General features: G+C 53.8%; 103 protein-coding genes and 2 pseudogenes (2 of these 105 only partly in view). 44 read left to right on the top strand and 61 right to left on the bottom strand.

The features are described 5' to 3' along the window. Both GW591_RS06440 and GW591_RS06435 read right to left on the bottom strand, forming a co-directional pair. On the bottom strand, positions 1-135 hold the start of the coding sequence (locus GW591_RS06440; RefSeq protein ID WP_013575571.1) for an ABC transporter permease. The gene continues 879 nt to the left of window position 1, outside the view; 135 of the gene's 1,014 nt are visible here — the first part of the coding sequence; it begins with the start codon at positions 133-135; the stop codon falls past the left edge of the window. Then, complete coding sequence (locus tag GW591_RS06435) at positions 132-1,727, bottom strand: ABC transporter substrate-binding protein (RefSeq protein ID WP_013575570.1); 1,596 nt, start codon at positions 1,725-1,727, stop codon at positions 132-134. The genes GW591_RS06440 and GW591_RS06435 overlap by 4 nt, the downstream gene beginning before the upstream one ends. A 250-nt stretch (positions 1,728-1,977) precedes the next feature. Here GW591_RS06435 and GW591_RS06430 point away from each other — a divergent pair, with 250 nt between their 5' ends. Then, entirely contained in the window at positions 1,978-3,090 is a 1,113-nt protein-coding gene (locus GW591_RS06430) for a dipeptidase (protein ID WP_119261654.1), read from the top strand. Between the two features lie 228 nt (positions 3,091-3,318). Here the strand turns inward: GW591_RS06430 and ydgH are convergent, their stop codons facing one another. Further along, entirely contained in the window at positions 3,319-4,272 is a 954-nt protein-coding gene (gene ydgH / locus GW591_RS06425) for a DUF1471 family protein YdgH (RefSeq protein ID WP_013575568.1), read from the bottom strand. A 535-nt stretch (positions 4,273-4,807) separates the two neighbouring features. On the opposite strand from ydgH, the gene pntA reads away from it, so the two are divergent. Further along, positions 4,808-6,337 carry a Re/Si-specific NAD(P)(+) transhydrogenase subunit alpha gene (gene pntA, locus GW591_RS06420; RefSeq protein WP_013575567.1) on the top strand — a complete coding sequence of 510 codons (1,530 nt, stop codon included), beginning with the start codon at positions 4,808-4,810 and terminating at the stop codon, positions 6,335-6,337. A 9-nt stretch (positions 6,338-6,346) separates the two neighbouring features. After that, positions 6,347-7,738, top strand: coding sequence for a Re/Si-specific NAD(P)(+) transhydrogenase subunit beta (pntB, locus tag GW591_RS06415; RefSeq protein ID WP_013575566.1), 1,392 nt, complete (start codon positions 6,347-6,349; stop codon positions 7,736-7,738). A 69-nt stretch (positions 7,739-7,807) separates the two neighbouring features. Here pntB and uspE read toward each other — a convergent pair whose 3' ends face one another. Continuing rightward, positions 7,808-8,767 (bottom strand): universal stress protein UspE, encoded by a 960-nt coding sequence (gene uspE / locus GW591_RS06410; RefSeq protein ID WP_013575565.1) that lies wholly within the window; start codon positions 8,765-8,767, stop codon positions 7,808-7,810. Positions 8,768-8,902: 135 nt separating this feature from the next. Then, positions 8,903-9,658, bottom strand: coding sequence for an FNR family transcription factor (locus tag GW591_RS06405; RefSeq protein ID WP_013575564.1), 756 nt, complete (start codon positions 9,656-9,658; stop codon positions 8,903-8,905). 440 nt (positions 9,659-10,098) lie between these two features. Here GW591_RS06405 and GW591_RS06400 point away from each other — a divergent pair, with 440 nt between their 5' ends. Beyond that, a complete protein-coding gene (locus GW591_RS06400) occupies positions 10,099-11,124 on the top strand; it encodes a TerC/Alx family metal homeostasis membrane protein (RefSeq protein ID WP_013575563.1) in 1,026 nt (341 codons plus the stop codon). Between the two features lie 79 nt (positions 11,125-11,203). On the opposite strand, the gene GW591_RS06395 is transcribed toward GW591_RS06400, so the two are convergent. Then, positions 11,204-12,424 (bottom strand): glycosyltransferase family protein, encoded by a 1,221-nt coding sequence (locus GW591_RS06395; RefSeq protein ID WP_013575562.1) that lies wholly within the window; start codon positions 12,422-12,424, stop codon positions 11,204-11,206. A gap of 119 nt (positions 12,425-12,543) precedes the next feature. Then, positions 12,544-13,359 carry a mannosyl-3-phosphoglycerate phosphatase-related protein gene (locus GW591_RS06390; RefSeq protein WP_112152280.1) on the bottom strand — a complete coding sequence of 272 codons (816 nt, stop codon included), beginning with the start codon at positions 13,357-13,359 and terminating at the stop codon, positions 12,544-12,546. 214 nt (positions 13,360-13,573) lie between these two features. Here GW591_RS06390 and smrA point away from each other — a divergent pair, with 214 nt between their 5' ends. Together smrA and apbE are read left to right on the top strand one after the other, a co-directional pair. Beyond that, positions 13,574-14,140, top strand: a complete 567-nt coding sequence (smrA, locus tag GW591_RS06385) for a DNA endonuclease SmrA (RefSeq protein ID WP_013575560.1) — start codon at positions 13,574-13,576, stop codon at positions 14,138-14,140. 114 nt (positions 14,141-14,254) lie between these two features. Next, the gene (gene apbE / locus GW591_RS06380) at positions 14,255-15,295 is read left to right on the top strand and encodes an FAD:protein FMN transferase ApbE (protein ID WP_013575559.1); all 1,041 of its coding nucleotides are present in this window, start codon (positions 14,255-14,257) and stop codon (positions 15,293-15,295) included. A 46-nt stretch (positions 15,296-15,341) separates the two neighbouring features. Here apbE and glgX read toward each other — a convergent pair whose 3' ends face one another. Next, on the bottom strand, positions 15,342-17,624 hold the full coding sequence (gene glgX / locus GW591_RS06375; protein ID WP_126124897.1) for a glycogen debranching protein GlgX: 2,283 nt from the start codon (positions 17,622-17,624) through the stop codon (positions 15,342-15,344). Positions 17,625-17,836: 212 nt separating this feature from the next. Between glgX and GW591_RS06370 the strand changes: the two genes are divergently transcribed. Further along, a complete protein-coding gene (locus GW591_RS06370; RefSeq protein WP_166860327.1) occupies positions 17,837-18,781 on the top strand; it encodes a 2-hydroxyacid dehydrogenase in 945 nt (314 codons plus the stop codon). A gap of 192 nt (positions 18,782-18,973) precedes the next feature. After that, positions 18,974-19,927 (top strand): HTH-type transcriptional regulator Cbl, encoded by a 954-nt coding sequence (cbl, locus tag GW591_RS06365; protein WP_013575556.1) that lies wholly within the window; start codon positions 18,974-18,976, stop codon positions 19,925-19,927. A gap of 127 nt (positions 19,928-20,054) precedes the next feature. Here cbl and GW591_RS06360 read toward each other — a convergent pair whose 3' ends face one another. Both GW591_RS06360 and GW591_RS06355 read right to left on the bottom strand, forming a co-directional pair. Beyond that, positions 20,055-21,998: an exoribonuclease II gene (locus GW591_RS06360; protein WP_153375463.1), complete on the bottom strand. Its 1,944-nt coding sequence runs from the start codon at positions 21,996-21,998 to the stop codon at positions 20,055-20,057. A 149-nt stretch (positions 21,999-22,147) separates the two neighbouring features. Further along, the gene (locus tag GW591_RS06355; RefSeq protein WP_121019331.1) at positions 22,148-24,454 is read right to left on the bottom strand and encodes an FdhF/YdeP family oxidoreductase; all 2,307 of its coding nucleotides are present in this window, start codon (positions 24,452-24,454) and stop codon (positions 22,148-22,150) included. A gap of 458 nt (positions 24,455-24,912) precedes the next feature. On the opposite strand from GW591_RS06355, the gene GW591_RS06350 reads away from it, so the two are divergent. Next, on the top strand, positions 24,913-26,082 hold the full coding sequence (locus tag GW591_RS06350; protein ID WP_037034044.1) for a serine hydrolase: 1,170 nt from the start codon (positions 24,913-24,915) through the stop codon (positions 26,080-26,082). A gap of 254 nt (positions 26,083-26,336) precedes the next feature. Next, complete coding sequence (gene oxlT, locus GW591_RS06345; RefSeq protein WP_013575552.1) at positions 26,337-27,596, top strand: oxalate/formate MFS antiporter; 1,260 nt, start codon at positions 26,337-26,339, stop codon at positions 27,594-27,596. 107 nt (positions 27,597-27,703) lie between these two features. Here the strand turns inward: oxlT and GW591_RS06340 are convergent, their stop codons facing one another. From GW591_RS06340 to GW591_RS06320, 5 genes are all read right to left on the bottom strand, one after another. After that, a complete protein-coding gene (locus GW591_RS06340; RefSeq protein ID WP_013575551.1) occupies positions 27,704-27,931 on the bottom strand; it encodes a hypothetical protein in 228 nt (75 codons plus the stop codon). Between the two features lie 107 nt (positions 27,932-28,038). Continuing rightward, positions 28,039-28,761: a DJ-1/PfpI family protein gene (locus tag GW591_RS06335; RefSeq protein WP_013575550.1), complete on the bottom strand. Its 723-nt coding sequence runs from the start codon at positions 28,759-28,761 to the stop codon at positions 28,039-28,041. Positions 28,762-28,909: 148 nt separating this feature from the next. Next, positions 28,910-29,848: an ABC transporter substrate-binding protein gene (locus GW591_RS06330; RefSeq protein WP_013575549.1), complete on the bottom strand. Its 939-nt coding sequence runs from the start codon at positions 29,846-29,848 to the stop codon at positions 28,910-28,912. Between the two features lie 9 nt (positions 29,849-29,857). Beyond that, on the bottom strand, positions 29,858-30,955 hold the full coding sequence (locus GW591_RS06325) for an LLM class flavin-dependent oxidoreductase (protein WP_013575548.1): 1,098 nt from the start codon (positions 30,953-30,955) through the stop codon (positions 29,858-29,860). A gap of 200 nt (positions 30,956-31,155) precedes the next feature. Further along, positions 31,156-32,049 (bottom strand): LysR family transcriptional regulator, encoded by an 894-nt coding sequence (locus GW591_RS06320; RefSeq protein ID WP_013575547.1) that lies wholly within the window; start codon positions 32,047-32,049, stop codon positions 31,156-31,158. 187 nt (positions 32,050-32,236) lie between these two features. On the opposite strand from GW591_RS06320, the gene GW591_RS06315 reads away from it, so the two are divergent. Continuing rightward, positions 32,237-32,842: a cysteine dioxygenase family protein gene (locus GW591_RS06315; RefSeq protein WP_013575546.1), complete on the top strand. Its 606-nt coding sequence runs from the start codon at positions 32,237-32,239 to the stop codon at positions 32,840-32,842. Further along, entirely contained in the window at positions 32,835-34,454 is a 1,620-nt protein-coding gene (locus GW591_RS06310; protein ID WP_013575545.1) for a rhodanese-like domain-containing protein, read from the top strand. Before GW591_RS06315 ends, GW591_RS06310 begins: the two co-directional genes overlap by 8 nt. A gap of 43 nt (positions 34,455-34,497) precedes the next feature. On the opposite strand, the gene GW591_RS06305 is transcribed toward GW591_RS06310, so the two are convergent. The 3 genes from GW591_RS06305 to GW591_RS06295 all read right to left on the bottom strand — a co-directional run bounded on the left by GW591_RS06305 (position 34,498) and on the right by GW591_RS06295 (position 35,798). Next, positions 34,498-34,764 carry a DUF3811 domain-containing protein gene (locus GW591_RS06305; protein WP_013575544.1) on the bottom strand — a complete coding sequence of 89 codons (267 nt, stop codon included), beginning with the start codon at positions 34,762-34,764 and terminating at the stop codon, positions 34,498-34,500. Between the two features lie 319 nt (positions 34,765-35,083). Further along, the gene (locus tag GW591_RS06300; RefSeq protein WP_013575543.1) at positions 35,084-35,377 is read right to left on the bottom strand and encodes a DUF1161 domain-containing protein; all 294 of its coding nucleotides are present in this window, start codon (positions 35,375-35,377) and stop codon (positions 35,084-35,086) included. A gap of 52 nt (positions 35,378-35,429) precedes the next feature. Further along, the gene (locus tag GW591_RS06295) at positions 35,430-35,798 is read right to left on the bottom strand and encodes a DUF1283 family protein (RefSeq protein ID WP_013575542.1); all 369 of its coding nucleotides are present in this window, start codon (positions 35,796-35,798) and stop codon (positions 35,430-35,432) included. Positions 35,799-35,930: 132 nt separating this feature from the next. Here GW591_RS06295 and GW591_RS06290 point away from each other — a divergent pair, with 132 nt between their 5' ends. Further along, the gene (locus GW591_RS06290; RefSeq protein ID WP_013575541.1) at positions 35,931-36,257 is read left to right on the top strand and encodes a YnfA family protein; all 327 of its coding nucleotides are present in this window, start codon (positions 35,931-35,933) and stop codon (positions 36,255-36,257) included. Between the two features lie 4 nt (positions 36,258-36,261). Here the strand turns inward: GW591_RS06290 and GW591_RS06285 are convergent, their stop codons facing one another. Continuing rightward, positions 36,262-37,167, bottom strand: a complete 906-nt coding sequence (locus GW591_RS06285; RefSeq protein WP_013575540.1) for a LysR family transcriptional regulator — start codon at positions 37,165-37,167, stop codon at positions 36,262-36,264. A 312-nt stretch (positions 37,168-37,479) separates the two neighbouring features. Between GW591_RS06285 and GW591_RS06280 the strand changes: the two genes are divergently transcribed. Then, positions 37,480-38,775 carry an NCS2 family permease gene (locus GW591_RS06280; protein WP_013575539.1) on the top strand — a complete coding sequence of 432 codons (1,296 nt, stop codon included), beginning with the start codon at positions 37,480-37,482 and terminating at the stop codon, positions 38,773-38,775. Positions 38,776-38,902: 127 nt separating this feature from the next. On the opposite strand, the gene ydfG is transcribed toward GW591_RS06280, so the two are convergent. The 7 genes from ydfG to GW591_RS06245 form a co-directional block, all read right to left on the bottom strand. Continuing rightward, positions 38,903-39,652 carry a bifunctional NADP-dependent 3-hydroxy acid dehydrogenase/3-hydroxypropionate dehydrogenase YdfG gene (gene ydfG / locus GW591_RS06275; protein WP_112152274.1) on the bottom strand — a complete coding sequence of 250 codons (750 nt, stop codon included), beginning with the start codon at positions 39,650-39,652 and terminating at the stop codon, positions 38,903-38,905. A gap of 126 nt (positions 39,653-39,778) precedes the next feature. Beyond that, positions 39,779-40,834, bottom strand: a complete 1,056-nt coding sequence (locus tag GW591_RS06270; RefSeq protein WP_013575537.1) for an aldo/keto reductase — start codon at positions 40,832-40,834, stop codon at positions 39,779-39,781. A gap of 25 nt (positions 40,835-40,859) precedes the next feature. Then, the gene (locus tag GW591_RS06265; RefSeq protein ID WP_013575536.1) at positions 40,860-41,954 is read right to left on the bottom strand and encodes an ABC transporter ATP-binding protein; all 1,095 of its coding nucleotides are present in this window, start codon (positions 41,952-41,954) and stop codon (positions 40,860-40,862) included. Further along, positions 41,955-42,908: a carbohydrate kinase family protein gene (locus GW591_RS06260; RefSeq protein WP_119261645.1), complete on the bottom strand. Its 954-nt coding sequence runs from the start codon at positions 42,906-42,908 to the stop codon at positions 41,955-41,957. A 26-nt stretch (positions 42,909-42,934) separates the two neighbouring features. Beyond that, positions 42,935-43,774, bottom strand: coding sequence for a carbohydrate ABC transporter permease (locus GW591_RS06255; protein WP_015689933.1), 840 nt, complete (start codon positions 43,772-43,774; stop codon positions 42,935-42,937). Next, positions 43,771-44,673, bottom strand: coding sequence for a carbohydrate ABC transporter permease (locus GW591_RS06250; protein WP_013575533.1), 903 nt, complete (start codon positions 44,671-44,673; stop codon positions 43,771-43,773). Before GW591_RS06250 ends, GW591_RS06255 begins: the two co-directional genes overlap by 4 nt. 60 nt (positions 44,674-44,733) lie before the next feature. Continuing rightward, a complete protein-coding gene (locus tag GW591_RS06245) occupies positions 44,734-45,984 on the bottom strand; it encodes an extracellular solute-binding protein (RefSeq protein ID WP_013575532.1) in 1,251 nt (416 codons plus the stop codon). A gap of 542 nt (positions 45,985-46,526) precedes the next feature. Between GW591_RS06245 and GW591_RS06240 the strand changes: the two genes are divergently transcribed. The 9 genes from GW591_RS06240 (at position 46,527) to GW591_RS06200 (ending at position 58,614) form a co-directional block, all read left to right on the top strand. Continuing rightward, positions 46,527-47,699: an ROK family transcriptional regulator gene (locus GW591_RS06240; RefSeq protein WP_173362098.1), complete on the top strand. Its 1,173-nt coding sequence runs from the start codon at positions 46,527-46,529 to the stop codon at positions 47,697-47,699. A 120-nt stretch (positions 47,700-47,819) separates the two neighbouring features. Beyond that, a complete protein-coding gene (guaD, locus tag GW591_RS06235; protein ID WP_126124892.1) occupies positions 47,820-49,172 on the top strand; it encodes a guanine deaminase in 1,353 nt (450 codons plus the stop codon). Next, positions 49,169-49,837: a TetR family transcriptional regulator C-terminal domain-containing protein gene (locus tag GW591_RS06230; RefSeq protein WP_013575529.1), complete on the top strand. Its 669-nt coding sequence runs from the start codon at positions 49,169-49,171 to the stop codon at positions 49,835-49,837. Before guaD ends, GW591_RS06230 begins: the two co-directional genes overlap by 4 nt. A 115-nt stretch (positions 49,838-49,952) precedes the next feature. Beyond that, positions 49,953-51,356 (top strand): xanthine dehydrogenase small subunit, encoded by a 1,404-nt coding sequence (gene xdhA / locus GW591_RS06225; RefSeq protein ID WP_013575528.1) that lies wholly within the window; start codon positions 49,953-49,955, stop codon positions 51,354-51,356. Further along, positions 51,349-53,748 (top strand): xanthine dehydrogenase molybdopterin binding subunit, encoded by a 2,400-nt coding sequence (gene xdhB, locus GW591_RS06220; RefSeq protein WP_166860325.1) that lies wholly within the window; start codon positions 51,349-51,351, stop codon positions 53,746-53,748. Before xdhA ends, xdhB begins: the two co-directional genes overlap by 8 nt. 11 nt (positions 53,749-53,759) lie before the next feature. Beyond that, on the top strand, positions 53,760-54,530 hold the full coding sequence (xdhC, locus tag GW591_RS06215) for a xanthine dehydrogenase accessory protein XdhC (RefSeq protein ID WP_112152266.1): 771 nt from the start codon (positions 53,760-53,762) through the stop codon (positions 54,528-54,530). A 243-nt stretch (positions 54,531-54,773) separates the two neighbouring features. Then, positions 54,774-55,841 carry an ABC transporter ATP-binding protein gene (locus GW591_RS06210; protein ID WP_166860323.1) on the top strand — a complete coding sequence of 356 codons (1,068 nt, stop codon included), beginning with the start codon at positions 54,774-54,776 and terminating at the stop codon, positions 55,839-55,841. Positions 55,842-55,865: 24 nt separating this feature from the next. Next, positions 55,866-56,864: an ABC transporter substrate-binding protein gene (locus tag GW591_RS06205; protein ID WP_037034023.1), complete on the top strand. Its 999-nt coding sequence runs from the start codon at positions 55,866-55,868 to the stop codon at positions 56,862-56,864. Positions 56,865-56,883: 19 nt separating this feature from the next. Beyond that, a complete protein-coding gene (locus GW591_RS06200; RefSeq protein ID WP_166860701.1) occupies positions 56,884-58,614 on the top strand; it encodes an ABC transporter permease in 1,731 nt (576 codons plus the stop codon). A gap of 38 nt (positions 58,615-58,652) precedes the next feature. On the opposite strand, the gene GW591_RS06195 is transcribed toward GW591_RS06200, so the two are convergent. Next, a complete protein-coding gene (locus GW591_RS06195) occupies positions 58,653-59,261 on the bottom strand; it encodes a hypothetical protein (protein ID WP_112152262.1) in 609 nt (202 codons plus the stop codon). Between the two features lie 265 nt (positions 59,262-59,526). Between GW591_RS06195 and GW591_RS06190 the strand changes: the two genes are divergently transcribed. Next, the gene (locus GW591_RS06190) at positions 59,527-60,222 is read left to right on the top strand and encodes a GntR family transcriptional regulator (RefSeq protein ID WP_037034019.1); all 696 of its coding nucleotides are present in this window, start codon (positions 59,527-59,529) and stop codon (positions 60,220-60,222) included. A gap of 50 nt (positions 60,223-60,272) precedes the next feature. Here GW591_RS06190 and fetB read toward each other — a convergent pair whose 3' ends face one another. From fetB to manA, 4 genes are all read right to left on the bottom strand, one after another. Further along, positions 60,273-61,046 (bottom strand): iron efflux ABC transporter permease subunit FetB, encoded by a 774-nt coding sequence (gene fetB, locus GW591_RS06185; protein WP_013575520.1) that lies wholly within the window; start codon positions 61,044-61,046, stop codon positions 60,273-60,275. Beyond that, complete coding sequence (gene fetA / locus GW591_RS06180; RefSeq protein WP_166860321.1) at positions 61,033-61,704, bottom strand: iron efflux ABC transporter ATP-binding subunit FetA; 672 nt, start codon at positions 61,702-61,704, stop codon at positions 61,033-61,035. Before fetA ends, fetB begins: the two co-directional genes overlap by 14 nt. Positions 61,705-61,853: 149 nt before the next feature. Continuing rightward, positions 61,854-63,395, bottom strand: coding sequence for a YdgA family protein (locus GW591_RS06175; RefSeq protein WP_166860319.1), 1,542 nt, complete (start codon positions 63,393-63,395; stop codon positions 61,854-61,856). 134 nt (positions 63,396-63,529) lie between these two features. Further along, on the bottom strand, positions 63,530-64,711 hold the full coding sequence (gene manA, locus GW591_RS06170; RefSeq protein ID WP_112198078.1) for a mannose-6-phosphate isomerase: 1,182 nt from the start codon (positions 64,709-64,711) through the stop codon (positions 63,530-63,532). 246 nt (positions 64,712-64,957) lie between these two features. Here manA and fumC point away from each other — a divergent pair, with 246 nt between their 5' ends. Next, positions 64,958-66,355, top strand: coding sequence for a class II fumarate hydratase (fumC, locus tag GW591_RS06165; protein ID WP_166860317.1), 1,398 nt, complete (start codon positions 64,958-64,960; stop codon positions 66,353-66,355). A gap of 64 nt (positions 66,356-66,419) precedes the next feature. Here fumC and tus read toward each other — a convergent pair whose 3' ends face one another. After that, positions 66,420-67,355 (bottom strand): DNA replication terminus site-binding protein, encoded by a 936-nt coding sequence (gene tus, locus GW591_RS06160; protein ID WP_112152259.1) that lies wholly within the window; start codon positions 67,353-67,355, stop codon positions 66,420-66,422. A gap of 163 nt (positions 67,356-67,518) precedes the next feature. Then, positions 67,519-68,067 carry a hypothetical protein gene (locus tag GW591_RS06155; protein ID WP_112152258.1) on the bottom strand — a complete coding sequence of 183 codons (549 nt, stop codon included), beginning with the start codon at positions 68,065-68,067 and terminating at the stop codon, positions 67,519-67,521. Positions 68,068-68,366: 299 nt separating this feature from the next. On the opposite strand from GW591_RS06155, the gene GW591_RS06150 reads away from it, so the two are divergent. Further along, positions 68,367-68,933, top strand: coding sequence for a DNA-3-methyladenine glycosylase I (locus GW591_RS06150; RefSeq protein ID WP_013575513.1), 567 nt, complete (start codon positions 68,367-68,369; stop codon positions 68,931-68,933). Positions 68,934-68,949: 16 nt separating this feature from the next. On the opposite strand, the gene GW591_RS06145 is transcribed toward GW591_RS06150, so the two are convergent. Beyond that, positions 68,950-69,912, bottom strand: coding sequence for a GlxA family transcriptional regulator (locus GW591_RS06145; RefSeq protein ID WP_121019340.1), 963 nt, complete (start codon positions 69,910-69,912; stop codon positions 68,950-68,952). 116 nt (positions 69,913-70,028) lie between these two features. On the opposite strand from GW591_RS06145, the pseudogene GW591_RS06140 reads away from it, so the two are divergent. Then, positions 70,029-70,244 (top strand): annotated as a pseudogene (locus GW591_RS06140) (phosphohydrolase); the annotation flags it as partial. Between the two features lie 90 nt (positions 70,245-70,334). Here the strand turns inward: GW591_RS06140 and yqfB are convergent. From yqfB to GW591_RS06120, 4 genes are all read right to left on the bottom strand, one after another. Then, complete coding sequence (gene yqfB, locus GW591_RS06135) at positions 70,335-70,640, bottom strand: N(4)-acetylcytidine aminohydrolase (RefSeq protein WP_121019341.1); 306 nt, start codon at positions 70,638-70,640, stop codon at positions 70,335-70,337. A gap of 69 nt (positions 70,641-70,709) precedes the next feature. Beyond that, positions 70,710-71,447, bottom strand: a complete 738-nt coding sequence (locus tag GW591_RS06130; protein WP_121019342.1) for a metallophosphoesterase — start codon at positions 71,445-71,447, stop codon at positions 70,710-70,712. A 103-nt stretch (positions 71,448-71,550) separates the two neighbouring features. Next, a complete protein-coding gene (locus GW591_RS06125) occupies positions 71,551-71,790 on the bottom strand; it encodes a cupin domain-containing protein (protein ID WP_225444885.1) in 240 nt (79 codons plus the stop codon). Positions 71,791-71,913: 123 nt separating this feature from the next. Next, positions 71,914-72,519 (bottom strand): transglycosylase SLT domain-containing protein, encoded by a 606-nt coding sequence (locus GW591_RS06120; protein WP_013575507.1) that lies wholly within the window; start codon positions 72,517-72,519, stop codon positions 71,914-71,916. A gap of 218 nt (positions 72,520-72,737) precedes the next feature. On the opposite strand from GW591_RS06120, the gene GW591_RS06115 reads away from it, so the two are divergent. Continuing rightward, on the top strand, positions 72,738-73,727 hold the full coding sequence (locus GW591_RS06115; protein WP_037034011.1) for a GlxA family transcriptional regulator: 990 nt from the start codon (positions 72,738-72,740) through the stop codon (positions 73,725-73,727). 78 nt (positions 73,728-73,805) lie between these two features. Further along, positions 73,806-74,816 carry a type I glyceraldehyde-3-phosphate dehydrogenase gene (gene gap, locus GW591_RS06110; protein WP_013575505.1) on the top strand — a complete coding sequence of 337 codons (1,011 nt, stop codon included), beginning with the start codon at positions 73,806-73,808 and terminating at the stop codon, positions 74,814-74,816. Between the two features lie 138 nt (positions 74,817-74,954). On the opposite strand, the gene GW591_RS06105 is transcribed toward gap, so the two are convergent. Beyond that, positions 74,955-75,368 (bottom strand): VOC family protein, encoded by a 414-nt coding sequence (locus GW591_RS06105; RefSeq protein WP_112152252.1) that lies wholly within the window; start codon positions 75,366-75,368, stop codon positions 74,955-74,957. A 201-nt stretch (positions 75,369-75,569) separates the two neighbouring features. On the opposite strand from GW591_RS06105, the gene GW591_RS06100 reads away from it, so the two are divergent. After that, positions 75,570-76,028 (top strand): MarR family winged helix-turn-helix transcriptional regulator, encoded by a 459-nt coding sequence (locus GW591_RS06100; RefSeq protein WP_112152251.1) that lies wholly within the window; start codon positions 75,570-75,572, stop codon positions 76,026-76,028. Between the two features lie 112 nt (positions 76,029-76,140). After that, positions 76,141-76,317, top strand: a pseudogene (locus tag GW591_RS06095) (hypothetical protein); the annotation flags it as partial. On the opposite strand, the gene GW591_RS06090 reads toward GW591_RS06095, so the two are convergent. Both GW591_RS06090 and GW591_RS06085 read right to left on the bottom strand, forming a co-directional pair. Continuing rightward, positions 76,301-77,329: an isopenicillin N synthase family dioxygenase gene (locus GW591_RS06090; protein ID WP_112198085.1), complete on the bottom strand. Its 1,029-nt coding sequence runs from the start codon at positions 77,327-77,329 to the stop codon at positions 76,301-76,303. The pseudogene GW591_RS06095 and the gene GW591_RS06090 sit on opposite strands and share 17 nt — an antisense overlap. A gap of 170 nt (positions 77,330-77,499) precedes the next feature. Then, a complete protein-coding gene (locus GW591_RS06085; protein WP_166860315.1) occupies positions 77,500-78,381 on the bottom strand; it encodes an NAD(P)-dependent oxidoreductase in 882 nt (293 codons plus the stop codon). 222 nt (positions 78,382-78,603) lie between these two features. Here GW591_RS06085 and GW591_RS06080 point away from each other — a divergent pair, with 222 nt between their 5' ends. Beyond that, entirely contained in the window at positions 78,604-78,975 is a 372-nt protein-coding gene (locus GW591_RS06080; protein WP_037034006.1) for a protein YebF, read from the top strand. Between the two features lie 196 nt (positions 78,976-79,171). On the opposite strand, the gene malI is transcribed toward GW591_RS06080, so the two are convergent. Continuing rightward, positions 79,172-80,203, bottom strand: coding sequence for a Mal regulon transcriptional regulator MalI (gene malI, locus GW591_RS06075; RefSeq protein ID WP_119261629.1), 1,032 nt, complete (start codon positions 80,201-80,203; stop codon positions 79,172-79,174). Positions 80,204-80,457: 254 nt separating this feature from the next. Between malI and malX the strand changes: the two genes are divergently transcribed. From malX to add, 3 genes are all read left to right on the top strand, one after another. Beyond that, entirely contained in the window at positions 80,458-82,071 is a 1,614-nt protein-coding gene (gene malX, locus GW591_RS06070) for a maltose/glucose-specific PTS transporter subunit IIBC (protein ID WP_013575498.1), read from the top strand. Positions 82,072-82,129: 58 nt separating this feature from the next. Beyond that, positions 82,130-83,305: a MalY/PatB family protein gene (locus tag GW591_RS06065; protein ID WP_119261627.1), complete on the top strand. Its 1,176-nt coding sequence runs from the start codon at positions 82,130-82,132 to the stop codon at positions 83,303-83,305. Positions 83,306-83,512: 207 nt separating this feature from the next. Next, positions 83,513-84,511, top strand: coding sequence for an adenosine deaminase (gene add, locus GW591_RS06060; protein WP_112198760.1), 999 nt, complete (start codon positions 83,513-83,515; stop codon positions 84,509-84,511). 64 nt (positions 84,512-84,575) lie between these two features. Here add and GW591_RS06055 read toward each other — a convergent pair whose 3' ends face one another. From GW591_RS06055 to argH, 9 genes are all read right to left on the bottom strand, one after another. Next, a complete protein-coding gene (locus GW591_RS06055) occupies positions 84,576-85,595 on the bottom strand; it encodes a bile acid:sodium symporter family protein (protein ID WP_013575495.1) in 1,020 nt (339 codons plus the stop codon). Between the two features lie 79 nt (positions 85,596-85,674). Then, the gene (locus GW591_RS06050; protein WP_013575494.1) at positions 85,675-86,721 is read right to left on the bottom strand and encodes an oxidoreductase; all 1,047 of its coding nucleotides are present in this window, start codon (positions 86,719-86,721) and stop codon (positions 85,675-85,677) included. A gap of 129 nt (positions 86,722-86,850) precedes the next feature. Next, on the bottom strand, positions 86,851-88,206 hold the full coding sequence (locus GW591_RS06045) for an MmgE/PrpD family protein (RefSeq protein WP_166860313.1): 1,356 nt from the start codon (positions 88,204-88,206) through the stop codon (positions 86,851-86,853). Beyond that, entirely contained in the window at positions 88,199-89,101 is a 903-nt protein-coding gene (locus GW591_RS06040) for a polysaccharide deacetylase family protein (protein ID WP_166860311.1), read from the bottom strand. The genes GW591_RS06045 and GW591_RS06040 overlap by 8 nt, the downstream gene beginning before the upstream one ends. Next, positions 89,094-89,948 carry a polysaccharide deacetylase family protein gene (locus GW591_RS06035; RefSeq protein ID WP_037033995.1) on the bottom strand — a complete coding sequence of 285 codons (855 nt, stop codon included), beginning with the start codon at positions 89,946-89,948 and terminating at the stop codon, positions 89,094-89,096. Before GW591_RS06035 ends, GW591_RS06040 begins: the two co-directional genes overlap by 8 nt. Positions 89,949-89,969: 21 nt before the next feature. After that, positions 89,970-90,791 (bottom strand): ABC transporter substrate-binding protein, encoded by an 822-nt coding sequence (locus tag GW591_RS06030; RefSeq protein ID WP_013575490.1) that lies wholly within the window; start codon positions 90,789-90,791, stop codon positions 89,970-89,972. Between the two features lie 38 nt (positions 90,792-90,829). After that, positions 90,830-91,594 (bottom strand): amino acid ABC transporter ATP-binding protein, encoded by a 765-nt coding sequence (locus GW591_RS06025; RefSeq protein WP_013575489.1) that lies wholly within the window; start codon positions 91,592-91,594, stop codon positions 90,830-90,832. A 13-nt stretch (positions 91,595-91,607) separates the two neighbouring features. After that, positions 91,608-92,480, bottom strand: a complete 873-nt coding sequence (locus GW591_RS06020) for an amino acid ABC transporter permease (protein WP_013575488.1) — start codon at positions 92,478-92,480, stop codon at positions 91,608-91,610. 18 nt (positions 92,481-92,498) lie between these two features. Further along, positions 92,499-93,926 carry an argininosuccinate lyase gene (argH, locus tag GW591_RS06015; RefSeq protein WP_166860309.1) on the bottom strand — a complete coding sequence of 476 codons (1,428 nt, stop codon included), beginning with the start codon at positions 93,924-93,926 and terminating at the stop codon, positions 92,499-92,501. Positions 93,927-94,115: 189 nt separating this feature from the next. Between argH and GW591_RS06010 the strand changes: the two genes are divergently transcribed. The 7 genes from GW591_RS06010 (at position 94,116) to GW591_RS05980 (ending at position 101,406) form a co-directional block, all read left to right on the top strand. Beyond that, positions 94,116-95,096, top strand: coding sequence for a LysR family transcriptional regulator (locus GW591_RS06010; RefSeq protein ID WP_013575486.1), 981 nt, complete (start codon positions 94,116-94,118; stop codon positions 95,094-95,096). A gap of 274 nt (positions 95,097-95,370) precedes the next feature. After that, entirely contained in the window at positions 95,371-96,378 is a 1,008-nt protein-coding gene (locus GW591_RS06005) for an ABC transporter substrate-binding protein (protein ID WP_166860307.1), read from the top strand. Further along, entirely contained in the window at positions 96,375-97,184 is an 810-nt protein-coding gene (locus GW591_RS06000; RefSeq protein ID WP_013575484.1) for an ABC transporter permease, read from the top strand. Before GW591_RS06005 ends, GW591_RS06000 begins: the two co-directional genes overlap by 4 nt. Continuing rightward, the gene (locus tag GW591_RS05995) at positions 97,184-97,954 is read left to right on the top strand and encodes an ABC transporter ATP-binding protein (protein ID WP_013575483.1); all 771 of its coding nucleotides are present in this window, start codon (positions 97,184-97,186) and stop codon (positions 97,952-97,954) included. Before GW591_RS06000 ends, GW591_RS05995 begins: the two co-directional genes overlap by 1 nt. A gap of 16 nt (positions 97,955-97,970) precedes the next feature. Further along, positions 97,971-99,311 (top strand): histidinol dehydrogenase, encoded by a 1,341-nt coding sequence (gene hisD / locus GW591_RS05990; RefSeq protein ID WP_013575482.1) that lies wholly within the window; start codon positions 97,971-97,973, stop codon positions 99,309-99,311. A 2-nt stretch (positions 99,312-99,313) separates the two neighbouring features. Continuing rightward, positions 99,314-100,636, top strand: coding sequence for a hypothetical protein (locus tag GW591_RS05985; protein ID WP_013575481.1), 1,323 nt, complete (start codon positions 99,314-99,316; stop codon positions 100,634-100,636). After that, on the top strand, positions 100,636-101,406 hold the full coding sequence (locus tag GW591_RS05980) for an SDR family NAD(P)-dependent oxidoreductase (protein WP_121019351.1): 771 nt from the start codon (positions 100,636-100,638) through the stop codon (positions 101,404-101,406). Before GW591_RS05985 ends, GW591_RS05980 begins: the two co-directional genes overlap by 1 nt. Positions 101,407-101,648: 242 nt before the next feature. Here GW591_RS05980 and GW591_RS05975 read toward each other — a convergent pair whose 3' ends face one another. The 10 genes from GW591_RS05975 to GW591_RS05930 form a co-directional block, all read right to left on the bottom strand. After that, entirely contained in the window at positions 101,649-102,734 is a 1,086-nt protein-coding gene (locus GW591_RS05975) for an iron-containing alcohol dehydrogenase family protein (RefSeq protein WP_166860305.1), read from the bottom strand. Positions 102,735-102,810: 76 nt separating this feature from the next. Further along, entirely contained in the window at positions 102,811-103,962 is a 1,152-nt protein-coding gene (locus GW591_RS05970) for an alpha-hydroxy acid oxidase (RefSeq protein ID WP_121019353.1), read from the bottom strand. Beyond that, complete coding sequence (hisC, locus tag GW591_RS05965) at positions 103,959-105,125, bottom strand: histidinol-phosphate transaminase (protein ID WP_121019354.1); 1,167 nt, start codon at positions 105,123-105,125, stop codon at positions 103,959-103,961. The genes GW591_RS05970 and hisC overlap by 4 nt, the downstream gene beginning before the upstream one ends. Before the next feature lie 173 nt (positions 105,126-105,298). Next, positions 105,299-106,987, bottom strand: coding sequence for a urocanate hydratase (gene hutU, locus GW591_RS05960; RefSeq protein WP_112152238.1), 1,689 nt, complete (start codon positions 106,985-106,987; stop codon positions 105,299-105,301). A 57-nt stretch (positions 106,988-107,044) separates the two neighbouring features. Continuing rightward, positions 107,045-108,595 (bottom strand): histidine ammonia-lyase, encoded by a 1,551-nt coding sequence (gene hutH / locus GW591_RS05955; RefSeq protein ID WP_121019355.1) that lies wholly within the window; start codon positions 108,593-108,595, stop codon positions 107,045-107,047. A 123-nt stretch (positions 108,596-108,718) separates the two neighbouring features. Then, positions 108,719-109,504: an ABC transporter ATP-binding protein gene (locus GW591_RS05950; RefSeq protein WP_013575474.1), complete on the bottom strand. Its 786-nt coding sequence runs from the start codon at positions 109,502-109,504 to the stop codon at positions 108,719-108,721. After that, on the bottom strand, positions 109,504-110,385 hold the full coding sequence (locus GW591_RS05945; RefSeq protein WP_013575473.1) for an ABC transporter permease: 882 nt from the start codon (positions 110,383-110,385) through the stop codon (positions 109,504-109,506). The genes GW591_RS05950 and GW591_RS05945 overlap by 1 nt, the downstream gene beginning before the upstream one ends. 17 nt (positions 110,386-110,402) lie before the next feature. Next, the gene (locus GW591_RS05940; protein WP_013575472.1) at positions 110,403-111,383 is read right to left on the bottom strand and encodes an ABC transporter substrate-binding protein; all 981 of its coding nucleotides are present in this window, start codon (positions 111,381-111,383) and stop codon (positions 110,403-110,405) included. 247 nt (positions 111,384-111,630) lie between these two features. After that, positions 111,631-112,212 carry a HutD/Ves family protein gene (locus GW591_RS05935; protein ID WP_112197384.1) on the bottom strand — a complete coding sequence of 194 codons (582 nt, stop codon included), beginning with the start codon at positions 112,210-112,212 and terminating at the stop codon, positions 111,631-111,633. Next, positions 112,209-113,582: a formimidoylglutamate deiminase gene (locus GW591_RS05930; protein WP_013575470.1), complete on the bottom strand. Its 1,374-nt coding sequence runs from the start codon at positions 113,580-113,582 to the stop codon at positions 112,209-112,211. Before GW591_RS05930 ends, GW591_RS05935 begins: the two co-directional genes overlap by 4 nt. Before the next feature lie 249 nt (positions 113,583-113,831). Between GW591_RS05930 and hutC the strand changes: the two genes are divergently transcribed. Both hutC and hutI read left to right on the top strand, forming a co-directional pair. Then, positions 113,832-114,650 carry a histidine utilization repressor gene (hutC, locus tag GW591_RS05925; RefSeq protein ID WP_013575469.1) on the top strand — a complete coding sequence of 273 codons (819 nt, stop codon included), beginning with the start codon at positions 113,832-113,834 and terminating at the stop codon, positions 114,648-114,650. Between the two features lie 170 nt (positions 114,651-114,820). Continuing rightward, positions 114,821-115,343, top strand: partial view of an imidazolonepropionase gene (gene hutI / locus GW591_RS05920; RefSeq protein WP_013575468.1) — the 5' portion only. 740 nt of this gene lie beyond the right edge of the window; the window shows 523 of its 1,263 coding nt (coding positions 1-523); its start codon is at positions 114,821-114,823; its stop codon lies off the right edge, out of view.

The following is a 115,343-nucleotide window of genomic DNA, read 5'->3' as shown; positions in this document are numbered from 1 at the left end:
ATTATCGCCAACCGCAGCCAGAACCGGGTCCGTCGGCATTACGCGACCGATAAAGAAAGTCACTACCGACAGACCAAACAAAGTAAGACAAACGCTGATGCAGGTACTCAGAAATCCTTTGAGTCTCTTGCTCACGCTTTAACAACCTTCTCGTAGGGGCTGGTGCTCATTACAGTCAGTACCACACCGGAAATCACTTTGCGGCAGGCGGCGGTCATGGTTGGTTGCAGCATGATGGCAAACGGGCTGTTTTCCATATGTTTGGTCTGCAATTCTTCATAGAGTTTGATACGGGTGGCCGGATCCGATTCTTTCAGCGCCTGGGTGCTCAGATCTGAGATTTCCTTATCCTGCCAGCTACAACGCCATGCCAGCGTACGGCTCTTGGCGGCGTCGGTGTTATCCGGATTGCTGCAGAAGGCTTCGGCGTTAGAGTTCGGGTCAAAGTAATCCGCGCCCCATTGGGTCATCGCCAGTTGTTGCTGACGAGCACGCATTTTGGTCAGTACCTGACGGCTTTCCGCGGCCAGCAGCGTCACTTTAATCCCCACTTCGGCGAGGTTAGATTGCAATGCCTGCACGATGTCAGAAGAAGGTGAAGCGGAGTAGTGATCTAAGGTGATTTCAAAACCATTCGGGAAACCCGCTTCGGCCAGCAAGGCTTTGGCTTTTGCCACATCACGTTTGTACATGATGGTGTTCACTGCCGCCGGGAAACCTTCAGGCAGGAAGCTCTGATGGATTTTGTGGGTCAGCGGCACGATATGCTGCTGGATATTCTCGTAATCGATAGCCCATTTGATCGCCTGCCAGACCTGCGGTTTAGCCAGATTCGGATGCGCGGTATTGGCAGACAACATAAAGGTGCCGGCGATACCTTTTTGTACCAGCGTGAAGTTTTTGTCGTTGATCAGCGGACGCAACTGCTCGGTGGTCAGGTTACGGGCGATATCCACATCGCCTTTTTGCAGCATCAGCAACTGAGCGGAAGGGTCGATAATATGGCGCATGATAATGCGCTGAATTTTGCCTGCGTGCGGGTTGTTCTTGTTGCTTTCCAGAATCACGGATTCACTGACTTTCCAGTCGCGCAACTTGAACGCACCGGAACCGGCACTGTTTTTCTTCAGCCAGGCATTACCCAAATCGTCACCGGTCTGATTCGCCAGACAGGCGGATTTTTGCACGATACTGCCGACGTTGGCGGTCAGGCAATACAACAGGAAGGATTCAGATGCCGGTTCAGCGGTTTTGATCACCAGCGTTTCGGCGTCAGGCGCGGTAATCAGGCTCTCGACGTTATCTTTGGTGTAACCAAACTGATTAATAATGTAGGCCGGGCTCTTATCGAGTTTCACAACGCGTTGCAGGGAGAAAGCGGCGTCTTCGGCAGTAACCGGTTTGCCATCGGCCCATTTGGCTTTCGGATCCAGCTTGAAGGTAAAGGTTTTTTTGTCGTCAGAAGCCGTCCAGGACACTGCCAGATCGCCTTCAATTTCATCAGGGGAGGCCAGTTTAGGTTTCACCAGTTGCTGATACATATTACCGGTAATTTCACTGCCCACGGACTCAAAGCTTTCATGCGGATCAAGGCTGGTAATGATGTCGAGCTGAATAGCCATGACCAGTATTGATGCCGGCGTGGCAGCAAACACGGCATCAAATTTCAGGTAGGACAGCACAGGTATTGCGGAAAAACCGGTAACAAATTGACGCCTGGTAACCATAACTACTCCCATCGTGTTGATATATAAAAGTAAAATTAAAAATTACGGTGGCAAACCCTTGACTTAACTCCGGGCAACTGGCTTAAATGAAAAACGGTTGCTTTGCACTCGTCGACGTTTCATATCGAAAAAACTAATGTGAAGCGTACTGTGTTTGTTCAAAGCTGGTGCAGCATGACTCCATTACTGCACCCCGCATGAACAAATCTCCGTTGTCTTAGTCATGCTTAATCAAAGGTAGACCTTTTTTATGAATAACGTAGCGCACGGAACTGAAGAATTAATGCCGGTTTTTGATGGACATAACGATGTTTTGCTGCAACTTTGGACAGAACATCATCAGGATCCTGAACGCGCATTCCTTCAGGGGCCCGCCAGCGGACAACTGGACCTGCCGCGCTGTCGTGAAGCAGGCTTTGCTGGCGGGCTTTTCGCCGCCTGGGTGCCGACTCCGGATATTGATCTAGCAATTAGCGTGCCGGATCGTTCAGTGGACCCCCGTTTTCTGCCCGAAGGTACTCAAAAACATCCTGATTTTTCCCCTACACCTTCTTTCGATTTTGCACGTGATGTCACATTTGGCATGATGGCGTTCCTGCTGAGAATCGAAGCGCAATCGCAGGGCAAGGTGAAAATTTGTCGTACCGCGCAGGAGATCAGGCAGTCAATGCATAACCATGCATTAGCTGTGGTTATGCATATTGAGGGCGCCGAGGCAATTGATGAGGATTTGTATAATCTTGATGTGCTTTACAGCATGGGGCTGCGTTCCCTGGGGCCGGTATGGAGTCGTCCGAACATCTTCGGTGAGGGTGTGCCGTTTAAATATCAGACCTCACCGGATACCGGACCGGGGCTGACAGAGGCGGGTGTGCGTCTGGTGAAAGCCTGTAACCAGAAACGCATCATGATTGACCTCTCTCATCTGAATGAAAAAGGCTTCTGGCAGGTGGCTGAATTAAGTGATGCGCCGCTGGTGGCCAGCCATTCCAACGCATTCAGTATCTGCCCGCAGTCACGTAACCTGACCGATAAGCAGCTGCACGCCATCAAAGAAAGCCAGGGCTTCGTCGGGCTGAACTTTGCGGTGCCATTCCTGCGTGAAGACGGTAAACGCAGTGATGATACCGGCACCGATATTATGGTACGTCACATGGATTATCTGGTTGAGCATCTGGGTGAGGAGGGGGTCGGATTGGGATCAGACTTTGATGGCGCATCGATGGCACCGTTTTTGAAGGATGTGCGCGGGTTACCGGTGCTGGTTGAAGCCCTGCGCAAAGCGGGCTACGGCAATGCGCTGCTGGAAAAAATCTGCTACAAAAACTGGGTGAATGTGCTGGAACGTACCTGGGGAAACTAAGCGGGTTGCAAGGGCGTTCGCGGCAAAAAAAAGCAGCCACCAGGGCTAATGCCGATCAGTTAAGCATTTTTATGAATACAAATTCATTTTTGTGCTTCAAAGGATAATGAAGGAATCAGGCTTATAGCGCTATTTTTCTTCATCGAAGGCCCAAATTCACGGACCTCATTTCCTTAAGTGACCAGCATTAGCCACCTGGGCTGCCTTTTTGCTGTCTGTCATTCCGACTTATTTGAAGAAGTCTGCGCTTACAGTCAGGTTGCCACCGCTCTTGTTCTGCCACTGGCGGGTAATGTGGTAGAACTTGGCACCCTTGGCAGCCGCACGGTTCGCGACTTCCTGCGAAACATCCGTGGTGCTGTTGAAGTGGCCGGTAAAAGTGGTGGAATCAAACGGAACCATCTGTGCGGCAGTTACGTCATTCACTTCCTGAATCTTTGCACCGTTAGTGGCAGTGACAGTGTAACGCTTGCCAGTTGATGACTGCGTTTCAAAGAAACGGCCAACATCACGGCTTGGGCTACCAGAGGATGCCACACCCGGGATTTCGACCTTGGCTGCTGCTGCGCCGCCCGCTGCCAGTGCTGCTTTACCGGCTTCAGAATCAGCAGGGATAGCATCCGGAGACTGAACAACACGTTTTTGTGCATCTTTCTTATAAATGAATGCAGTGATGTACTGGTTGCCGCCGCTGTTGGCATCAATCTGGCGAACGATGAAGAAGGAATACGCCCCTTTTTCTTTCGCTGCTTTCGTAATGGCATCGTTGACGTCTGGCTGGCTGCGGTAGAAACCGTTAACGGTGACGGTATCGAAAGGTTCGAGGCCGTAAGCAACATCTTTAGGCAGCTCAACCACACCGTTGATAACACGGTAGTGAGGATCATTGCTGATTTCTGGCGCATCTTTTTTATAGATGTCTGCAACTACGCGCCAGTTCCCGCTATTGTTAGTGCTGTTGGTATCTTGAATATAAAAATAATCTGCACCCAGCGTATCGGCACGGCGGGAAACGGCGTCAGCGGCGTCGCCCAGCGTGTTGAACCGCCCGGTAATAACAATGCGATCAAAAGGCTTGATGGCTGCGGCTTTCTGCGGGCTAATTTCCTGCGCGGCATGTGCAGCAGACAGCGCAGAAACAGAAAACAGGGCCGATGCGATGATCGTTTTTGTCAGCTTCATAAAAAATCCTTCCACCTTGCGCAGTAATGTTGAAACGTGCTGAATTCTTGATGTGTAACAGGTTAGCGGACGATTATTGCATGTAACAATGCCAAGTGTCTCAGCAATTTATGGCAATAATGCGTGTGCTACCGGTATATCACATCACTTTTATTACTGCGCATAACTTATATAAGTTTGTTGAATAATCCAAGTAGTGAAATAAATGTTAATTATTCACTATTTTCTAACTTTTATGCCCAGTCCGAGCGGGTTATGGTAGAAGGATCCTGAGTGATTGATCCGGTGTTACGGTTGTTATGAGGTGGATTAAAGGCTTGTTTCTCAGGGTTTGCAGCAGGTTTGCGGACCATATCGACTTTTTTAATATTAATTACCTGTCTATCGCTGTGATACGTAGATTATTGATTAGATATTCAGTAGGTTATAGTCAGCCTGAAAAAATAAAATTCGGTGGCTTATGAACCGACGGGCTTGTACTTGAATTGTTATGTCGATGACAAAAATCATCAATGAAAAGGGTGAAGGGAATACTATGCGTATTGGTGTACCAAGAGAGCGGTTGACCAATGAAGCCAGGGTTGCAGCCACGCCGAAAACGGTGGAGCAGTTGTTGAAACTCGGCTTTACGGTCGCTATCGAACAGGGGGCCGGTAAGTTAGCCAGCTTTGAAGACTCGGCTTATGAGCAAGCGGGGGCATCAGTCGTCAGCGGTGATGATGTATGGCACTCAGATATCGTTTTGAAGGTTAATGCGCCAGAAAACGATGAAATCGATAAATTACAGGCGGGAACCACGTTAGTCAGCTTTATCTGGCCTGCGCAAAACCCTGATCTGATCCAAAAACTGGCCGACCGTCAGGTGACGGCAATGGCTATGGATTCTGTGCCGCGTATTTCCCGTGCGCAATCCCTTGATGCCCTGAGCTCAATGGCTAACATTGCCGGTTATCGTGCGATCGTTGAAGCGGCGCATGAGTTCGGTCGTTTCTTTACCGGGCAGATTACTGCCGCAGGTAAAGTGCCACCGGCAAAAGTGATGATTATCGGTGCCGGTGTGGCAGGGCTGGCTGCTATCGGTGCAGCTGGCAGCCTCGGTGCTATCGTCCGTGCGTTTGATACCCGCCCGGAAGTGAAAGAGCAGGTCAAAAGTATGGGCGCTGAATTCCTCGAGCTGGATTTCGAGGAAGAAGCAGGCAGCGGCGACGGTTATGCCAAAGTGATGTCCGAAGCGTTCATTAAAGCGGAAATGGCGTTGTTTGCGGCGCAGGCCGAAGAAGTGGACATTATCGTCACGACCGCGTTAATCCCTGGCCGTCCTGCACCGAAGCTCATCACCAAAGAGATGGTTGCCTCTATGAAGCCGGGCAGTGTGATCGTCGATCTGGCGGCTCAGACAGGCGGTAACTGTGAGCTGACAGTAGCAGACAAAATCACGACCACTGAAAACGGCGTGAAGATTATCGGCTATACCGATTTGCCAAGTCGTCTGCCAACGCAGTCTTCCCAGCTTTACGGTACCAACCTGGTTAACCTGCTGAAATTGCTGTGCAAAGAGAAGAACGGGGAAATCGAGATTGATTTCGAAGATACCGTTGTGCGCGGTGTGACAGTCGTTAAATCCGGCGAAGTCACCTGGCCTGCACCGCCGATTCAGGTCTCTGCTCAGCCTCAGGCTGCGAAAGCCGCAGAGCCTGTTGCCAAAGCTGAAGCCAAACCGGCGTCGCCGTGGACCAAATTCATCATTATGGCTGTGGCTATTGTGCTGTTTGGCTGGCTGGCGAACGTTGCCCCGAAAGAATTCCTTTCCCACTTTACCGTATTCGCGCTTTCGTGCGTGGTCGGTTATTACGTGGTGTGGAATGTCAGTCATGCGCTGCATACCCCGCTGATGTCGGTGACTAACGCCATCTCCGGGATTATCGTGGTCGGTGCCGTACTGCAAATCGGTCACGGCGGCTGGGTGAGTTTCCTGTCCTTCGTCGCAGTTCTGATTGCCAGTATCAATATTTTCGGCGGATTCACCGTCACTCAGCGCATGCTGAAGATGTTTCGTAAGAACTAAGGGGAATATATGTCTGGGGGTTTAGTAACAGCAGCATATATTGTTGCCGCAATTCTGTTTATTTGCAGCCTGGCTGGGTTGTCAAAACATGAAACATCCAAGCAGGGTAACATTTTCGGTGTCACCGGGATGGCGATCGCGTTAATCGCGACCATCCTTGGACCTGACTCCGGCAATGTTGGCTGGATCATCGTTGCTATGGTGATTGGCGGTGCGATCGGTGTTTATCTGGCGCGTAAAGTCGAAATGACCGAAATGCCTGAGCTGGTGGCGATTCTGCACAGCTTCGTGGGTCTGGCGGCGGTTCTGGTGGGCTTTAACAGCTATCTGGATCACGGTGTTGTGCCGATGGAAGGCGTGATGGAAAATATCCATCTGACCGAAGTATTCCTCGGTATCTTCATCGGCGCAGTGACCTTTACCGGTTCGATTGTGGCGTTCGGCAAACTGCGTGGGATCATCTCTTCCAAACCGCTGGCATTGCCACACCGGCATAAACTGAATCTGGCTGCACTGGTCATTTCCTTCCTGCTGATGGTGATGTTTGTTCGCACTGAAAGCGTAGGGCTGCAGGTTCTCGCATTACTGATCATGACCCTGATCGCACTGGCGTTTGGCTGGCACCTGGTGTCCTCCATCGGCGGCGCGGATATGCCGGTTGTGGTTTCCATGCTGAACTCCTATTCCGGTTGGGCTGCAGCTGCGGCAGGTTTCATGCTCAGCAACGACCTGCTGATCGTCACCGGTGCGCTGGTGGGGTCTTCCGGTGCAATTCTGTCCTATATCATGTGTAAAGCCATGAACCGTTCGTTCATTAGTGTGATTGCAGGCGGTTTCGGTACTGACGGTTCTTCTACCGGTGATGCTGAAGAGATGGGTGAATATCACGAAGCCAGCGCGGAAGATGTGGCTGATATGCTCAAAAATGCCAGCTCAGTAATCATCACTCCTGGCTATGGTATGGCAGTTGCTCAGGCACAGTATCCGGTGCATGACATCACGGCGAAATTGCGCGCGAAAGGCATCAAGGTGCGTTTCGGTATTCACCCTGTTGCGGGGCGTCTGCCGGGCCACATGAACGTCTTGCTGGCCGAAGCAAAAGTGCCGTATGACATCGTGCTGGAAATGGATGAAATCAATGATGATTTCAGCGATACCGACGTGGTGCTGGTTATTGGTGCCAATGACACCGTGAACCCGGCCGCGCAGGAAGATCCGCGCAGCCCAATCGCCGGTATGCCAGTGTTGGAAGTGTGGAAAGCGCAGAACGTGATTGTGTTTAAACGTTCAATGAATACCGGTTATGCCGGTGTGCAGAACCCGCTGTTCTTCAAAGAAAATACCCAAATGCTGTTTGGCGATGCTAAAGAAAGCGTAGAGAAAATCCTGCGCGCGCTGTAATCAATCGAAATCCGTAATGCAAAAAGGCCAGTCAGTTGACTGGCCTTTATTTTTTGTATGAATCAGACTTTACTCGTCTTCATCTTCTTCGTCGTCATCTGACGTAATAGGGCATTCGAAATCATCGGGTTTGATTGCCAGCAAATCGCATTTCAGATGGTCGATCACCTGTTCAGTAGTATTCCCCAAAAATGCGGCAGAAAGGCCGGTGCGGCCAATCGCACCAAGAACAACCACACCTGCCTGCAAATGCTCTGCAAGGTCAGGAATGACTTCTTCCGGCAGGCCTTTTTCCACGTGCGTATATTTTTCATCAAGCTGGAATTTCTGTCGCAACGCTTTCATCGCGATCAGATGCTGACCGCGGATGGCGTCGTTATATACGCTTGGGTCGAAGTCCGGCAGTTCAATAGCAATATTGATTGGCGTAACCGGATAGGCGCCGACCAGATGGACTTCCGTCTGATTAACGTGAGACGCCAGCTCAATGGTCTCTTTCACCAGTTTAATGTTGAGCGGGTCGTGATAAGGTTCTTCGCTGGAAAGGTTGACAGCAACCACCGCTTTGCCGCCTTCCGGCCACGGCTGGTCTTTTACCATCCATACCGGACACGGACATTTACGCAGTAAGTTCCAGTCAGTCGGAGTGAAAATAACCGACTCAAGGCGGTCATGCTGATGAGCCATTTTCAACAACAAGTCGTGATTATTGGAAACGACTTCCTGAATGATGGCTTCGAAAGGTTTGTTATGCCAGACAACTTTGACATCAATGGGAATGCCAGCTTCGACATAATACCGGCACTGTTCTTTAATCCATTCTTCCCGTTCGCTGATCACACTTTGTCGCATACTGGTCCGTTCGTCGGGCGACAGCATGGTGGTCATCTCATAGGAGAAGTCATAAATCGACAGGAAGGCTTTGATGCGGCCGCCATTACGTTGCACCAGATAAACGGCACGACGTAGCGCGGGTTGGTCATCCTGATTGGGGTCTATAGCAACCAGTAAATTCTGATACTTAGCCATGGGGACTCCTTAACACCTGTAGAAGAACGGCGGTCAGTGTATTAAGTACAGAGTAAACCAAGATTAAGCAATCGGACAGAGGAGAAATTGAGTCGGATCAACAAATTATTCTTTGCAGATCCGACTCAATATTTATCAGGCAGAAACCGGAGCAGACTGACCGGCTAATTGAGAAAGCATTTCATGATTCTCAATGGTGATGTATTTACCTTTTACGCTCAGCATTTCTGATTTCTGGAAACGACCGAGTAAACGGCTGATAGTTTCCACGGTCAGGCCGAGGTAATTACCGATGTCGCCACGGGTCATGGTCAGGCGGAATTCGCGCTGAGAGAAACCACGTTGCGCAAAGCGGCGGGAGAGGTTGTAGATAAATGCAGCCAGTCGTTCTTCAGCATTTTTCTTCGACAACAGCAGGATCATATCCTGGTCGCCTTTTATCTCACCGCTCATCAGGCGCATCATTTGCTGGCGCAGATTCGGCATTTTTCCGGAGAGATCGTCGAGGGTCTCAAACGGAATTTCACAAACCATAGACGTTTCCAACGCTTGCGCAAAACTTGGATGCTGTAAGCCTCCAATGGCATCAAAACCCACTAAATCGCCCGCAAGATGGAAGCCAGTGATTTGCTCGTCGCCTTGCTCAGTGATGGTGTAACTTTTGATGGTGCCTGAGCGAATCGCATATAAAGACTTCAGTTCATCACCGGCTTTAAACAATGCCTGACCTTTTTGGATCGGCTTTTTCCTTTCAATAATGTTGTCTAACTGATCGAGCTCGTGTTCGTTCAGTGTGAAAGGAATACAAAGCTGGCTGATGCTACAGTCCTGACAATGGATTGCACAGCCACCAGATTGGATACGTCGAATAATACGCTTTTCCGGGATCATAAGAGTCACTCTGGCAATATTGATATGGGTCAATTTTAACATCTTTTGCAGCGAGTGATAAGTAGCTATAAGTAGCTAAAAGGGCGAAATGTTAAAAAACCCCGTTTTTTAACGGGTTTTTTTTCTCATTATTTTGATCTGCACTGAGAATTAAGCCCAATTGAGAATCAATGAGATTCAAAGCTGGATCAAATTATCACTAAAAAGAATATTTAAATTTTAGAGAATAAGTAGATTGAATCAATTTAGGAGAGAAAACGTCTATTTCATTATCCGTTTTGGTTCGTTATTGACCAAGATTTTTTGCAATTCTTGCCGTAAAAGACGCATCGGATTATGGCATAAAACGCCGTACCGGATCGACTTTGATACCCATTCACCTCACAACCGCTTACAATGGCTGAATTCGTTTAGCTTTCGTTTACTTTAGGAAAGGTGTAATGCAGTCTGATTCTCTGGGTTTTCCGTTTGAAACCACGCTTGTTTTTGTCGTTGTAGCTGTTGCGGCGCTGCTGACTGACATCTTTGCCCACCGCAGTCATAAGCCTATCGGCCTGAAAAGTGCCTCCCTTTGGACCCTATTCTGGATCGCTGTTTCTCTTGGTTTTGCCGGATTCTTATATATCCATCACGGCAAAGAAGTCGCCAGTCTTTTCCTTACCGGTTATGCGCTGGAACAGGTGCTTTCCATTGATAACCTGTTTGTGATTATGGCCATTTTTGCCTGGTTTAAAGTGCCGGATGGCTATCGTCACCGCATTCTTTACTGGGGCGTGATTGGCGCAATTGTCTTCAGGGGGATTTTCGTGGTCATTGGCACCAGCCTGCTGGCGCTGGGACCATGGGTGGAAATGGTGTTTGCCGTTGTCATTCTCTGGACCGCTATTCTGATGATGCGCGCCTCCAGCGATGATGAAGAAAATGATGATTACTCCGATCATATTGCTAACCGTATGGTACGTCGTTTCTTCCCGGTGTTCCCGAAACTGGTGGGGCCACATTTCCTGGTCAGCAGTGAGCAGGTAGAAGCTGAACTGGCGAAGCCGGAAAATCAGGGCTTCAGCTTTACGGTGAAGAAGGGCGTACGTTATGCAACGCCGTTATTGCTGTGCATTGCTGTGGTTGAAATTTCAGACCTGATGTTTGCTTTTGACAGCGTACCTGCCGTCATCGCTGTCAGCCGTGAACCTCTGATCGTCTATTCCGCCATGATGTTTGCCGTGCTTGGTTTACGTACGATGTATTTCGTGCTCGAGGCTCTGCGTAAATATCTGGTGCATCTGGAGAAATCAGTGATCTTCCTGCTGTTCTTCGTGGCGGCAAAACTGGCACTGAATTCCAGTAACCATCTGTGGCATCACGGGATTGAAATCAGCGCATTAGCCAGCCTTTACGTGGTGCTGGGTGTTCTGGCGTTAGGCATCATTGCCAGCTTACTTTTCCCAGGGAAAAAAGAAGCCGCGTAACGCCAGTCTGAAATTTATGCATAAAAAAACGCTGCGATTGCAGCGTTTTTACTTTCTGCGGTAATTCTTTTAAAAGGCGTTACACATCGCCTTCATTATCTTTTTCGACTGCTTCATGAATGCGGTCCAGCATGTCCGGGAAGGCGGACTGCACACGGCTCCAGCTTGGAATGAACGGCTTTTCGCTCGGCGTATCCACAAAAGCCTGACCGGCTTCCATGATCGCGCCTGAGAATAATTCTACCGCCGATTCCTCGCTGTGACGGTCAAAAGTTAACCCGTTCATTTTGGCGTCATTTTCAAATCCGTCGATCATGTCCAGCGCATTACGATAATAGGTCGCTTTCAGAATACGGAAAGACTCACTGGTAATATTCACGCCGAGAATAGCCATCTTACGATACAGCGCTTTGGTGATATCAATACTCATGCGCTGTAAACCATTAGACGCATCCTCTTCTGACATCGGCTGGTGTTTATGGTCGTAATTGTCGGCAATATCCACCTGACAAATACGCTTGGTCGCCGTATTACGGTGCAGTTCTGACAGCACACCAATTTCCAGCCCCCAGTCACTCGGAATGCGCAAATCGTTCAGAACATGCGTGCGCATCGCAAATTCACCTGAAAGCGGGTAACGGAAGGTGCGCAGATACTCAAGAAAATCAGAGTGGCCGTAAACGATTTGCAGGGATTTCAGCAACGGGAAAACCAGCAGGCGACCGACGCGGCCATTGAATTTCCCGTCTGCCACACGGGCGTAATAACCTTTGCAGAAATCGTAATGGAAGTTGGGATTTGCCACCGGATACATCAGGCGAGCCAGCATCTCGCGACTGTACGTGACAATGTCACAATCATGCAGCCCGACCACTGAGGTGCGGCGCGAGGCCAGCGTATAGCCGACACAAAACCACACATTGCGGCCTTTGCCCGGTTCATTCGGGGAAAGGTTTTCTTTCTTAAGCTCCTCATCCAGTGCAGTCAGGCGCGGACCGTCATTCCATAAAATGCGGTGACGTTGCGGCAGGCGGGAGAAAAATTCGCGGGCAAATAAAAATTGATCACGGTCAGCGCGATCTAAACCAATAACGATTTCTTCCAGATACGGGACTTTCGTCAGCTCGTCGACAATGCGCGTCAGCGCCGGACCTTCCAGTTCTGAAAATAACGACGGTAATATTAATCCCATTGAACGGCGGCCGGAGAACACCTGCAGATCGTATTCCAGTTCTTCGACTTTGCGGTTCGTCAGATTATGAAAATTAGTAATGACACCATCCTGATAAAAATCGCTCATACGGTATTCTCCAATTTTAGAATAGATAAAATTATTGGAAGTCTTCTCTGCAAACACAGAACGATAAACAATGTGGAAACCAACTGTTAATAAAGTATTTTACCTTTTCCATTTTTCCTTCAGAGAAGGGTAATAAAATGATTCAGCCCCTGACTCCAGCCGCGCGGGCCAAATTCATCGGTGCGAAAAACCTGTGTCACATCGTCTCGCTGTAGCGGCATTTCATGCTCATGATGGCCTTTGATCACCACGGCGTAATTCACCGCTTCCAGCATAGATAAATCATTAGGGCCATCTCCCAGACCTATGCTTAACACCGGATGACCGCGTTTTTGCTGATAGCGCGCCGTTAACCATTGCACCGCCTGACCTTTACCAGCACCGGCCCCCATTACGTGCCAGAAACGCCCGCCGCGTGTCAGTGACAGGCCTTCGCGCGTGAGACATTTTTTCAGGTGCGCGAAATCCAGATCATTACCGAACCAGATCAGCGGTTCAGAAGCGTCACGTTGCATCGCCAGTGCCGCGTCCTTGACCGCCAGTCCGGTCCAGACTGCGACCTGTTTCGCCGTAACATCACCAAAGCCGCGAAACTCAAAATCATAACGCTGGCGTAGTTCCACTAAAACCTGGCGGATCTCGCGATAACTCGCGCCGGAAAGGTGAAACGGCGCGGCGTCCTCATCCCGCCAGTCAGGTGGCAGATGAATGATTGCGCCATTTTCTGCAATAAAAGGCTGCTGTGTCAGATTCAGGTCAGCCTGCAGTTCCGCCACTTCTGCTGAGGTTTTACTGGTGGTTAAAATTAACGGAATCTGGGCCACCGAGAGTTTATCCAGCCAGGGCTGCGCGGGTTGCCAACTGTAATCATGATGGTCGAGCAGTGAGCCATCAAGGTCAGTGAAAATAATCAAGGGATCATCAAGGTAAGGCATTTTTTCTCCTCAATTGTGCCGGGGAACCTAAGCACAAGCTCACTGGTTTACTTCTTCCCCAGCAGCTAAGTATAGATATAAAAATGAGTTTTAACGGCGGGCAGGGCATTTCCGGAATTTTTACCGACGCAGTTCCGCAGGCGTGTGACTTTACCCGCAGCGGGTTTATGGCGATAATTTGGTGCAGTCCCCCCGCTGAAAAAGAGGTAAGCAGATGAGCGAAGATGATGATTTATTCAGTCAGGAGATGGCAGGTGTACAGCCACTGGCGTCGGATAAACGGGTGGTCTACCTCAAAAACTCAGTTGCGGGGCACAAGGTGAGTGCAGACCCTGAGTCGGAAATGCGTGAGAATCCGCTGACTACCGGCTTTCTGAATATTCAGCCATGCGATGACCCTCTCGAATACAAACACGATGGCGTACAGCAGGGAGTGCTGGATAAACTCCGGCAGGGGAAATACCCGCTGGAAGCCAGCCTGAACCTGCTGCGCAAACCTGTTGAGCAGTGCCGTCAGGAACTGTTTGCCTTTTTCTGTCAGGCACAGGCTGAAAATTTACGCACCTTGCTGATTATTCATGGGCGTGGCCGCGAAGACGAAAGTCATGCGAATATTGTGCGCAGTTATATTGCCAAATGGCTGCAGCAACTGGATGACGTGCAAGCGTTTTGCGTCGCTGTTCAGAAAGATGGCGGTGCAGGAGCCTGTTATGTCGCACTAAAGAAAACCGCGCAGGCAAAACAGGAAAACTGGGAGCGCCACGCCAAGCGCAGCCGGTAATTTTTATTGCGCTATGGTTCAACGGTGCGTCCGTTGCAGCGTGGTTTAAGCATCACCCCTTACTGTCCTGATACTTTTCATGCCCGGCGACGGGCACTTAATCGAGTTATTTCCATGTTCTCAAAACCGGTTTATCTGCGCTGTACACTTGTGTTGTGCGGCGTCAGCCTTTTATCTGCCTGTGATCGTCATATTCCTGAGCCGCTGGTGATTGAGGGCAAAACTATGGGCACGTTTTATCGTGTCAGTCTGGCAGGAGTGGATAAAAACCGGGAACCGGCGCTGCGCGAACAAATTGAAGCACAGCTTAAAGAAGACGATCATCAGCTGTCGACTTACAAAGATGACTCCGTACTGTCACGTTTTAATCAGTATCAGGGCAACGTGCCGCAGCCGATCAGTGAAGGAATGGCCGATGCGATTGTTACCTCCATCCGGATTGGCAGGCTGACCGGTGGCGCGATGGATATTACTGTCGGCCCGCTGGTGAATCTGTGGGGATTCGGGCCGGACAAACAGCCGGTAAAAATCCCGACAACGGAGCAAATCGATGCCGCCCGCGCCCGCACGGGTTTACAGCATCTTAAAGTGATCCAGCAAAATGACGGGCAGTACCTGCAAAAAGATTTACCCGGGATGTATGTCGATCTCTCGACCGTGGGCGAAGGCTACGCTACCGATCATCTGGCACGTTTAATAGAAGGCAACGGCATCAGCAATTATCTGGTGTCTGTCGGCGGAGCGGTGGTTTCCCGCGGGCATAACGCGCAGGATAAACCCTGGCAGGTGGCAGTTCAGAAACCGACGGACAAAGAAACTGCGGTGCAGGCGATTGTTGATTTGCAGGGCATGGGGATCAGCACTTCCGGCAGTTATCGTAATTATTACGAACTGAACGGCAAACGCCTTTCACACATCATTGATCCGGCGACCGGTTCGCCGATCACGCACAAGCTGGTGTCAGCCACGGTGATTGCACCGACCGCACTGGAAGCGGATGGCTGGGATACCGGCCTGATGGTACTTGGCACGAAGAAAGCGCTGGCGCTGGCTGAGCAACAGCATCTGGCGGTGTATCTCATCACCAGAGAAGGCGACACGTTTAAAAGCTACATGTCTCCACAATTCAAAGCCTATCTGAAAGATCCGGAGTAGGTTTTCGCTGCTTCAGATCCTCCTTGTCTGAAGCAGCGCCAAAGTCTTAGTGTTTCGCGGTGCTGATCAGCTCGAACAACACGACAGTGCGGGAGGTGCAGACGTAGTCGCGGCCAAACTCAAAGTTGTGCTCGTTGATGTCGTCCGGCTGGAAGGTATCGAAAATATGTCGCCAGCTTTCACCGTGCGCCACCGAAGGCAAGGTGAACACCACGTCTTCGTGTGACGCGTTGAACAGCAGCAACACGGTGCTTAGTGAGCCCTGGCGAACCAGACCGGTGGGCTGGGCGCGCCCGTCAAGCAGCATCGCAATGCATTTGGCATGCGGATCTTTCCATGCCGCATCCGTCATTTCCGGCCCCTGTGGCTGGAACCAACTGACATCTTTCACTCCCAGTTTTTCATGCAATGCGCCCGTCAGGAAACGTCCGCGATGCAATATCGGGAAGCGCTTACGCAGGGCAATGAGTCGGTAGGTGAATAGCAACAACGACTGACCTTTGTCTCCAATATCCCAGTTCACCCAGGCAATCTCTGTGTCCTGACAATAGGCGTTATTATTGCCGTTTTGCGAGCGGCCAAATTCATCACCCGCAAGCAGCATCGGCGTTCCCTGAGAAAGCAGTAACGTCGCCAGCATATTACGCATTTGCCGCAACCGCAGTTCATTGATGGCCGGATCGTCAGTCGGGCCTTCCACACCATAGTTGGCCGAAATATTGTTATCGCTGCCATCCTTGCCGTCTTCGCCGTTCGCTTCGTTGTGTTTACTGGCATACGACACCCAGTCATTGAGCGTGAAACCATCATGGGCAGTAATAAAATTCACGGAAGCATAAGGCTTGCGGCCCCGGTGATTAAACAGATCTGCTGAACCGGAAAGCCGTGTGACAAACTGCGCCAGTTGGCCCTCGTCGCCACGCCAGAATTTGCGCACCGTGTCGCGGAACCGGTCGTTCCATTCCATCCAGCCCGGCGGGAAGCCGCCCACCTGATAGCCGCCGGGACCGCAATCCCAGGGTTCGGCGATCAGTTTGCACTGACTGAGGATCGGATCCTGACGGCAGGTGTCGAGAAAACCGCAGCCCTCATCAAAGCCATAGCTTTCACGTCCGAGGATCGTCGCCAGATCAAAGCGGAAACCATCGACCTGCATCTCGGTTGCCCAGTATCGCAGCGAGTCTGTGACCATCTGTAATACGCGCGGATGACTGAGATTGAGCGTATTACCGGTACCGGTATCGTTAATGTAATAACGCTTATTGTCCGGCATCAGCCGGTAATAGCTGGCGTTATCGATACCTTTAAAAGACAGCGTCGGACCCAGCTCGTTACCTTCAGCGGTATGGTTGTAAACGACATCCAGAATGACCTCAATACCCGCAGCGTGCAGGGTGGCGATCATTTGTTTGAATTCGTTGACGGTATGCGTTGCCATATATTGCGGATGCGGCGCAAAGAAACTCAGCGTGTTGTAGCCCCAGAAATTATGCAGACCTTTGTCCTGCAAGTGCCGGTCATCGGTGAAGGCGTGGACCGGCATCAGCTCGACAGACGTGACCCCGAGAGAACGGATATAGTCCACGATATGCGGCGTGCTCATGCCGGAAAACGTGCCGCGCAAATGCTCAGGTACTGCCGGATGGCGCATGGTATAGCCGCGTACATGCGTCTCATAAATCAGGGTTTTTTCCCAGGGGATATGTCTTTTACGTGAACGGGCCCACGAGAATGCCGGATCAATCACCCGGCATTTAGGCAAAAACGGTGCGCTGTCACTGTTATCGATGTGCAAATCTTTCTTTGGGCTTTGCAGGTCATAGGCAAACAGAGCATCGTCCCATTTCAGTTCGCCGACAATCTGCTTGGCGTAAGGGTCGAGCAGTAACTTGGCGGGATTAAACCGGTGACCATCGTGCGGCGCATAGGGACCATGCACGCGATAGGCATACAGCAGGCCAGGACGGGCATCCGGCAGATAACCATGCCAGACTTCATCGGTATATTCCGGCAGTTCGATCACATCATATTGCTCGCCGTTTTCGTTAAAAAGACACAGTTCTACCTTGGTGGCGTTGGCTGAAAACAGTGCGAAATTTACGCCCAGCCCGTCCCAGGTCGCCCCCAGAGGCACCGGCAGTCCTTCGCGTACCCGTGTGGTGTGTCCGGAATCGAAACTGCGCACAATTTCACCGTCGCTGTAAGGCTCGATAATACGTACGCCAAACTCATCTACTGCAATATCAACCTGTAAATGCGCCGGAAGGGTGCGGATTGCTTCCGTTGTTACGGCAGGTTTACTTATCTTGCTGGATCGGGCCTTTGCCATACTTGACGTCACTCCGTTTCAGGGAAATCTGACAAAAATTGCCGAAAAGGGCCGTCTGCGTTCACGCAGACGATAACAACGAGTGTAGACCGGACTTCGTAACTTCTCCCGTAAACCGCCGAAAAGCTGTACAAGAGGAAGGGCTTCGTCGATAGTGAAAGCGAAAAAGCTAGCCTGCTAGTTATTGTCTGACTTTATCCAGAGGAATCTCCATGACCATCGCGTTGCTCAGCCATGTTGAACTTGATGCTGGCTATCCTGACCGGTTCGAAGTGGCCGGTTTTACTCTCTTTTTTGCGACGACGCCTGAACAACGTGCGAACCTTGATCCGCAGATTGCTCAGCAAATCCGTGCGGTATTAACCATTGGCAGCATCGGACTAAGTGCAACTGAAATGGACGCGTTACCGGCGCTGGAAATCATTTGTGCACAGGGTGTAGGGTTTGAACATATTGATGTCGCGGCTGCAAAACAGCGCGGTATTCACGTCACGAATGGCCCCGGCACCAATAACGCTTCTGTCGCTGACCATACACTGGCGCTGATGCTGGCGGTCACGCGGAAAATCCCGCAGTTTGATGCCGCTGTACGTACGGGAGAATGGAAAAAAACGCGCTGGAATACGCCGGGAATGGCGGGTAAACGTCTGGGAATTATCGGGCTGGGAAATATCGGTGCATTGATTGCCCGCCGCGCGGCGGGCGGATTTGATATGGCGATCGGGTATCACAACCGGCGTTCGCTGGAAGACAGCCCGTACCGTTATTTCCTCACCATCACTGAGCTGGCTGAGTGGGCTGATTATCTCGTGGTGGCGACGCCGGGCGGCAAAAATACCGCCAGGCTGGTGGATGGCAATATTCTGCGCGCGCTGGGGCCGGAAGGGTTTTTGATTAATATTGCGCGGGGAAGTGTGGTGGACAGCGCCGCGCTGATTGCCAGCCTGCACAATAACGAAATCGCCGGTGCCGCACTGGATGTGGTGGACGGCGAGCCGCAGGTGCCGGCAGAAATGCTCACGCTGGATAATCTGGTGATCACGCCGCACGTCGCGGGGCGTTCGCCGGAATCAGTAGAAAATATGCTGACCCTGGTGTTATCAAATCTTGAGGCGCATTTTGGCGGCAAACCGGTCTTGACGCCGGTGCCTGAGTAAGGCGCTGATTGTTACCGTATTGCTGAGAATGCTTTAAAAACGCTGCTTGCCGGCGTTTTTTTATGGCGGCCAAAAAACAGACACCTGATTTCTATAGTCGTAAAAAGCATAAGTAACCGCTTTTTCTTATTTGTCTGGCATAGCAACAGATCGTAACAATAGGGTTTTCGGCAAGCAAAGAGGCAGACAGCGGTGAACTTTCAACAACTCAAAATTATACGGGAATCAGCGCGATGCAATTACAACCTGACCGAAGTATCGAACATGCTGTTCACGTCGCAGTCAGGTGTCAGCCGTCATATCCGCGAGCTGGAAGATGAGCTGGGCGTTGAGATATTTATCCGTCGTGGAAAGCGCTTACTGGGGCTGACTGAGCCGGGTAAAGAGTTGCTGGCAGTGGCCGAGAGAATTCTCAATGAGGCGCAGAATATCCGCCGTCTTGCGGATGTTTTCTCTAAAGAAGATGCGGGCGTGCTGACCATCGCCACCACTCACACTCAGGCGCGTTACAGTTTGCCTAAAGTCATCAAAGCCTTCCGTGCAATTTATCCGGGTGTACGCCTCGAGTTGCATCAGGGCTCGCCACAGGAAGTGCTGACAATGCTGCTGAGCGGGCAGGCGGATGTCGCCATCGCCAGCGAAAAGCTGATGAATGATCCGTCAGTCGCCGCGTTTCCTTATTACCGCTGGCATCACGCAATTGTCGTACCGCAAGGGCATCCGCTGACGTTGCAACACCCGCTGACGTTACAACATCTGAGCGAACAACCGCTGATCACCTATCGTCAGGGTATCACTGGCCGTTCCCGTCTCGATGAAGCTTTCAGCCGTGCCGCGCTGACCGCCGATATCGTGCTGAGTGCGCAGGATTCTGATGTGATTAAAACCTACGTCGAGCTGGGATTGGGCGTGGGCATCCTGGCAGATAAGGCATTTGAAGCCGCCCGTGATACCGGCCTGCAGTTGATCAATGCCGAGCATTTATTTGAAGCCAATACGGTCTGGCTGGGACTGAAGAAAGCGCAATTGCAGAGAAACTACGTATGGCGGTTTATTGAGTTGTGTAATCCGGGTCTTTCTGTGAATGAGATCAAAGAGAAGGTATTTGCGACGGGCGGGGAGCCGGTGATTGACTATCAGATCTGAGGGGCAAGCTTTTCGCTCCTCCCCCTGCGAAGGAGGAGGCTGGGAGGGAGCTAACGGAGCTAGGTAAATTTTACATATAAAAAAACCGGTCATGAGACCGGTTTTTTCCCTTCGCTAAAAGCGAAACCTAGACTGCCGGTTTGGCGATCACATTGCGGTTTTCCATGCGAACTTCAGCAATGTTCACCTCAATGATGTCGCTCTGGCGGTAGGCCACTTCGCCTTTAATCAGGACAGTACCGGTATCGGCGCTGCACACCAGTTCGTCGCGCACGCTGTGCAGGAACGGAGCAGGGATGAACGCCACGGCACCGATATCTTGCAGACGTATGCGCAGGCCGCCGCGGGTGACATCGATAATTTCAGCACTGAATTTAACGTCAGTGCCGACTTTATCTTCCAGGTAACGGGCATACAACCAGTCACCGACATCGCGCTCGGCCATGCGGTTGGCACGACGGCGTTCTGCCAGTTGAATGGTCATGTCGTCCTGAGGTTTTTCAGCAGACTGTTGCAGGATCATCGCTTTCAGCAAACGGTGGTTCACCATGTCGCCGTATTTACGGATAGGTGATGTCCAGGTCGCATAAGCTTCCAGCCCCAGGCCGAAGTGCGGCCCCGGAGTGGTGCTGATTTCTGCAAAGGTCTGGAAACGACGGATGCGACTGTCGAGGAACTGGGTTGGCAATGCATCAAGCTTACGGCGCAGAGCGCAGAAGCCCGGCAGGGTCAGCAGTTCTTCAGCGTTGGCTTCAACGTCATTCGCCTGCAGCACGGTGACCGCGTTTTCCACCAGCAGAGGATCAAAACCGGTATGCACGTTATAAACGCCGAAACCGAGGCTGTCGCGCAGGGCGATAGCGGCACAGACGTTGGCGGCAATCATCGATTCTTCAACGATGCGGTTAGCAATGCGGCGATGCTCGGCGATGATTTCCAGCACGTTACCTTTCTCACCCAGCACGAAGCGGTAATCAGGACGGTCTTTAAATACCAGTGCATGTTCGGTACGCCATGCGCTGCGCACGTCGCAGACGCGTTTGAGCAGGCGGATCTGTGAGGCGATCACCTCACTGGCCGGTTGCCATTCGCTTTTCTCATCCGCTTCCAGCCAGTCAGACACGTCGTCATAAGCCAGTTTGGCTTTCGACTCGATAGTCGCCGCGAAGAAACGAATGTCGCTGCCCAGTGTGCCATCGGTGCCTACTGTGACAGAACACGCCAGAACCGGACGGCTGACGTCCGGCCACAGGGAACAGATATCATCGGACAATTCACGCGGTAGCATCGGGATGTTGAAGCCCGGCAGATAGTTGGTGAAGGCGCGTTTTTTCGCAATGTTGTCCAGCTCGCTGCCTTCGCTGACGTAAGCCGTCGGGTCAGCAATTGCGACAGTCATTTGCAGGGTGCCGTCGCCGTTGTCTTTCACATACAGCGCGTCATCCATGTCCTGCGTACTGCCGCTGTCGATAGTGACAAATGGCAGGGCGGTCAGGTCTTCGCGGGTCAGGCCTTCATCGCGTAGCTCGGCAATGTCAGATTTCGGCGCTTCACGTTCAAGGTTATGACGTGCCAGCGTGACCCACCACGGCGCAAGATCGTCGGCGCCGGTGGTGATCCATTCGGTGATTTCAGCCTGGAAGCTGTGGTCGCCTTCTTTCAGCGGGTGACGGCGCATTTCAGCCACACACCAGTCGCCATCACTCACTTCATGATTGATGTTGCGGGCAACGCGGCACTGAATAGCATCACGTAATAAAGGATGATCCGGAATGATAGAAAGACGGTCGTCTTTCTTCGTTACGCGCCCAACAAAACGGCTGAGAAAAGGTTCAACCAATGTTTCCGGCTGGACGACTTCACGCTCTTTTTCGGTTTGCAGGGAAGCGATAACGCGATCCCCGTGCATGACTTTTTTCATGTACGGAGGCGGAATGAAATAGCTTTTTTGACCGTCTACTTCAAGAAAGCCAAAGCCTTTCTCAGTGCCTTTTACGATGCCTTCGACACGCGGAGTCTGAGAGTGAAGTTGCTGTTTTAGCTGCGCGAGCAGCGGGTTATCTTGAAACATATCGTCCAGAGAATTGGGGGTTAATGTGGCTCGATTAGCGGCAGACAGTTTTACGCGATCTGACCCCTTCGGGCAAGCGGCATCTGCCCCTTTCGCCTCATAACCCTGAAGCGAAAGGGGAGATTTGCGCGATGTCGCGCAAGTACGACTTATGCGATACGTTGCAGGTCCACTTTTTGTTCGCAGCGACGGATAGTCACCGGTACGGCTTTGGAGGTCGGGGTGTGGGTCTGGTCACCAAAACTGGACATCGGCACCAGCGGGTTGGTTTCCGGATAATAAGCCGCCAGGTTACCGCGCGGAATATCGTAGCTGACCAGTTTAAAACCGGTCACTTTGCGCTCAATGCCGTCGTTCCACAGCGTTTCGATTTCCACCAGTTCACCGTCTTTCAGGCCCAAGTCCGCCAGATCCTGCGGGTGAATGAACAACACTTCACGCTGGCCGTAAACACCACGGTAACGGTCATCGAGGCCATAAATGGTGGTGTTGTACTGGTCGTGAGAGCGTAACGTTTGCAGGGTGAACGGCGCATTCTGGTCGCCCATCGGGATCAGCACTTCAGGCAACGGTGATGCACTGAAATTGGCCTTGCCACTCAGGGTGTTGAATTTCAGCTCTGCTGCCGCATTACCGAGATAGAAACCGCCTTTGATATCGCAGCGCGCATTGAAATCCCGGAAGCCCGGAATGGTGGCTTCAATATGATCGCGGATAAGATTGTAATCGTCAGCCAGCGCCATCCAGTCGAGGTATTTATCACCCAGAACGGCATTGGCGATACCGCAGACAATCGCGGTTTCAGAACGCTGTTCTTTGGATAACGGAATGCCTACGCCTTCGGAGGCATGTACCATGCTAAAGGAGTCTTCAACGGTGATGAACTGCGAACCGGTCGCCTGCATATCCAGTTCGGTACGGCCCAGCGTTGGCAGGATCAGCGCTTCTGCACCCGGCGTCAGGTGCGTACGGTTCAGTTTGGTGCTGATCTGAACGGACAAATCCAGATTGCTTAGCGCCTGTTCTGTACGCGGAGTATCCGGGGCCGCCGCCGCCAGATTACCGCCAAGGCAGATCAGGACTTTGGCTTCTTTACGCAGCATGGCTTCCAGCGCTTCTACGGTGTTATGACCCGGGACACGCGGTGGTGTGAATTTGAAGTGGCTTTCCATCGCATCGAGCAACGCTTTTGGCGCTTTCTCATCGATACCCATGGTGCGGTTACCCTGCACGTTGCTGTGACCGCGCACCGGACACAACCCGGCGCCAGGTTTGCCAAGCTGACCAAACAACAGTTGCAGGTTGGTGATTTCACGCACGGTCGGCACAGAGTGTTTATGCTGCGTCACGCCCATCGCCCAGGTACAAATCACCCGTTCGGCGTTCATATAAATGCTTGCCGCTTCGCGCAAGTCCTGTTCACTCAGACCTGACTGTTCAGTAATTTTTTCCCAGCTGGTGGCATCGACCACGGCCAGATACTCATCGACACCGGCACAGTTTGCCGCGATAAATTCTTCATCGAACAGGGAAGGCTGACCGGAAGCAATACGTTCGCGGTGTGTCTGCAATAACGCTTTAACGATACCGCGCACGGCCGCCATGTCACCGCCAAGGTTTGGCTGGTAATAGGCGGCGCTGATGCGACCCGCTTTCGGTGTCACCACTTCCAGCGGTTTTTGCGGATCGGCAAAACGTTCCAGACCCCGTTCACGCAGGGTATTAAAGCTGACCACTTTTGCCCCCCGGTCAGACGCATGACGCAGACTGTGCAGCATACGCGGGTGGTTGGTGCCCGGGTTCTGGCCGAAGACAAAAATGGCGTCTGCTTTCTCAAAATCATCCAGACGGATAGTGCCTTTACCGACGCCGATGCTTTGTTTGAGGCCCACACCGCTGGCTTCGTGACACATGTTCGAACAGTCAGGGAAGTTGTTGGTACCGAACATACGGCCGAACACCTGATACAGATAAGAGGCTTCGTTACTGGCACGCCCGGAGGTGTAGAAATCTGCCTGATCGGGACTTTCCAGCCCGTTAAGATGGCTGGCGATCAGTGAGAATGCGGCATCCCAGCTGATAGGCTCGTAATGGTCGGTGGTGCGGTTGTAACGCATCGGATGGGTAAGACGCCCCTGATATTCCAGGAAATAATCGCTCTGTGCACGCAGCTTACTCACACTGTGTTGAGCAAAGAACTCTGGTTCGACGGCTTTGCGGGTGGCTTCCCAGCTGACGGCTTTCGCACCGTTTTCACAGAAGCTGAATGTGCTGTGATTATCGTCTCCCCAGGCACAGCCCGGACAGTCAAAACCGCGACCTTTGTTAACACGCATCAGGTTACGCAGGTTAGAAAGGACTTTCTTACTGTCGAAGACGAAACGGGTGGTGGATTCCAGTGCACCCCAGCCGCCGGCCGCGCCGTGGTAGGGTTTGATCTCAGTTTTGAATTTCATAGTTATGCTTCGCAGGTGGTTTTTGTCTTGTCTGTGAACAAACCGGATGATGAGTTGTTAACCGGATTGTTAATTTTATGTCACAAGTTTAGGAGTGGGTGACAAGAACGTCTAATCGAATGCTGTGATGGAGCGATAGGAATCCTCTATCGCAGGGAAATATCGGGGAATAACGGAAATTCCCCGCAAGGAAAGGGGCGCATCACCGTATTTCATCCCTGTTGAAAACAGCGGGTTGTGATAATAAAACCTGATTGCAGGCTCAGTGGCAGGTGTTGGTGGAAATTAACGCAAGTTGTAACAGAACCGTTTCACTATGAAATGGTTAGCAAAAGACTAAGGGTTTTTCTGCAGGGGGTTTTAGTGCAACCTATGCCGCAGATTTTATCCCATAGGTTTTTGATATATTGCCGAGTTTAATAATAGCCCGGCAATATGGCGTGTTTAAGGAAGATTCAGTGAAACGTAGTGTAATGAGTGTTTTATCTTGTGTATTGATGTTCTCCGCAGGCAGTGCGAAAGCTATCGCGCCACTGGATTTCCCTGTCGTGCCGCCAAGCATTGACGCCGCTTCTTTTGTGCTGATGGATTATGCCAGCGGTGATGTGCTGGCCGCCGGCAACCCGGATGAACGCCGTAACCCGGCCAGCCTGACCAAACTGATGACAGGTTATGTCATTGACCGCGCGTTAGATCATAAAAAAATCACCATGGATGATGTGGTGACGGTACCGCAGGAAGCCTGGGTCGCTGGCAATAAAAGTCTGGCCGGCTCTTCACTGATGTTTCTAAAGCCAGGTGACCATGTCACCGTGCGTGACCTGATCCGCGGCATCATCATTACTTCCGGTAATGACGCCTGCGTGGCCATGGCCGATTATGTGGCGGGCAGCCAGGATTCATTCGTAGGAATGATGAATCAGTACGTGGTGAGCATGGGGCTGACCAACACCCATTTCGAGACTGTGCATGGCCTGGACGCGCCGGGGCAATACACCACCTCTTATGATCTGGCGAAACTTTCCCGCGCCATTATCGGCGGGGAACCTGAGGAATATCATATGTATGCTGAAAAATCGCTGACGTATGACAACATCACTCAGCAAAACCGTAACGGCCTGTTGTGGGATAAAAACCTGCAGGTTGATGGCCTGAAAACAGGTCATACCGAAAGCGCCGGTTTCAACATTATTGCCTCTGCGACGCAGGGCGACCGTCGTCTGATCGCCGTCGTGATGGGCGGTAAAAGCTCAAAAGGCCGCGAAGAACAGGCGCGCAAACTGCTGACCTGGGGTTTCCGCGAATATACCAGTAAACAGATTTTCAAAGCTGATCAGACCGTTTCCAGCGAACATGTCTGGTTTGGTGCTAATGCACAGGTGAAGGTCGGTTCACTGAGTGATGTCTTTATCAGCGTGCCGCAGGCCGATGCCGATAAACTGAAAGCCCAGTACGTGCTGACCCGTCCGCAGATTGACGCGCCGCTGAAGAAAGGTCAGGAGCTCGGCAGTATTAATATCGTAGATAACGGCAAAGTCATCAAAACCGTGCCGCTGGTGGCACTGGAAGATGTCGCAGAAGGCGGGATCATCAGTCGTGCGATTGATTACGTGAAACTGAAAATTTAACACCTGTTCCGCTGGTCAAAACGCAAAAAGAGCCTGCCCGAAAAGCAGGCTCTTTTTTTGCACCTGCTGCACCACAGTTGACCATTCTGCGGCACCTGGGCGACATCTTTATTCCTCCCTGTCGGACAGGGCAGGTGTAATTACCTGAAAATCCCATCGAATCAATGTGGCATGTTTGTTGCTGAGAACTTATTTCTTGCTAGCAATGTTAAAAATCTTTGGCTGGCGTTGACAGGAAATAAGGGAGACGACGAATGACAACATTGAATATGCCCATGACAATCGCGGCCAGCGCACGGTGGCGGCAGTTAGTTCTGGGGCTGATTTGCATGGCGGCGATTTCCAGTCCGCAATATGTCTGGACTCTGCTGACTAAACCGCTCGCGCTTAAACTGGGGGTTCCGCTGGCAGAGTTACAGGTTACGTTCTCGCTACTGATAATTCTGCAAACCTTCTTTTCTCCTTTTCAGGGCAGCCTGATTGAACGTTTTGGCCCGCGGAAACTGATTTCAATCGGCACGCTGTTATCAGGGTTCAGTTGGGTACTGGCGTCACAAGTCAGCAGCATTACGGGCCTTTATCTGGTCTATGGCTGCATCGGCGGACTGGGTACCGGCATTGTTTATGTCGGTGTCGTCGGGTTGATGGTGCGCTGGTTCCCGCATAAACGTGGCTTTGCGGCGGGAATGGTGGCTGCCGGGTACGGAATGGGCGCAATTCTGACCACGTTCCCTGTTTCGACGTCCCTGACCAGTCGCGGGCTGGAAAGTACGTTGATTATCTTTGGCGTTATTTTCGCCGTCATTGGTTTTCTGGCCAGCCAGGGATTACGGCTGCCGCCGTCGCTCAGCGAGCGTCAGGATGTGCCGGTCATGGTGACGGAAGGCAAACAGTACCGTCCGAAACAAATGCTCAGACAGCCTTTGTTCTGGCTGATGTTTTTCATGATGGCGATGATGTCGACTTCAGGGCTGATGGTCACCTCGCAAATGGCGGTGTTTGCCCATGATTTTGGTATCACGGAAGCGGTGGTGTTTGGCATGGCCGCGTTGCCGCTGGCACTGACCATTGACCGTTTTACCAACGGGCTGACACGCCCGCTGTTCGGTTTTATTTCGGATAAATTTGGTCGTGAGCAGACGATGTTTATCGCATTTGCGCTGGAAGGCTGTGCGATGATTTTGTGGCTGATGTGCCGCGACAATGCTGTGTTGTTTGTTCTGCTGTCCGGCGTGGTGTTTTTTGGCTGGGGAGAAATTTTTTCCTTGTTCCCGTCAACGCTGACCGACACCTTTGGCAGTCAGAATGCCACTGCCAATTATGGCTGGTTGTATATGTCGCAGGGCATAGGCTCCATTTTTGGCGGCCCGCTTGCGGCACTGATTTATCAGCACACGGGCGGATGGAACATTGTATTCACCTGCGCCATCACGCTGGATTTTGTCACCGCCATTCTGGCGCTCTGGGTACTGAAACCCTGGCGTGCCCGTTTTATGCAGGCAGCCCGTGACTGAATAATCCTAAACTAGCGGGGTCTGGAGACGTTGTCACAGAGGAATGTTAACAAGCTGTAATTCAGGTAAAGCAGCGGGGCGACCGGCTCACGGACGCCCCGAACGGCCTAAAACACTTTCGAAGAAAAATCCGTTTTCACTTCGCTTTCAATGTAGGTATTTAAACCCCAACCGGCGCGCGCCAGTTCCTTCATTTTTTCGAGATGTTCGGGGCCAGGATGGCGGATATCGTAGAGATAAACGTGATTGTTCTTGAAGCGGATTTTGATCGAGTTGGCATCAATCTGGAAGCTGACAACCTGTGAATCACCGCTTTTGTTGGCGTAATTTTCCATGCTGCATCCTGTTAGCTAAGCCTGATTTCGGGCGACATCTTCTATTAACCACGTCCGGGCTTTTCTTGCAGGGCGACAGTTCACAGTTTCTTCAACTCGCTGAAAACTTAGCTTATCTGTGTATTAATAAACTCGCCTTTGCGTAGTTTAAGCCCTGCTGCGGCTGTCGCGAGGCGCCTTGTCTCAATAAAGGAAGCCATCTGTTTTTGTGCCTGTTCAACGTGTTTCGCGGATGCCACACGGGGAGAACCTGACGAAAAGGGCGGTTCAGGGTCGTACTCCATTTGCAACTGAATACCTTGCGCTATGTCGTTGCCATAGATATCGGCAATGACATTCAGGGCAAAGTCTATGCCTGACGTTACCCCCGCACCGGTGATCCGGTTGCGATCCCTGACGACGCGTTCATTAACCGGTTCGGCCCCCAATAATTCAAGCTGGTCAAGCGAAGCCCAGTGGGAAGTGGCTTTGTACCCCTGCAACAGGCCTGCTGCGCCCAGCACAAGAGAACCGGTGCATACTGACGTCACCAGCCGGGCATTTTCACTTTTCTGGCGGATAAAAGTGAGCGTCTCATCATCGGACATCAGTTTTATCTGGCCTGGCCCGCCGGGGATGCAGATGACATCCAGTTCAGGGCAATTTTCAAATGTGTGAGTGGGTAAAATACGCAGGCCCCGGTCAGACGTCACGGGTTCCGGCGTTTTCCAGATAAGATGGACTTTGGCCCCCGGGGCTCTGGCGAAGACCTCAAACGGCCCCGTCAGATCTAATTGGGTCAGTTCCGGAAACAAAAGCATGCCGATTGATAAAGCCGGAAAGTCGCTCATTTAATGGTCCCCGGTTGCCAGACATCAGAGGTCAGATTGATAAAGGAAGTGATTAAGCAGAGTAGTCAATTAACCTGCGTATGACTACCCATCACTCCCCAATTTTTCGGGAAGTGATGGAACCGGGGGGCGTTACGCTTCTTCGCGATTATTTCAGCAGGAACGAATGATCAAAGGTGCCGCTGACATTCAGCGCGACGGGCAATAATCCCTGCGCGTGATAGAAATCTGCTGTTTGCTGTTGCTGCGTCTCGGTTGCGGCATCTATCGGCTGCCAGTAGGATTTACGCCGCTCGAACCCCAGCTTTGCGGCGTCCAGCGGGAAGCCGATGATTTTCGCCAGTTTTTCGCTGTACGCATCCAGATTTTTATACGCCCATATCTGTGCATCGCTCAGGCGCTGCAGATAGTCAGCGATGGCCTCGCGTTTAGCTTTATCTTTCAGCGCCGTATCCGTCGCGGCAAGGAAGCTGTTACCCGACCACAAGCCGCGGCCATTTACGACCACACGCAGATGATCCTGAGTCTCAGCGAAGGCGGTGTAGGGTTCCCACGTTGCCCAGACATCCACTGAACCTTGCGTCAGTGCCAGCTTCGCATCGCTTGGCGGCAGGAAGCGGAACGTGACGTCTTTGGCGCTCAGTCCGGCAGAGGCAAGGGCTTTCAGCGCGACAAAATGTCCGATGGAACCGCGGTTGGTCGCGATACTTTTGCCTTTCAGATCCGCGGCGCTTTTGACCGGGCTGTCCGGTTTCACCAGCAGCGCGGTGCCGTAGGCGTCTGACTTATCCACGGCGATGGCTTTTACCTGCGCACCTGCGGCCTGTGCAAATAACAGCGGCGCATCACCGATGATGCCCACATCTACCGCCTGTGCATTCAGCGCTTCTGCCAGCGGCGCAGCAGCCGGAAACTCTGACCATTCAATTTTATAGGGCAGCTTATCCAGCTTATTTGCCGCTTCCAGCTGTGCCCGCATGTTGCCTTTCTGATCGGCGACCCGCAGGGTAATTTGTTCGGCATTTGTGGCGAACACAGCGCCGGTCAGCGTGACCAGCAGCAGAAGATTTCTCACATTCAGTCGCATCGGGTTTCCTTAAATCAGGGCAGTCACGGCGGTGTGTTTTCGGGCTTCCCGCGCAGCGATTTTCTGCTTCGTCAGCGGGATCAGACTCTTACCGTATTCGACGGCGTCATTCAGCGGATCAAAGCCGCGGATCAGGAAAGTGGTGATGCCCAGATCGTAATATTTCAGCAGTGCATCGGAGACCTGTTCCGGCGTACCGACCAGGGCCGTAGAATTGGAACCGCCGCCAATCAGCCCGGCGATGCCGGTCCACAGGCAGGAATCGAGACGATCGCCTTGCGCGACGGCTTTCAGTAAACGCTGAGCTCCCACGCTTTGGGGTTTGGCTGCCAGCACCTGACCTTTCTCAGCTTGCAGGGCGGTGGCTTTAGTGAGAATTTCATCCGCTTTCGCCCAGGCTTCTTCTTCTGTTTTGCCGAGGATAGGGCGGAAGGAAATACTGAAGTTAATATCCCGGTTGTGTTTTGCCGCAGAGGCTTTTACCGCTTCCACCGTTTCTGCCGCACTGGCCAGCGGCTCGCCCCATAACGCAAACACATCCGCCTGTTTACCTGCAACACGGATGGCATCATCGGAAGATCCGCCGAAAAATACCGGCAGTTTTTTCTGACAGGGCTTAATGGCAGAGAAAGCATTTTCCGCCTGATAAAATTCACCCTGATGGTCAAAACCGGTTTCTGAATACCAGCTCTGTTTCAGTACATCGATGTATTCATCCGTGCGCTGATAGCGGCCGGATTTCGCCACATAATCACCGTCACGGCGTTGTTCCGCATCGCTGCCACCGCTGATGATATGCACTGCCACGCGACCATCAAGCAGGTGGTCGAGGGTCGCCAGCTTACGGGCGGCGAGGGTCGGCGCGACGAATCCCGGCCGGTGAGCCAGAAGAAAATGAATGCGGGATGTGCTGGCCCCGGCGTGCGCGGTGACCAGAAAAGCATCGGGCTGGTCGGAGGCATAGGCCACCAGAATGCGGTCAAAGCCAGCATCTTCATGGGCTTTGGCGAAATCGGAAATGTATTTTTTATCGAAAATCGGGCCGGTCGGTGGGATGATTTCAGAAGCCAGACGGTGTCCGATCATACCAATAAATTGCACGCTCATAGGCTGTCACTCCTCGGGATGAGGCCAGCGGATGAAGGTCTGCGCTGGCAGGAGTTATCACCATAAACGGCAACTTACTATGTGAGAAATTCATTATCTTCATAAGCTAATATAAAAAATGTGCATGAACAGGTGTTGCTTTGGGCACCGCGCCCAGGGGGTTGACCTTAATGCCAGTCCGGATGGCAATCCCATAATCACTACCTGCCACAATCCAACCCGTTAGCAATCGCGGCGGCAAACGCATCAATCGCCGGTACCTGACTCGCAGGAACGTTGGGATAAATCAGCCACAACTGGCTGCGGGGGGCGAAATCTTTCAGGTCATACAGCGCCAGTTCAGGGCGCAGTGCATGTTTTTCTACCAGCGCGCGCGGCATCAGCCCCAGGCCGCGCCCTTCAGCAATCAGGGATAATTGTAAGGTCGTGCCAAACGCCTCAAGATTGATGAGCAAAGGTAAACCCTGTTCAGTCAGCGCGCGCTGCAGGGCGGCGCGGAAACCACAGCCATGCGGATTGAGGATCCACCCGTGCTGATAACAATCTTCCAGACGTTGTGGCAAAGCCTGCGGTGCTTTCGGGCCGACAACCACTAAATCGACCGTACCCAGCGGCTGGTTTTCGACACCCTCAGGGAATTGCTTACTGGCAGGGAACAGCACGACCGCCGCTTCCAGTTCCTGCTGCTGTATCCGTAACAATAATTCGTCGCCCCAGCCGCTGGAAAGTCGCGGCTGGATTTGCGGAAATTGCGCAGACAGGGTTTTCAGGGCAGGCAACAGACTGCTTTCGCTCAGGCTTTGTGGCACGGCAAGGCGCAGAAGGCCGGAAGGTGGACTGTCGGCGGCAACCAAATCACTGAGCGCATCCACCTCACGCAAGATATGACGGCATTGCTGATAAACACGGTTGCCCATCAGCGTGGGTTTCAGGGGTTTGGTCTGGCGGTTCAGCAGCGGAATGCCCAGCGATTCTTCAAAATTTTGTACCCGACGGGTAATTGCCGGCTGTGTCAGCCCCAGCTCATCGGCAGCAAGCCGGGTAGATTGCAGGCGGATAACGGCGACAAAAGCAGTCAGGTCTTCAATTTTCATAGGCACTCAGCGTCAGGATTAACGTAAAAACGGCTGCCGGCAGGATAAAACAATTTTCACGCGGACGCTGGATCCTGATGCACATTTTTATGTGTGATTTGCATATTAGCTTATCCATAAAATGAATTTTGCTTGGATCATGGCGATGCTAACCTGTCGGAAACAGTGATGAAGTATGAGGAAAGTGATGACGACTTTACAGCTCGCGCCGCTGAGACAATTTCTGGCGGACTTCACCCGGCTGGTGCAGGAACCGCACGGTCAGACGCAAATACTGGCGCAGGGAAGCGAACTGCTGACCCGTCTTATCGGCGAAGATAACTGGCTGCCGGAGGAGTTTGCGCAGCCTCATCCTGAACATTATCAGCAATATCTCTTGTACGCCGATCCGCTGTCGCGTTTTTCTGTGGTGAGCTTTGTCTGGGGGCCGGGGCAGAAAACACCGGTGCATGACCATCGTGTCTGGGGGCTGATAGGTATGCTGCGCGGTGCAGAAGTCAGCCAGAATTATACCCGCCACCCCGACGGAACGCTGCAACCGGAAGGAAATCCCATTACGCTGCACGTTGGCGACGTCGGGAAAATCTCCCCCGATCACCTGGATATCCACCAGGTCAGCAATTTTTTCAAGGATCAAGTATCGGTCAGCATTCACGTTTACGGCGGCAATATCGGTGCGGTTTCACGGGCGGTTTATCTGCCAGACGGCACCGGGAAAACCTTTATTTCCGGCTACTCCAGCCCGCACCTTCCCAATATCTGGGACCTGTCAAAAGAGAGAAATCATGACTGATTCATATTCACTGCCTTTGCGCCATTTTTCTGAACTCCGCGAGGCGTTGCTCGAAGGACAGGATGTGGCGCTGGTTGACCTGCGTGAAGAAGCGGCCTTTGCCACCGGACATCCCTTATTTGCTGCCAATCTGGCTTTGTCTAAACTCGAACTGGAAGTGCTGGATCGCATACCAAACCGTCTGACGGCTATTACGTTGTATGACAATGGTGAATTTTATGACGTGCAGCGCGGCGAGCGTAAAACCATGCGGGCGGCTCAATTGCTGAAATCGCTGGGGTATCAGAATATCGCGTTGCTGGCCGGTGATCTGGCTGGCTGGAAAGAAGCGGGTGGTGAGATATTTATTGATGTGAACGCGCCCAGTAAAGCCTTCGGGGAATGGGTTGAACATCATTACGAGACACCGTCCCTGAGTGCCGAACAGGTGCTGGCATTGCAACAGCAGGGGGCAAACATTGCTGTGCTGGATGTGCGCCGTTTTGATGAATACCAGGTGATGAGTATTCCGGGCGGCGTGAGCGTACCGGGAGGCGAACTTGTGCTGCGCCTGAAAGATGTGGTGCCTGATGACAACACGCAGGTGATCATCAATTGTGCGGGGCGTACCCGCAGCATTATCGGCACGCAATCTCTGATTAATGCCGGATTTACGCAGCCGGTGTCTGCATTGCGTAACGGTACGATTGGCTGGACGCTGGCGGGGCAGGCACTGTCGCACCTGCAACATAAACAGTTTCCGGCACTGAGTGAAGCCTCACGCAGGGTTGCGCTGAAAGGCGCGCAAACTCTGGCTTTACGCGCGGGCGTGCGCTCAGTGACGTTGTCACAATTACGTAACTGGCAACAGGATGATTCCCGCACGTTATACGTGTTTGACGTGCGCACGGCAGAAGAGTTTCGTGCCGGGCATCTGGCAGGCACGCGACACGTTCCCGGTGGCCAGTTGGTTCAGGAAACCGATCACTATGCCAGCGTTCGTGGCGCGCGAATAGTGCTGGTGGATAATGATGGTGTGCGTGCGCGCATGGCGGCCTCATGGCTGGCACAGATGAACTGGGAAGTGTACATCGCCGAAGTGAGGGCTGAAGATCTGACTGAACAAGGCGACTGGAAAGCCCGGGTTGCGCCCGCACCGGCTGTGGAATCTGTCAAACCGGAACAACTGCTGAACTGGCTGAGTGAGGGTAATACCGGCATTCTCGATCTCACCACCAGCGCGAATTTCCGTAACCGGCGCATTCCGGGTGCGGTCTGGACAACACGGGGCAATATCCCGCAAATTATTGCCTTACAACCGCAGAAAGCGCGTTGGGTTGTCACCTGCACCAGCGGTTTGCTGGCACGTTACGCTGTCACGGAAGTGGCCGGATTAACCGGCAAACCCGTTTATTTGCTGGAGAAAGGCACGGTGGGCTGGATCGACCACGGGTTGCTGCTTGAGCGGGGGGATTCTGTTTATCTGGACGACGCGCAAGACAGATATCGTCGTCCGTACGAAGGCACGGATGTCAGCCCGCAGGCGATGCAGGATTATCTGGACTGGGAATACGGGCTGGTCGGGCAGTTGGAAAAAGACGGAACGCACGGTTTCAGATTACTGGAAGCCTGAGGGCTGAACCTCTGCGTGAGGAACGCAGAGGTTCAGTTAACGTTTAACGACGACCACGCGGATGAGTGCGGGCTGTCCAGTCGTATGTTGCAGAAGTGCTTGGAACGGCTTTATTACGGCGCTTTTCGGCCCGCGCTTTCGCAGCGACTTTTTCTTTTTCTGCCATCAACGTATCGATGTAGTCATCTTTAATCCGGTTATTTTCCGAATTCGTCAGCTCACGGCCCTGTGCTTTACGGGCTCTGTCCAGCAGTGTTTTTAACTCACGCTGTTCGCTTTCCGTCATATCTTGTTGGGTCAGTCTTTTCATTTTTACCGCATCCTGTGAGGAAAGTGGCTACCATTGTAGTCGAAATGGTGGCAGGAGTCGCTGCAACTCATCACCTTACTTGTTTTGTTTTTTTAAAAGGCAGTTGTTTCAGAAAGCTTGCTGAACGGAGCGGCAGCGTGTGTTGAAAACGTGAAGGGATATCCGGGAGGGAAAAAGCACTTTTCTCTCCCGGTGGTTTCGGTGCGAAGATCGTATGATAACTGTTATTAAGAAACCGAAAGGTTCCCGATCAGGTCATCGGGCTTTCACTGCAAGTGATAAACCGCCGGTGATATCCGCTCCGACATCACCGCGAATATTACTGTGAATCCTGGCTGGTCCCGGTCTTAGGACTTGCCGCTGAACTGTCACCCGCATCGGCGGTTTTGGTATACACAATCTTCTGACTGTCATTGCCGCAGTGGCCCACGACCTGCCCGCCAGCCTGATCGGCCTGATCATTTGGCACGATATCGAGTTTAAACCCTGATTCAGGCAAGCCGTTTGCCACGATTTTCTGGGTAATGTCAGCTTTTACGCTTTCACAGGAAGCCTGTGCCATCAGCGGTGCGAACATAACGACAGCAAGACCCGCTAAAAGTGTCTTTTTCATCATTCATTCCTTTTATGAAAACCAGTGTACTTATGAGTCTAGCAGATAGGATTTACGGAGCCAGTAACTGACGGCCATTACGACGGTCAAGGCAGCGCTCAGTGTTCGGTTCCCAGTACGCATTGATGTTTTGGCTGGCCTGACACTTGTCGCGCAGATCAATCGAATTGTCGTATTTGGAGAAGTCTTTCTCGTTACGCTGGTTTTTCATGGCGCGCAGGCGTTGGGTTTCATTCCATTGCTGTTTGCTCTGACGTGCTTCTTCGTTGGTCATGGCATCATTGCCGGTACCGCCAAAGACACAGGTTCCGCCCGCACAATTGGTGGCCGCGAGTGCAGGCGCCTGCCAGCTGGCGGTTATAACCAGCAAAGCCACAGGCAGAATGCTGCGGGTCAGTCGGGATTTAAACGTTGTATTCATCAGCTCATCCTTTTAATTTACACATCGCTCAGGCGAATAATTGCATTATAACATCCGGCCGAATGACGTCACCCTTTGCCGGTAAACTGGTTGATATCTTATTGAACTTCGGACTGTAAACCTGGCCCAATTATGCTCAAAACGTCTTTACTGTTCTTTGCGACCGCACTGGCAGAAATCATTGGCTGCTTTTTACCTTATCTCTGGCTGCGCAAAGGGGCAAATGTGCTGCTGTTATTACCTGCGGCGCTCAGCCTGGCGGCGTTTGTCTGGTTGCTGACATTGCATCCGGCGGCAAGCGGCAGGGTGTATGCGGCTTACGGCGGGGTTTATGTTATGACTGCCATGCTGTGGCTGCGGTTTGTCGATGGCGTGAAGCTCAGCGCCACCGACTGGCTGGGCGCATGTGTGGCTCTGGCGGGGATGCTGATCATCATTTCTGGCTGGAAAACGGCGTGAACGGCTATTGCGATAATCTTTCCATCAGCACAATCACTTTCTGAATCACAATTTGCGCCGCGCGGGATAACTGGCGGCGCGGGGCAACGCACAACGCCAGCGTCAGCGGTTTGGCACTGCGGCCCTGAAGCGGCACAAACGCCAGTCGCTTTTCCTGTAAATCTGGCAATACATCTAACAAACTCAGCACGCCGACACCGGCCCCTTTGCGGATAAGTTCGCGCATCATGCGCACGTCATTACAGACGATCGACGGCGTTTCCAGTAACTGATAGCGGTTATACAGCAGTCTGGCGCGGGCATTGACCATCAGCGGTTCGGAGGGAATGATCTGCCGGTAGGAGGCGATGTCACTGAACGACAACGATTCCTTCTGCGACAGTTTATGACCCACCGGCATCGCAATCCCGATGGGTAATTCCGCAAAAGCGCGTACTTCCAGCCCGGTATGTTCGACGGGATCGAGCAACAATCCAAAATCCACTTCCGCTGAACTGACCTGTTCGCTGATGTTCCGGCTGTCTTCGATGCGGATATCAAACGTCAGGTAAGGGTGTTCTGCGCCCACGTCGGCAATCAGTTCCGCCACCATGCCTTCGCTGAGAGCGGCAATCATAGAGATGGTGACATGCCCGCGTCGCAGTCCCTGAATTTCATCGAAACGTTCGCGGGTGCGGGAAAATTCTTTCCGCCAGCGGCGGATGTCATCGAATAAAATTTCGCCTGCTGAGGTCAGTTTCAGGCCTGTCGGCAAGCGTTCAAACAGCGGGGTTTCCAGCGTTTGTTCAGCCTGCAGGATCTGCCGGTTTATGGCTGAAGCCGAGACGTGCAGCACTTCTGCCGCTTTGCGCAAACTTCCTGTTCGGGCGACTTCGGTAAAATATTGCGAAAAACGGGAGAATGGCGACATGGGTGTACTAATTTATGCAGTGAATAAGTGAGATAACTATTATGGACTGCATCACTCATTTTTCCTAGATTGTGCGATGCCCCTTTGTAAAACAATCACCTCAGGTTGTTTTACAGGCAAAACGGGCAATGACAGGGTTCGTCAAAACACGTTTAGGCTCGCGTGCCGTATTCCACGGGATAATGGTGGGACGAATTGTGGCGTTCGTTCTGCTGGTGCGCGCGCGTGTGTTTTGAAAAACAACACTAATAACAAGCGTGCATTTTTGATCACCAGACTGAAAGTGATCACGCGACCAAGAGATTCCTTCTCATGTTAGAAAAACTATTTAAGTTAAAAGCTCACCGTACTAACGTGCGGACTGAGATTGTGGCTGGACTCACTACATTTTTAGCAATGGCCTACATTCTGTTTGTTAACCCGTCTATTTTGGGCGCGACGGGGATGGATAAAGGTTCGGTTTTCGTGGCTACTTGTCTTGCTGCCGCAATCGGTTCCGCACTGATGGGCTTTATCGCCAACTACCCGATCGCACTGGCTCCGGGCATGGGTTTAAACGCCTTCTTCACCTACACCGTGGTGCTGCATATGGGTTACACCTGGCAGATCGCGCTGGGGGCCGTTTTCCTTTCAGCCTGTATTTTCTTCGCGTTATCGATTTTTAAAATCCGCGAATGGATTATCCGCAGTATTCCGCTGCCATTGCGTTCGGCCATTGCGGCGGGTATCGGTTTATTCCTGGCGCTGATTGCGCTGGAAAATGCCGGTATCGTGATCGCTAACCCGGCGACGCTGGTCGGTCTGGGCGATCTGACCAAGCCGGGGCCGCTGTTTGCGATGCTCGGTTTCATTCTGATTGTGGTGCTGGAAGCGCGTAAAATCACCGGCGCGGTGCTGATCGGTGTGCTGGCCGTGACCGTTCTGGCGATTGCGCTGGGTTATTCGCCGTTTGGCGGCGTAATGTCGATGCCACCTTCCATTGCGCCAACCTTCATGCAACTGGACATCAAAGGCGCGTTTAACGTTTCGCTGATTAGCGTGGTGTTCGCGTTCCTGTTCGTGGATGTGTTCGACAACTCCGGCACCCTGATTGGCGTGACCAAACGCGCAGGGCTGGCGGATGAAGACGGCAATATCCCGAAAATGGGCCGTGCGCTGGTCGCTGACAGTGCGGCGGCGTTGTTCGGTTCACTGCTCGGCACCTCAACCACCACCAGCTACATCGAATCCGCAGCAGGCGTGAGCGCTGGCGGACGTACCGGTCTGACGGCGATTGTGGTGGCTATTCTGTTCCTGCTGAGCCTGTTCTTCGCTCCGCTGGCAGGCAGCGTTCCGGCCTTCGCAACGGCTCCGGCTCTGTTGTTCATCGCGGTTCTGATGACGTCTGGCCTGGCTGAAATCGACTGGAAAGACATCACCGTGGCAGCGCCTGTTACCGTGACTGCGCTGACCATGCCGTTCACGTATTCCATCGCCAACGGTATCGCATTTGGTTTCATCACCTGGACGCTGGCAAAACTGCTGACCGGTCGCTGGCGTGAGCTGAATTCTGCGCTTATCGTCTTGTCGATTCTGTTTGTGATTAAACTGGGCTGGCTGAGCGCGTAATACGTTTTCGGTTGCCGGATGTCGGAAAGGCGCGGGCAGGTTGCCGCGCCTTTTTTGTGCGCACTGATAAAAGGCAGATAATAAAAAAGCAGCCGGAGCTGCTTTTCGTGTCAGTCAGGGCGCAATATTACCCTTCGCGATGTACCTGCAAACCGGCGAGAGACTGGCTGACCGGCATCATTTCGATGCTGTTGATGTTGACGTGTGCCGGCAGGGTGGATACCCAGAATACGGATTCGGCTACATCGGCTGCGGTGAGCGGATTAGTGTTATCGTAGGTTTTACTGACTTTCTCGTCGTCGCCTTTAAAGCGCACGCTGGAGAATTCAGTACCACCGCACAGGCCCGGCTCGATATTGGTGACGCGAACGTGGGTGCCATGCAGGTCGGTGCGCAGGTTCAGACTGAACTGACGCACAAACGCTTTGGTCGCGCCATACACGTTGCCGCCTGCGTATGGCCAGTTGCCTGCGGTGGAACCGATGTTTATCACATGCCCGGTGTTGCGTTCAACCATGCCCGGCAACACGGCGCGTGTCATGTACACCAGCCCTTTGGTGTTGGTGTCGATCATTTTGTCCCAGTCTTCCAGCGAGGCTTTATCCGCTTTTTCCAGACCGAGTGCCAGACCGGCGTTGTTAACCAGAACATCAATGTTACGCCAGTCAGCAGGCAGGCTGGCAATAGCTTCTTCAATAGAAGCCCGGTTAGTCACGTCCAGTTCAACAGCGTACAGCGCGTCTCCCAGTTCGGCTTTCAGGTCATCCAGACGCTCTTTACGGCGACCGGTAGCAATCACTTTATGGCCTTCTTTAACAAATTTACGTGCGATTTCAGCACCAAATCCGGCAGTTGCGCCGGTAACAAAAATAATCATCCCGGTATTCCTCAGTTTTTAAGCAAGGTGTGCACGAGGCCCACTAAAGAAACTCTTTAAGTATTAACACAAAAATAACGAGACCGGCATAGTCAACCGGTCTCAGTGCGTATCATTTTGTTGCAGTTACTTTTTCAGATAGGGCGCGATCAGCGATAAATCCGCTACAGACAAGCGATCCGGTGCGGTCTGCGCCTGATGCCAGTAAGGATACAACAAAGGTAACTGGCTGACCTGATTAAGTCGTTCAATTTCTTCGTTATTGAGGGTTAAATCAGCGGCGAGCAGGTTATCCTGCAACTGCGTGTCGTTGCGCGCCCCGACAATCACCGAGGTCACCTGCGGACGGGCAATCAGCCAGGCCAGCGCAATCTGCGCCGCAGAAACGCCACGGGCTTCGGCGATGTCCACCAGCACATCGACCACGTCGTACAGCGCACTTTCATCACGCACCGGCGGTTCGCCCCAGTCGGCCAGATGACGGGTGCCTTCCGGTGCCGCCTGATTGCGGCGATATTTACCGGAAAGCAGGCCGCCTGCCAGCGGGCTCCAGACCAGCACGCCCAGCCCCTGATCCTGCGCGGCAGGCAGCAACTCATATTCAGCTTCACGCGCCTGCAGGGTGTAATGGATTTGCTGACTGACCGGGCGGATGTAGTGGTTAGCGTCGGCCACGCCCAGCGTTTTCATCACGTGCCAGGCGGAGAAGTTAGAGATACCGACGTAACGCACTTTGCCACTGCTGACCAGATCGTCGAGCGCCCGCAGCGTTTCTTCCAGTGGCGTCAGGCCGTCCCATTCATGCAACTGATATAAATCCAGATAATCCGTGTTCAGACGTTTCAGGCTGGCTTCACAAGCGCGCAGAATATGATGACGGGACGAACCACGGTCATTCGGGCCTTCACCCATTGGAAAGCGGGCTTTACTGGCCACCAGCACGTCGTGACGTTTGTTGCCCAGTGCTTTACCGAGGATCACTTCCGATTCACCGCCAGAATAGACATCGGCGGTATCGAACAGGTTAATCCCGGCATCAAGACATAATCCTGTCTGGCGTTGTGCGGCCTCAACGTCAGTTTGCCCGGTTTTGGCAAATTTCCCCTGACCACCAAACGTCATGGTACCCAGGCTGAGAACTGAAACTTTCAGGCCAGACCGGCCTAACAGACGGTATTCCATAGTTTATCTCCATTGAGAGTCATTTTTACCGCAGATCCTCTGCCAGCCGTTCACCGGTCTGGGCATCAAACAGATGGATCGCCTCGCGGTTGGCATCGAGATACAGCGGCTGACTGGCGCTGATACGGGCGCGTCCGGCGAACTGAACGTGCAGCGGGAAACCGCACCAGTCGATGTGCAACAGGCTGCTTTCTCCGGTCACTTCCAGCAACCGTAATGTGGCGGCAGGTTGGGTACTGTGCTCTGCCGGTTTTAAATCGTGCGGACGCAGGCCGAGCGTGACGGGTTCTCCCTCAGCGTGCCGTGCCTGCAACGCCCACTTCTCCGGCAGTGCGAACCACAACTGATTACAGTTCACACCTGGCTGACCGTCAATATTGCGGAAGACGCCGCTGAGCAGATTCATGGGCGGTGAACCGATAAAACGCGCCACAAAGGTATTTACCGGCTTATCGTAAATCGACAACGGGTCGCCCTGTTGTACGATAAAACCGTCTTTCATCACCACGATATTATCGGCCAGCGTCATGGCTTCGATTTGATCATGGGTCACATATACCGTGGTGGTACGGAACTGCTGATGAAGCGATTTGATTTCTGCGCGCAGTTCCATACGTAACTGGGCATCGAGGTTGGAAAGGGGCTCATCGAACAGAAACACTTTCGGATTACGCACCAGCGCACGACCCATCGCCACACGCTGGCGCTGACCGCCGGACAAATCTTTCGGCAGGCGTTTCAGTAAGTGATCGATACCCAGCACTTTTGCGGCCTGTAGCACTTTGGCCTGTTGTTCGGCTTTCGGCACCTTCTTCACCTGCATGTGGAATGCCATGTTTTCGGCCACGGTAAGATGCGGATACAGTGCGTAACTCTGGAATACCATCGCAATATCACGATCGGCGGGGTCAAAATTATTGATCTGCTGTTTATCGAGCAGAATATCGCCGTCAGACAGGGATTCCAGCCCGGCCAGCAGGCGAAGTAAGGTGGATTTTCCACAGCCCGAGGGGCCGACCAGCACGGTGAAACTGCCGTCAGGGATGGTCAGATCCAGCGGTTTCAGCACCTGCACTTTGCCATAATGTTTGGCGACTTTTACCAGTTCTACCAGAGCCATTTAGATTTTCTCCACAAGGCCAAAAAGTGATTGCCAGTCAGGGTAACGGCGCGGGGAACTGCTGATGGCACAACCGGCAACGCGAACTCCCCATTGCAGCGCCGTGGCAGGCGGCAGGCCATAAATCAGCGCGGATAAAAACCCGGCATTAAAACTGTCTCCGGCACCGATGGTATCGACCACCCCGACCGGTTCGGCGTGCTGATGCAGCGTCAGATTTTTGGCCCACAGACGCGCACCCTCCGGCCCGCATTTCGCCACGCAAAAGGCGTTATCCGCCATCTGCTCCAGCAACGTCAGCGCGGCGGCGTCCAGTGTGGTGGCGTCGGCCAGCCCGAGTGTTTCGACTTCATTGAGCAGCAGCGCATCGCAGAATGGCAGCCATTTTGCCGCCTGTTCACGTAACGCATCGCTCCAGTCTTCCGGCGGCCAGCCACTGTCGACAGCCACCTGATAACCACGCTGTTTCAGCGCTGCCAGGAGTTGCGGATAGTCAGTGTAAAGCGCGGTACACAGCCAGGTGCCGCACAGCAATACCCAGTCTCCGGCCTGTGCCGTTTCAGGGATTTGCCCCAGAACGTCCTGCATGGATAAACGAACTATATGTCCCTGATTGCTGAAAAATGTTCTTTCGTGATCAGGATGTGTCACGCCAAAGGTCAGCGAGGTTTCGCAATCGCAGGTCGGCCAGCGTGAGGCGCTTTCCGGGAACATACCTGCCAGCCAGCCGCTGAACTGGTCATTGCCCTGATTTGCCACCAGACGAAAAGGGGAACCGAGCGCAGAGAGTGCCAGCGCGCAGTTTCCCGCCGACCCGCCGGGGCGCAGTGAACTGCTTTCGAGCATCGCTTCCGTGCCTTTTTTCGGCCATTCGTGCAACGTGCTCATGATCAAATCCACGTTGATATTGCCCGTCACATACAGCGTGGCGCGGGTCAGAGGTTTTGTTGTCATTGATGAGGTTTCCCTGATGTTCATTTTCAGCCCTTGCTGCCACCGGCGGTCAACCCGCTGACCATGGTTTTTTGCAGCCAGAGCGCAATAAAGAGCGGCGGAATGGCCGCAAGGATCCCGACAGCGGCAATCAGACCGTCGTCAGTGGCGCGCCCGGCGGTGAATCCGGCGATGGTGACCGGCAGCGTCTGGGCGTCGATATTGTTGGTAAACAGCAGGGCGTAGAAAAATTCATCCCAGGCCAGCAACCAGCCAAACATCGCAGATGCACCCAGCGCCGGTTTTGCCAGCGGCAGGGTGATGCGCAGCAATACTTGCCAGTAACGTAGCCCGTCGAGACGCGATGCCTGTTCGATATCCACCGGCAGCGCGTCAAATTGGTTTTTCAGCATCCAGGTGAGGAACGGCAGGATCATCGAGCAATACACCAGAATCAGCCCGAGATGGGTATTGAGCAGCGCAAGCTGTTGCAGGATGAAATACAGCGGCAGCACAAACGCCACCGGCGGAACCATGTAAATCGCCAGGCTGCCAAACAGCCAGCCGTCGCGACCGGGATAGCGCGAGAAGCTATAGGCCGCCGGTATCGCCAGCATCAACGACACCAGTGTGGCACCACAGGCGACCAGCACACTGTTGCCGAGCGCATGCAGGAACAGCGCACCGGGCGTTCCGGCCTGTAAGGTCAGCAGGCGGGTATAACGGTTGAAATCCCAGTGGCGCGGCAGCCATTCCAGCGGAATGCGGGTCAGATCTTCCGCCGAGCTGACGCTCATCAGGAACATCCACAGCAGCGGGGCAAGAATCGAAATGGCCACCATCAGCGCCGCAAAGTAACGTAAAACGAGCCGGATTTTTTGTTTCATTCGTTGCTCCCTGAACGGCGCTGACGCAGTAACATCACCATGTAAATCATGATCAGCAGTGCGCAGATCAGCGTCATGAGTATCGCGTACGCAGCACCGCTGCCAGCGCGCAGATAACTGAACGATTCCTGATAGACAAAGAAACTGATGGTTTTGGTGCTGTCGAGCGGCCCGCCACGGGTCATGACATAAATGATGTCGAAGATTTTGAAGGCGTCGATGGTGCGCAGGACAAGCGCGACGGCCAACGGTGCGGCAATCGCCGGTAAGGTGATTTTACGAAAACGGCGGAAAGCCGATGCGCCGTCGAGCCGTGCGGCTTCGAATAAATCTTCCGGAATGGTTTGCAGCGCCGCCAGCACCAGCAGGGTGATCAGCGGATAGTTTTTCCAGATATCCGCGAACATCACGGCATTGATCGCCGAAGACGGATCGCCGAGCCAGCTACGGTAGGCGTCAATCAGCCCGAGCTGAGAAAGCAGGGCGTTAATGCTGCCGTAATCGGGATTAAAGTTCAGCCGCCACAGGGTGGCGTTGACGATAGTCGGCAATGCCCATGGCAGAATCACCAGCACGCGCAGAGCGCTGCGTCCCCAAAACGGCTGGTTCAGCAACAGCGCGACCAGCACGCCGATGATGCCTTCAATAACCACTGAGACGACAGTGAAATAGAGCGTCCGCCAGAGTGCGGCGCGAAAATCCGGATCCGTCAGCGCATAGATGAAATTCTCGCTCCCCACCCAGTTGGGCGCAGAACCGTCGCCGATTAACCCGGCATCCGTAAAGCTGAGCCACAACGTGCGGGCGAGCGGCCAGGCGGTCAGTAAGAACATCATCAGAAGCATGGGCGCAAGCAGCAACCAGGCCTGACGTTTCTCGCGTTGGGGTAATGTCAGCATATCTTTTCCCAGCCCGTCCGGCCGGAACCGGGCGGGCTATTATAGTGTTGGCTTTAAAACTTAACGTAAACGATCAGCGGCTTTGGTTGCGGCTTCCATACCATCCTGAGCCGGGGTTTTACCCTGCAATACCGCCTGAATGTTTTGCTGCAAGATGTTCGACAGACGGGAGTAATCTGCTGTAACCGGGCGCGACAACATCACATTCAGCGAGGTTTTCGCCGCCGCGATCAACTGCTCCTGATCTTTCTGCACCGCCGGATCTTCATAAGACGATTTCCAGATTGGCAGACTCAGTTTGGCGTATTTGTTCTGCACTGGCTGCGACGTCATGTAGCTGATGTATTCCCATGCCTGGTCCGGATGTGCGCTGGCTTTGGCGATGCCCAATCCCATCGACCCGTTAACGCCGGATGCGCCGCCTGCGGTTTCACCCGGTGCCGGAATGACCCCCACGTCACCCGCGACTTTGCTCTGTTTCGGGTCGTTCGCCATGTTGTACATGTAGGTCCAGTTCAGTGCGAAAGCCGCATCACCGTTGGAGAACGACTTACGCACATCTTCTTCCAGATATTCACGCGAATTCGGGTTAGTCAGCCCTTTATCCAGCGTCTCTTTCATGTAGCTGATGGCTTTCATCGCGCCGGAATTGGTGAAATTCAGTTTGCCGTCTTTGTAGAAATCCCCTTTGAACGCCGACACCAGCGTGGTGTAGTCGCACAACAGCGCTTCGGATTGTGACCAGCTCCAGACCAGCGGATATTTCACGATGCCTTTTTCTTTCAGGATCTCAGATTGCTTTTCAACATCAGCCCAGGTGGCGGGCGGGGTAGTGATCCCGGCTTTGGCCAGCATGGCTTTGTTGTAATACAGATATTTGGTGTCGAGGATCCACGGCATCCCCCAGCGTTTATCTTTGTAGGTCACGGTAGAAATCGCGCCGTCAAAAATCTTGTTGCTTTCTTCAGCCGGAATACGCGCCGTGACATCCTGCAACAGGCCGTATTTGTTAAATTCAGCAGGCCAGATCGCATCGAACAGCACCACGTCATAACCTTTGTCACCGGCACCGCGTGCGGCGACGATTTTGTCGTGCAGGGCTTCATATGGCACAAACTCCAGGTTCACTTTGATATCCGGATGCTGTTTGGTGAACTCGGCGGTCATTGCGCGGATATCCGCTTCGCTGTACGCCGCCTGAGTCATAAATAAGGCACTGAGCGTCGTATCGGCCAGCGCGCTGGCGGAATATCCCAGGGTGAGGGCAGAGAGGGCGCACAGGGTGGCCGCAGGGGTAAATCGTAGGCTCATCGTCATTCTCCGAAACAGGGTTAGGTTTATTAAATCAATTTGATTGCTTTAATCGGCTAAAAAAAATGGGAAGGCATAACTCTGCCAGTCCCTGCGTCCCTGCCGGATTTACCCTTCATACTTCGGGCTGCTGATGCGTTGGCTACGCTCCATCACCCGAATCACTGACTTATGTCAGCTCATCGGGATTCACTCGCTTGCCGCCTTTCTGCAACCCGAATTATCTTGGGTATAAAACGTGTGCTACACGGATGATTCAAATCTAAATAATGACTGGCGATTATTATTAACATGGCAATAACATTCAAAGCTGTGATGCCACCGTCATATTCATATCATCCCAGGTTAACCCTAAATAATTCGGGTTGCAGGAAGGCGGTAAGGCACGAATCCCAGGAGCATAGATACCTATGTGACCGGGGTGAGTGCGCGCAACCAACGCATCTGCAATACGAAGTATGACGGGTTAATAAAATCAATTTGATTGCTGTAATCACTGGCCACATACTGCCCGCAAGGTCTTCACCGTGGAGAGGGATGTGATAACAACGTCTGGTACCAATCTTGAGCACGCCCGTGCTCACAATCGTCGGGTGGTGATCGAAGCCATTCGCCTTAACGGTGAACTGACCCGCGCTGAAATCGCCCGGCTGACGTCGCTCACCCCCCAAACGGTCTCCAACATTGCCACCGAACTCGAGCAGGCGGGTATCCTGTCTTCCCACCTGCCGCGCCGTGCGGGAGGGCGTGGTCAGCCAGCAACGCCACTGACACTCAATCCTGACAGCGCCTATTCAATAGGCATCCATCTTGATCATCAGTCGCTGCTGACTGTGCTGGTGGATCTGACCGGAACTGTTCGCTTTCGCAAACTGATCCATGTACAGAAACCGCAGCCAGAGCCCACGCTGGCTCTTATCGATCAGGTTCTGCAAGAAATGCGCCAACAGGTGAAAATTGACTGGCGAAAAATATTAGGCGTGGGTGTGGTGATGCCGGGGCCGTTTGGCGTAGAAGGCATTTCCTCACAAGGGCCGACCACGTTGCACGGCTGGGATAATATTGATATTGAAGCGCGTTTAAGCGCCGCGACCGGCTGGCCGGTGACGCTGGAAAACGATGCGACGGTAGCCGCAATCGGTGAGCGTTTTCACGGTGTGGCCAAGCAATTATCGTCGTTTGTGTATCTGTATATCGGCACCGGGCTGGGTGCCGGCATCTTCACCGACGGACGGATTTACACCGGTCATGCACACAATGCGGGCGAAGTCGGCCACATTGTGGTGCAACCGGGCGGGCGAGAATGTTATTGCGGCAACAAAGGCTGCCTCGAACGTTATGTTTCTTTGCAGGCGGCGTATGAAGCCTGCGGACTGGATCCGATGTCGGCCATGCCCGAAGATCTGCTGAAAGTCGATGAAAAAGTGTTCGATAAATGGCTTGATACTGCCGTCGAACCGGCACTCCAGGCCATCAATATTATGGAATGCGTGTTCGATGCGCAGAGCGTGATTATCGGCGGCACCATGCCTAAACCATTGGTGGAAAAGCTGATTAAGCGCCTGACGCCCCTGTATAATTCGGTGCGCAGCCGGTACGCGCAGAGTGCACGCATTCGCCTCGGGATGTCCGGCAGCGACACACCCGCGCTCGGTGCTGCCGCGTTGCCAATATTTGATGAATTCAATCCGCAATATGAAGTGCTGTTGAAGTAGTCTTTCCGCAGGCCGTAAAAAACATCCAGACGGTCTGACCGGTTGGTCAGATTTGGCATAAGCTTTGCAAATGTTCTGTTATCAATCGTGAACGAGAATGTTGCAGAGAAGGACAATGCCATGAGTCAGATCATCACCCGCGCCGTCCGCGGAAATTTCTTCGATGTCCGCGAGCCGGTATTACGGCCGGAAGATTTAGAAGCGCAGGTGCGTTATATCGAAGACGGCCTGATGTTGCTCAGCGGCGGCACAATCATCTGGCTGGGAAGCTGGCAGGAAGGTGAGGGCAAGCTGGCGCAGGCACGTAAAACCGCTGTTCTGGAAATTGATGATTATCGCGACAAGCTGATCGTCCCGGGCTTTGTCGATACGCATATTCACTATCCGCAGACCGAAATGATCGGCGCGTACGGCGAGCAGTTGCTCGAATGGCTGACGCGCTATACCTTCCCGACCGAACAACAATATCACTGCGCGGATTACGCCAGGCGCATGTCGAAATTCTTCATCAGTCAGTTGCTGCTTAACGGGACCACCACGGCGCTGGTGTTTGGCACCGTTCATCCGCAGTCCGTCGATGCCCTGTTTAAAGAAGCCTCCGACATCAATATGCGGCTGGTGGCGGGCAAAGTGATGATGGACAAAAACGCCCCCGACGCCCTGCTGGAAACCCCTGAAGAAAGTGAACGCGACACGCGCGGGCTGATTGCGCGCTGGCATAACCGCCAGCGTCTGAGCTATGCGCTGACGCCGCGTTTTGCGCCGACATCTTCGCCTGAACTGCTGCAAAAAGTGCGGTTGCTTAAGCAGGAATTCCCCGACGTGTACATGCATACCCATCTGAGCGAAAACGTCGCCGAACTCTCCTGGGTGAAAGAAATGCACCCTGAACATCAGCATTATCTCGACGTTTATCATCAGTACGGACTGACCGGCGAACGTTGCGTGTTTGCACACTGTCTGCATCTGGATGACAGTGAATGGGATTGCCTGCACGACACCGATTCGACTATCGCTTTTTGCCCGACGTCTAATCTGTTTCTGGGCAGCGGTCTGTTTAATTTGCAGAAATCCTGGCAGAAACAAATTCGCGTTGGCATGGGCACGGACGTCGGTGCGGGCACCACCTTCAACATGCTGGAAACGCTGTCAGAAGCCTACAAAGTCGGACAACTGCAGCGTTACCGTTTATCTGCATTCGAAGCCTTCTATCACGCCACACTCGGCGGCGCACGGGCGCTGCACCTCGACGATAAAATTGGCAACTTTAGTACCGGTAAAGAGGCGGATTTTGTGGTGCTCGAACCGGGTGTCAGTGCGCTGCAAAAATTACGTGCCGCCAACAGTAAAACGCTGGCTGAAAAGCTTTTTGTGCTGATGACGCTGGGTGATGACCGCAATGTGTATTGCACCTACGTTGACGGCGAACCGGCGTATGTACGGGATGCTCAGCGGGAGGAACTCTCAGCATGATGAACAGTGATACCGGCGGCAAAGTCCGCCTTGCGCGTGAACGCACCCTGGAAAATATCCACGCGGCGGCCATTGCAGAATTCAGTGAAAAAGGTTTTCAGGGGGCAACCACTCAGGCCATTGCTCAGCGCGCCGGGATCAAAAAAGCCCAGTTGCATTACTACATCGCGGGCAAAGAAGAGTTGTACGAAGAGCTCTTGCAGAAAGTGCTGAAAGTCTGGGGCGATATCATTCAGTTCGACCCGTCCCTCAGCGAACCCGAGGCGGTGCTCAGCCGTTATATCCGCAATAAGCTGAATTTCTCGTTCGATCAGCCGCAACTGTCGCGCATTTTCACCAGTGAGGTGCTAGGCGGCGGTCACTATCTGCATAAATACTGGCCGCTGGCCACGCAGAATATCACCGGCAAAGAGAACCTGATCCATCAGTGGATTGAGCAGGGGAAAATCCGTGCGCTGGATGCCCGCCTGTTCATCATGCATATCTGGGCGGTGACGCAGTATTACGCCGATTTTGCGGTGCAGGTGAAGCATATGTACGGCAATTTCGAAGGCGATGAACAGGCGCGTGAACACATTATTGGTGAGGTTACGACACTGATTCTGAATGGCTGTAAAGCCTTTGCTCCTCCCCCTGCGAAGGGGGAGGCCGGGAGGGGGTATTAAGGGCAAACTCCCAGTCAAAGCATACATCAACTTTTTGATTTTGCTTTAAAACCCCACCCCAACCCTCCCCTTCGCAGGGGAGGGAGCAAACCAGTGATTTTTGAAGGATATGATCATGATCCAATTTCTGATGAACGGCAGGATCCACACGGAAAATCTGCCCGCTGACACGACGGTATTACAATATCTGCGCCGCGATGCAGGGCGCTGTGGTACCAAAGAAGGCTGTGCCTCCGGTGACTGCGGCGCCTGTACGGTGGTGCTGGCAGAAAAGCAGGGTGAGCAACTGCAATACCGCACGGTCAACGCCTGCCTGACCTTTATGCCTGCGGTGCATGGCAAACAGCTTATTACGGTTGAAGATCTGAAACATCGCGGCGAGCTTCATCATGTACAGCAGGCGATGGTGGATAATCACGCTTCGCAATGCGGTTTCTGCACGCCGGGTTTTGTGATGTCACTGTTTGCGATGGAAAAAAATAAACCTGTTTTTACGGTTGAAGGCGTGCAGGAAACCCTTTCCGGCAATCTTTGCCGTTGCACGGGTTACCGGCCAATCATGGATGCGGCGAAAGCCATTTGTGAAGCCCCGCAGGCCGATCAGTTTGATGCTGATGCCCGGCAAACGCTGGAAAAACTCGCCGCGATATCCGCGACTGAACAGCCGGTGACTATTGATGAACTGGCCGGACGTTATCTTGCCTGCCCGGATTCCCGTCTGGTGGCAGGCGGTACCGATCTGGCGCTGGAAGTCACACAACGTTATCAGCGCCTGCCGAAGCTGATTTCGCTGAGTCATATTCCCGAACTCAAGGCAATTACGCTGACCGGTCAGGCTATTCATATTGGCGCCGCCGCGCCGCTCAGCGCCTGTATGCCGTTTTTACATGAAGAGTTCCCGGCGTTTGGCGAACTGCTCGAACGGTTTGCATCACAACAAATTCGCAACCAGGGGACCTTCGGCGGCAATATCGCCAACGCTTCGCCAATCGGTGACGGCGGGCCGGTGTTGCTGGCGCTCGGCGCTTCGCTGCTGCTGCGGCGTGGCGCTGAACAACGGGAGTTACCGCTGGATCAGTTCTTCCTCGGTTATCGCAAAACTGCGTTGCAGCCGGGCGAATTTATTGAACAAATCCGCATTCCCCGCAATACCCCGGCGGCACGCCAGTTACGGGTTTATAAAGTGTCGAAACGGCTGGAGGACGATATTTCTGCGGTCTGCGCGGCGTTGCATATTGAAGTGCTAAATGGCGTGGTGGTGCATGCACGCGTGGCGTTTGGCGGCATGGCGGAAGTGGCGAAACGGGCCAGCGGCTGTGAGGCGCAATTACTTGGTCAGCCGTGGCAGACGGCAACTGTCGAGCGGGCCTGTCAGGCGCTGGAACTGGATTTCACGCCAATCAGTGATTTTCGTGCCAGCCGGGAATACCGCATGCAGGTGGCGAAAAATCTGCTGCGCCGCTGCCATATCGAAATGACTTCTCCTGAAACACTGATGCGGGTAACACATTATGTCTGAATCGAAACCATCACTTTCTCAGGCTGAGATGGAAGCGTTGTTCCGCACGGGGTTGCAGAGCGGCGTGGGCAAAAGCCAGAAACATGAAAGCGCGGAGAAACACGTCAGCGGTGAAGCGGTGTATATCGATGACCGGCTGGAATTCCCCCGTCAGTTGCATCTGGTGCCGCTGCTCAGCCCTCATGCGCATGCTGACATTTTGCATATTGATACCGAACCTTGTTACGCCGTACCGGGTGTGGTGCGGGTGATGACTGCACAGGATGTGCCCGGCAATCTGGACATTGCACCGCTGACCCATGGCGATCCGCTGATGGCGCAGGGCACCGTGCAGTATGTCGGCCAGATTGTGCTGGTGGTGGCGGCAACCTCAATGGAAGTCGCCCGGGCGGCGGTGGCGCTGGCGAAAGTGGAGTATCAGCCGCGTGACGCCGTGCTGACAGTGAAACAGGCGCTGGCGCTGGAACATTACGTCGAAGAACCGCATCAGCATAAACGCGGGGACGCGGAAATGGCGCTGGCCTGTGCGCCGCACCGTTTACAGGGCGAACTGGAAATTGGCGGCCAGGAGCATTTTTATCTCGAGACGCAGATTGCCTCAGTGATGCCCGGCGAAGACGGCGCGATGCTGGTGTACAGCTCGACACAGCATCCGACAGAAGTGCAGAAACTGGTGGCCTCGGTGCTGGATTTGCCGATGCACAAAGTCGTGGTTGATATGCGACGCATGGGCGGGGGTTTTGGCGGCAAAGAGACGCAGGCCGCTGGTGCAGCCTGCCTTGCCGCGCTGGCGGCGCATCTGACCGGACGTCCGGCAAAGATGCGGCTGTCGCGTCAGGATGACATGCTGATCACCGGCAAGCGCCATCCGTTTCATGTCAGCTATGACGTAGGGTTTACCGATGACGGCGTCATTCACGGTATCGACATTAAACTGGCGGCCAACTGCGGTTATTCGCTGGATCTCTCCGGTTCTATCGTCGATCGCGCCATGTTCCATTCCGATAACGCCTATTACCTCGGCGATGCGCTGATCACCGGTTATCGCTGTAAAACTCATCTTGCGTCGAACACCGCTTACCGCGGATTTGGCGGCCCGCAGGGCATTGTGGCGATTGAGCACATCGTTGATCATATTGCCCGCGAACTGGGTCTGGATCCGCTGACGGTACGCAAAAATAATTACTACGGTCAGGAAGTCCGCAACGTTACGCATTATCACCAGCCCGTCGGGCAAAACCTGTTGCAGGAGATGACGCAGCAACTGGAGGATAGCGTGGAATACACCGCAAGACGTGACGCTGTCACGAAATTTAACCGCAGCAACCCTTATCTGAAAAAGGGGCTGGCGCTGACGCCGGTAAAATTTGGTATCTCCTTCACCGCCAGTTTCCTCAATCAGGCAGGCGCGCTGGTGCTGGTGTATACCGATGGCAGTATTCAGCTCAATCACGGTGGCACAGAGATGGGACAGGGGCTGAATACCAAGGTCGCGCAGGTGGTGGCTGAGGTGTTTCAGGTGGATATCAGCCGGATTCAGATCACCGCGACTGATACCGGCAAAGTGCCCAATACCTCGCCGACGGCAGCGTCATCCGGCGCTGACCTGAACGGTAAAGCGGCGCAAAACGCGGCGGAAATCATCAAAGGGCGCATGGTTGAGATGCTGATGCGTGTTCATGATGCGCAGGAAACTGACATCACCTTCAGCAACGGTCAGGTGCGCGTTAAAAATCAGTATTTCAGTTTTGAACAGGTGGCGACCCAGTGCTGGCTGAATCAGGTGCCGCTGTCCAGCACCGGCTATTACAAAACACCGAAGATTTTCTATGACCGCAGTAAAGCCGCCGGGCATCCGTTTTATTATTTCTCCTACGGCGCGGCTTGCGCGGAAGTATTGGTCGATACGCTGACTGGTGAATACAGGCTGTTGCGGGCAGACATTCTGCATGACGTCGGCGACTCACTGAATCCGGCGATTGATATCGGTCAGGTGGAAGGCGGATTCGTGCAGGGCATGGGCTGGCTGACCACGGAGGAGCTGGTGTGGAATGACAAAGGGCGCTTAATGACCAGTGGTCCGGCGGCGTATAAAATTCCGGCAATTGGCGATATTCCGCAGGATCTGCGCGTGAAACTGGTGGAGAACCGTAAGAATCCGGAAGATACCGTTTTCCATTCCAAAGCCGTGGGTGAACCGCCGTTTATGCTCGGGATATCCGTCTGGTGTGCCATCAAAGATGCCGTTGCCAGCCTGGCCGGTTATCGTGTACATCCGCACCTTGATGCACCTGCCACGCCGGAAAGAGTGCTTAACGCCATAAATCAGATGCATTTTCAGGGTGACGTTGTCACTCATTCCGCTATGGTTAGCGCAAAAATTGCCGGCTGACGGGGGTTCTCATGCGTACTGATGACTGGGTAACGCGTTTACATGACCTGCAACGTCGCGGAGAACCGTGCGTGGTGGCGACGCTGGTGGAGAATCAGGGCTCCACGCCGCGTGATGCAGGCAGCAAAATGCTGATCACCGCTGACCAGCAATTTTATACGCTGGGCGGCGGCAATCTTGAGTTTCAGGTTACAGCCATTGCCCGCGAGATGTTGCAGCAGGGTGCGAAAACCAGCCGCTTCGAACGCTTTTCATTAGGGGCGCGGCTCGGACAATGTTGCGGAGGCATGGCGTCGGTGTTGCTTGAACCGCTGGGGCAACCGCAACCGCACGTTGTGGTTTACGGCGCAGGTCATGTCGGGCGGGCACTGGTGAACATTCTCAGCACCTTACCCTGTCGCATTACCTGGGTAGATGCCCGTGCCAGTGAGTTTCCGGCACAGGTGGACCCGCAAGTCACCTGCCTTGTGGATGAGGAACCCGAAAGCACGGTGGCGCAGATGCCCGCTGACAGTTATTTCATGGTGCTGACGCACGATCACCAGCTGGATTTCGCTCTGAGTGAGCGCATCCTGAAGCGCGGCGATTTCCGCTACTTTGGCCTGATTGGCTCGGATACCAAGCGTAAACGCTTTGATTACCGTTTATCGGGCAAAGGGATTTCGTCTGAGCAACTGGCGAGAATGCGTTGCCCGGTGGGGCTGCCCGATGTGCGCGGCAAACTCCCGGCAGAAATTGCCGTGGCGATTGCCGGAGAATTTATCGCCGCGTATGGAAAATGATTGTTTCTTATAGATAATCTTTTTTCTATTCAGAACTCTTCAGATATTGCATTGATTTATAATGTGTTTTAATTAAAAGGAAGTGATTCATTTTAATCAGGAAGCTATATCGCATTTATGTCTTCTCCTGCCATGTCGTGTCGAACCAAACCTTCGCCACCGGTTCATAAAACAGTCACAAAACCGCAGTAATTTGTTTCCTCATTGAACGGGCCAGTGCCGCTTTGAGGAAACATCCGACGCATGTCTGCCATACAGATTTCCCACCTGAGTAAATCCTTTACCACTCAGCCGGTGCTCAATGACGTCTCGCTGCATATTCATCACGGTGAGTTTGTTGCCGTGCTCGGTCCCTCAGGTTGTGGCAAAACCACGTTGCTGCGGACCATCGCGGGATTCGAGCCGGTAAACAGCGGCACAATCATCGTCGGTGAACGACTGTTTTCATCCACCGACGTCCATGTTCCAGCGGAAAAGCGCGATCTGGGCATTGTGTTTCAGAACTACGCGCTGTGGCCGCATATGTCGGTGGAAGAAAACGTAGCGTACAGCCTGAAAGTGGCGGGGATGGATCGCCATGAACGACGCACGCGAACGCAGGATGCGCTGGCGCTGGTGGGGCTGAGCGATTACGCCATACGCCGTCCTTCCGATTTGTCCGGCGGTCAGCGACAACGTGTGGCACTGGCACGTTGCCTGGTCACACGCCCCGGCGTGGTGCTGCTGGATGAGCCGCTGGCAAATCTTGATGTGCATTTACGTGCGGCGATGGAAGAAGAGTTCCGGCGTTTTCATCAGCACACCGGCGCAACGCTTTTGTATATCACCCACGATCAGCAGGAAGCGATGGCGATGGCTGACCGTGTCGTGGTGATGAACGAGGGCCAGGTGATGCAGTTTGCTACGCCGCAAACGCTGTACCGTGAACCAGCCAACGCCATGGTCGCGACCTTTATCGACGAGGGTCGCGTTATCCCGGCACAAAATATTCAACCCGCCGAAAACGGCACGGCCTGGGCCGATGTTTTCGGTATGCGTATCCGGTTACGGGCTCCGGCACATCAGACAACGGTGAGTGAGGCGCAGGTGTGTGTCCATGCTGCGGATTTACGTTTTGCTCAGCACGGCGAACCGGGCATCGCTGCGCGGATCACCCGGGTGATTTACCGCGGCGGCTATCACCAGATTGACGTCGCGCCGGTAAACACGCCTGCGCTGAAGCTTTCCCTTCATTCCTCTCTTTCGCCCGATAGTTACGTGAGTGACATTGTCACTTTCGTCATTGCCGACGGCTGGATCCTTCCCCAATAATTTTCTCATTCTAAGGACAGGGCTATGCATATTTTAAAAACCATCACGTTATCCTTGAGCGCATTGCTGATTTGCGCCACGCAGGGAGAGGCAAATGCTGCCGAAACCGCCTCCGGAAAGCTGGTGGTTTATACCTCCCAGGCACCGGAAATTGCCCAGCAAACGATTGACGCCTTCAAGGCGGCTTATCCGGATGTGCAGGTGGAGTGGACGCGCAACGGCACGACGCAACTGATGAATGTTTTGCAAACTGAAATGATGGCCGGGGACGTAAAAGCTGATGTGCTGCTGGTTGCGGATTCCATCAATCTGGGCGCGTTGAAAAAAGACGGCAAACTGATGGCCTATACCGATGCGCCGGTGGGAAATATCAGCCCGGATTTTTACGACAAAGATAAAACCTGGTTTGGCACCAAAATTATCGCCACGGTCATTGCCTACAACACTAAAAACGCCACACCGGTTGATAGCTGGATGGCGCTGACCGAACCGCAAAACAAAGGTCAGGTGGCCGTGCCAAGCCCGCTGTATTCCGGGGCGGCGTTGTATCACCTGCATACGGCCATTAATACGCCGGACATCGGCTGGGCGTTTTATCAGAAACTGGCGCAGAACGGCATTACCCCGGAAGGTGGCAACGGCCCGGCGCTGAAAGCGGTAGCGAGCGGCATGGCGAAGTATGGCGTGATTACCGATGCCGATATTATCCGCGCTAAAAAGCAGGGCTCGCCGATTGATCTGGTGTATCCGAAAGAGGGGGCTTCATTTGTGACTGAGCCGGTAGCCATTCTTTCCGGGGCACATAACGTGCCTGCGGCGAAGGCGTTTGTTGATTTCATGCTCTCACCGCAGGGCCAGCAATTGGTTGCGAAACAAGGTAACCGGCCAATTGAATCCGGCATTGCGGCACCAGAAGGCTTTGCACCGCTGGATTCGATTAAGCTGCTGACGCTGGATTCAGATAAAGCGGTGGCGGATGATAAAGAAGTTCGCGCGAAATTCACTGAAATCTTCGGTGGCTGACAGCCCAAAGGACAGCCAGATGAGCGTGATGAGTGAAATTCTGCGCTGCACCATCCCCTCGCGTCGGTTCTGGCCGGGCAGTGAGAAGGGCGTGCTTTGGGCCCTGACGTTGCTGATCGGGATATTGTCGATAGCGCCCCTGATGCGACTGGTTTGGGCGGCAATGGCGCCTGAAGGTGTGCCGGACATCTCGCGGCTCAGCCATTTACTGGGCACACGAAAAGTCCTGACCGCCACGCTGAATACACTGACGATTGCTGTCGTCTCAACTTTGCTGGCGATAGTGCTGGGTACGGTGGCGGCGCTGCTGATCGCGCTGACTAATTTGCGCGGTAAGCAGGCCTGGGTATTTACTTTTATTCTGCCACTGATGATCCCGCCGCAGGTAACAGCGCTGGCGTGGGTTCAGGCACTTTCGCCATCCAGTCCGGTATTGCAGTGGCTGGGGTTAACGCTGCCCGCCGGTTCGACTTCGCCGCTGTATTCGCTGACCGGCATTATTGTTCTGCTGGGATTGCACAATGCGCCGCTGGTTTTCCTGATGGTGCGGGCCGGGTTGCGCAGGTTGCCAGCCGAACTGGTGGAGGCCGCGCGCAGCGGTGGGGCACAACCGTGGCGGGTATTGTTTACCGTGATTTTGCCGCTGGTGCGCCCGGCTATTTTTGCCGGTGCGGCACTGTCGTTTGTCACCGCAGCGGGTAATTTTGGTATTCAGGCAATGCTCGGCATTCCCGGTCGTATCCCGACGCTGATCACGCTGGTGTATCAGCAACTCAACAGCGTGGGTGCGTCGGCGCTGACGGATATGGCGGTGCTTTCGCTGCTGATTGCCGCTATTACGCTTGCCGGACTGATGTTCAGCCGCTGGCTGGGCGGGCGGCAGGATGTGCGTGTCACGGGGACGCCGCGCGCGCTGCATCAGTCTCTGGGGCGATGGCGTTTACCGGCAGAAATTGCGGCCTGGCTGTGGATGTCGCTGACGCTGTTATTGCCGCTTTCCGCGCTGATGACCACGTCCCTGACCACGGGTTTTGGTCAGGCACTGACCTTGCAGAGTCTGACGCTGAGCAATTATGCCAATGCGCTGTTCGGGTATCCGGCAATCCGCCATGCCTTTATGACCAGCCTCGGGCTGACCGTGATGACCGCGCTGATCCTGACACTTTCCTCGTTGTTTCTGGCGTATTTCCTGAGCTGGCAGCGAACGCGGCTGGTGCGTATTTTACAACTGTCGACCGAACTGGCTTACGCGTTGCCGGGGATAGTGACCGGAATTGCGGCGATCCTGTTTTTCCTCAAACCGTTGCCACTGGTGCATATCAGCCTTTACGGCACTGTATGGATTATCCTGGCGGCTTATCTTTCCAGTTTTATGGCACTGGTGCTTCGTCCGACGCTGGCCGGTTTTGCGCAAATCGAGCGTTCGCTGGATGAGGCCGCACAAATATTCGGTGCCAGTTTCCTGCAACGGATGCGCGATATAGTGATGCCGCTGGCGGCGCCGTCGGCCATGGCGGGCACGATTCTGGTGTTCCTGACCGCACTGAATGAGATTCAGGTGTCGATTCTGCTGGTCACATCCGGTACGCAAACGCTCGGACCGATGATTGTGTTTCTTGATGAAGGCGGTTCTTCCACGCTGGCCGCAGCCGTGGGGTGCCTGATGATTGGTGTGGTGCTGGTCTTTATGCTGCTGGCGTCGCTGTTTGCGCGTCGATTGCCGGAAGGCGTATTGCCGTGGCGCATCTGACATTCTGCCTGCTGCAGAAATCCGCAGCAGGCAGAATTTTACAGGGTTTTCAGTGGTTCACTGCGCTGCCAGAAAGCAACTGCAGAACCCAGACACAACAGATAACCCATCAGTTCGGTGCCTTCTTCGACAATATTTTTCACTGTCCGTACGTATTCGCCTTGCATCACCACTTTCCAGATCATATTCATCCCAAAGACCCGTGAGAACACCAGGATCAGTACCAGACCGCAAACCATATAGTGACAGGCCGGATGAACCAGAAAAGCTGACAATCCGCGCAGGCTGGTTTTCGGCGTGATGCAGGCCCAGGCGATACAATAGACCGCGAACAGGCTGGCGAAATACACCCATGAGCCGTAGTGGATCAGGTCAAACAGGGCATCGAGTTCGCGGATAAGCATGCAGAAGAAAAACCCGCCAATCAGGATCATACCTCCCCGCAATGCCGGATGTTTTTTGGCCTGTAAGAAAAACAATGCGCTGATGGCCAGCAGTGAAAGTTCCTGAAGGAACTCAGTGGCGGAAATTTCCTGGATACCGTCTTTAAATATGGCCACATCCAGCCAGATGACCAGCGCGGTACAAATGGCTCCCAGGGCTAATAAGATAAAATTGAGTAAGTGTTTAAAAAATGTGTGTTTCATTATTGTCCTGATTTCAATACGTTGGCGTGCATACTTCACGTGTTCTGAACATTTTTCTGCGTAGCGTGAGGTGCTGCAAGGATACGGAAGGTGATAACAGGGATATTGTGAATGCGTGCGGGAATGATAATTATTATGAATGTTATGTGCTATTTATTGGGATTTCTCGCATGATTTGAAACCCCACGTCATTTACTAATGACGAACGCGAGCAGATGGTGATAGGTTGCACGGAAACTGCCAGAGAGAGGCCACTTAGCAATCCATGAGTAATCAAACTACAACCGCCAAGCAGCTGGAAGTTCAGCGCATTGTCGATGTTCTGTCTAAAGCCATCGCGCAGCAACGCCTGCGTCCGGGCACCCGGCTGGTGGAATCACAGCTTGTTGACGCGCTGGGTGCTAACCGTAACCACGTTCAGGTGGCGTTACAGCGTCTGGCAATGCAGCGAATTGTGACCATCGAACCTAACCGTGGCGCAATGGTGGCGCAGCCCACCGCCAAAGAAGCGCGTGAAGTGTTTATCGCCCGTCGTGCTATCGAACGGGCGATCGTTGAATGCATCGGGCCGGACGTGATCCGGCGTCACCGTCACCGCATTAGTACCCATCTGCGCGGAGAGCGTGAAGCTGTGCAATCCGAGGACCGGCGCGCCATTGTGCGTGAGCTGAGTGAATTTCATCTCATTCTCGGGGAAATTTCGGGCAATGATGTACTGAGTGAAATTCTGTCGAATCTGATGGTGCGCAGTTCCCTGATTGTGTCGTTGTACCAGCGTAACGAAGTGCCGTCGTGCCAGTGTGATGAACATCAGGCGATTATCGATGCACTTGAAGCGGGGGATAATACGCAGGCCGCTGAAATTATGCAGGAACATCTGGACGATCTGGAAGGGGTGTTGGATCTTGATGACGAGGCCGCCGGAGAGGTGAATCTGCGTCAGGCGTTGTCTGATTTATAAAGCCTGAAAAATCCTGCCCGCCGGTTTTCGACCCGCGGGCAGAATACGTATTACGATGATTTCAAATCGCGCAGCTGCGCACGGTCATTGTAGAAACGTTTGTAAGCGAGATAACCGGCAATAATCGTCGATAAGCTCGCGGTCGCCAGCAGCATAAAGGTCACCATAATCTGATATTTGATGGCTTTCACCGGATCAATACCCGCAAAAATCAGCCCGGACATCATGCCCGGCAGGCTGACAATCCCGACGGTTTTCGCTGCATCTACAGTCGGGATCATGGCGGCACGAATGCTGTCACGGATAATCCGGTCGGAAGCCATTTTTACCGGCGCGCCGAGGCTCAGCATCTCGAGGATCTTTTGCTGATTATCGAGAAAACGCTGGTTAAGGTTGCTGTAACACAGGCCTACTGCCACCATCGCATTCCCGGCAATCATCCCCGAAATCGGAATCACCTGCATGGGCAGAAATTCGATCGAACCGCTGAGGATCAGAATCATTAATGTCAGCGAGGTACCCACCGTGATGGCGATAAAAGAAATGATAAATCCGTTATCGATATTACGGCTGCGCTTTTTGGCATTCAGCGCCGCATTCACGCAGATAAACAGCACCATCAGCACGGTTAACAGGCTGTTATTGATATCAAAAATGTATTTGAGAACGTAGCCGACAATCACCAGTTGTACGATAGCGCGGGCAACGCTCCAGATGATGTCTTTTTCCAGTCCGAGCTTTTCTTTCTTGCTGACGAGCAGGGCGACGACGACCAGGATCAGCGCGAGAGCCAGAGACTGGTTGGTAATATTATGCTGATTCATGCGACGCGCTTCCTGATGAATGACGGGTCAGGGTAATGACGTTTTTGGCGTGGCGGATTTCGTTCAGGTCATGGCTCACCCATAACACCGCGATCTGCTCTTTCTCAACCAGCCCGGCAATGATGTCGTTGATGTTGATTTTATTCTCTTCATCCAGCGCGCTGGTGATTTCATCAAGTAATAAAATATCCGGCATAAATTGCAGATTGCGCAGCAATGCTATGCGCTGTTTTTCCCCGCCGGAAAGCTCCTGCGTACGTTTGGTCAGCATGTCTTCGGATAAATTTACCTGTTTCAGCCAGTCACGAAGCTGCCCGTCATCAGGTTTTTTATTGCGGATCTGATAAGGCAGGGCGAGGTTATCGTAAACCGTTTCGCCAAATAACGACGGTGTCTGGAAGCAATACGATACGCGCTGGCGGTACGCTTCAGGTTTGATCTGCGTAATATTTTCGCCTTTGAAATAAAGATTTCCACCGGTCGGATTTTGCAATGACGCAATAATCTTCAGCAACGTACTTTTCCCGCTCCCTGAAGGGCCGGTCAGTAAGGTAAATTCCCCCGGATTCAGGGCGAGGGAAACAGGTTCCAGCAGCGGGATATGGTTGAGTGTAAAAGAAACGTCTTGCAGACGAAGGAGGTCAGTGGGAGTGGTCACGCCTGAGAATCCTTTGGTAGCGGAGGTTTTACGCCTTCCCCACTCATGAGGGGAAGGTTGGGATGGGGTGTGGGTTAACGCTGGCAGAAAGTTCGGTTGTAAAACCGTCTTCCAACCTCCCCCCTGGCAGGGGGGAGATGTAAAGAAGATTACTGAGCCGGGACGGGTGCAGGTGCCGGAGCCACTGGCTTTTCCTGATCAGGGGTTGCTGCCGGCGCTGCCGGCCCACCCAGAATACCGAAAAGACCGGCGAATTCCTGCAATGTCATTTTCTGGCCATTCAGGTCAACCTGATTGTCAGCGTAATGGAAGCTGCTGGTAATAGTATCGTCTTTCACCGTGGTCAGTTTAAACATCTGACCCATCGCTGCCAGACCCTGAACCTGCTGCTGTGCCAGTTTAGCGGCGTCGTCTGCGCTGTAACCTTCCAGCTGAGCCACCTGCGTGGTGACCTGAGTGGCCATCGGCAGAGGAATAGTCAGTTTGGCATCAACCTTATTTACCAACTGAGACAGCATTTGATCCTGAGTCTGTGCCGGCGTTGCGGCCGGATCTTTGAGATCCAGTTGCAGGGTGAAGTTACTTTCGCCTTTGCTATTTTTCCAGCTCAGCGGTGCAATGCTGATGCCCGGATTGCCTTTGAGCAGCAGTGGCAGGTTAGCCAGCAGTAAATCGGTAGCCTGTTGCTGATAAACAGCCGGATCAATCTGACCCTGTTGCAGCAGAAGTGCGCGGGATTGCTGGTTATAGTTGTCTGCGAACTGTTTCATCGCCGCGCCATCGAGTTTATCCAGCTTCAGTGTCAGTTTGGCTGAACCGAAATCTGCACCCTGAATTTTCAGTGCGTCGAGGGTGTAATCCTGCTGACCGGCGATGTTATTGCCATTTTCAGAGAATTTGCTCACCAGTTTGAAGTTATCCAGCGAAGCGGCATCTTTGCCGTCAACGTTCACCAGGATTTGCTTCACAGTCAGGTTTTGATCACCCACGCCGACCTGAAACTTACCTTGTTTGGTGTCGCTGTCCATGCTGAAACCGGCCAGGGTCACTTTTTCAAGCTGACCCCACTGATTTTTAGAGGTCAGAGCGATGCTGTCGGTGCTGGCGTCCAGCTTCATGGCCGTCAGATCTTTGTCGACATCGACATTGATTTTACCGCCAGAGAAGGCCAGCTGGCTTTCATCTTTCTGATACGTCACAGGAATGATGTCAGCCGCCGAAGAACTTGCGCCGCTGTAGGAAACGCGGGTGTCAATCGTGACCAGAGATTTGCCTTTGGTGACATCAAACAGACCTTTCACCGTTGGCGTGTTTTGCAGCTCTGAATGAACAGAAGCCATGCTTGGGATCAGATTGAATTTTTTCAGCTGAGCGGCAGGGAAAGGGCCGTGATCGATAGTTTCGATAAAGGCAATTTCGTCACCCGTTTTCAGTACGCTGGTGCCCGCCGTTGCGGCAGCAGGCTCCGGTTGCAGAACAATGCGCATTTTGCTGCTGAACAGCCCGCGCTGATAATCCTGATAGCTGACTTTCAGCCCGGCTTTCGGATAAGCACTTTGCAACTGGCTGTTAGCCGCCGCAACCTGTTCATCCATATGTTGTTCGATCAGCTTGCCCGTATACCACGAGACGCCTGTCCAGGCCGCGCCAAGGACTACAATGACGCTTACAGCGACTAACGACTTCTTCATATCTCTGTTTATCCTTATGAAATGTCCCGAAAATAAAAAACGCCTTCCGGCGTTATTAGTCTACAGAGTGTAGCTGAATCAGCAAAAAAATCACCAAAATGGGGCGTTTAGCCCCATTTTGTTTAATCAACTGTTCATTTCGCGAGTGTATTGAACACGCGTGCTATGCGGCCGTTGCCGCTGGCAGTCACCGGTGACTCAGTGGCTGACAGGAAACACGACTCACCCGGATTGAGAACCAGGGTTTGATTGTTCTTCACCAGAACGCTCTGACCCTCAATACAGAAGACAATCGCCGCGCTGTCCTGCTCCAGCGTTTGCGGTTCAGCAGAGAGGCTGTGAATTGAAAAAGCAAAATCTTCGACCGGGATCGGGAAGTTGAGTTCCGCACCTTTGACAACCGGCGTGGTCAGCAATTCAGAAGCGGGTCTGGCGTTGAATTTCAAATTCGCCAGCAACTCAGGAATATCGATGTATTTCGGCGTCAGACCTGCGCGCAGCACGTTATCGGAGTTCGCCATCACTTCCAGCGAGACGCCTTTCAGGTAGGCATGCGGCGTTTCGGCATACAGGAACATGCCTTCGCCCGGTTGCAGGGTGATTACGTTGAGCAGCAGCGGGGAGAACAGGCCGCTGTCATCAGGATAAAATTCAGAAATACTGCGGATGGTGTCCCACGGCTCACCCTGTTGTTCATCCAGAACGGATTTCAGCACGTCCAGCGCCCGGGATTTATCTTCACCTTCCAGACTCAGCAGGCCCGCAAACAGCGTGCGCAGGTGATCAACATCCGGAGACGTCAGGAAGCTGGCAATTAACGGATGCGCACCGGCCACGGGTTGCAATAATGAAACAATTTCGCGCAACTCGCGGAAACCGTTCATGGCCTGGAAAGGGGTCAGGGCATAAACCAGTTCAGGTTTGTGGTTCGGATCTTTGTAGTTACGCTCGGCGGCATCCAGTGGAATACCGGCAGCATTTTCTTTGGCATAACCGATTTCAGCCGCACTTTTGCTCGGGTGCACCTGAATCGACAGCGGCTGATCGGCGCACAGCACTTTAAACAAGAAAGGTAATTCGCCAAAGCGCTTAGCCACTTTTTCGCCCAGTTGCGCAGACAGTCCGGCACTTATTTGGTCGCGCAGAGAGAGGTTCTCCCCACGGGAGTTCTCAATCTGAGAGCTACATTTCGGATGAGCCCCCATCCACAGTTCAGCCATCGGACGGCCTTCTGCATCTTTAATTCCATAGAGTTTGGTCAGCGCGTCTTTGCTGCCCCAGGCGTAATTTTGTACACCGTTATGCATCTTTTGCATTGCTTCATCCTGAATAGAAAATATTGCCGACTAGTAAACAATGACGAAGGGGGCTTTACAACTGCGAAGGCCCAAAAAGTGCGGCTGGCATGCATTTTCAGATTGGGGATCGAATCCAATTACACGCCCGGCTTATATGTCACTATAATCAACAGGCCGCCAACGGATGCGTGGGAGCGCGTGCGGCAAACAGTAACCTGCAAAAAAACTGATTTATCATCGTAATAAGCATCTAAGGAGACAGTAATGGCATCTACACGCGTTGAGAAAGACTCAATGGGGCCAATTGATGTTCCGGCAGATAAGCTTTGGGGCGCACAGACGCAACGTTCCCTCGAGCATTTTCGTATTTCCTCTGAAAAAATGCCAACGGCGCTGATTCACGCGCTGGCACTGACAAAGCGTGCGGCAGCCAGCGTCAATATGGACCTCGGGTTACTGCCTGCTGAGCGGGCAAACGCCATTATTGCCGCTGCCGATGAAGTGCTTGCCGACAAGCATTCTGCCGAATTTCCGCTGTCCATCTGGCAGACCGGTTCCGGCACCCAGACCAACATGAATATGAATGAAGTGCTGGCTAACCGGGCAAGTGAAATTCTCGGTGGCGTGCGCGGCGAAGAACGTAAAGTTCACCCGAACGATGATGTGAACAAGAGCCAAAGCTCCAACGATGTTTTCCCGACGGCCATGCACGTTGCGGCAGTGATTGAACTGCGCGAAACCCTGATCCCGCAGTTGAAAGTGTTGCACAAAACGCTGTCCGATAAAGCCACGGCATATCGTGACATTGTGAAAATAGGGCGTACGCATTTGCAGGATGCCACACCGCTGACACTGGGGCAGGAAATTTCCGGCTGGGTAGCCATGTTGGGACACAGCCTGACGCACATTGAAAACAGCATCCCGCATATTGCCGAACTGGCGCTGGGCGGAACTGCAGTCGGTACAGGGTTGAATACGCACCCGGAATACGCCGTGCGTGTGGCGAAAGCACTGGCAGAACTGACCGGACAACCGTTTGTGACATCCCCGAATAAATTTGAAGCGCTGGCGACCTGTGACGCACTGGTTCATGGCCATGGCGCGCTGAAAGGGCTGGCCGCTTCACTGATGAAAATCGCCAATGACGTGCGCTGGCTATCTTCCGGCCCGCGTTGCGGCATTGGTGAAATCTCGATTCCGGAAAACGAACCGGGTAGCTCGATCATGCCGGGCAAAGTCAATCCGACGCAGTGCGAAGCGATGACTATGTTGTGCGCACAGGTGCTGGGAAATGACGTTGCAGTCAACATCGGCGGTGCATCCGGTAACTTTGAGCTGAACGTGTTCCGTCCGCTGGTCATCCATAACTTCCTGCAATCCGTTCGTTTGCTGGCTGATGGTATAAGCGGCTTTAACGAGCATTGTGCGGTCGGTATTGAACCTAACCGTGACCGTATTACCCAGTTGTTGAATGAATCGCTGATGCTGGTGACTGCGCTGAATACCCATATTGGCTATGACAAGGCGGCGGAAATCGCCAAGAAAGCGCATAAAGAAGGCCTGACCCTGAAAGCGTCGGCGCTGAAACTCGGCTATCTGACCGAAGAACAGTTCAACGAGTGGGTGCGGCCTGAAGCCATGGTCGGTAGCATGAAAGCGTAAACGGCCTGCTATTTACATGTGAAATGAGGTCCGGGCAACCGGACCTTTTCACGTTCTGAGCGGCTTACAGCGGATGGTCCGTATAAAGATGCAGACGTTTGATCAGCAGGCTCAGTGGCTGCGACTGCGGTTTATATTTATGCTTCACGGATGACACATCGTAATCATGCAGTTCCCCTAACTTAGGAAGTTGCATCATGGGCGAACGCAAACATAACGCAATCAGCGGCAGCGGGCAGGGGTGTTGCACCTGTTTCTGGTTGTTGCGATACCACACGCGGGCTATGGGCTGAACTTTCACCGGGCGTTTGAATTTGAGCGCCGCGTGTTCCGGCAAACGCTTCACGTCTATCATCTCGCGGTTAATATTTTCCATCCATTGCTCACGGGTATAAGGCGAGACAGCGCGTCCGGCATGCAGACTCTTTTCCAGTTGTGCCAGAACTTCATCGCGGGTCACGTTCTTAATAATATGTTTGTTCGCCCAACCAAAGCGCACGGAGTCCGGGTCATTGAGATACGTCACCGAACGGTAAGCGTTCAGCGTTATCAGGCCGCGAAGGTGGGTATGTACAAACTCAAAACGCTGTTCACGGGCGAGACCGGACTCGACGGTCACGATATGTTCCAGTTCAGCTTTCAGCTTATTCACTTCTTCAATCAACAGCAGGGCAGACTGATGCTCCGCGGCGTCCACGGCATAACACAACACACCGGGTAAACGGACGGCGGATTTACTGCTGACATTCTCGTTATTATGATGAATAAACAACCGCTGAAAATGCTGTAATGCCAGTTGCTGTGCGGTTTCGCCGGTGTGAGGCATGACAGTGATTTTGTCCGCCGGATTATGCTCTTCGCCTTTCACTACTTCAGGCAAGGTAAATACCCGCGCCTGCAATAATTCCAGTTGCCCCAGGAAATTCCCCAAATCTTGCAATGCCATTTCCAGTTCGTTAAAACAGCCGTTCATCCGGGCAATTAAATCATAATCCGCCATAAACCCTCCGGTTAGTTACAACATACAGTTTAGGGCAAAATGGGAAAATGTACATACCTGAATAATAGGGAAATCATAAACTTCCCCTATAAACAATTTAACCAGACAGAAACTCAATGCTTAGGATATTTCAATGAGCAACCGTCCGGAAAGTTTTAGATAATCACACTAAGGTGGTGGCAATATGTTTTATTCGCTGGGTTGAAATTGGCGCTTCAATTTGAATTTCATCAACGCTGTTAAAGTCGCGAATGAGAGCACTGTGCGCCAGGGCACGAGCCTCACTAACTGGCATGCTCGCCACTAATTCAGCCGGTAAGGAAGCTAACATCGCCTCGATTAATGCATTTTGATCACGTTTGTAGTTTTCAACAAATGAAAAGCTACGCTTTCCTAATATATTGATCTCATAGAGGTATTGGAAATTTTGTTTCCCCATGAAAGTTCTCGTTTTCAGGAAAGCCTTTGCCCCTTTTTTCGTCCTGGAGGCAAAGACAGTGTTATCTCCAAATACCCGAAACTCTGTGTTATCCCGGCTGATTGTTCCAAAAAATCCCTGAGCTTCTATTATTTCTGGCCCGCGCGAATCGTATCTATAAGCACAAGAATTACCTTTGGAAATAAAGGATTGCGGAAAGGTTTGGTTCTTCTCAACTTCTTTACCGTGAGGGGGTGTTGCGGGGCTAAATATACGACCTAAACGACTAAACATGGTTCCATCCTGTTTATAAAGAAGCGTAATATAATTCCTATGCCCAAAAAGGATGATGACGTAAATCAATCTCTGCCACCGAAAAGACCGGGGGATAGAATTTCATTTATGCAAAATCATGACTCATAAATTAGTTACAACATTCGGTGATACCCATAACCAATAAATGTGCACACATAAACATCTGTGAAATCATTAAATTCAGTGTGATACTCGCTCAGCAGGGTGAAGAAGAAGTTTACCCCTTCCATGCACGGGTCAGGTTAGAATAAAGAACTTTCTGCTTTCAGGAGTTCGCGATGACAGATCTGATCCGTTGCCCGTGGGGCACGAGTGACCCGATGATGATTGACTATCATGATGATGAATGGGGCAAGCCGGTACGTGACAGCCGTGCACTGTGGGAAAAGCTGATGCTTGATGGCTTTCAGGCCGGATTATCCTGGCGGATCGTGCTGAAAAAAAGGGATGCCTTGCGCCTGGCCTTCTGCGATTTTATACCCGAGAAAGTCGCAGAATTTACCGAAGAAGACATCGAAAGGCTGGTGAATAACGCCGATATTATCCGCTCCCGCAGCAAAATCACGGCGGTTGTCAGCAACGCCCGGGCCTATCTGTCCATGCAGCAAGCGGGTGAAGATTTTGGTGAGTGGATTTGGGCGCAAATCGGCGGGAAGGCGATTCAGCATACCGGGCCGGTTCCGACTAAAGATGCGCTGTCTGATCAGATTTCAAAAGATCTCAAAAAGCGTGGATTCAAGTTTGTCGGCCCGACAATAGTCTATGCCTGGCTGGAAGCTACCGGCCTGATTAATACCCATCATCCGGATTGTTTCCGGCGTGCTCAGGTAGCAAAAGAAGCCTGATTTCTCGAAGGTTTTTTCAACGGGAATACTGCTTTTGATATTGTGACGGTGTCACGGATAATTGCCTGACGAACGCACGTCGCAAGATATCAACGCTGGAAAATCCGCACTGTGCCGCAACCTGCTTCACCGCCATTTCCCCCGTTTCCAGCAGTTGCCGCGCGTGAAATATCCGTTGCTGTTCCAGCCATTCTGCCGGTGATTGCCGCAGCGCCTGATTAAACAAACGCGTCAGATGGCGGACACTGATCCCCATATGAACAGCCAGGCTTTGCACATTATGCGGTTGGTCGAGCGAATTCATCACCCACCGCTGTACGTCCTGTAATGCTGACCGGCCACTCAGCGACGCCTGACCATGGCGGCTGAACTGCAACTGCCCGCCGGGACGTTTGAAGAACATCACCAGTTGCGAAGCGACATCCAGCGCGGTTTCCCGTCCAAGATCTTCTTCCACCATATTCAGGGCTAAATCCAGCCCGGAGGTGACACCTGCTGCTGTTCTCAGCTCACCCTCGGCAATAAAAATAGCGTCAGCTTCGACATTCACCCGCGGATACTCTTCGCTTAGCTTTGCGGCGACGGACCAGTGTGTGGTCACGCGCCGGTCGTCAAGCAACCCGGCGGCGGCAAGTAATAACGCACCGCTGCACACGGAACCAAAACGCTTCGCATGGTGGCTCCAGGTACGGATCCCGTCTTTTAATTTTTCATCCCGCAGGAATGTCTCAAGCACAGGTGCGCCTGCGACCAGAAAAGTATCGACGGCAGCGGGAAGTGGGGTTGCAAGAGTGAGATCTGCAAACAGACGCGCGCCGGAAGAGGTGCGTACAACGGGATCGTCGCCAATCGCCATCACGCTCAGGGTATAAACGTCGCGGCCGCGTTGCCGGTTGGCTTCAGCGAAAACATCCAGCGGACCGGAGACATCGAGAAGTTGCACGCCCGGCACGGCGAGAATAATGATGTGTTTTGGCATTTGAATATTTCCTGTCGCAAATGAACAATTATGTCTCATAACGTCATATTACGATGATTGATGACATTTATCTTGCCGCTTATGCTGACTCTATTCAACCCAACAGGACAAATACTATGACTCTGAACATTAAGGGTATCCGCATTCCCGACAGCAAAATGGCCCGTGAAGCAACAGAACGGGTCCGTGATATGGAATCCGATTTACTGTTTCATCATTCCAGCCGTGTATATTACTGGGCCGCGCTGGCCGGGCAACAACGTCAGCTAAAGGTTGATCATGAGCTGCTTTATATTGGCTGTATGTTCCACGATGTGGGGCTGACACGCGAAATTTCTGTTCAGTGATCCGCAATTCCCGCTGGAATGGCTGATGAGAAGAAAAGGGCGCGTGGAGAAGGGATCCCGGCGCGCCACACGCAATTAAAGAAGACGAAATTCAATCATAAACAGTGATTTCAGCCCCGGATAAATCTCGCTGATGACCTGTTTAAGTTCTTCCAGTGTCATGTTTTCCTGCACCGCGTGCTGATCGTTGAGATCGTCGAACTGTACACCAGTGACAGCGATAATTTCAATGTTGCAGAAAAACACGTCATCTTCATAACGGCTGACGCGAACCTGATTGCCTGCTGTAAAATCCGCGTCGCTGGCTTCACGCAGGGTGATCGTTTTACGGCCAGCAAGAATGTCAGCCTCAAAACGACTGTAAAAAGTGATATTTTTCATGAGGTTTCCTGCGTTAAATAGAGAGAACGTCCGGTTGATGGTATAGCGTGCGCATATATCAGGCAGATATTAAAGAAGGACAGGGTGGCTAACCATCTCACCGTCATTGTATCTGTGAATCATAAATGACAAGAAGTTGTTCACGGGAGGAACAATTGCCGTGCCAAGCCACAAAGGATTTTCCGGGCAGATGGAGCCGCAAATATAAGCCGGTATTCCGGCCAGTTGCCCGGCCATTGACCGGTGAACATGACCTGCTGAGATAGCGATGGGTTTTCGCGGATGCTCACTTAAAAACTCAGCCAGTTTTACCACATCGCGACACATTATCTGATCTAAAGGCGGAATGCCGCTGCGGATAACCGGATGATGCATGAAAAGAATGGAATTCGCGGAACCGTCGCTGATCAGATTATCGGCCAGCCACGGCAGATGTTCGCCAATGGCTCCTGCGGGATTTCCCTGGATGGTGGTATCAAGGCCGATAAGGCGGAGTTCACCGATGTCCGCGACAAAATGCAGCGCGTCATTTTCGCCGGAATTGCACCAGTAATGGCAATGCAAAATTGATTTCATTGCTGCACGGTCGTCTGAATTACCGGGCAATATGAATGACGGGTAAGATCTTTTATTCAGCTGAGCGGCGATAGCGGCATAACCATCACGCCAGTTGTCGTCAATCAAATCACCGGTCAGCACAAGGGCGTCAGGCGTAATGAGATCAATCCACGTCAGTGCGCGTTCAAAGCGTGCGAGGTTATCATTATTTTCTGCGGCATGAATGTCAGACACCTGAGCGATAATCACCAAAACCTCCGGGAGGATTTCCCGTTATCAGAATAAGAACAATGTAGAGGATATAGAACGGATAATCAAAGTGCGCATAATGTATATTATGTTAAATATGATATCAGCTTACGCACCAGACGCCATCATTTTCCTCATTCTGCCTCACCTGCTCAGCCGAACCTTGCAAGATCAGTATCCATTCGTCATGCGTCTGGCAATACCAGAATCCCGTCGGGCTGGCTTGTCCTGTGGAAATAATCCGCTCAATACGAATACCGGGTCGTGTCAGCAACTCTTCAAAGGTCTCGCCTTCACCATTGCGTGCAGCTTCAGGAATATCTGTGAATATGTTATCTGGCATTCACCACCTCCGTCCGGACTTTCAGGGTTTCAAATTGATCGCGCTACGTGAATTCTGAGAATTGAACAGCATAGTTGTACTGCAGATTTCACGTAGCACGTCCATTTTTCAGTGCTCTAAACACTATAAACCGGCATAGGCTTTTTCGACTTTGGCCATGTATCTGGGTGCCTGCGGCGCCGGATGATACTGACGAACATGCCAGTTAAAAGCTTCCGGCGTCAGTTGATTAATCATCTGGATTGCCGTCTGCCGGTTACTGGAAAACGTTCTAAGTAACGCTCCCGCACCGTTGGCATACGCGACTTCTGTGGCATAACGGCGCGTCAGCGGATCGTTAATCCAGTTAAGTTGCTGACGTTGCAATGCACTGATGTATGCCGTTCCCAGATCAATGTTGGTTTCCGGATCCAGCAAATCATCGTCGTCCGGGCAACCGCGTTTACCTTTATAACGATATGCATCGCAACCGCTGGTCGATGCTTTCAGCTGCATCAGACCAATAGCATTAGATGGACTGACTGCTTTGGGATTAAATCCGGATTCGACCTGAATGATTGCCTTCACCAGTTTACGGTCAACTTTGTATTCATCGGCAGCATCTTCAATCTCATCATCAAAGGCATGGGTGTCGTATTTCTTATAATGAGGTTTGCCCGAGCAGCCAGCCAAAATCATCAGCATAACCAACATGCTGAATTGTGAAGTTTTTTTGAATAATGAAATCATAATCTTCCAGGATCTAAATGAACGTTTCTCCGGCTGATAAGATACCGCTATCGTCACTCAGGGTCATGTATTTATGAGGGATTTTCTGACATTCAACGGTATCAAAAGTGCGAAATCCGGTCCCTGCGCCCTGCTTTCACGTTAATTTACTGGCTGAGTGATTCAATAACAGTATTCGCAGATTTGACTTATTTAATACACATTGTATTTTTAATGCCATGAACACATTCCTGATTATCGTCCCCGACGGGGGCATGTTATTCGAAGCAGCAGGCATTGCTGATATCCTCATGCAGGCAAATCGTCTGTTGCCTCTCCACGCCACGTCTGACTCCAAAATTGCGCCTTATCAGGTGACTGTGGCCACTACGCAACCGCACCGTGTGATTCACGGTGTCTCAGGGCTTAACCTTCTCGCGGATCACCGGTTATGCGATCTTGACCCCACATTGACCCGCGACACTATCTTAGTCACCGGTAAAGGCTTATCTGAAGAAGAAGGCTCAAACGTTGTCCGCTGGCTGCAACAGGCTGCGCCGCATGCCCGCCGTGTGGTATCTGTTTGTGGCGGCGCGGTGTTGCTCGCCCAGGCGGGATTACTCAACGGCCGACACGCCACCACACACTGGCGTCTGATCGACACCCTGCAGGCACAATACCCGCAGGTGACCGTGGAACGCGGCCCGATGTATGTTCAGGACGGTCCGGTCTGGACGTCAGGTGGCGTCAGCTCCGGCTTTGACCTCACTCTTGCATTGGTCGAAGAAGATCATGGTTTCAGCATCGCTAAAAATGTTGCTCAGGATTTAGTAATGTTTCTCCGGCGTCCGGGTGGACAGTCGCAATTTAGCCGCTATCTTTTGAATCAGGCCAGCAATGGCTCTATCCGCGAACTTCAGGCCTGGTTACCTGAGAATCTCAACAGCGATTTATCTGTCGAAAACCTTGCTGAACGTGTCGCGATGAGTCCGCGAAACTTCACGCGCGTTTTCACACGCGAAACCGGCATAACCCCGGCAAAATATGTTGAGGAAGTCAGGCTGAGTGCCGCGCGACAGCTTCTGGAACAAACAACACAAAACATAGATCGTATCGCCCTCACGACCGGCTTCGGCGGCGGGCTGAACCTGCGCCGCGTTTTTGAACGAAATTTACAACTGACACCGACAGAATACAGAGAACGCTTTTGCTCCAGATATTTGGCGTAAATTGATCTTTTATTGTCATTTACGCCAACCCTCCTGCGTACTAGATTAACTGTAAAGCAGATAACTAAGGAGTTCATCATGGTCAAAGTAGGTATCAATGGTTTTGGCAGGATTGGACGGAATGTTTTGCGCGCCGCACTCGGGCGGGATGACTTCCAGGTGGTGGCAATTAATGATCTTACGGACAGTAAGACTCTCGCTCATCTTCTGAAATATGACTCACTCTCAGGCACGTTAAAAGCTGACGTCGAAGCGGGTGAAGGCGAATTACGGGTTGATGGAAAACCGGTACGCGTTTTCTCAGAAAGGGATCCCGCTGCAATTCCGTGGAGCTCTGTGGGCGTTGATATCGTTATTGAAGCTACCGGCTTCTTTACTGAAAAAGCTAAAGCGGAAGTTCACATCACCCGGGGCGGAGCAAAACGCGTCATTATTTCCGCACCGGCCAAAAATGATGACATTACTATTGTGATGGGCGTTAATGACAGCGATTACGACCCGGCAAAACACAAAGTGGTCAGCAACGGCAGTTGTACCACCAACGGTCTGGCCCCTGCCGCTCAGGTTCTGCATCAGACCTTCGGCATTGAACACGGCCTGATGAACACCACTCACGCCTACACCAACAGCCAGGCGTTGCATGATCAACCTGAAAAAGATTTACGGGGTGCGCGTGCGGCCGCGGTTTCCATTGTTCCGTATTCCAGCGGCGCAGCGAAAGCGATCGGGAAAGTTATCCCGGAACTGGACGGACGCATGACCGGTTATTCACTACGTGTTCCGGTGCCGGTGGTTTCCATCGTCGATTTAACCGTTAACCTTAAACGCGAAGCGACTGTTGAAGAAATTAACGCCGCGTTTCGTAAGGCGGCTGAATCCGGCCCGCTTAAAGGCATTCTGGGTTACAGCGAGGAGCCGCTGGTGTCGAGCGATTATCGCGGTGATCCGCGTTCATCCATTATTGACGGGCTTTCAACATTGGTGATTGGCGGCAAGCTGGTGAAAATTCTCGCCTGGTATGATAACGAATGGGGCTTTTCAAACCGCCTGGTCGATCTGGCCCTGTTAATGGAAAAACGCGGTTTATAACCTCCTCTTTTCCTGCCAGAATAATGACAGACACCGCTTTATGCGGTGTCTTTTTATATGTCAAAGACGATCACTATTTTTAATAAAATACACTGTATGTTGTAACTAATTATCTATTTCGCCGTCCAGGAATGAACGTCATTTCTCCTGCGGCCCGATGGTCATAAACGGGTTATAGGCGATTTCCCACAGATGTCCGTCCGGATCGGCGAAATAACCCGAATATCCCCCCCAGAACACTTTCTGTCCCGGTTTAATCATTTTACCTCCCGCACTGACTGCCTGAGCCAGAATGGCATCCACTTTAGCTTCACTGGCCACCGTTTGCGCCAGCGCCATACCGCGAAAACCATTCCCTGCCGGGCTGACTTGCGCATCTTTTGCCAGTTCGTCCCACGGAAACAGAGAAAGCCAGGCACCTGCCAGTTCAAAAAAACTGACACCTTCAGAATCGATAACCACTTTTGGAAAGCCCAGTCCGTGCTGATAAAATTCGGTAGAAGCGGCCAGGTCTTTAACACCCAGCGTGATCATGTTGATGACAGGTTGCATTGTATTTTCTCCGTCAGAGGGATAAAGCAAACAGGTAAAATGGCTTTCCGGATAGCATAAATAGTTTCCGGAAACTTTACTTAGATAACCCTTCCACTTGTCTCAAAATGTTAATGGCACCCGTCCTTTTCTGATAAATGTTGCTTATCGTGCTAATCTGACGTCTCAGAACCTGCTAATCCCCGACGTTGAGGATCTCCTGTGACCATATTACGCCGCCGCCCGGAAGCCACCTCTCCCGCCGTCCGTTTCCTGCCTGAAACCATTCATATCGGCCGTCAGTTGCGGACTTATTGTGATGCCCGTTTCAAAACCATTGGTCTGACACTGGCTCGCGGGCAAGTATTATTACATCTTGAAGCCGCCAGCGGGCGCCTGCCTCAGGGTGAACTGACCGCGTTGCTGGAAGTGGAACACCCTACCGCCATTCGCCTGTTTGACAGCCTCGCCGAGCTGGGCCTGCTGGAACGCTGCCCCGGAGAAACCGATCGTCGTTCGAAAGATATCAGACTGACAGAAACCGGAACTGAGCTGGCAAACCAGGTACGCATCATGACGGATGACATTCTGATCCGCGTCATGGAAGGTATTCCGCAAAATGATGTGGATATCGCCCGGGGTGTTCTCGCCAGTATTACTGCCAATATCGCCGCGCTTTAATTGGCGATTTTTCTCGTTTTATAGCTTTTCCCGCCCGAAATAGTCACTTCCGTTACTGATTTGTTACTCGTTATTATTCGTGGCAACGTTACCCTGCTCAGCCCCCAGGTGTCAGGCTATATCACCGACGTTAAATAACGCGACGGGTAACTTCACCAAAATCTCACAACGTATCGCGGTGCGCATTGAACTGGAACCGGGACAGCAGCAAAGTAACCGTCTGCGTCCGGGCATGTCCACCATGGTCAGCGTAGATACTGCACAGGCCCCGGTCAGCCAGCAGTATTAGCCCCGGGGAAATCGGAATAATAGCGCTGCGCCACGTCAGGATGTGAACGCAGCCGCCCTTTCAGATAATTGAAACCCACATCGCGGAATAACGGATTCAGCGGATCGCTTGCCTCTCCCCGCGCTTCCTGCGCCAGTTCTGCGGGCAACGGGAATAATGGCACAACAGCATCAAGCTGAGCGCCAAGGAAAAATGCCAGCGACAAGCGCTCGCCGCCTTCCGGTGGCGAGACAACCCGATGTACCGTAGCGCGCAGATAGCCGTTGGTGGCAAGTTCCAGTAACTCCCCGATATTTACCACCAGCGTATCAGGGACCGGAAACGCGTCGATCCACTGGTTTTCTTCCACTTCAACCTGTAAACCGCGCTGTTCATCCTGCAAGAGAAAACTGAGGAATCCTGAATCCTTGTGCGCACCGACCCCCTGATTTCCGGCGCCCACCGTGCGTCCCGGATAACGAATCAGTTTGATATGTTCATTAGGCTTTTCGCCATACAGCGGATCAAACGCGTCTTCCGGCAGTTTCAGCGCCAGGGCAAAAGCCCGCAGCAGACGCAGCGACATGGCCGTCATCTCCCGTTGCCAGCGCAGTAACAACGGGCGCAATTCCGGCAATGCTTCCGGCCATTGATTCGGCCCCTGCAATCTTGCCCACGCAGGCGTACTCTCTGTCACCGGCAGTTTTGGCCGCTCGGCACCGAGATCAAACTGTTCGCGCCAGTCCGGCTGACCCCGGGTAATCTCCGAGGCGGCCCGGTTATAGCCGCGAAAGTGTGGTGAGTTGATCATCGCCACAGCCAGTTTGTCTTCCTCTGGCAGGGCAAAGAATTGTCGGGCAACCCGCTGAACATCCTTCAGTAACTGCGCATCAACGCCATGATTTTTCAGGTAGAAAAAACCAATCTCACGCGCGGCATAACGCAGTTGCGCAAGGAACGCTTCCCGCTGACCGGGCGTTGCAGAAAACTGACTGAAATCGATCAGAGGGATAGAGGGGGATGTCTGACTCATCGCGTAGTCCGCCGTGATGTTATTAATAATTATCAACGCTATCACGGTTGCCGGATGACAGACCAATAGCCAGATGGTCTGGTTTATACTTCAGGGTTATGAATGAGAGGCAGAAAACAGCCAGCCCTTCCGTGGACAGACCGCTGATTTATTCACAAATTTCTAATGACTTAAGACTTATTGCCAAGATAGTGATACACCACCGCCAGATCCTTCCCGCCATAACCGCCATCGACCGCACTCTGCCAGGTCTGACTGATACGTTTCATCACCGGCAGTTCAAGATTACTGCCCGCTTCCAGCGCCAGATTGATATCTTTCAGGGCCCAGGTCAGCTGCATCTGCGGGGTGTAATCACCGCTTTTGAACATCTCCATTTTGCCCCTGATATACGGCGCAGCAAGCGGACCGCCTTCCAGCACATTCCACAGATCGTCGGGGGTGAAACCCAGCGCTTCGGCAAGTTGCGTAGTTTCTGCAATACCTTCCATCATGGCAATCAGCCAGGCATTGACCACCAGTTTCATTCTGGATGCACGCCCGGCTTCGCCCAGCCATTTTGTCGCTTTGGAAATGGCGGCAAATACCGGCTCAATAGCCGCACCCGCTTCGCGATCCCCGCTGGCCAGCACCACAATTTGCGCCTGCTCGGCCGGTGCTTTCGTCCCGGAAACCGGCGCATCAAAGAACACCACATCAGGACGCAGTGTTTTAATCAGCGCCATCAACGATTCCGTCGCGTCTACGCCGAGCGTTCCCATTTGAGCGATAATGCCGCCCTGTTTCAGGCCGGCAAGCAAACCGTTGTCACCCTGATAAACGTCAAGGGACGCTTTACCATCGGACAGCATTGTAATCACCACATCCGCCCCTTCAGCGGTTTCACGCGGTGTCCGGCCGCGTGTCGCACCGGCTTTCACCAAATCATCACCCCGTGAAGCCGTCCGGTTCCAGACGCGGGTATTGAACCCTTTTTTGATCAGGTTAGCGGCGAACGCGTGCCCCATTGCGCCCAGCCCCAGTACGGCGACCGTGGGTTGTTGCTGACTCATGCCTGACTCCTTACGTAAACAATGTATGTTGTAAAAAGGCTAACACCCCGGCGCGCTGTCCGGGGCATTGGCTTCTGTAAGCGAATGCAACAGAAAGGCTGATATTACTTAACCTCTGCTGAGTAAGTGGCGTAACATACGCGCTTTCGCGCCTGGCGTTTAATATTGATTTATTCAGGCAGCTTATGATTTGACTGATAATTTTCAGGAGTGGCAAGCATTATGAGTAAAGTTGTTTTGATCGGGATTGTTTCAGTCATTTTCGTTTTGATGGTGCTGATGTTGGGCTCTGTGTATATCTACCCGTGGTGGATGCAGCGCTCCACAGAAGGCGCGTGTGCCGATATCAGCAAGGACAATGCCATCGATACGGTCACCCGTGATTACATGGAAAACCGTATCCCTAACTGGGGCAATGATAAAGACAACATGGGCACGTCGGTGCCGGTTCTGAATTTCATCAGCGATGACGCTAAAGAAGACAAAGGGACCTATAACATCCCGTTCAGCGCGAAAGGCCCGAACGGCACCCTGGGTTATGTCGCGCACTTTAACTGTTCCAATCACTACGTGAAATATTCGACGGTGGAATAAATCCAGACGAACACCCTGGGCTTGCGTCTGTCACCCCGCTCGCTGGAACATAAACGCCGGCAACAGCGCGCAGTGAGAAAAACGCAGGATTCCAGGGGGTTCGTTTCCAATTTTTTGGGCCGCTGTGGGCAGCAACCTACGACCTTGTCCTGGATTTTAAATTTAAAAGCGCCCGGAGTGCCCGCTCAGGCATCAGCTAAGCCGACTCCCTCTCCACCAGCCCCGGTGGCACAATAATATTCTGCGCTTCCAGATTCTGCCCGCCAATCCTCAGCAACAAGCGCCTGGCCGTTGCGTGTCCGATTTCCCGTGCGGAGTTCGCAATGGAGGTCAGCGGAGGCTCGGTCAGCTCCGATTCCGGTGCATCTTCCATGCCTATCAGGGCAATTTTTTGCTGGAAGAAACTGTCTACTGCCCCGCCGCCGACTTGTGCGCCGGTGCGCAGAACGCCGAAATAGGCACCCAGCGCGACGGAAGCTTTATGGCAGACAATCGCGCTGATTTTCGGATAGCGGGATAATAAGATTTCGGCAGCATCGGCGGCGCATTTTTGCTGATAGTCACATTCAATAATCCATTCAGTGCGAAATGGCAGACCGTATTGCAGCAGTGTGGCGCAGAAGCCGCCGAGGCGTTCGGCGCGGGTTAACGAATTGCTCAATCCGCCAAGATAGGCGATTTGTTTGTGGCCCTGTTTGATCAGATATTCCGTGGCCATTTTCGCCGCAAGCATATTATCGGGACGGACAACGTCAACCCCCTCAATACCCCCGGAGCGCGCGGCACAAATCAGCGGGACGCCATGTTCTTCCGCCTTTTCTCTCAACCCACCGAGGGTATTCACGCCACCGGCGATCACAATGCCGTCCACGCCGTGGGTCAGCAACGTATCGAAACAACGCATCAGCCCTTTACCGGACGGGCCGCTTTGCAGCAGAAATAACACTTTGCCCTGCGCTTCAAACATCTCACTGAGACCGGCGGTCATTTCGGCATAAAACGGTTCACAGATATCGCGGACTATCAGCCCGACCACGCCGGATTCTCCGCCGCGCAGCGTACTCGCCTGCCGGTTGCGCACAAAACCCAGCGCATCAACCGCCCGGTTAACCCGTTCTGCGGTTGTCTGGGAAATCCGTCCCTTGCCGCTGAGCACCAGTGAAACCGTGGTCACGGACACTCCCGCGTGCTGCGCCACATCTACGATCGTGATTTTTTTAGGGTTCATCGGGTGTTGCCGTTGATTTGAAATGCCATGAAACAGGATCCCTGCCCGCCCGCTTTACTCGAAGGCTGGAATAATTAGCGTGGTCAGACAGTTATACCTAATTCCACCCTTTGAGTAAAACGTTTAACCTTCCTTTCACCAGCGTAGTGCAAGCATCATTAAATATTGTGAGGTACGACACGTATTATTTAGGTAAAACGTTTTATCTTAGCCGCCATCAAAAGCAGCTTAATAAAACAACTCATGGAGCGGGTATGCCTGCAAATAAAAAACAACGTGTCACACTTTGGGAATTCTTCCAAAGCCTGGGGAAAACTTTCATGCTTCCGGTCGCCCTGCTGTCGTTCTGCGGCATCATGCTGGGCATCGGCAGTTCGTTAAGCAGTCATGATGTGGTGACGCTGATCCCCGCATTAGGGAATCCGATCCTGCAACTGGTTTTCGTCTGGATGAGCAAAGTCGGATCGTTTGCCTTCAGCTTCCTGCCGGTAATGTTTGCGGTCGCTATCCCGCTGGGCATGGCGCGTGAAAACAAAGGTGTGGCGGCTTTCTCCGGCTTCGTCGGTTTCGCCGTGCTGAATCTGGCGATTAACTTTTTCCTGACCGCCAACGGCACATTGCCGACCGTCGACCCGATGGTGCTGAAAGCCAATAATATCCAGATGATCCTCGGCATTCAGTCTATCGATACCGGTATTCTGGGCGCAGTGATTGTCGGTATCATCGTGTACATCCTGCACGAGCGCTACAACACGATCCGTTTGCCGGATGCGCTGGCCTTCTTCGGCGGCACGCGTTTTGTCCCGATTGTCACCACGGTGGTGCTCGGTCTGGTCGGTTTGCTTATCCCGCTGATCTGGCCTTTCTTCGCCGCTGGCATTAACGGTCTGGGCCGTCTGATTCAGGGCGCAGGGGTATTTGGTCCGATGATTTTCGGTTCCGGCGAGCGTCTGCTGTTACCTTTTGGTCTGCATCACATTCTGGTTGCACTGATCCGCTTCACCGAAGCTGGCGGTACGCTGGATGTCTGTGGTCGCGAAGTCAGCGGCGCGCTGACCATCTTCCAGGCGCAGCTTTCCTGCCCGACCACGCACGGTTTTTCTGAAAGCGCGACACAGTTCCTTTCTCAGGGCAAAATGCCTGCGTTCCTCGGCGGCTTGCCGGGTGCTGCACTGGCGATGTACCACTGCGCGAAACCTGAAAACCGTCATAAAATTAAAGGTCTGCTGATTTCCGGCGTGGTTGCCTGTGTGGTTGGCGGCACCACTGAACCGATCGAATTCCTGTTCCTGTTTGTTGCGCCGGTTCTGTACGTGATCCACGCCATTCTGACCGGTCTGGGCTTCACCATCATGTCAGTTTTGGGTGTGACCATCGGCAATACTGACGGCAACATCATCGATTTTGTGGTCTTCGGTATCCTGCACGGCACTGCCACCAAGTGGTATCTGGTGCCGGTTGTGGCGGCTATCTGGTTCGCGGCTTATTACGCCATCTTCCGCTTCTCCATCACCCGCTTTAACATTAAAACCCCGGGCCGGGAATCTGAGAACATGCCTGCTGCCGCAGCGGTGCCGTCTTCCAGTAAATCTGGCTACAACGTGCCGGTTATTCTGAGCGCGCTGGGCGGTGCCGGTAATATCGTTTCTCTGGATAACTGCATCACCCGCCTGCGTCTTTCCGTGGCAGATATGTCGCTGGTCGACGATGCCACGCTGAAAGCCAACCGCGCCATCGGTGTTGTGCATCTTAACGAACACAATCTGCAAGTGGTGATTGGTCCGCAGGTGCAATCAGTGAAAGATGAACTTGATTACCTGATCCGCACCGCGGCGAGTCAGCCCGCGCCGGAACCGGCTATCGCGTAATATGATTAACAGGGCGACTCCGGTCGCCCTTTTCTGCTTTATTCAAGGAGTGAAAAGAATGACTTTTGATTTCTCCACCGTTACCGACCGTCATGGCACCTGGTGCACCCAGTGGGATTACGTTGCTGACCGTTTCGGCAGTGCAGACTTACTGCCATTTACCATCTCCGACATGGATTTCCCCGCCGCGCCCTGCATTCTCGATGCGCTGCAAAAACGTCTGCAACACGGCGTGCTCGGTTACAGCCGCTGGCATCACGATGATTTCCTCGGCGCGGTGGCGCACTGGTATCAGCAACGTTTTAACAGCCAGATTGACCGCGAAATGGTGGTTTACGGCCCGTCAGTGATTTACATGGTTGCGCAACTGATCCGCCAGTGGAGCCAGCCGGGCGACGGCGTGGTGACATTTACGCCCGCCTATGACGCCTTCTTCAAAGTTGTGGATGGCAATCAGCGCCAGATGCTGGCCTGTCCGCTGATTAAAAACGCTAACGACTGGGCGCTGGACGCAGAACATCTGGAAAGTCTGCTGGCGCAACCGGCCTGCACTTTGCTGTTGCTGTGCAGCCCGCATAACCCGACCGGTAAAGTCTGGACGCGTACAGAACTGGCGCTCATCTCAGAACTTTGCGAACGCCACAACGTGCGGGTGATCAGTGATGAAATCCACATGGATATGGTCTGGGGCGAAAACCGCCATACGCCGTGGAATGAAGTCGCACGCGGTGAATGGGCGTTACTGACGTCCGGTTCGAAAAGTTTCAACATCCCGGCGCTGACCGGCGCTTACGGCCTGATCAGCCATCAGGCCCCGCGCGAGGCGTATCTGCAGCAGCTAAAATCCTGCGATGGCTTATCGTCTCCGGCAGTGCTGGCCATTCATGCGCACGTTGCCGCGTATCATCACGGTGAACCCTGGCTTGACGCGCTGCGGGAATATTTACAGGGCAATCTGCAATACGTTGCGGAACAACTGAACGCCGCCTTCCCGCAGCTCAACTGGCAGCCGCCGCAATCCACCTATCTGGCCTGGATTGATTTGCGCCCGCTCGGGCTTGACGATAATCAACTGCAAAATGAGCTGATCGAACATCAAAAAGTCGCCATCATGCCGGGTTATACCTACGGCGAAGAAGGCAACGGCTTCCTGCGCCTGAATGTTGGCTGTCCGAGATCGAAGGTGGAAGCGGGTGTTGAAAAATTAATCAATGCCATCAGGGAGTTGGTCTAAGCTCCTCCCCCTGCGAAGGGGGAGGACGGGAGGGGGTTTTAAGGGCAAACACCTGGTCGATTCACACTTCAACCTCCTGATATTTCTTTAATACCCCACCCCAACCCTCCCCTTCGCAGGGGAGGGAGCAAATTCAAAACCCTTCTTGTTGCGCAACTAAATACAGTTATAATGCCCCGCACATTTCAATAATAATGAGTGCACACCATGATCGACACACGCCTTCCCCTGACCGACATTCACCGCCACCTTGATGGCAACATCCGCGCTCAAACCATTCTCGATTTAGGCCGTCAGTTTAACCTGACCTTGCCTGCCAATGAACTTGAAGCCCTGCGCCCGCATGTCCAGGTGATGCATACCGAACCGGATCTGGTGAGTTTTCTGCAGAAACTCGACTGGGGCGTAAAAGTGCTGGGCGATCTCGATGCCTGCCGCCGTATCGCCAAAGAAAACGTTGAAGATGCGGCGCGTGCCGGTCTGCATTATACCGAGCTGCGTTTCTCCCCGTATTACATGGCGATGAACCACAAACTGCCGGTCGCTGGCGTGGTGGAAGCGGTGATTGAAGGGATCCGCGAAGGTCAGCAACATCATGATATCGATGTGCGTCTGATTGGCATTCTGAGCCGTACCTTTGGTGAAGATGCCTGCCAGCAAGAGCTTGAGGGTTTGCTGGCGCACCGCGACGGCATTACCGCACTGGATCTGGCCGGTGATGAACTGGGTTTCCCCGGCAGTCTGTTCCTCAGCCACTTTAACCGTGCGCGTGACGCAGGCTGGCGCATTACCGTGCACGCCGGTGAAGCCGCAGGGCCGGAAAGCATCTGGCAGGCGATCCGCGAGCTGGGCGCAGAGCGTATCGGCCACGGTGTGAAAGCCGCACAGGATCCGCAACTGATGGATTTCCTGGCGAAGCATCAGATTGGTATCGAATCCTGCCTGACTTCCAACATACAGACCAGCACCGTGGCCTCTTTTGAACAGCATCCGCTGGCGATTTTCCTGCGTCACGGCGTGCTGGCTTCAATCAATACCGATGACCCGGCGGTTCAGGGCATTGAGATTGCTAACGAATATAACGTCGCCGCACCGGCTGCCGGGCTGACGCCAGACGAGATCCGCAAGGCACAGGAAAACGGCCTGACCATGGCGTTCCTGACCGACGCTGAAAAGCAGGCCATTCGCGACAAAGTATCGGCGTAACGCTTTCTGTGACAATAAAAAAGGGCGGAAATAATTTCCGCCCTTTTCTTTTCGATTCAACCTGTTAAACCGTTTTTACTTCTTCTTTCTTCAGCAGTGCCGCGGCTTCTTCACGTGCCACACGTTTGGCATAGCGTGAGGCCAGTACCGCGCACACCATCAACTGGATCTGGTGGAAAATCATCAGCGGCAGCACCATCGCCCCTACGGCGGCAGCCGGGAACAGCACGTTCGCCATCGGAATACCGTTCGCCAGACTCTTCTTCGACCCGCAGAACACAATGGTGATTTCATCTTTGGTGTTAAAGCCAAACAGACGCGCCACGTAAGTATTGATGATCAGCACAATAGTGAGCAGAACAACAGAACAGCCGAGGATCGCCAGCAGCGACCAGCCGTTGATCTGATGCCAGATCCCCTGCACCACCGCTTCACTGAACGCCACATATACCACCAGCAGAATCGATGAACGGTCAGTGACGTTGACGATTTTCTTGTGACGCTGTACCCAGCCGCCAATCAGCGGACGACAAAGATGCCCGATGATAAACGGCACCATCAGTTGCAGCACAATAGAACCGATGGCGTGCAGGGTGTCAGTGGTGCCGCCCTGTGTATGCATCAGCAGGCCGACCAGCACCGGCGAGAGGAACACGCCAAGAATACTGGATGCCGACGCGCTGCAAATGGCCGCCGGAATGTTACCGCCCGCCACCGAAGTATAAGCAATCGCAGACTGCACGGTCGCAGGTAGTGCGCAGAGATACAGGAAACCGTAGTACAACGTCGGCGTCAGGATCCCCACCGGCACCAGCCATTTCATCCCCAGACCGAGCAGCGGGAACAACGCGAAGGTGCTGAGGAACACCACAACGTGCAGACGCCAGTGGCTGATACCCGCCATGATCGCTTCACGGGAAAGCTTCGCACCGTGCATAAAGAACAGCAGCGCGATAGCGGCCGTGGTCAGGTAACCGAAGAAGGTTTTATAAATGCCTTCACACGGGAAAAATGAGGCGACCACGACAACACAAACCAGGATCAGCAAAAACTTGTCGATTTTCAGACGTTGTAACCAGGACATGAACCTTCCTTGCAAAGTGAATAACAAATGAAAAATAAAAGTGCCACCAAAGTGACACTTAAGAAGCGTAGACGACGTGTTAGTTCTTGATGACTTTCAGGGTCGCCTGTTGTTCTGAGGACTGCATCCCCAGTTCGAGCATTTCCATCACACGGATAGCATCCGCCGCCGGAACCGGATTGTCGCCCTGTCCGTTAATGGCATCCCGCACCCCGGCATAATAAGCCGGGTAATTGCCCGGAATGGTCAGCAGCGATTTTTCCGCCAGTACGCCGTCGTGGCTCAGCGTAATCACACCATCGCGCTTGTCGAATCCCCAGTCAGGCTGTGGCAGACGTTCACCGGCTTTCAGGCGGTCCTCCTGCGGATCCAGCCCGAATTTCACGTAGCTGCCCTTTTCGCCCTGCACGATAAAACGCGCAGTTTCGGCAACCGCATACACCGTACTGTGCAGCACCACGCGACGGCGCGGATAGGTCAGCACCGCGTTGAAATAGTCCACGGCCTTACCGCCGGGGCGCAGTACAGCCAGATCCGCCTGCAACGTTTCCGGCAGTCCGAACAATTGCAGCGCCTGATCCAGAAGATGCGAACCCAAATCGAACCAGATGCCGCTGCCCGGCGCATCACTTTCACGCCAGCGCTGCTGAACCTGCGGTTTGTAACGGTCGTAATGGGATTCGAAATAGACGATATCGCCGAGCGCACCTTCTTCAATCAGCGTTTTAACCGTGAGGAAATCTGAATCCCAGCGACGGTTATGAAATACTGACAGCACCTTGCCTTTTTCACGCGCCAGCGCGTCAAGCTCGCGGGCTTCCTCAAGTGTTACGGTAAAGGGTTTATCCACGATAACGTGCTTACCCGCTTCCAGCGCCAGTTTCGCCAGCGGGAAATGGGTGGTATTGGGCGTCGGGATCACCACCAGATCAATGGACGCATCGGCAAACAGCTTTTCCGGCGAATCTACCACCTCCACATTGGGCCAGTCCGCATGGACTTTGCCCGCATCGCTGCTGGAAACCACCGCCAGCTCGAGGCCGGGCGTGCCATCAATCAGGGGTGAATGAAAGGTTTTACTGGCGAAGCCGTAGCCGACGAGGCCGGTACGCAGGGTCTGAGTCATAGGATTTCCTTTATTTAACGGTCTTACCCGCTGGAGGCTAATCATCTGATTTGACACCAGCCACGCAGGATGAACAAGTGAAAAATTTGCCCTGTCTCTTTGCACCGCCCCCTGCGAAGGGGGAAGGAGTTACCGCCCGATGAACGCATTAATATCTCGCGCCAGTTCCAGCCGCATCCCCTGCTCCCATATCCTCTCTGCCCCTTCCTCCGACATCACCCGCGTCGCCAGCGAGATAAACTTCTGTTTAAGTTGCTCATCTGACACCGGATTACCCGGCGCACCTAGCGCGACATCAACCCGCAGGGTTTGCGACTGGCCAGAACGGGTGAAGAGCGTGACATCCGGCTCGCCGTCGGCGCTCAGGGTGTCGTCTTCCCGCAAATCAATCCGGCGGATCATCTCCAGCAAGGCCGGATCCTGACGTTTATCAGCGTCATACGCCGCCAGCCCTGCGTGTCCAAAGACCACACGGGCGGCGATAGCGTAGCGGATACTCATCTGCGCGGCGGCCAGCGTGGCGATTTCGTTGTCGCCGCACATGCCGTTGAGGAACGGACACAAGCGCACAACGATTTTTTCGATATCCGCCGCGCCGGCATTCAGTCTTTCCAGCAAAATGCCGGTGGCGTCAATGGCTGAATGCGTGCCACGACAGGAGGCGTAAGGCTTGATGGAACAACGTTCCAGCTTCCAGATTTCCCCCAGTTGCGCGGTCAGCGCTTCCGGCGTTGCACTGGCAGGGGCCAGCGTGGAAAGGAATCCTCCCCATTTATCCCCGAATAACTGCGACGGGCCGCTGATGCCCTGCCTGGCGCTCAGCGCGGCCAGCACACCGCCTTCGGCAGCACGTCCGGCGTGCAGTTTTTTACTCTGCGAACCGTCGTGGATAAACGCCCACAAGCCGCCGCTGAAACTGCCGGAGATGCCTAACGCCGAACTGATTTGCGCCGCATTCAGCCCCATTAATTTTCCGGCTGCCGCCGCCGCACCAAACACGCCGCAGGTGGATGTCGAATGCCAGCCTGCGCCGTTATGTGGTGAATATCCGCCACAGGCTTCCAGCACGCGGCGCGCCACGTCATAACCGATCACGACCGCAGTGATAAACGCTTTTCCGCTGACCGGTTGCGGGCATAACGGCAGTACTGCCAGCAAAGCCGGAATCACCACCGCGCCGGAATGATCGCAACCGCCGGTATCATCAAGTTCCAGCGCATGCGCCGCCACGCCGTTAAGCAGCGCGGCGTTGCGTGGCGACGTCAGTTCGCGACAGCCCCACACCGACGAAAGCGGCAATGCGCCTTCACCGAGGATCATCGCCGCCACCTGTTTTGCAACATCGCTGGCAGATCCCACCAGCCCCGCGCCGAGCGTGTCGAGGATATGCCGTTTGGCGCGTTCAACAAGCCGTGGCGGCAAATCCTCAAAACGGGTATTCACCACGAATCCGGCCAGAACCTGCTGTTGTGAAACATTACTCATAGCTGACTCCCGGCGCGGTGTGTTGCATCCAGATTTGCGCCGGATGCGACGCCTCGTTTTGCGGCTGATTCTGCGACCACCAGTCCGCGACTTCGCCGGCCGTCGCCACCCAGACGTCCGGGTGCGAAGTGATGTAATCCAGCAGTTCCGCCAGCATACCAATGCGCCCTGCCGTGCCGATCACTTCCGGATGCAGGCGCAGCACGTAACACAGGCCAAAACGGTGGAAGCCGTCGAAATCCATCTTCATATTGCCGAGGGTATGGCGGTAAGAGGCAATCCGCGACTGCGCCGGAGGCACCGCCGGGCTGAGGTTAAAGGCAAAATACGGCTCGTCTTCCATTTCATAATGCAGCGGCAGTTCCACCAGCCGCGACGCCAGACCATCCTGCATCGGCTGGAAATAGGGTAAATCATCACCGCGCCAGCCGGATGTCCAGCTGAATCCTTCATCCGCCAGCACATCCGCAAAGCCCGGCGCCCAGTTACCGGCGGGCAAACGAAAGCCGCGTGGCACTTTACCCGTCAGCGCTTTCAGCGCCGCTTTACCCCGTTGCAGGCTGTCAGTTTGCTGATGCAACGACAGGCCGTCAAAATGGACGAATTCATAGCCACAGCTCGCCAGTTCGTGACCGGCACGGTCTATATCACGGATCTTCTGCGGGTTTTCATCCGCCACCATGCCCGGCACACACCACGAGCTGCGCAGGTTTTTCTCCTCCAGCAAACCCAGCAGCCTGTCGATGCCGCGCAGCGTGCCATAACGCCAGACGGACAGCGTTTTTTCGCGTCCGGCCACCGCAGGCACCTGACTGAGAATGCCGTGAATATCATTGAAATCAACAGTAATCACCACCGCAGAGCGGTAACCTGCGGGCCAGTTTTGTTCAGTCATTGGCATGCTCCTGCATCCACCAGTGCGCGACGTCCCGGCAACGTGCAAACCACACGTCATCCCGCGCTTTCAGGTGAGCAAAAAATGCGTCAAGTAGCATAATGCGTCCGGGTTTTCCGCTGATTTTTGGATGGAACAACGTGGTCAGGCTCAGCCCTTCATCCATTGCGCCATCGAATTCACGACACCAGTTATCCAGCGTCAGTTCATAGCTGGCGGTACGGTCTAAGCCTGAGGGGAAATTCGGCTCGCGGGTATAGGCAATAGAAGCGTAATCGTCCATTTCCCAGCGGCCCGGGATTTCCACCAGCGGGCGATCATGCCCCGCAACGTTGATGAGATAAGGCCGGTCGTCGCCGCGCATACTGCTGGAATAGGTCACGCCCGCCTCCAGTAGCATGGCGGGGGTTTCTGCATGCCAGTCACCGGAAGGCGTGCGAAAACCCTCAGCACGGATGCCCAGAAACTGCCAGAAAATCTCGCGGGATTTCTGCATCACCCACAACTGTTTCTCCGCGCTGATGGCGTAAAAAGACTCATGACGGTAACCGTGATACGCCACTTCATGGCCGCGTCCGACAATCGCCTGACACTGTTTCGGCCAGTTCTCCACGACCCACGCGGGGATGAAAAATGTCGCCGGAAGCTGGTGATCATCAAGCAAATCAAGAATGCGCTCCAGCGCGCGGTAGGGTCCGTAAGCGCCGAAGGTAAAGTAATCCGCTTTCTGCCAGAGGGTGCCGTTAAGCATCGCATCACCGGTCGGGCCGTCGAGGTCAAACGCCAGCGCCATGCAGCCGCGTTTGTTTTGCGGCCATAAACTGGCCGCCTGTTGTGAAATCGTCATGAGTCAGTCCGTCACCTGAGGTTATTTGCCTTTATTGATGGTCACTTCCTGGATTGCACCATCCTGCAAACCCCATTTGGTGAGGATTTTCAGATAGGTACCGTCGGCGATCATGTCGGTCAGTGCGCCTTTTACCGCGTCAATCAGCGGCTGATCGTCCTTGCTGATCCCCATACCGGTCACCTGATAGGCAAAAGCTTTGCCCAGCGGTTTATAGGTGTCTTTCTCCAGATTCATGATGTACGGCAGGGTTTCGCTGCCCTGCACCACGCCTTCAATACGCCCCTGACGCAACTGAGTGCGCGCATCCGCCGTGCCTTCCGCGCCAATCACCACGATGGCGGGCTTACCTGCCGGAACACAGTTAGCTTCACTCCAGGCCGCAATTTCAGCCGGGAATGTGGTACGGCGGCTGGTGCCGACTTTCTTGCCGCACAAATCCAGCATGGTATTGATTTCTTTGTGCGCGACGGTGGTATAGAACTGCGGTCCGCTGTTGTAGTAATCGACGAACGTGGCGATGTCCTGACGCGGTTTGGTGTCGGTCATACCGGATAAAATCATATCGACACGATGGGTGGCGACGGCGTTAACCATCTGTTCAAAGCCGATTTCCTGCCAGCTGATTTTGCGGTTCAGGCGTTTGCCGAGTTCCATGCCCAGATCGTAATCCATGCCGGTCAGATTACCGGTGGCCGGATCTTTGAATTCCAGCGGCGGATAGTTCGGCATCATCGCCACTTTAATTTCGTCTTTTTGCTTCAGCTCCGCCGCGCTGGCGACAGAAACAGCGCCGTTCAGCAGCACGCCAGCGGTAATGAGGGACAACAATGTTTTTTTCATGAAGGCATTCCCATAGTCAAAAGTTAACGTCAAAAGGGTCAGATCAGGACGGCAGAAATAAAGTTCTGCGTCCGTGGATTTTGCGGGTTGAGCAAAATATCTTCCGGATTACCACTTTCTATAATTCCGCCCTCGTCCATGAAGACCACGCGGTTTGCCACTTCCCGCGCGAAACCTAATTCATGCGTGACGACAATCATGGTCATGCCTTCTGCCGCCAGGCCGCGCATCACCGCCAGCACTTCGCCCACCATCTCCGGGTCGAGCGCCGAGGTGGGTTCATCAAACAACATCACTTTGGGTTTCATCGCCAGCGCCCTGGCAATCGCCACGCGCTGTTGCTGGCCGCCGGAAAGTTCCAGCGGATAAGCATCACGCTTATGCGCCAGCCCGACGCGTTCAAGCAGCGCCATCGCTTCCTGCGTCGCCTCTTTCACCGGACGCAGCAGCACCTGACACGGCCCTTCGATGATGTTTTCCAGCGCGGTTTTATCCGGGAACAGATTGAAACGCTGGAATACCATGCCGGTTTTCAGCCGCTGACGGGCAATCTGCCGGTCATTAAGCGGATACAGCTTTTTGCCGTCCATGCGGTAACCGACCAGTTCGTCATCGACCCAGACGCCCCCGCTGTCGATGCGCTCAAGTTGATTGATGCAGCGCAGAAATGTGCTTTTCCCTGAGCCGGAAGGCCCGATGATGCACATCACTTCGCCGTGTTTAACCTCAAGATTGACGTTTTTCAGCGCCTGAAACTGATCAAAGTACTTATTGACGTTGACGGCTTTGATAATACTTTTCATGGTCAGGCTCCTGTCAGTGGCTGGTGCGGCGGCGGGTGCCACGGCCAAAATAACGTTCCAGACGGTTCTGCCCGAGCGACAGCACGGTCACCACCACCAGATACCAGATGCCCGCCACAAACAGCAGTTCCATTACCCGCGCATTGGCGAAGTAAATGGTCTGCGCGTTATAGAGCACTTCGGAGTACTGGATCATGCTGGCAAGGCTGGTGGTTTTCACCATGCTGATGAATTCGTTACCGATGGGCGGGATAATCACCCGCATTGCCTGGGGCAAAATAATCCGCCGCAGCGCATGCAGACGGGTCATGCCGATGGATTTCGCGGCTTCGTACTGCCCGAGATCGACCGAGATCAGCCCGGCACGCACCACTTCCGAGGTGTACGCGCCCTGATTAATGCTCAGGCCGAGCAGCGCGGCGGTGAACGGCGTCATGATATCGACGGTCTGAATGCTGAATACGCCGGGAATGGCGATGACCGGGAAAATCAGCGCCAGGTTAAACCACAGCAACAGTTGTAAAATCAGCGGAGTGCCGCGAAAAATCCACGTATACCCCATCGCCACGCTGCGCAGGACCGGGTTTTGCGACATGCGCATCACGGCGATAATCACGCCGAACACGATCCCCAGCGCCATCGCCAGCACCGACATCACAATGGTATTGCCCAGCCCGAACAGAATGGCTTTGGCGGTCAGGAACTGCGCCACGTACTGCCATTCGATTTTGCCGTGCGCAAAGGCATTCACCAGCAACGCCAGCAGCAGCAGGATCACCACCGAGGCAAAAATCCGGCCGTAATAACGTTGCGGCACGTAGTGATATTCGCTGAGATCAATCTCTGCGCTTTTCGCGCTTTCCGACATTTTCTGATAAGGGGTCATAAGCCTTCTCCCGCCCGGTTATAAAGACAAGCCAGCGTAGCCTGTAGCCCAGTGCGCCTGCGCCTGCAGACGAATTTTCAGCCGCGCAATTTGCTCCGCCACCCGCACCGGCGCCGTGCCGCCTTTGCCGCTGCGGGCGTTGATCGCCGCTTCCAGCGTCAGGCATTCACGCACGTCGGCGCTCAGGCGGGCATCTACTGCCAGTAACTGCGCGTCGCTGACTTCGTGCAGCGCCAGATTATGTTGCTCACACACCTGCACCAGTTTGCCGGTGATTTCGTGGGCTTCCTTGAACGGCACGCCACGGCGCGACAGCCAGTCGGCCACTTCAGTCGCCAGCGTAAAGCCTTCCGGTGCCTGTTCGCGTAAACGCTCAACATTGACGGTCATGGTATCGATCATGCCCGCCATCGCAGGCAGCACTAACAGCAACTGTTCGACGGTATCCAGCGCATTACGTTTGTCTTCGATAAGGTCACGGTTATAGGAAAGCGGCAGGCCTTTCATGGTGGTCAGCATGGCGGTGACGTTGCCAATCAGCCGTCCGCTTTTGCCGCGCGTCAGTTCAGCGATATCCGGGTTTTTCTTTTGCGGCATGATGGAACTGCCGGTGGCGTAGCCGTCGTCCAGTTCAACCCAGCGGAACTGGCGCGATGCCCACAGACACACTTCTTCACTGATGCGGGAAAGATTGACGCTCAGCATACTGCCCGCAAACAGGAATTCTGCGACGTGATCCCGGCTGGCTACGGCATCAATCGAGTTCTCACAGGCACCGTCATAACCGAGATCTTTGGCGGAGAGTTCCGGGTGCAGGGCAATCGCAGAACCCGCCATCGCCGCCGCGCCCAGAGGCGACAGTGCGCAACGCTTATCCCAGTCCTGAAAGCGTTCAATGTCACGGCAAAAGGACTGCGCATGCGCCATCAGCTGATGCCCGAACACAATCGGCTGCGCCTGCTGAAGATGGGTAAAGCCCGGTGCCAGCGTATGAATATGCTGTTCCGCCTGCTTCACCAGTGCAGTCTGAAGTTCGAGCAATGCCGCCACAATCTTGCGGGCGTGGTCGCGCAGGTAGAGGCGTAAATCGTTAGCGGTCTGATCATTACGTGAACGCCCTGCGCGCAGCTTGCCGCCGAGTTCGCCCAGCCGCTCGGTCAGGCTGCGTTCGATAAACGTGTGAACGTCTTCATCCCCCTGAACCGGCTGAATAACGCCGGCACGGAAATCCTTCGCCAGTTGTTTAATGGCCTCCACCATCAGGACGGTTTCATTTTCGTCGAGTAAACCGGCGCGGCTTAATTCATACGCATGGGCGCGGCACCCTTCCAGATCATATTCGGCAAGGGAAAAATAATATTCCGGGCTGCGCGATAATGCGCTTAATGCGGCGGCTGGCCCGTGTTTGAAGCGTGCTCCCCACAGTAATTCTGGCTGTTGCGACATAATTTTTTCCTTGTATGGCATAAATGTTGCAAACCTGGATCCGGTGGCATGTCTGACGGTAAGAGAAAATAAAACCCTTCCGGCAACATGACAAATGACACTGAACAATCTGAGGCTTGCAAGGTAATAACGAGTGAGGCTACGTGAATTTGATGGTGTAGATTTTAAAGGCGGGGGTAAATATTAATTATGGAAAGTCCACTTTCCAAATCAGGAAACACATCACCCGCAAAAAGTGATATTAACCAGCACAGCCTTGGCGTCGCCGATTTAAAACTTTTGCGCGTCTTTAAAACCGTGGTGGAAGCCGGTGGCTTTACCGCCGCATGCAATGAACTGAATATTGGCCTGGCGGCGATCAGTAAACAAATTTCTGATCTCGAAATCCGTTTTGGCATGAAACTTTGCACCCGAGGACGTGAAGGATTTTATTTAACCGAACACGGTAAAGTGGCTTATCAGGCCTGCCTTGATTTATTTTCATCCATCAATCAGTTTCGCGACAAACTCAATCACGCCCGTCATGAACTGTTTGGCGAGCTGAATATTGGCATCATCGACAACACCATCACTGACCCGCAATCGCCCGTAGTCAGTGCGTTGGGTGAGATTTACCGTCAGGCACCGAAGGTCAGTATTCGCCTGCACGCCACTCAGCTGGACGAGATTGAACGCGGGATTATCGACGGACGTTTTACCTGTGGCATCATGCCGGTGTATCAGGAAAAACCGGAGTTTGATTACTATTTCCTCTATCATGAAATGGCTTATCTTTATTGCGGCGACAAACATCCGCTGTTCAGCGTCCCTGCCGCTGAAATAAAAGAATCACAGATCAAATCGTCGCACATGGTGAATCATTTTTACGCCAATCACAGTAAAAAAAATATCTTTTCGGATGTCACTTCCACGCACGCCATTGCGGTGCAAGTCGAAGCCGTCACCATGCTGCTGATGACGGGAAATTATCTCGGATTTCTGCCTGAACATTACGCCAGTGCATTTATGGGCGGAAATAAACTCCGCGCACTGATGCCGGAGAATATTGAAATTGCCACACCGTTCAGCCTTGTACTGAAAAAAGGCGCACCGTTTAATTCGGTGATGACGTTATTTTACAACGCCCTTAAACAGGCATTAATCCCCGTTCCTGAAGCCAGAGCCAGCTGACCGGCTTATGCACCCTTTGTATATCACTGTTTTTCTGCACCCTGAAGGTGCAAAGAAAGTCATGTTGTGGTGCGGATTATCACTTTTAATTATAAGTTCATTTACCTTCTTCTCATTAATTATCTAAAAATGTATAACATCAAAGCCCTGCATGATTTCCTTCTGCGATTTCAACTGTGGCGCAGTAATTGCTTCACCCACTTGTCTATACAGGGTTGCACATTAGGATTTTTATTGGCCGTCTTTTTCTCTTCCCACACCAAGCGAGGAAATTATGTCACCTTCTCAGACCTTTACGGGTTTCTTCAAAAACAAACTGGCTCTGGCCTGTTGTCTTGGCGCACTCAGCACATTCAGCCTGAGCACCTCCGCCGCTGCACCCGAAGCGGGCACGTTCAAAATGGGCATTGAACCCTGGCTGGGTTACGGCCAGTGGCACGTCGCACAAAGTCAGGGCATTTTTAAACAACAGGGGCTGGAGAAGGTCGATATCATTAACTTCGCCGAAGATAAAGACATCAACGCCGCCTTAGCCAGCGGCCAGATTGACGGCGCAAACATTGCCACACATACCGCGATGGCGATGGTCTCTGCCGGTTTGCCGATCAAAGTGGTGCTGTTACTGGATCAAAGTGAAACCGCTGACGCCCTGCTGGTGGGCAAAAACATCACCACGCTGAAAGATTTGAAAGGCAAGCAGGTGGCCTTTGAAGAAGGCACCACCAGCGACATTCTGTTGCACAGCGCCGTTAATTCTGCAGGTCTGAAATGGAGTGATATCACACCGGTGCCGATGCCAGCCGATTCTGCGGGCAGCGCGCTGATTGCCAAACGCGTCACTGCTGCCGTCACTTATGAACCCTATATTTCTGCCGCGAAAAAACAGGACCCGTCGCTGAAAATGCTCTACAGCGGCTCTTCCGATCCCGGCCTGATTGGCGATGTGCTGGTGGTCCGTGATTCCGTACTGAAAGAAAAACCGGGGCAAATCGCTGCGCTGATTAAAAGCTGGGACGCCGCCCTGACCCACTACCAGGCCAATACCACAGCGGATCGCGCCATCATTGCCAAAGCGGTTGGCGCAACGCCTGCAGATCTGGAAACCGCGTTTGATGGCGTGAAATATTACTCGCTGGCGGAAAACAAACAGGTGCTCAGCCATTCCTTCTCCGACCAGACCTTCGCCCACGTGCTCAAAGCCGCCACCGCCGCCGGGCTTATTCCTAAACCGGTAACCGCCGCCGGGGTGATTGACGCCAGCTTCGTGAACAGCCTGCCATGAGTTCGCGTCGTAAACCGCTCAATCTGATGGTGATTGGCCGCCTGCCGTCGCGCAAAGTGTTCGTCGGCATTGCGGTCACGCTGTTCGTGATTCTGTTTCTTGCCTGGGGGCTGGCAACCCGCAGCGGCGCGATCCCGCCGATTTTCCTGCCCAAACTGACCGATGTCTGGCTGAAAATGGTCAGTCTGGCGCAGGACGGCACGCTATGGAGCGACATTAAAAGCAGCCTGTACCGCATCAGTATCGCCTTCGCGATTTCCTCAGTGATGTCGATTGTGATTGGCGTGCTGGCAGGCTGTTACGGTTTCTTCAAAGCGCTGACCGAACCGCTGGTGGACTTTATCCGTTACATGCCGGTGGTGGCGTTCGTGCCGCTGACCATTCTGTGGACCGGCACCGACGATGTGCAGAAATTCCTGATTATCTGGATCGGCACATTCTTCCAGCAGGTTCTGATGGTGATCGACGCCGTGAAACGGGTGCCCGGCGATTTTGTCGGTTTAGGCCGCACGTTAGGCATGCCGGATCGCAAAATCTTGTTCCGCATCGTTTTACCCGGTGCACTGCCGGGTATCTGGGACGCACTGCGCATCAGTCTCGGCTGGGCGTGGACGTGGCTGGTGCTGGCCGAACTGGTGGCATCCACGTCCGGGCTCGGTTACCGCATCGTGGTGTCGCAACGTTTCTTCCAGACTGACACCATCATCGGCTACATCCTGCTGCTGGGTATTCTGGGTTTAATCAGCGATCAGATCATGCGTGCACTTGAGCGCGTGCTGTTCCGCTACAACAAGAGGCGCGCCTGATGTCGGTGTTAACCATTTCCCATCTGCACAAAAGTTTTCAGGTTGGCAAACAAACGCGCGAAGTGCTGCACGACATCAGCCTGACACTGGCGGACAATGAATTTGTTTCGGTGGTTGGCACATCCGGCTGTGGCAAAAGCACCTTATTGTCGATTGCTGCCGGGCTTGAGGATTACGACAGCGGCGACGTTCAGGTGGATGGCAAAACCATTCGCGGCGCGGGCATTGACCGTGGCGTGGTATTTCAGTCTTACACCCTGTTGCCCTGGCTGACAGCGCGTCAGAACATTGAGTTTGCGCTGAAAGCCGCCGGATTCAGCCGCGCGGAATGCCGTGAAAAAGCCAGTCAGCATCTCGAACTGGTGCAACTGACGCAGTTTGCTGATGCCTGGCCCGCGGAGCTTTCCGGTGGCATGAAACAGCGTGTCGCCATCGCCCGTGCGCTGTCTTACCGCCCTAAAATCCTGCTGATGGATGAACCCTTTGGCGCGCTGGATGCCATGACCCGCCATCAGATGCAGGAATTACTGACCGGCATCTGGGAGCAACACCGGCTGACCGTCATGTTCGTCACCCACGATATTGAAGAAGCGGTATACCTTTCTGACCGCATTGTGGTGATGGGTCCCGGCACGATTGCGGCGACTTACGACGTGCCGTTACCGCGTCCGCGCCGTGAGGAACTGACCGCCAGCCCTGAATTCACTGATCTGCAACGCCAGGTCCTGCACACTATCCGCAGCGGCCATCCCCGCGCTGCGCTGGCCTGATAACCGGAGATTGACCATGTCTGCACCTTTTCAAGCCGTAACTTTTCATGATTTGAGTGATTCGTCTGAACTGCCAGCGGAGCTGTTCAAACGCACGGAAGCCGATTTGTCGTTTTTCACTGAGCGCGTTGCGCCGATCATTGAAGCGGTGCGTACCGAAGGCGATGCCGCCCTGCGCCGTTTTGCCCGCGATTTCGACGGCGTTACCGCGCCGCATATGAGCATTCTGGCGGAAGATACGGAATTCGAAACGGCGTTTGAACGCCTCGATCCGCAGGTGGTGGAATCGATCCGTTTCGCCGTCGAAAACGTCCGCGCCTTCCATGAAGCACAAAAACCGGAAGACATGTGGATGAAAGAAATCCGCCCCGGCGCCTTTGCCGGTGACCGCCATGTGCCCATCGATTCCGTAGCCTGTTACGTGCCACGCGGCAAAGGCTCATTCCCAAGCGTGTTACTGATGACCACCATTCCGGCGGTGGTCGCAGGTGTAAAACGTGCCATTGTCATCACCCCGCCTGGCCCCGACGGCAAAGTCGATGACGCCACGCTGGTGGCCGCTCGTCTGGTTGGCATTACCGAAGTGTACAAATGCGGCGGCGCACAGGGTGTCGCTGCCGTGGCATTTGGCACTGAAACCGTGCCGAAGTGCCTGAAGATAGTCGGCCCCGGCAGCCCGTGGGTGGTGGCCGCCAAGCGTCAACTCTCGAATCTGATCGACCCCGGCATTCCTGCCGGTCCAAGCGAAAGCCTGATCCTCGCCGATGACACCGTGGACGGTGCGCTGGCAGCGCTGGATCTGATCATCGAATCAGAACATGGCCCGGATTCTTCGGCGTATCTGGTCACCAGCAGCCGTCGGGTCGCTGAACAGGCCATCGCCGCACTGCCCGGTTACTGGGCGCAGCTCGATGAAAAACGGGCCGGATTCTCACAGGCCGTATTATGCGGAACCCACGGCGGCGTGGTGCTGACAGCAGATTTCACCGCAGCCGTTGAATTTGTTAATCAGTACGCGCCGGAACATCTGGAAATTCTGGCCGAAGAGCCGATGGCCGTGATGGGCAAAATCCGCAATGCCGGTGAAATCCTGCTGGGCAATTACACACCGATCACGCTGGGGAATTTCGTCCTCGGACCGAACGCAGTTCTGCCGACCAATGGCGCAGCGAAAACCGTCGGGCCGCTGTCTGTGTTCGATTACATGAAACGGATCTCCGTAGGCTATGTCACCCGCGAAGGCTATCAGCCGCTGGCCGATAAAGCACACGCCTTTGCATTGTATGAAGGATTCCCCGGCCACGCGCTGGCGGTATCGGCTTTACGCACTGAGATCATCAACAAAAAAGGCCAGTAACGATGAGCAATATGACGGGCAGTGAACCGCTGGCCGCGCAGGCGCGTCAGTTAGTGCAGGCGGGAGAATGGCAGCAGGCGGCAGACGTTTTGCGCCAGCTTATCGGCGAAGTCACCGGCGTGGCTGCCGGTCAGCTCACCATCAACCGCGATCAGTACAGCCTCAACTCTCTCAACGGCACCGTGACCCTTGAGGATGGCCGCGCCCTGTTCTTCAAATATCACAATGAAGAAGGCGAAGATAAAACCATCGAGGAGTATTACAACGCAGAATTGCTGCGTGAAAGCGGCTTTCGCGTGGATGTTCCTGTCTATGCCTGCGGCGAGCCGGGGCGTCAGATTCTGATGTACACCCTGCGCCATGACCGGCGCATGGCGGACATCTGCCGCGATATCGAACAGCAGCAGGCGTGGGACCAGGAAGCGGAAATCGAAGAGGCACAGCGCCGCGCTGACCGCGATATTCTGACCCATACCCTGCCGACGCTGAAACCCGGCTCAGTCAGTGCGGTGGCGGCCGAACCTGTCCATCAGTTGTTCTATCACCGGCTAATTTCTCCGGAAAACCCGGAAATCACCGCGGGTTTTGGTGGTCGCGTGGCCCGTTTTTACGTCGGTAAAACCTTCCGGCTGGAAGATGAGGAACTGGAATGGCAGACGCTGAGCAACCTGCGATGGGTAATCAACGGCGTGGCTTATCAGCACAGTTTACGCCAACTATTCAGTGAAGCAGGCGTCCGCCTGGCACCGGCGGCACTGGCCGATCACGGGGTGATTACCGCGCACGGTGACGCGCATAATGCCAACGTCTGGTACGACACCACGGAGGAAATCCCGCAACTGGTCAGCTTCGACCCGGCGTTTGCCGGTCGTAATATTCCGGCGCTACTGGCGGAAATCAAAGCCACATTCCACAACATTTTTGCCCATCCGCTGTGGCTGTATGAACCTTCACGCTGCGGCGAACTTTACAAAGTGACCGTGATGCGTCGCGGCGACACGTTATATGTCGATCATAACTGGCAGTTAACCCCGCTGCGCGCAGCGTTTTTACGCGACAAAGGCGAGGAATACTGGCAGCCGTTACTGACGCAACTCGCCCGCCACGGCTGGCTGCCACCCCACTGGCAGCGGATCTTCCGGCTCGCCATGTTCTGCTGCCCGACGCTGGTACTGGATTTACGCGCCGGAGGTTTCAGCGGCCATACGCCAACCAGTTCCGCCCTCGGGCTGGCAATGGCCGTCATGCTCGGCAGCGAACCGGTCGAAGATACCGATGAGTTCAGCGACTGGCTGGCGCGGATAAGCCCTGTGGGGAGACCCTGATGGCCTCTCCTTTCTCCCTGCAACGTTTCTCGCTGCAAGGCAGGCGGGTACTGATCACCGGCAGTTCACGCGGCATTGGTCAGGCCCTGGCTTCAGGTATGGCACAAGCCGGAGCCAGCGTCATTGTCTGCGGGCGTGATATCACCACGCTGAATGCCGTTTGCGAACAAATCCGCCAGCAAGGCGGTGACGCCACGCCGCTGGTACTGGACGTCACGCAGCCCGCCACTTTTGCCGACGCTTTCGCCTCCCTGCCCGCACCGCCGGATGTGCTGGTTAACAATGCCGGTACTGAACAGTTATGCCCGTCGATGGATGTCGACGAAGTGCTGTGGGACCGCATTCTGACCACCAATCTTAAAGGCGCATTTTTCTGCGCCCAGGCCGCAGCACGGCTGATGGCTGAAAATGGCGGTGGCAGCATCCTTAATCTGTGCTCCCTGACCAGCCAGGTCGGCGTGCCCGGCGCTGCTGCTTACGGCGCATCTAAATCGGCGATGGTCGGCCTGACACATACTCTGGCAACAGAATGGGCCGGTAAAAACATCCGGGTGAACGGCATCGGACCGGGATATTTCAAAACAGACCTGACCGCTGAGTTTTATGACAACGCCGCCTGGTGCCGGCAGATGCAGGCAAAGATCCCGCTGGGAAGATTTGGCGAACTGGAAGATCTGATCGGCGCAGCGGTATTTCTGAGCAGCCCGGCCGCGGCGTATATCACCGGGCAGGTGCTCTATGTGGACGGGGGATATCTGGCGGGGATCTGATGTCAGACACGGGTTGGCTCAGGCCCCGTGCAAGCTCGGCGTTCAACCGGAGTGTACATAAGTTACTGTTTTGTCTGTAATACCCCACCCCAACCCTCCCCTTCGCAGGGGAGGGAGCCGACCGGGTTGCTTGTGGGATTGGCTTTTGCTCCTCCCCCTGCGAAGGGGGAGGCCGGGAGGGGGTATTAATGAAAAACCAATAAGTTAAAGCTTGCACGACACACCTGAAACTCTAAAAATCCTTAAATTCTCGCCCCCATTTCCTCCACCCTTGCAATTGCCGCATACAGCGCCTCCGCCGTCACCTGTCCCGGCATATTCGCCATATCCGGCGCATGCAGTGATGCCTGCACAATACTTTCCAGCTCATCCTCATTAAGATCGGCTATCTCACTCAAACGCAGCGGCACAGCGCAGGCTTGCGCAAGTCTGACGGCTTCCAGCAGTTCCTCATCACTGCGGTTCTCCAGCGCCAGCAGGCACAGGTTGCCGAAGCCGACCAGCAGACCGTGGCCGAATTCACGGGTTTTATCACAGACCGTGAAACCTTCATAAATAGCGTGGGAAGCAGCGGCATGTGCCCCGCTGCTCATCAGCGATGTCAGGCCCGCAAACATGAAAATAGCATCGAGTACCTGATCCAGCCCGGCGTTCGGTTTACCGGCGCGGACGGCGTCGCAGGCCACAGGGCCGTAAGATTCGATCAGGTCATAGCAGATCCGGCTGTTGGCGCTGGAAGAACGTGCGACGCCGCTCAGCTGGCCGTGATGACTGCTGATGGCACGGAATTCATACCATTTTGCCAGCGTGTCGCCAAGGCCAGCAGCCAGCCAGCGCAACGGGGCAACAGCCAGAATTTCGCTGTCGATGATCACCGAAGCCGGTGCCTGTGGCAGCGGGAATAAATCCCGGAAATGACCGTCGTCGTGGTAACGGATGGTCAGCGGCGTGACGGCGGCGCAGGTCGCGGCAATCGTCGGAATCGTCACAACCGGCACATTGGTTTCCACGCCAACGGCTTTGCAGGTATCAAGAGATTTGCCGCCACCCACACCAATCACGATATCGGCTTTTTTATCTTTAACGATTTTAGCCAGGCGGCTGATATTGCCCTCACTGCTTTCCCCGCCGAACCATTCGCTGCCAACCAGTTCCACGGCGGAACCCTCAAGCTGGTGGCGGATTTTATCCCCCACGGCGGCCAGTGCCTGATGGCCACCAATCACCAGCGCACGCGTACCCAGCAGTGCGCAAATGTCACCAAGCTGAGAGATAACGCCGGGTCCGCGCAGGATTTGCGCCGGGAAGATAATATTCTGTGCCTGCATAACTGCCTCTCCGTGATTTTTGTATTTGACGGGTCTGATGAAAATTCTCTGAAGATGCTTTTGTTATTACTTCAAATCAATAGGGTTGTTGACGCAACAAATGCGGCCCAAGCTGGCGAACCGACGTGCAGCCAAGCTGCGCCATCGTGCGGTCAACTTCCTGCAAAATAATCTCCAGTGCCCGTTGCGCGCCCGCCTCACCGGCTGCGGCGATACCATATAACATCGGTCTGCCGAGCAGCACCGCATCCGCGCCCAGTGCCAGGGCTTTCACCACGTCAGTGCCACGGCGAAAACCGCTGTCGATGAGGATCGTCGCCTGCGAACCGCACAGCTTGCGGATTTCCGGCAGCACTTCCAGTGCACTTACCGAACCGTCGAGCTGACGCCCGCCGTGATTTGACAGCACAATGCCATCGGCTCCGCTCGCAAAAGCGAGCCGTGCATCTTCCGGCGCGAGGATCCCTTTGATCAACAATGCGCCCTGCCACTGGCTGCGGATCCAGCGCAGGGTTTCCCAGTTCAGACGGGTATCCATTTGCGCTGAAAAGTAGCTCGCCCCGCCCGCTCCTCGTTGTTTATCTGCCGGAACGTAGGGTTTGAGATTGCCGAAACCAGGCATTCCTGCCGGTTTTAAGGTTCGCCAGACCCAGCCCGGATGCAGCGCGACATCAATCATGCTCAGCACCGATAGCTTCATCGGCCGCCGGTAATTACGCTTATCTTTTTCGCGGTTACCGAAATGCACCGCATCAACCGAGACCACCAGCGTGGTGCAACCGGCTGCTCTGGCCCGCTCCAGCAGGCTGGTGGTGACGCTCCGGTCTTTGAGCACATACAACTGAAACCAGTGCTGTGGCAGATTTTGTGCCGCGATTTCTTCAAGCGAAGCGGTTGAAACCGTGCTCTGGATATAGGCGATACCCGCACGTTTCGCTGTACGGGCCAGCATGGTATCTGCGCCGAAACGCAACATGCCGTTATAGCCTGTCGGTGCAATCAGTAACGGTGCAGAAAGCCGCTGCCCGCACACCGTGACGGACAAATCGCGCTGGCTTGAATCGTTCAGTACCGGTGGAATAAAGCGCCAGCGGCCAAAAACCTCACGGTTATCCTGCAGCGTTTGCTCATCATCCGCCCCGCCTTCAACATAGCTAAACGCAAAACGGGGCAAGGCGCATTTCGCCTGCCGGCGCAGATCGTCAATGTTCAGCGCAGCACGTTTCACTCCGCCTCCTCCGTCAGGATACGTTTCAGGCTGTCGATAAACTGCCGGTTATCCTGTTCATGACCGATGGACACGCGGATCCAGTTTTCATAACCGGTTTCACGCCAGGGTTTGATAATCACGCCATAAGTAAGCAAGCGTTGTGCCAGTTCCGTAGCCGGGCGGCCGCAATCGAAGAACAGGAAGTTGGCATAGGATGAGGCGACGTTAAAACCGAGCGCGGTAAGTTCGGCCGCCATGTCCTCACGCAGTGCGGTGACCAGCGCAATGCTGTCGCGGACATGCTGTTTATCCTGCAATGCCGCCACGGCAGCCACCTGCGCCGAACGGTTGATGTTGAAAGGTGTCCGCACCCTGTCCAGCAAATTCACCAGTTCAGGGTGACTGGCTAAACCATACCCCACCCGCAGCCCGGCCAGCCCGTACGCTTTCGAGAAAGTCCGCAACACAATCCACGGTCGTGGCTGCTCAGCCAGCACCAGCAGACTGTCCGGATAGGCAGCGTCGGTTTCGCAATATTCGAAATAGGCTTCGTCAATCACCAGGACGCAATCCGCTGGCGCAGCATTAATAATACGGGTGAATCCTTCCCGGTTAAGCATGCAGCCCACCGGATTGGACGGGTTGCTGAAAATCAACATTTTGGCCGGTGCGCGCAGTGCGGTTTCCCAGGCTTCAACATCAAATTCCTGCTGTGCATTCACGCCGACCATCGTGACATCCGCCCCCATCATGCGCGGGAAGATTTCGTGTAAACCAAACGAGGGGATCAGCGTCACAACACGGTCGCCGGGGTTAAGAAACGCCAGCGCCAGCATATGCAGAATGTCTTCGGAACCGTTGCCGATAACAATATTTTCGGCTGCCACGCCGGTATCCGCTGCCAGCGCGTCACGCAGCACCGCACTCGATGCATCAGAATAAATCGCACTGAAACGCGCATCCGCTTCTAACGCCACCACCACCTGCGGGCTGGCACCAAGCGGGTTTTCATTACTGGCCAGTTTGGCAATATGAGTCACGCCGTATTTTTTTTGCACAGCATCAGCCGAAAGCCCGGCGTTATAAACGCTCAGTGACCGCGCCCCGGGCCTTGCCAGATTTTTCAGAAGCTGTTGCTGCTTTTTAAATGCCGAATCAAGAACTGCCAGATCTGAAGCCATTACTTACCTCACACTGTAGATATGCTCCCGAGTATGCCGTAAATCAGCGGATTTTTACGCCACTTTTTGCAGCATTTTCCGAATGTTTTTGAAACAAAACGGGCAACGGCCTGCGCCACTGCCCGTGAGGTTTGTTCAATTTAATTTCTCAATGAATTAATCACTTACCATTATTACTTTGCGAGCATTGGCAAATTCAGGTGATGACGTTCAGCACAGTCTTTTGCCTGTTCATAGCCAGCGTCTGCGTGGCGCATCACACCGGTTGCCGGGTCGTTCCACAGCACGCGGTCAAGGCGGGCATCGGCTTCCCGGGTACCGTCAGCCACAATCACCATTCCGGCGTGTTGCGAGAAGCCCATCCCGACGCCACCACCATGATGCAGACTGACCCACGTTGCGCCGCCCGCAGTATTGAGCAAAGCGTTCAGCAGCGGCCAGTCGGAAACTGCATCAGAACCGTCTTTCATGGCTTCCGTTTCACGGTTTGGTGAGGCAACAGAACCGGTGTCGAGATGGTCGCGGCCGATAACCACCGGCGCTTTCAGCTCGCCGTTACGTACCATTTCATTGAATGCCAGACCGGCAATATGGCGCTCTCCCAGCCCCAGCCAGCAAATACGCGCCGGTAACCCCTGGAAAGCGATACGTTCGCGCGCCATGTCCAGCCAGTTAATGAGGTTTGCGTTGTCGGGGAACAGTTCTTTCAGTTTGGCGTCGGTTTTGTAGATATCTTCCGGGTCCCCGGAAAGCGCCACCCAGCGGAACGGGCCTTTGCCTTCACAGAACAGCGGACGGATATAGGCAGGCACAAAACCCGGGAAATCAAAGGCATTCTCCACGCCTTCGTCTTTGGCAACCTGACGGATGTTATTGCCGTAATCGACCGTCGGAATGCCCATCGCATGAAAATCGAGCATTGCCTGAACGTGTTTGGCCATCGACGCACGGGCAGCTTTCACCACCGCTTGCGGATCTGACAGTCGCGCATCCTGCCATTTTTCCAGGCTCCAGCCTTCCGGCAGATAGCCGTTCAGCGGGTCATGTGCCGAGGTCTGATCAGTGACGATATCCGGGCGCAGACCGCCTTCTTTTGCGCGGGCAACCAGTTGTGGCATCACCTCTGCGGCATTGCCCAGCAGCCCCACGGAAATGGCTTTTTTCTCGGCGCAGGCTTTTTCAATCATGGCCAGCGCTTCATCAATGCTGTGTGCTTTGTAATCGAGATAACGGGTGCGCAGACGGAAATCGATGCGCGATTCCTGACATTCAATTGCCAGTACGCAGGCCCCGGCCAGCACGCCCGCCAGTGGCTGGGCGCCGCCCATGCCGCCCAGACCGGCAGTCAGGATCCATTTGCCGCGCAGGTCGCTGTTGTAATGCTGGCGTCCCGCTTCCGCGAAGGTTTCATAAGTACCCTGCACAATGCCCTGCGCACCGATGTAAATCCAGGAACCGGCGGTCATCTGGCCGTACATCATCAGGCCAGCTTTATCCAGTTCGTGAAAGTGATCCCAGTTTGCCCAGTGCGGCACAATGTTGGAATTGGCAATCAGCACGCGGGGCGCATCGGTATGGGTGCGGAAAACGCCAACCGGCTTGCCGGATTGCACCAGCAGCGTTTCGTCTTCACGCAGCTTGCGTAAACTGTCAAGAATGCCTTCAAACGCCGGCCAGTTGCGCGCGGCTTTACCAATGCCGCCGTAAACCACCAGATCTTCCGGGCGCTCAGCGACATCCGGATCGAGGTTGTTCTGGATCATGCGGTATGCCGCTTCAATCAGCCAGTTCTGGCAGCTCAGTTCCGTGCCCTGTGGCGCACGAACAACGCGGGCAATGGCCGTTTTTTGTGGAGCGTTCATCATCGTTTCCTTCTCTGAAATAGGGTGTTTGAATCAATCTTTACAGGACAAAAGTCATCAGGCAAAGCTTGGCAGCAGCGCTTCAATCGCCGCAGGCCAATGCTCGCGGGAAGCCCACAGACGCATCATTTCAACGTCCGGTGCCATCAGGCGGTCTTTTTCAAGAAACGCCACGTTTTCACGGATAGCTTTCATTTCATTTTCCAGCGTCGCTGAACTTTGCAGCGGACGAAGGAAATCAATACCCTGTGCGGCGGCCATCGCTTCAATGCCCACGACCACGCTGGTGTTAAAGCACATGTCACCCAGACGGCGGGCGGCGTAGGTTGCCATGGATACATGATCTTCCTGATTCGCCGAGGTCGGCAGGCTGTCAACGCTGCCCGGATGCGCCAGCGATTTGTTTTCCGACGCCAGTGCCGCTGCGGTTACCTGCGCAATCATAAAGCCGGAGTTCACACCGCCGTCATTGACCAGAAACGCCGGTAAACCGGAAAGCCCGCTATCGAGCAGTAACGCCATACGACGCTCGGAAATCGCGCCGATCTCAGCGACGGCCAGCGCGATGATATCGGCAGCAAAAGCCACCGGTTCGGCATGGAAGTTACCGCCGGAAATCACGTCACCGTTTTCGGAAAACACCAGCGGATTATCAGAAGCGGCATTGGCTTCAATGCGCAGGATACGGGCAGCGTGGTGCAGGTTATCCAGACAAGCCCCCATCACCTGCGGTACACAGCGGATGGAATACGGATCCTGTACGCGGCCGCAATCCGCATGAGACGTGACAATGTCACTCCCGGACAGGATCTCGGTCAGTGCCGCCGCCACCCCAATCTGACCCTGCTGGCCGCGGGCTTCGTGAATGCGTGCATCCAGCGGTTTTACGGAACCTTTGATGGCTTCCAGCGACAATGCGCCCGCCACCAGTCCGGCAGAAAATACGCGTTCGGCTTCAAACAGACCGGACAACGCCAGCGAGGTGGAAACCTGTGTGCCGTTAAGCAGGGCCAGCCCTTCTTTCGGCCCAAGTTCAAATGGCTTCAGGCCTGCCGTCGCCAGACCTTCAGTCGCCGACATTTTTTCGCCTTGCGCCGTGACCTGCCCCTCACCAATCAGCATCAGGGAGAGATGCGCCAGCGGCGCTAAGTCACCGGACGCTCCCACGGAGCCTTTCTCAGGAATACACGGATAAACACCGGCATTGAACAAGGTAATCAGTGCATCGATCACCTCAATGCGGATGCCGGAATGGCCGCGAGACAGGCTCAGCACTTTGGTCGCCATCACCAGACGCACCACGTTATCCGCCAAATCCTTGCCGATGCCGACGCTGTGCGACAACACCAGATTGCGTTGCAGTTCCGCCAGACGCGCCGCCGGAATACGCGTCTGTGCCAGCTTGCCGAAACCGGTATTGATGCCGTAGACCACTTTCCCCGACTCAACAATGCGGGTGACCGTTTCCTGCGACGCCAGCACGCCAGCGCGCGCCTCCTCAGCCAGTTCAAGGCGGACATTGCCCTGATAAATCTTGCGCAGCATGGGCAGATCAACATGACCTGGTTGCAGGCGGCAAAGGGTTAACGCATTGGATGAAGAAGCCATAATCTATTCCTGTATAGACAAGTGAAACCGGAAGTAAACCCGGCTAAGGACGCAGCCCGCCGGGCATTTACGCATTACATGACGAATCTACAATCTATTCTGTACAGATGCGGGGCGGTGAAATCAGTGGTCCATTGCCTGCATCGTTTCGGTACGAATTTCTTCGGTAACCCGCGCTTTCAGCGCCATAAATTCCGGCGACGTTTTCAGGGTGTAGTCCCGCGGATGCGGGAAATTAACCGCCACTTCGGTTTTGATCCGCCCCGGCCGGGCACTGAAAATCGCCACCTTATTAGCCATGAAAATCGCTTCGTCGATATCATGTGTCACGAACAACACGGTTTTGCGCGAGGATTCCCAAATCGATAACAGCAGTTCCTGCATCATCACGCGGGTCTGATTATCCAGGGCGCCAAAAGGCTCATCCATCAGCAAAATTTTCGGGTCATTCGCCAGTGCGCGGGCGATGGCGGTGCGTTGCTGCATCCCGCCGGAAAGTTGACGCGGGAAGTGCTGCTCAAAACCCCGCAGCCCGACCTTATTAATAAAGTAGTCGCTGCGCTCTTTTTGCGCTGCCTTACTCACGCCACGCTCCTGCAAACCGAAACGGATGTTCTGTTCAACGGTCAGCCACGGAAACAAGGTATAACTCTGAAAGACCATGCCGCGATCGGCACCGGGGCCGTCTACCTGTTCACCATCGAGCCACACTTCGCCACGCGTTGGCTGATCCAGCCCGGCGACAATGCGCAGCAGCGTGGATTTACCACAGCCGGAAGGCCCGAGAATGGTGATGAAGTCGTTTTCATCAACCCGATAATCCACCGGCAACAGCGCCTGCGTTTTCTCGCCCTTCGGGCCGGTAAAAATACGTTCCACCTGACGGACACTCAGTTTCGGATGGCTCATCACAATGAACTCCATACAAACAGCCGACGGTTGGCCGCTTTGAACAACAGATCGGAGAGCAAACCAATGCAACCAATCACAATAATGCCGAAGATCATTTGCCCGGTATTGAGCAGTGCCTGACTGTTAACAATCATGTGTCCGATACCGCTCGAGGATCCGATAAGCTCCGCCACAATGACATAAGTCCATGCCCAGCCGAGCACAAGGCGCAGCAACTCAGCAATTTCCGGTGCCGCACCGGGAATGATCACCCTGCGCACCACACTCTGGTTGGTGGCGCCCAGCGTATACGCGGCTTCCACCAGGTCACGCCGCGCTGCCCCCACGGTTACCGCCACCATCAGGGTGATCTGGAAGAAAGAGCCGATGAAAATCACCAGAACTTTCTGCATTTCACCAATACCCGCCCACAGGATCAGCAACGGCACAAACGCTGACGCAGGCAGATACCGGCAAAAGGACACAAACGGTTCGAAAAAAGCTTCGATCAGTTTGTAAGACCCCATGAGGATGCCGAGCGGAACGGCAATGGCGCAGGCCAGAATAAAGCCGCCCAGCACGCGCATCACCGTCATGCCTATATCAGTCGTAAAATCAAAATCGGTAAAGAGTAAAATCCCTTCCTGCAACATGCTCGCCGGGCTGGCGAGGAATGTCGGGGAAACAAGGCCGGTAAACGTCACCAGCGCCCACACAGCAAAAAACAGCACAAAGAAACAGAACCCGAGAAACCAGCGACGCCGCGACGCGACCGGACGCAAAGGCACCATCATCGGGTTATGCCAGACTTTTTTGCTTGCCGGCAACGGTGCCGGCTCGCGTAAGGCTGACTGCGAAGTCATATGTTGTTCTGCTGTCTGGCTGACAGGGCTGTTCATATCGCGGTCCTTCATGGCTATTTCACGTACTTCGCGTCATATAACGTATTGATATCCGGCGTTTTACGCAGAATTTTCATCTCAGTCAGCAGGCGCGCAGCTTCGTTAGTGAAGGTCACAATTTCACCGCTGAAGAATTTCTGATTGGCCTCACGATCCTGCCAGCGCAGATAACTGGATTCTTCTGCAAACTGTTTGCCGGTCTCTTTCACTGCTGCGCCCATGATCTCGTTGGATTTCTCCGGTTCTTTCCTGATCATATCCAGCGCTTCAAAGTAGCTGTTCACCAGCGCCTGAGCGGCTTTAGGATTTTTATCCAGCCAGTCTGGCGTACAGCCCAGCGTGTCCATCACCATCGGATATTCCAGCGTGGTTGCCAGAATCTTCCCTTTATCCGGGCTCTGACGGATGTTGGAAAGATAGGGTTCATAGGTCACTGCCGCATCATTCTGTCCGGCAATAAAGGCATGCGCAGCGGCATCCGGCCCGAGCGTGGCGAGTTTGACGTCTTTCATCGTCATGCCGTTTTTATCGAGGATCCACGCCAGCAGGAAGTAAGAAGACGTACCCGGTGCATCCACGCTGATGGTTTTGCCTTTCAGATCGGTAATCTTGTTGATACCGCTACGCACCGCGATACCATCTGCGCCGTAAGATTTATCCAGCTGTACGATTTGTTTGATCGGCACCCCGCTGGCGTTCCAGGTTAAATAGGTTTCCACGGTGGTCGCCGCACATTGCAGGGAACCGGAAGCGATGGCCAGATGACGCGACTGCTGCGGCACCATTTTCAGCGTGACATCCAGACCGTTCTTTTTAAAGATGCCCGCTTTGTCTGCCAGGGTCAGTGGTGCGAAACCGGTCCAGCCAGAAATACCAATAGCAACCGGCGTATTCGCCGCTTGCGCCACGCTGACTGTCACACTACCCAGCGCCACTGCCAGCCCTAACAAAGACAACGAACGCTTCAGTACAGCCCTGGAAATCATGTTGCTCATCTGCCACTCCTGCCAAAGTATCTGTCTCGGGGGAAATGCCTGTGGCAGTGAAAGCCGCAGGCAAATTACGCTACTGTATATTCTTGTCTATACAAGTCAGTCGACAATATTTAAGCAAGCTTTATGCCAGTTTCTGCACATGCACTTTTACAACATTCAGCGCCGGTTATGGGACGTTTTGCGCGGGCTGATGAATCAATTCGGTGCGCGCCATGCTCCCTTTTAGCGCAATCCTGTAAGGTATTTATCAGGTGATCGCCGCCCACAACAGCAGGCATCTCTGTTGCTGAGCAACTGGGGTCAGACTCACGGAACCCTGTTGCGATTGTGCCGCTGTCTCAGACCAGTAATATCCCTCGCCCGCCCTCAGCAGCGGGCCATCCGCCAGTTGCCACATCCCGCTGATGACATAAATCACGCCACCTTTTTCCCGCGTCACCGTCAGGTGCTCGCGTGCGGCAATCACCCGTGCGGCACATTCAGTACGTCGCGTCATGATGTTAAAATCAGTTGTCACTCCTCCCATCAGGCGGGCATGGAGCGCAGTATCACCGCTGAAGGCAAAAGGCTCACCAGCGACAACGAGTAAGTGATCGACATCAGGCTGTGCCTGCAAATGCACACCTTCCCCGCTCAGCAAGGTGATGGAACGGTCAATACCGGGAAATGCCGAGAACGGGCCATCCTGTGCGATGGTGGCAATACTGGCGCGCCAGTCAAAATCATGGCCACCGGCAGGGAAACTGAAGATTTCGCGGGTTTCGCCACCGCCGTTACGCCACGGGCTGACCGGCAGGTCATCGAAGGTGAAATGTTGCCAGGCAATCATGCAACGTCCCCCGCCAGCTGACGGAGAAGCGCGAGGAAATCCGCCGCCGCAGCCTGTTGTTGTTCATGCTGGCCGTTCACAATGCGCGCAATACCGCCGACATACACATCACGGATCTGCCCGGTATTACCGGCGAACAGCCAGCGGTTGAGCAGTTCACTGTTTTTTGCGGCGGCAAGATAGGGATCCTGCCCGTCGAGCACCAGCCAGTCGGCACGATACCCCGCAGAAAGCTGCCCGATAGCCGCGCCGCAAGCCTGTGCACCGCCCTGTAATGCCTGCGTATACAGCACATCGCCTACAGAATTTTGCGCAGAGGTCGTCAGCCGGTTACGTCGCTGGTCACGCAGGCGTTGCCCGTATTCAAACCAGCGCAGTTCTTCAACCACGTTCAGGGAGACATGGCTGTCGGAACCGATCCCCCATCGACCTGACTGCGCCAGATAATCGACGCCGGGGAAAATGCCATCGCCCAGATTAGCCTCGGTGGTCAGACACAACCCCGCGACCGCCCCGCTGTTTGCCATGCTCGCCAGCTCGAAACGGTCAGCGTGCGTGGCGTGGATCAGACACCAGCGGGAATCAATATCCAGATTGTCATACAGCCAGGAAATCGGGCGCTGCCCGCTCCAGCCCAGACAATCGTTCACTTCTTTCTGTTGTTCGGCGATATGAATATGCACCGGCAGGTTTTTATCTGCGGACTGCAACACCTGCTGCATTTGTTCCAGCGTGACTGCGCGCAGGGAATGGAAGCACAATCCCTGATTTTGCAGGCTTTTACCGCTGAGTTGTTTGCGGATAATTTCCTGTTGTTTGAGGTAACTGTCCGTATCCTGAATAAACCGTTTCTGTCCGGCCTGTGCCGGTTGCGCGCCAAATCCGGCGTAACTGTAAAGCACCGGCAGCATGGTCAGTCCGATGCCGGTTTGTGACGCGGCTTCACTCAGATGGGCAGTCATTTCACCGTGGTCGGCATAAGTCTGACCGCTGATGTCGTTATGCAGATAGTGGAATTCAGCCACCTGCGTGTAACCCCCTTTGAGCATTTCGATATACAACTGACGGGCAATGACACCCACCTGCTCAGGTGTGAGGCGCTGCACCATGCGATACATCAGGTCACGCCAGGTCCAGAAGCTGTCCTGCGGATCACCGGCGACTTCCGCCAGCCCGGCCATCACCCGCTGAAAGGCGTGCGAATGGAGGTTCGGCATGCCCGGAACCACCGGGCCGGAAAGGGGAAGACACCCCTGCGCATCGTTGTCCGGGGTCACTGCAGTCAGCATTCCGGCTGCATCGACGTCCAGCCGCACGTTATGCGCCCAGCCATCTGAAAGTAAGGCGCGTGAAGCAAAATAAGCAGGCATAACAGCATCATTCCTGAACAGTAAGAAGAAACATAAATGCAATTTTACGGAAACAATTGCAAAACTTTTAACCAACTTGTCTATACATATACATATGCCTGATTGCGCTGTAAACTTGCAACAACCCTTTTTTTATAAATTTAGTTTTCCGTCACGCCCTTTCCGTTTACTTTCCACTGATGGAAAATGCCGGGCGAACAGGCAAGCTTTCCCAATATTTCTGGAATTTCATTGAGTGAGGTAAGAGACATGTCGGAGCCCACACCACTTTCTCAAAATGGTGCCGCGCCACATCAGGTCACACAACAACAGGGCGTGTCGCAGCAGACATTGTCCGAACTGGCGGCCGCGATGAGCGATACACCCGCACCGATTTATCAGCGGGTGAAACAGGCGATCATCAGCCAGATCCGCGCCGGCGTCTGGAAACCGCATCAGCGGGTACCTTCTGAAAGTGAGCTGGTCAATGAAATTGGCGTCAGCCGTATGACCATCAACCGTGCTTTGCGTGAACTGACCAGCGAAGGTTTTTTGATCCGCATGCAGGGTGTCGGCACGTTTGTGGCCGAAGCCAAGGCCTACACGCCGATGCTGGAAGTACACAACATTGCCGATGAAATTGCCCAGCGCGGTCATCGCCATGACAGCAAGATTCTGGTGTGTGAAGCGCGGCTGGCGGATGCCGATCAGGCGCTGCAACTGGGTATCGCCACTGGCACGATGATGTTTTATTCGCAAATTGTTCATTACGAAAACAACGTCGCGGTGCAGATTGAAGACCGTTTTGTGAACCCGGAAACCGCACCCGATTATCTGCAACAGGTGCTGAACAAGCAGACGCCCTATACGTACCTGATGGAAATCGCGCCGCTGACGGCGGGTGAACATCGCGTTGAAGCCATCAGTGCCAGCGATGAGCAACGCGAGCTGTTGCAACTGAATGAACATGAGCCTTGTCTCCTGATCCACCGCCGGACCTGGAGCGGCAGCCGCGTAGTGACTTCCGCGCGCCTGATTTACCCGGGTTCCCGCTATCAATTATTTGGACGTTTCACCAGCCACGGCTGATTCCGGCACACCTTAATGGCGGCTTTGTACGGCCGCTATCTCTTCGTTCAAATTTTGGAAGACGTCTCGTAATAAGAAAAAACTATCGCCGGGTGCCTTGCCGGTTTAACGGTTATGCGTTAGGTTGACTTTAGTTGTCTATACAAGATGAATTCAGCCTGGAGCCTGTCATGCCGGTAGCGATATCCCCTTCTTTTTCTTCCGAACCCCCTTCCCGTTGTGACAGCGTATGGCGCGGTGCCACGCTGGTCACCATGCAGGACGGCCATTACAACCTGATTGAAAACGGGGCGATTGCTGTCGCAGGCGGGAAAATCGTCTGGACCGGCCCTGCCGCAGATTGTCCGGTTTTCGCAGGCGCCACACAGCATGAATTCAGCGGTGGGATCATCACGCCGGGCTTTGTTGACTGCCATACGCATCTGGTATTTGGCGGCGACCGCAGCGCAGAATTTGAACAGCGGCTGAACGGCGTCAGCTACGCAGAAATCGCCGCAGCCGGTGGGGGAATTCTTTCCACCGTCAATGCCACGCGCGAGGCCACCGAAGATGAACTTCTGGCTCAGGCGTTGTTCCGCTTACAACCCTTGCTGGCCGAAGGCGTAACCTGTGTTGAGATTAAATCGGGTTACGGGCTGAGTGTAGAGAGCGAGCTGAAGATGCTGCGGGTGATCCGCCGGTTAGGTGTCATGC

Origin of the sequence: Rahnella aceris, assembly GCF_011684115.1 — a bacterium.
Taxonomy (GTDB): Bacteria; Pseudomonadota; Gammaproteobacteria; order Enterobacterales; family Enterobacteriaceae; genus Rahnella; species Rahnella aceris.
Note: the sequence above shows the minus strand (reverse complement) of the source record. Positions and strands in the feature narration are given on the sequence as shown.

Excerpts from the sequence above, each read along its gene's own strand:
- GW591_RS05945 (WP_013575473.1), bottom strand. The coding sequence starts at position 110,385 with ATGAACAGCCCTGTCAGCCAGACAGCAGAACAACATATGACTTCGCAG.
- GW591_RS06295 (WP_013575542.1), bottom strand. The coding sequence starts at position 35,798 with ATGAATACAACGTTTAAATCCCGACTGACCCGCAGCATTCTGCCTGTG.
- GW591_RS06430 (WP_119261654.1), top strand. The coding sequence starts at position 1,978 with ATGAATAACGTAGCGCACGGAACTGAAGAATTAATGCCGGTTTTTGAT.
- GW591_RS06125 (WP_225444885.1), bottom strand. The coding sequence starts at position 71,790 with ATGCCAGATAACATATTCACAGATATTCCTGAAGCTGCACGCAATGGT.
- GW591_RS06305 (WP_013575544.1), bottom strand. The coding sequence starts at position 34,764 with ATGAAAAGACTGACCCAACAAGATATGACGGAAAGCGAACAGCGTGAG.
- GW591_RS06195 (WP_112152262.1), bottom strand. The coding sequence starts at position 59,261 with ATGAAACACACATTTTTTAAACACTTACTCAATTTTATCTTATTAGCC.
- xdhA (WP_013575528.1), top strand. The coding sequence starts at position 49,953 with ATGATCCAATTTCTGATGAACGGCAGGATCCACACGGAAAATCTGCCC.
- GW591_RS06265 (WP_013575536.1), bottom strand. The coding sequence starts at position 41,954 with ATGGCTCTGGTAGAACTGGTAAAAGTCGCCAAACATTATGGCAAAGTG.
- GW591_RS06320 (WP_013575547.1), bottom strand. The coding sequence starts at position 32,049 with ATGAAAATTGAAGACCTGACTGCTTTTGTCGCCGTTATCCGCCTGCAA.
- GW591_RS06245 (WP_013575532.1), bottom strand. The coding sequence starts at position 45,984 with ATGAGCCTACGATTTACCCCTGCGGCCACCCTGTGCGCCCTCTCTGCC.
- GW591_RS06105 (WP_112152252.1), bottom strand. The coding sequence starts at position 75,368 with ATGCAACCTGTCATCAACATGATCACGCTGGGTGTTAAAGACCTGGCC.
- GW591_RS06085 (WP_166860315.1), bottom strand. The coding sequence starts at position 78,381 with ATGAGTCAGCAACAACCCACGGTCGCCGTACTGGGGCTGGGCGCAATG.
- glgX (WP_126124897.1), bottom strand. The coding sequence starts at position 17,624 with ATGGCAAAGGCCCGATCCAGCAAGATAAGTAAACCTGCCGTAACAACG.
- tus (WP_112152259.1), bottom strand. The coding sequence starts at position 67,355 with ATGGCGGATTATGATTTAATTGCCCGGATGAACGGCTGTTTTAACGAA.
- smrA (WP_013575560.1), top strand. The coding sequence starts at position 13,574 with ATGAGCGAAGATGATGATTTATTCAGTCAGGAGATGGCAGGTGTACAG.
- GW591_RS05935 (WP_112197384.1), bottom strand. The coding sequence starts at position 112,212 with ATGATTGCCTGGCAACATTTCACCTTCGATGACCTGCCGGTCAGCCCG.
- GW591_RS06290 (WP_013575541.1), top strand. The coding sequence starts at position 35,931 with ATGCTCAAAACGTCTTTACTGTTCTTTGCGACCGCACTGGCAGAAATC.
- pntA (WP_013575567.1), top strand. The coding sequence starts at position 4,808 with ATGCGTATTGGTGTACCAAGAGAGCGGTTGACCAATGAAGCCAGGGTT.
- apbE (WP_013575559.1), top strand. The coding sequence starts at position 14,255 with ATGTTCTCAAAACCGGTTTATCTGCGCTGTACACTTGTGTTGTGCGGC.
- GW591_RS06205 (WP_037034023.1), top strand. The coding sequence starts at position 55,866 with ATGCATATTTTAAAAACCATCACGTTATCCTTGAGCGCATTGCTGATT.
- argH (WP_166860309.1), bottom strand. The coding sequence starts at position 93,926 with ATGTCGCAACAGCCAGAATTACTGTGGGGAGCACGCTTCAAACACGGG.
- GW591_RS06330 (WP_013575549.1), bottom strand. The coding sequence starts at position 29,848 with ATGCGACTGAATGTGAGAAATCTTCTGCTGCTGGTCACGCTGACCGGC.
- GW591_RS06020 (WP_013575488.1), bottom strand. The coding sequence starts at position 92,480 with ATGACCCCTTATCAGAAAATGTCGGAAAGCGCGAAAAGCGCAGAGATT.
- malX (WP_013575498.1), top strand. The coding sequence starts at position 80,458 with ATGCCTGCAAATAAAAAACAACGTGTCACACTTTGGGAATTCTTCCAA.
- oxlT (WP_013575552.1), top strand. The coding sequence starts at position 26,337 with ATGACAACATTGAATATGCCCATGACAATCGCGGCCAGCGCACGGTGG.
- GW591_RS06010 (WP_013575486.1), top strand. The coding sequence starts at position 94,116 with ATGGAAAGTCCACTTTCCAAATCAGGAAACACATCACCCGCAAAAAGT.
- GW591_RS06315 (WP_013575546.1), top strand. The coding sequence starts at position 32,237 with ATGACGACTTTACAGCTCGCGCCGCTGAGACAATTTCTGGCGGACTTC.
- hisC (WP_121019354.1), bottom strand. The coding sequence starts at position 105,125 with ATGGCTTCAGATCTGGCAGTTCTTGATTCGGCATTTAAAAAGCAGCAA.
- GW591_RS06335 (WP_013575550.1), bottom strand. The coding sequence starts at position 28,761 with ATGAGCGACTTTCCGGCTTTATCAATCGGCATGCTTTTGTTTCCGGAA.
- hisD (WP_013575482.1), top strand. The coding sequence starts at position 97,971 with ATGTCTGCACCTTTTCAAGCCGTAACTTTTCATGATTTGAGTGATTCG.
- GW591_RS05975 (WP_166860305.1), bottom strand. The coding sequence starts at position 102,734 with ATGCAGGCACAGAATATTATCTTCCCGGCGCAAATCCTGCGCGGACCC.
- GW591_RS06005 (WP_166860307.1), top strand. The coding sequence starts at position 95,371 with ATGTCACCTTCTCAGACCTTTACGGGTTTCTTCAAAAACAAACTGGCT.
- GW591_RS06310 (WP_013575545.1), top strand. The coding sequence starts at position 32,835 with ATGACTGATTCATATTCACTGCCTTTGCGCCATTTTTCTGAACTCCGC.
- GW591_RS06400 (WP_013575563.1), top strand. The coding sequence starts at position 10,099 with ATGCAGTCTGATTCTCTGGGTTTTCCGTTTGAAACCACGCTTGTTTTT.
- manA (WP_112198078.1), bottom strand. The coding sequence starts at position 64,711 with ATGCAAAAGATGCATAACGGTGTACAAAATTACGCCTGGGGCAGCAAA.
- GW591_RS06325 (WP_013575548.1), bottom strand. The coding sequence starts at position 30,955 with ATGAGCGTGCAATTTATTGGTATGATCGGACACCGTCTGGCTTCTGAA.
- GW591_RS06230 (WP_013575529.1), top strand. The coding sequence starts at position 49,169 with ATGATGAACAGTGATACCGGCGGCAAAGTCCGCCTTGCGCGTGAACGC.
- GW591_RS06175 (WP_166860319.1), bottom strand. The coding sequence starts at position 63,395 with ATGAAGAAGTCGTTAGTCGCTGTAAGCGTCATTGTAGTCCTTGGCGCG.
- GW591_RS06360 (WP_153375463.1), bottom strand. The coding sequence starts at position 21,998 with ATGTTTCAAGATAACCCGCTGCTCGCGCAGCTAAAACAGCAACTTCAC.
- GW591_RS06155 (WP_112152258.1), bottom strand. The coding sequence starts at position 68,067 with ATGTTTAGTCGTTTAGGTCGTATATTTAGCCCCGCAACACCCCCTCAC.
- add (WP_112198760.1), top strand. The coding sequence starts at position 83,513 with ATGATCGACACACGCCTTCCCCTGACCGACATTCACCGCCACCTTGAT.
- fumC (WP_166860317.1), top strand. The coding sequence starts at position 64,958 with ATGGCATCTACACGCGTTGAGAAAGACTCAATGGGGCCAATTGATGTT.
- GW591_RS06145 (WP_121019340.1), bottom strand. The coding sequence starts at position 69,912 with ATGCCAAAACACATCATTATTCTCGCCGTGCCGGGCGTGCAACTTCTC.
- GW591_RS05995 (WP_013575483.1), top strand. The coding sequence starts at position 97,184 with ATGTCGGTGTTAACCATTTCCCATCTGCACAAAAGTTTTCAGGTTGGC.
- GW591_RS06300 (WP_013575543.1), bottom strand. The coding sequence starts at position 35,377 with ATGAAAAAGACACTTTTAGCGGGTCTTGCTGTCGTTATGTTCGCACCG.
- gap (WP_013575505.1), top strand. The coding sequence starts at position 73,806 with ATGGTCAAAGTAGGTATCAATGGTTTTGGCAGGATTGGACGGAATGTT.
- GW591_RS06340 (WP_013575551.1), bottom strand. The coding sequence starts at position 27,931 with ATGGAAAATTACGCCAACAAAAGCGGTGATTCACAGGTTGTCAGCTTC.
- GW591_RS06040 (WP_166860311.1), bottom strand. The coding sequence starts at position 89,101 with ATGACTGAACAAAACTGGCCCGCAGGTTACCGCTCTGCGGTGGTGATT.
- hutU (WP_112152238.1), bottom strand. The coding sequence starts at position 106,987 with ATGAACGCTCCACAAAAAACGGCCATTGCCCGCGTTGTTCGTGCGCCA.
- malI (WP_119261629.1), bottom strand. The coding sequence starts at position 80,203 with ATGAACCCTAAAAAAATCACGATCGTAGATGTGGCGCAGCACGCGGGA.
- hutC (WP_013575469.1), top strand. The coding sequence starts at position 113,832 with ATGTCGGAGCCCACACCACTTTCTCAAAATGGTGCCGCGCCACATCAG.
- GW591_RS05985 (WP_013575481.1), top strand. The coding sequence starts at position 99,314 with ATGAGCAATATGACGGGCAGTGAACCGCTGGCCGCGCAGGCGCGTCAG.
- GW591_RS06065 (WP_119261627.1), top strand. The coding sequence starts at position 82,130 with ATGACTTTTGATTTCTCCACCGTTACCGACCGTCATGGCACCTGGTGC.
- GW591_RS05950 (WP_013575474.1), bottom strand. The coding sequence starts at position 109,504 with ATGAGCCATCCGAAACTGAGTGTCCGTCAGGTGGAACGTATTTTTACC.
- GW591_RS06115 (WP_037034011.1), top strand. The coding sequence starts at position 72,738 with ATGAACACATTCCTGATTATCGTCCCCGACGGGGGCATGTTATTCGAA.
- GW591_RS06055 (WP_013575495.1), bottom strand. The coding sequence starts at position 85,595 with ATGTCCTGGTTACAACGTCTGAAAATCGACAAGTTTTTGCTGATCCTG.
- GW591_RS06280 (WP_013575539.1), top strand. The coding sequence starts at position 37,480 with ATGTTAGAAAAACTATTTAAGTTAAAAGCTCACCGTACTAACGTGCGG.
- GW591_RS05980 (WP_121019351.1), top strand. The coding sequence starts at position 100,636 with ATGGCCTCTCCTTTCTCCCTGCAACGTTTCTCGCTGCAAGGCAGGCGG.
- yqfB (WP_121019341.1), bottom strand. The coding sequence starts at position 70,640 with ATGAAAAATATCACTTTTTACAGTCGTTTTGAGGCTGACATTCTTGCT.
- guaD (WP_126124892.1), top strand. The coding sequence starts at position 47,820 with ATGAGTCAGATCATCACCCGCGCCGTCCGCGGAAATTTCTTCGATGTC.
- ydfG (WP_112152274.1), bottom strand. The coding sequence starts at position 39,652 with ATGATTATTTTTGTTACCGGCGCAACTGCCGGATTTGGTGCTGAAATC.
- xdhB (WP_166860325.1), top strand. The coding sequence starts at position 51,349 with ATGTCTGAATCGAAACCATCACTTTCTCAGGCTGAGATGGAAGCGTTG.
- GW591_RS06435 (WP_013575570.1), bottom strand. The coding sequence starts at position 1,727 with ATGGTTACCAGGCGTCAATTTGTTACCGGTTTTTCCGCAATACCTGTG.
- hutH (WP_121019355.1), bottom strand. The coding sequence starts at position 108,595 with ATGGCTTCTTCATCCAATGCGTTAACCCTTTGCCGCCTGCAACCAGGT.
- ydgH (WP_013575568.1), bottom strand. The coding sequence starts at position 4,272 with ATGAAGCTGACAAAAACGATCATCGCATCGGCCCTGTTTTCTGTTTCT.
- GW591_RS06120 (WP_013575507.1), bottom strand. The coding sequence starts at position 72,519 with ATGATTTCATTATTCAAAAAAACTTCACAATTCAGCATGTTGGTTATG.
- GW591_RS06045 (WP_166860313.1), bottom strand. The coding sequence starts at position 88,206 with ATGAGTAATGTTTCACAACAGCAGGTTCTGGCCGGATTCGTGGTGAAT.
- uspE (WP_013575565.1), bottom strand. The coding sequence starts at position 8,767 with ATGGCTAAGTATCAGAATTTACTGGTTGCTATAGACCCCAATCAGGAT.
- GW591_RS06210 (WP_166860323.1), top strand. The coding sequence starts at position 54,774 with ATGTCTGCCATACAGATTTCCCACCTGAGTAAATCCTTTACCACTCAG.
- GW591_RS06270 (WP_013575537.1), bottom strand. The coding sequence starts at position 40,834 with ATGGAATACCGTCTGTTAGGCCGGTCTGGCCTGAAAGTTTCAGTTCTC.
- GW591_RS06025 (WP_013575489.1), bottom strand. The coding sequence starts at position 91,594 with ATGAAAAGTATTATCAAAGCCGTCAACGTCAATAAGTACTTTGATCAG.
- GW591_RS06200 (WP_166860701.1), top strand. The coding sequence starts at position 56,884 with ATGAGCGTGATGAGTGAAATTCTGCGCTGCACCATCCCCTCGCGTCGG.
- GW591_RS06050 (WP_013575494.1), bottom strand. The coding sequence starts at position 86,721 with ATGACTCAGACCCTGCGTACCGGCCTCGTCGGCTACGGCTTCGCCAGT.
- GW591_RS05940 (WP_013575472.1), bottom strand. The coding sequence starts at position 111,383 with ATGAGCAACATGATTTCCAGGGCTGTACTGAAGCGTTCGTTGTCTTTG.
- GW591_RS06390 (WP_112152280.1), bottom strand. The coding sequence starts at position 13,359 with ATGCCTTACCTTGATGATCCCTTGATTATTTTCACTGACCTTGATGGC.
- GW591_RS06355 (WP_121019331.1), bottom strand. The coding sequence starts at position 24,454 with ATGAAATTCAAAACTGAGATCAAACCCTACCACGGCGCGGCCGGCGGC.
- GW591_RS06150 (WP_013575513.1), top strand. The coding sequence starts at position 68,367 with ATGACAGATCTGATCCGTTGCCCGTGGGGCACGAGTGACCCGATGATG.
- fetB (WP_013575520.1), bottom strand. The coding sequence starts at position 61,046 with ATGAATCAGCATAATATTACCAACCAGTCTCTGGCTCTCGCGCTGATC.
- GW591_RS06255 (WP_015689933.1), bottom strand. The coding sequence starts at position 43,774 with ATGAAACAAAAAATCCGGCTCGTTTTACGTTACTTTGCGGCGCTGATG.
- GW591_RS06285 (WP_013575540.1), bottom strand. The coding sequence starts at position 37,167 with ATGTCGCCATTCTCCCGTTTTTCGCAATATTTTACCGAAGTCGCCCGA.
- GW591_RS05930 (WP_013575470.1), bottom strand. The coding sequence starts at position 113,582 with ATGCCTGCTTATTTTGCTTCACGCGCCTTACTTTCAGATGGCTGGGCG.
- GW591_RS06000 (WP_013575484.1), top strand. The coding sequence starts at position 96,375 with ATGAGTTCGCGTCGTAAACCGCTCAATCTGATGGTGATTGGCCGCCTG.
- GW591_RS06030 (WP_013575490.1), bottom strand. The coding sequence starts at position 90,791 with ATGAAAAAAACATTGTTGTCCCTCATTACCGCTGGCGTGCTGCTGAAC.
- GW591_RS06080 (WP_037034006.1), top strand. The coding sequence starts at position 78,604 with ATGAGTAAAGTTGTTTTGATCGGGATTGTTTCAGTCATTTTCGTTTTG.
- GW591_RS06260 (WP_119261645.1), bottom strand. The coding sequence starts at position 42,908 with ATGACAACAAAACCTCTGACCCGCGCCACGCTGTATGTGACGGGCAAT.
- GW591_RS06035 (WP_037033995.1), bottom strand. The coding sequence starts at position 89,948 with ATGACGATTTCACAACAGGCGGCCAGTTTATGGCCGCAAAACAAACGC.
- GW591_RS06190 (WP_037034019.1), top strand. The coding sequence starts at position 59,527 with ATGAGTAATCAAACTACAACCGCCAAGCAGCTGGAAGTTCAGCGCATT.
- GW591_RS06405 (WP_013575564.1), bottom strand. The coding sequence starts at position 9,658 with ATGATCCCGGAAAAGCGTATTATTCGACGTATCCAATCTGGTGGCTGT.
- GW591_RS06250 (WP_013575533.1), bottom strand. The coding sequence starts at position 44,673 with ATGCTGACATTACCCCAACGCGAGAAACGTCAGGCCTGGTTGCTGCTT.
- GW591_RS06090 (WP_112198085.1), bottom strand. The coding sequence starts at position 77,329 with ATGAGTCAGACATCCCCCTCTATCCCTCTGATCGATTTCAGTCAGTTT.
- GW591_RS06395 (WP_013575562.1), bottom strand. The coding sequence starts at position 12,424 with ATGAGCGATTTTTATCAGGATGGTGTCATTACTAATTTTCATAATCTG.
- GW591_RS06370 (WP_166860327.1), top strand. The coding sequence starts at position 17,837 with ATGACCATCGCGTTGCTCAGCCATGTTGAACTTGATGCTGGCTATCCT.
- pntB (WP_013575566.1), top strand. The coding sequence starts at position 6,347 with ATGTCTGGGGGTTTAGTAACAGCAGCATATATTGTTGCCGCAATTCTG.
- xdhC (WP_112152266.1), top strand. The coding sequence starts at position 53,760 with ATGCGTACTGATGACTGGGTAACGCGTTTACATGACCTGCAACGTCGC.